Origin of the sequence: Gemmobacter lutimaris, assembly GCF_003570715.1 — a bacterium.
GTDB classification, from domain to species: Bacteria; Pseudomonadota; Alphaproteobacteria; order Rhodobacterales; family Rhodobacteraceae; genus Gemmobacter; species Gemmobacter lutimaris.
In genome coordinates, this window is the sequence record NZ_QXXQ01000002.1 from 390,868 (window position 1) to 499,857 (window position 108,990).

At 65.9% G+C, this 108,990-nt stretch carries 117 protein-coding genes and 1 tRNA gene (2 of these 118 cut by a window edge); 74 read left to right on the top strand and 44 right to left on the bottom strand.

The genetic code is table 11. The features are described from left to right. On the top strand, positions 1–580 hold the 3' portion of the coding sequence (gene aroC, locus D2N39_RS05065; RefSeq protein ID WP_119133681.1) for a chorismate synthase. 521 nt of this gene lie to the left of the window's left edge; the window shows 580 of its 1,101 coding nt (coding positions 522–1,101); its start codon lies off the left edge, out of view; it ends in the stop codon at positions 578–580. Positions 581–619: 39 nt separating this feature from the next. On the opposite strand, the gene D2N39_RS05070 is transcribed toward aroC, so the two are convergent. Then, entirely contained in the window at positions 620–1,321 is a 702-nt protein-coding gene (locus D2N39_RS05070) for a helix-turn-helix transcriptional regulator (RefSeq protein ID WP_119133682.1), read from the bottom strand. A gap of 68 nt (positions 1,322–1,389) precedes the next feature. Between D2N39_RS05070 and D2N39_RS05075 the strand changes: the two genes are divergently transcribed. Further along, positions 1,390–1,998 carry a glutathione S-transferase family protein gene (locus D2N39_RS05075; protein ID WP_119133961.1) on the top strand — a complete coding sequence of 203 codons (609 nt, stop codon included), beginning with the start codon at positions 1,390–1,392 and terminating at the stop codon, positions 1,996–1,998. Here the strand turns inward: D2N39_RS05075 and D2N39_RS05080 are convergent. The 3 genes from D2N39_RS05080 to D2N39_RS05090 all read right to left on the bottom strand — a co-directional run bounded on the left by D2N39_RS05080 (position 1,995) and on the right by D2N39_RS05090 (position 4,858). Further along, positions 1,995–2,870 carry a DMT family transporter gene (locus D2N39_RS05080; RefSeq protein WP_119133683.1) on the bottom strand — a complete coding sequence of 292 codons (876 nt, stop codon included), beginning with the start codon at positions 2,868–2,870 and terminating at the stop codon, positions 1,995–1,997. The two genes, D2N39_RS05075 and D2N39_RS05080, sit on opposite strands and share 4 nt — an antisense overlap. A gap of 76 nt (positions 2,871–2,946) precedes the next feature. After that, positions 2,947–3,234, bottom strand: coding sequence for an HU family DNA-binding protein (locus D2N39_RS05085; RefSeq protein WP_108128987.1), 288 nt, complete (start codon positions 3,232–3,234; stop codon positions 2,947–2,949). Between the two features lie 145 nt (positions 3,235–3,379). Further along, positions 3,380–4,858, bottom strand: a complete 1,479-nt coding sequence (locus D2N39_RS05090) for an AMP nucleosidase (protein ID WP_233557055.1) — start codon at positions 4,856–4,858, stop codon at positions 3,380–3,382. Between the two features lie 176 nt (positions 4,859–5,034). Between D2N39_RS05090 and D2N39_RS05095 the strand changes: the two genes are divergently transcribed. Beyond that, positions 5,035–5,910 (top strand): SDR family oxidoreductase, encoded by an 876-nt coding sequence (locus D2N39_RS05095; RefSeq protein ID WP_119133684.1) that lies wholly within the window; start codon positions 5,035–5,037, stop codon positions 5,908–5,910. On the opposite strand, the gene D2N39_RS05100 is transcribed toward D2N39_RS05095, so the two are convergent. Continuing rightward, positions 5,894–6,316, bottom strand: coding sequence for a MarR family winged helix-turn-helix transcriptional regulator (locus D2N39_RS05100; protein ID WP_119133685.1), 423 nt, complete (start codon positions 6,314–6,316; stop codon positions 5,894–5,896). The genes D2N39_RS05095 and D2N39_RS05100 overlap by 17 nt on opposite strands. A gap of 161 nt (positions 6,317–6,477) precedes the next feature. Between D2N39_RS05100 and D2N39_RS05105 the strand changes: the two genes are divergently transcribed. The 13 genes from D2N39_RS05105 to D2N39_RS05165 all read left to right on the top strand — a co-directional run bounded on the left by D2N39_RS05105 (position 6,478) and on the right by D2N39_RS05165 (position 22,582). Then, positions 6,478–7,308 carry an FAD binding domain-containing protein gene (locus D2N39_RS05105; protein WP_119133962.1) on the top strand — a complete coding sequence of 277 codons (831 nt, stop codon included), beginning with the start codon at positions 6,478–6,480 and terminating at the stop codon, positions 7,306–7,308. After that, positions 7,305–9,959 (top strand): molybdopterin-dependent oxidoreductase, encoded by a 2,655-nt coding sequence (locus tag D2N39_RS05110; RefSeq protein WP_119133686.1) that lies wholly within the window; start codon positions 7,305–7,307, stop codon positions 9,957–9,959. Before D2N39_RS05105 ends, D2N39_RS05110 begins: the two co-directional genes overlap by 4 nt. A gap of 82 nt (positions 9,960–10,041) precedes the next feature. Then, positions 10,042–11,481, top strand: a complete 1,440-nt coding sequence (locus D2N39_RS05115) for a 6-hydroxynicotinate reductase (protein ID WP_119133687.1) — start codon at positions 10,042–10,044, stop codon at positions 11,479–11,481. Next, positions 11,478–12,317, top strand: coding sequence for a UPF0280 family protein (locus D2N39_RS05120; protein WP_119133688.1), 840 nt, complete (start codon positions 11,478–11,480; stop codon positions 12,315–12,317). Before D2N39_RS05115 ends, D2N39_RS05120 begins: the two co-directional genes overlap by 4 nt. After that, the gene (locus tag D2N39_RS05125) at positions 12,310–12,891 is read left to right on the top strand and encodes an amino acid synthesis family protein (protein ID WP_119133689.1); all 582 of its coding nucleotides are present in this window, start codon (positions 12,310–12,312) and stop codon (positions 12,889–12,891) included. The genes D2N39_RS05120 and D2N39_RS05125 overlap by 8 nt, the downstream gene beginning before the upstream one ends. Beyond that, complete coding sequence (locus D2N39_RS05130) at positions 12,888–14,264, top strand: hypothetical protein (RefSeq protein ID WP_119133690.1); 1,377 nt, start codon at positions 12,888–12,890, stop codon at positions 14,262–14,264. The genes D2N39_RS05125 and D2N39_RS05130 overlap by 4 nt, the downstream gene beginning before the upstream one ends. An 86-nt stretch (positions 14,265–14,350) precedes the next feature. Beyond that, entirely contained in the window at positions 14,351–15,640 is a 1,290-nt protein-coding gene (locus D2N39_RS05135; RefSeq protein WP_119133963.1) for an ABC transporter substrate-binding protein, read from the top strand. Between the two features lie 41 nt (positions 15,641–15,681). After that, entirely contained in the window at positions 15,682–16,557 is an 876-nt protein-coding gene (locus tag D2N39_RS05140; protein WP_119133691.1) for a branched-chain amino acid ABC transporter permease, read from the top strand. Then, on the top strand, positions 16,554–17,489 hold the full coding sequence (locus tag D2N39_RS05145; RefSeq protein WP_119133692.1) for a branched-chain amino acid ABC transporter permease: 936 nt from the start codon (positions 16,554–16,556) through the stop codon (positions 17,487–17,489). Before D2N39_RS05140 ends, D2N39_RS05145 begins: the two co-directional genes overlap by 4 nt. Next, the gene (locus tag D2N39_RS05150; RefSeq protein ID WP_199725209.1) at positions 17,486–18,199 is read left to right on the top strand and encodes an ABC transporter ATP-binding protein; all 714 of its coding nucleotides are present in this window, start codon (positions 17,486–17,488) and stop codon (positions 18,197–18,199) included. The genes D2N39_RS05145 and D2N39_RS05150 overlap by 4 nt, the downstream gene beginning before the upstream one ends. Continuing rightward, positions 18,186–18,881 carry an ABC transporter ATP-binding protein gene (locus D2N39_RS05155; RefSeq protein WP_119133694.1) on the top strand — a complete coding sequence of 232 codons (696 nt, stop codon included), beginning with the start codon at positions 18,186–18,188 and terminating at the stop codon, positions 18,879–18,881. The genes D2N39_RS05150 and D2N39_RS05155 overlap by 14 nt, the downstream gene beginning before the upstream one ends. Further along, positions 18,882–20,909 carry a hydantoinase/oxoprolinase family protein gene (locus D2N39_RS05160; protein ID WP_119133695.1) on the top strand — a complete coding sequence of 676 codons (2,028 nt, stop codon included), beginning with the start codon at positions 18,882–18,884 and terminating at the stop codon, positions 20,907–20,909. After that, entirely contained in the window at positions 20,906–22,582 is a 1,677-nt protein-coding gene (locus D2N39_RS05165; protein WP_119133696.1) for a hydantoinase B/oxoprolinase family protein, read from the top strand. Before D2N39_RS05160 ends, D2N39_RS05165 begins: the two co-directional genes overlap by 4 nt. Positions 22,583–22,634: 52 nt before the next feature. Here D2N39_RS05165 and dapD read toward each other — a convergent pair whose 3' ends face one another. Beyond that, positions 22,635–23,462: a 2,3,4,5-tetrahydropyridine-2,6-dicarboxylate N-succinyltransferase gene (gene dapD / locus D2N39_RS05170; RefSeq protein ID WP_119133697.1), complete on the bottom strand. Its 828-nt coding sequence runs from the start codon at positions 23,460–23,462 to the stop codon at positions 22,635–22,637. Positions 23,463–23,580: 118 nt separating this feature from the next. Here dapD and D2N39_RS05175 point away from each other — a divergent pair, with 118 nt between their 5' ends. After that, entirely contained in the window at positions 23,581–24,405 is an 825-nt protein-coding gene (locus D2N39_RS05175) for an LOG family protein (RefSeq protein ID WP_119133698.1), read from the top strand. A 17-nt stretch (positions 24,406–24,422) separates the two neighbouring features. On the opposite strand, the gene D2N39_RS05180 is transcribed toward D2N39_RS05175, so the two are convergent. Both D2N39_RS05180 and D2N39_RS05185 read right to left on the bottom strand, forming a co-directional pair. After that, positions 24,423–25,676, bottom strand: coding sequence for a DNA polymerase IV (locus D2N39_RS05180; protein WP_119133964.1), 1,254 nt, complete (start codon positions 25,674–25,676; stop codon positions 24,423–24,425). A gap of 91 nt (positions 25,677–25,767) precedes the next feature. Beyond that, entirely contained in the window at positions 25,768–27,144 is a 1,377-nt protein-coding gene (locus tag D2N39_RS05185) for a D-amino acid dehydrogenase (RefSeq protein ID WP_119133699.1), read from the bottom strand. Positions 27,145–27,324: 180 nt separating this feature from the next. On the opposite strand from D2N39_RS05185, the gene D2N39_RS05190 reads away from it, so the two are divergent. From D2N39_RS05190 to D2N39_RS05200, 3 genes are all read left to right on the top strand, one after another. Beyond that, a complete protein-coding gene (locus D2N39_RS05190) occupies positions 27,325–28,206 on the top strand; it encodes an SPFH domain-containing protein (protein WP_119133700.1) in 882 nt (293 codons plus the stop codon). 2 nt (positions 28,207–28,208) lie between these two features. After that, positions 28,209–28,469, top strand: a complete 261-nt coding sequence (locus D2N39_RS05195; protein ID WP_119133701.1) for an NfeD family protein — start codon at positions 28,209–28,211, stop codon at positions 28,467–28,469. 64 nt (positions 28,470–28,533) lie between these two features. Further along, complete coding sequence (locus tag D2N39_RS05200; RefSeq protein ID WP_147373452.1) at positions 28,534–28,803, top strand: hypothetical protein; 270 nt, start codon at positions 28,534–28,536, stop codon at positions 28,801–28,803. Positions 28,804–28,810: 7 nt separating this feature from the next. Here D2N39_RS05200 and D2N39_RS05205 read toward each other — a convergent pair whose 3' ends face one another. Beyond that, the gene (locus D2N39_RS05205) at positions 28,811–29,197 is read right to left on the bottom strand and encodes a winged helix-turn-helix transcriptional regulator (protein ID WP_119133703.1); all 387 of its coding nucleotides are present in this window, start codon (positions 29,195–29,197) and stop codon (positions 28,811–28,813) included. Positions 29,198–29,303: 106 nt separating this feature from the next. Here D2N39_RS05205 and D2N39_RS05210 point away from each other — a divergent pair, with 106 nt between their 5' ends. Continuing rightward, positions 29,304–29,930, top strand: a complete 627-nt coding sequence (locus D2N39_RS05210) for an NAD(P)-dependent oxidoreductase (RefSeq protein ID WP_119133704.1) — start codon at positions 29,304–29,306, stop codon at positions 29,928–29,930. A 3-nt stretch (positions 29,931–29,933) separates the two neighbouring features. Here the strand turns inward: D2N39_RS05210 and pyrF are convergent, their stop codons facing one another. After that, positions 29,934–30,629 carry an orotidine-5'-phosphate decarboxylase gene (gene pyrF, locus D2N39_RS05215; RefSeq protein ID WP_119133705.1) on the bottom strand — a complete coding sequence of 232 codons (696 nt, stop codon included), beginning with the start codon at positions 30,627–30,629 and terminating at the stop codon, positions 29,934–29,936. A gap of 119 nt (positions 30,630–30,748) precedes the next feature. Between pyrF and D2N39_RS05220 the strand changes: the two genes are divergently transcribed. Genes D2N39_RS05220 through D2N39_RS05235 form a run of 4 tightly spaced genes read left to right on the top strand, consistent with a single transcriptional unit; the run spans position 30,749 to position 33,994 of the window. Continuing rightward, positions 30,749–31,657 (top strand): ROK family protein, encoded by a 909-nt coding sequence (locus D2N39_RS05220; protein ID WP_119133706.1) that lies wholly within the window; start codon positions 30,749–30,751, stop codon positions 31,655–31,657. Then, on the top strand, positions 31,651–32,364 hold the full coding sequence (locus tag D2N39_RS05225; protein WP_119133707.1) for a copper homeostasis protein CutC: 714 nt from the start codon (positions 31,651–31,653) through the stop codon (positions 32,362–32,364). The genes D2N39_RS05220 and D2N39_RS05225 overlap by 7 nt, the downstream gene beginning before the upstream one ends. A 44-nt stretch (positions 32,365–32,408) precedes the next feature. Further along, positions 32,409–33,182: a hypothetical protein gene (locus D2N39_RS05230; RefSeq protein WP_119133708.1), complete on the top strand. Its 774-nt coding sequence runs from the start codon at positions 32,409–32,411 to the stop codon at positions 33,180–33,182. Next, the gene (locus tag D2N39_RS05235; protein ID WP_119133709.1) at positions 33,179–33,994 is read left to right on the top strand and encodes a TolB family protein; all 816 of its coding nucleotides are present in this window, start codon (positions 33,179–33,181) and stop codon (positions 33,992–33,994) included. Before D2N39_RS05230 ends, D2N39_RS05235 begins: the two co-directional genes overlap by 4 nt. Here D2N39_RS05235 and D2N39_RS05240 read toward each other — a convergent pair. Further along, entirely contained in the window at positions 33,970–34,353 is a 384-nt protein-coding gene (locus tag D2N39_RS05240) for a hypothetical protein (protein WP_119133710.1), read from the bottom strand. The two genes, D2N39_RS05235 and D2N39_RS05240, sit on opposite strands and share 25 nt — an antisense overlap. Positions 34,354–34,649: 296 nt before the next feature. Here D2N39_RS05240 and clpB point away from each other — a divergent pair, with 296 nt between their 5' ends. After that, positions 34,650–37,265 carry an ATP-dependent chaperone ClpB gene (gene clpB, locus D2N39_RS05245; RefSeq protein ID WP_119133711.1) on the top strand — a complete coding sequence of 872 codons (2,616 nt, stop codon included), beginning with the start codon at positions 34,650–34,652 and terminating at the stop codon, positions 37,263–37,265. A gap of 74 nt (positions 37,266–37,339) precedes the next feature. Here clpB and D2N39_RS05250 read toward each other — a convergent pair whose 3' ends face one another. From D2N39_RS05250 to D2N39_RS05265, 4 genes are all read right to left on the bottom strand, one after another. Beyond that, positions 37,340–38,248, bottom strand: coding sequence for a transglutaminase family protein (locus D2N39_RS05250; RefSeq protein ID WP_119133965.1), 909 nt, complete (start codon positions 38,246–38,248; stop codon positions 37,340–37,342). 5 nt (positions 38,249–38,253) lie between these two features. Further along, positions 38,254–40,626, bottom strand: a complete 2,373-nt coding sequence (locus tag D2N39_RS05255; protein WP_119133712.1) for a circularly permuted type 2 ATP-grasp protein — start codon at positions 40,624–40,626, stop codon at positions 38,254–38,256. A gap of 23 nt (positions 40,627–40,649) precedes the next feature. After that, complete coding sequence (locus D2N39_RS05260) at positions 40,650–44,084, bottom strand: transglutaminase family protein (protein ID WP_119133713.1); 3,435 nt, start codon at positions 44,082–44,084, stop codon at positions 40,650–40,652. A 154-nt stretch (positions 44,085–44,238) separates the two neighbouring features. Beyond that, positions 44,239–44,859: a thiamine phosphate synthase gene (locus D2N39_RS05265; protein ID WP_119133714.1), complete on the bottom strand. Its 621-nt coding sequence runs from the start codon at positions 44,857–44,859 to the stop codon at positions 44,239–44,241. 307 nt (positions 44,860–45,166) lie between these two features. Here D2N39_RS05265 and D2N39_RS05270 point away from each other — a divergent pair, with 307 nt between their 5' ends. Genes D2N39_RS05270 through D2N39_RS05285 form a run of 4 tightly spaced genes read left to right on the top strand, consistent with a single transcriptional unit; the run spans position 45,167 to position 49,807 of the window. Next, positions 45,167–45,940, top strand: a complete 774-nt coding sequence (locus D2N39_RS05270) for an RNA methyltransferase (protein WP_119133715.1) — start codon at positions 45,167–45,169, stop codon at positions 45,938–45,940. A gap of 60 nt (positions 45,941–46,000) precedes the next feature. Next, complete coding sequence (gene ctaA, locus D2N39_RS05275) at positions 46,001–47,155, top strand: heme A synthase (protein ID WP_119133716.1); 1,155 nt, start codon at positions 46,001–46,003, stop codon at positions 47,153–47,155. Beyond that, entirely contained in the window at positions 47,155–48,624 is a 1,470-nt protein-coding gene (locus tag D2N39_RS05280; RefSeq protein ID WP_119133717.1) for a carboxypeptidase M32, read from the top strand. Before ctaA ends, D2N39_RS05280 begins: the two co-directional genes overlap by 1 nt. Before the next feature lies 1 nt (position 48,625). Beyond that, positions 48,626–49,807 carry an MFS transporter gene (locus D2N39_RS05285; protein ID WP_119133718.1) on the top strand — a complete coding sequence of 394 codons (1,182 nt, stop codon included), beginning with the start codon at positions 48,626–48,628 and terminating at the stop codon, positions 49,805–49,807. A gap of 150 nt (positions 49,808–49,957) precedes the next feature. On the opposite strand, the gene D2N39_RS05290 is transcribed toward D2N39_RS05285, so the two are convergent. Then, complete coding sequence (locus tag D2N39_RS05290) at positions 49,958–50,992, bottom strand: dipeptidase (protein ID WP_119133719.1); 1,035 nt, start codon at positions 50,990–50,992, stop codon at positions 49,958–49,960. A gap of 155 nt (positions 50,993–51,147) precedes the next feature. Here D2N39_RS05290 and D2N39_RS05295 point away from each other — a divergent pair, with 155 nt between their 5' ends. Genes D2N39_RS05295 through D2N39_RS05315 form a run of 5 tightly spaced genes read left to right on the top strand, consistent with a single transcriptional unit; the run spans position 51,148 to position 56,335 of the window. Next, a complete protein-coding gene (locus tag D2N39_RS05295) occupies positions 51,148–52,746 on the top strand; it encodes an ABC transporter substrate-binding protein (protein WP_119133720.1) in 1,599 nt (532 codons plus the stop codon). Positions 52,747–52,788: 42 nt separating this feature from the next. Further along, entirely contained in the window at positions 52,789–53,841 is a 1,053-nt protein-coding gene (locus D2N39_RS05300; RefSeq protein ID WP_119133721.1) for an ABC transporter permease, read from the top strand. 4 nt (positions 53,842–53,845) lie between these two features. Beyond that, complete coding sequence (nikC, locus tag D2N39_RS05305) at positions 53,846–54,751, top strand: nickel transporter permease (RefSeq protein ID WP_119133722.1); 906 nt, start codon at positions 53,846–53,848, stop codon at positions 54,749–54,751. Next, positions 54,748–55,584, top strand: a complete 837-nt coding sequence (locus D2N39_RS05310) for an ABC transporter ATP-binding protein (protein ID WP_119133723.1) — start codon at positions 54,748–54,750, stop codon at positions 55,582–55,584. Before nikC ends, D2N39_RS05310 begins: the two co-directional genes overlap by 4 nt. A 1-nt stretch (position 55,585) precedes the next feature. Further along, a complete protein-coding gene (locus D2N39_RS05315; RefSeq protein WP_119133724.1) occupies positions 55,586–56,335 on the top strand; it encodes an ABC transporter ATP-binding protein in 750 nt (249 codons plus the stop codon). A 24-nt stretch (positions 56,336–56,359) separates the two neighbouring features. Here the strand turns inward: D2N39_RS05315 and D2N39_RS05320 are convergent, their stop codons facing one another. Then, positions 56,360–57,052, bottom strand: a complete 693-nt coding sequence (locus tag D2N39_RS05320; protein ID WP_119133725.1) for a glutathione S-transferase family protein — start codon at positions 57,050–57,052, stop codon at positions 56,360–56,362. 162 nt (positions 57,053–57,214) lie between these two features. Between D2N39_RS05320 and mscL the strand changes: the two genes are divergently transcribed. Then, on the top strand, positions 57,215–57,640 hold the full coding sequence (gene mscL / locus D2N39_RS05325; RefSeq protein WP_119133726.1) for a large conductance mechanosensitive channel protein MscL: 426 nt from the start codon (positions 57,215–57,217) through the stop codon (positions 57,638–57,640). 64 nt (positions 57,641–57,704) lie between these two features. On the opposite strand, the gene ald is transcribed toward mscL, so the two are convergent. Beyond that, positions 57,705–58,823: an alanine dehydrogenase gene (gene ald, locus D2N39_RS05330; RefSeq protein ID WP_119133727.1), complete on the bottom strand. Its 1,119-nt coding sequence runs from the start codon at positions 58,821–58,823 to the stop codon at positions 57,705–57,707. Between the two features lie 168 nt (positions 58,824–58,991). On the opposite strand from ald, the gene D2N39_RS05335 reads away from it, so the two are divergent. After that, complete coding sequence (locus D2N39_RS05335) at positions 58,992–59,450, top strand: Lrp/AsnC family transcriptional regulator (protein ID WP_054302526.1); 459 nt, start codon at positions 58,992–58,994, stop codon at positions 59,448–59,450. Positions 59,451–59,535: 85 nt separating this feature from the next. On the opposite strand, the gene rpsU is transcribed toward D2N39_RS05335, so the two are convergent. Next, the gene (rpsU, locus tag D2N39_RS05340) at positions 59,536–59,742 is read right to left on the bottom strand and encodes a 30S ribosomal protein S21 (RefSeq protein ID WP_082400860.1); all 207 of its coding nucleotides are present in this window, start codon (positions 59,740–59,742) and stop codon (positions 59,536–59,538) included. Positions 59,743–59,848: 106 nt separating this feature from the next. Between rpsU and D2N39_RS05345 the strand changes: the two genes are divergently transcribed. Beyond that, positions 59,849–60,544 carry a COQ9 family protein gene (locus tag D2N39_RS05345; protein ID WP_119133728.1) on the top strand — a complete coding sequence of 232 codons (696 nt, stop codon included), beginning with the start codon at positions 59,849–59,851 and terminating at the stop codon, positions 60,542–60,544. Then, complete coding sequence (locus D2N39_RS05350; RefSeq protein WP_170120544.1) at positions 60,541–61,536, top strand: NAD(P)H-quinone oxidoreductase; 996 nt, start codon at positions 60,541–60,543, stop codon at positions 61,534–61,536. The genes D2N39_RS05345 and D2N39_RS05350 overlap by 4 nt, the downstream gene beginning before the upstream one ends. Positions 61,537–61,596: 60 nt before the next feature. Here D2N39_RS05350 and pheT read toward each other — a convergent pair whose 3' ends face one another. From pheT to mobA, 4 genes are all read right to left on the bottom strand, one after another. Further along, the gene (gene pheT / locus D2N39_RS05355) at positions 61,597–64,014 is read right to left on the bottom strand and encodes a phenylalanine--tRNA ligase subunit beta (RefSeq protein ID WP_119133729.1); all 2,418 of its coding nucleotides are present in this window, start codon (positions 64,012–64,014) and stop codon (positions 61,597–61,599) included. 309 nt (positions 64,015–64,323) lie between these two features. Continuing rightward, entirely contained in the window at positions 64,324–64,905 is a 582-nt protein-coding gene (locus D2N39_RS05360; protein ID WP_119133730.1) for a GNAT family N-acetyltransferase, read from the bottom strand. Continuing rightward, complete coding sequence (locus tag D2N39_RS05365; protein ID WP_119133731.1) at positions 64,902–65,738, bottom strand: hypothetical protein; 837 nt, start codon at positions 65,736–65,738, stop codon at positions 64,902–64,904. Before D2N39_RS05365 ends, D2N39_RS05360 begins: the two co-directional genes overlap by 4 nt. Then, positions 65,726–66,307 (bottom strand): molybdenum cofactor guanylyltransferase MobA, encoded by a 582-nt coding sequence (gene mobA, locus D2N39_RS05370; protein WP_119133732.1) that lies wholly within the window; start codon positions 66,305–66,307, stop codon positions 65,726–65,728. The genes D2N39_RS05365 and mobA overlap by 13 nt, the downstream gene beginning before the upstream one ends. Before the next feature lie 94 nt (positions 66,308–66,401). Here mobA and D2N39_RS05375 point away from each other — a divergent pair, with 94 nt between their 5' ends. Both D2N39_RS05375 and D2N39_RS05380 read left to right on the top strand, forming a co-directional pair. Then, positions 66,402–67,106 (top strand): AzlC family ABC transporter permease, encoded by a 705-nt coding sequence (locus D2N39_RS05375; RefSeq protein ID WP_119133733.1) that lies wholly within the window; start codon positions 66,402–66,404, stop codon positions 67,104–67,106. A gap of 50 nt (positions 67,107–67,156) precedes the next feature. Then, a complete protein-coding gene (locus D2N39_RS05380; RefSeq protein ID WP_407645535.1) occupies positions 67,157–67,456 on the top strand; it encodes an AzlD domain-containing protein in 300 nt (99 codons plus the stop codon). Positions 67,457–67,468: 12 nt separating this feature from the next. Here the strand turns inward: D2N39_RS05380 and D2N39_RS05385 are convergent, their stop codons facing one another. The 5 genes from D2N39_RS05385 to D2N39_RS05405 all read right to left on the bottom strand — a co-directional run bounded on the left by D2N39_RS05385 (position 67,469) and on the right by D2N39_RS05405 (position 71,622). Beyond that, the gene (locus D2N39_RS05385) at positions 67,469–68,104 is read right to left on the bottom strand and encodes a sortase family protein (protein WP_119133735.1); all 636 of its coding nucleotides are present in this window, start codon (positions 68,102–68,104) and stop codon (positions 67,469–67,471) included. A gap of 87 nt (positions 68,105–68,191) precedes the next feature. Further along, positions 68,192–68,326, bottom strand: a complete 135-nt coding sequence (locus tag D2N39_RS05390; protein ID WP_119133736.1) for an aa3-type cytochrome c oxidase subunit IV — start codon at positions 68,324–68,326, stop codon at positions 68,192–68,194. A 73-nt stretch (positions 68,327–68,399) separates the two neighbouring features. Next, positions 68,400–68,888, bottom strand: a complete 489-nt coding sequence (locus tag D2N39_RS05395) for a DUF6173 family protein (protein WP_119133966.1) — start codon at positions 68,886–68,888, stop codon at positions 68,400–68,402. Then, positions 68,885–69,919, bottom strand: a complete 1,035-nt coding sequence (locus D2N39_RS05400; protein ID WP_119133737.1) for an MBL fold metallo-hydrolase — start codon at positions 69,917–69,919, stop codon at positions 68,885–68,887. The genes D2N39_RS05395 and D2N39_RS05400 overlap by 4 nt, the downstream gene beginning before the upstream one ends. Positions 69,920–69,921: 2 nt before the next feature. After that, positions 69,922–71,622, bottom strand: a complete 1,701-nt coding sequence (locus D2N39_RS05405) for an acyl-CoA dehydrogenase (protein ID WP_119133738.1) — start codon at positions 71,620–71,622, stop codon at positions 69,922–69,924. A gap of 116 nt (positions 71,623–71,738) precedes the next feature. Here D2N39_RS05405 and D2N39_RS05410 point away from each other — a divergent pair, with 116 nt between their 5' ends. Then, positions 71,739–72,686, top strand: a complete 948-nt coding sequence (locus D2N39_RS05410) for an L-threonylcarbamoyladenylate synthase (protein ID WP_119133739.1) — start codon at positions 71,739–71,741, stop codon at positions 72,684–72,686. Positions 72,687–72,758: 72 nt separating this feature from the next. On the opposite strand, the gene yidD is transcribed toward D2N39_RS05410, so the two are convergent. From yidD to rpmH, 3 genes are all read right to left on the bottom strand, one after another. Continuing rightward, the gene (yidD, locus tag D2N39_RS05415) at positions 72,759–73,016 is read right to left on the bottom strand and encodes a membrane protein insertion efficiency factor YidD (RefSeq protein ID WP_119133740.1); all 258 of its coding nucleotides are present in this window, start codon (positions 73,014–73,016) and stop codon (positions 72,759–72,761) included. Positions 73,017–73,102: 86 nt separating this feature from the next. Next, on the bottom strand, positions 73,103–73,531 hold the full coding sequence (gene rnpA / locus D2N39_RS05420; RefSeq protein WP_119133741.1) for a ribonuclease P protein component: 429 nt from the start codon (positions 73,529–73,531) through the stop codon (positions 73,103–73,105). 43 nt (positions 73,532–73,574) lie between these two features. Then, entirely contained in the window at positions 73,575–73,709 is a 135-nt protein-coding gene (rpmH, locus tag D2N39_RS05425) for a 50S ribosomal protein L34 (protein ID WP_054302507.1), read from the bottom strand. Positions 73,710–73,976: 267 nt separating this feature from the next. On the opposite strand from rpmH, the gene D2N39_RS05430 reads away from it, so the two are divergent. After that, positions 73,977–75,389 (top strand): sensor histidine kinase, encoded by a 1,413-nt coding sequence (locus D2N39_RS05430; RefSeq protein ID WP_119133967.1) that lies wholly within the window; start codon positions 73,977–73,979, stop codon positions 75,387–75,389. Between the two features lie 182 nt (positions 75,390–75,571). Then, a tRNA-Arg gene (locus D2N39_RS05435) sits at positions 75,572–75,648 on the top strand. Between the two features lie 55 nt (positions 75,649–75,703). On the opposite strand, the gene D2N39_RS05440 is transcribed toward D2N39_RS05435, so the two are convergent. The 3 genes from D2N39_RS05440 to D2N39_RS05450 all read right to left on the bottom strand — a co-directional run bounded on the left by D2N39_RS05440 (position 75,704) and on the right by D2N39_RS05450 (position 78,622). Beyond that, positions 75,704–76,729 (bottom strand): LLM class flavin-dependent oxidoreductase, encoded by a 1,026-nt coding sequence (locus D2N39_RS05440; protein ID WP_119133742.1) that lies wholly within the window; start codon positions 76,727–76,729, stop codon positions 75,704–75,706. A 106-nt stretch (positions 76,730–76,835) separates the two neighbouring features. Further along, positions 76,836–77,744: a DMT family transporter gene (locus D2N39_RS05445; RefSeq protein WP_233557057.1), complete on the bottom strand. Its 909-nt coding sequence runs from the start codon at positions 77,742–77,744 to the stop codon at positions 76,836–76,838. Next, positions 77,741–78,622: a LysR family transcriptional regulator gene (locus D2N39_RS05450; RefSeq protein ID WP_119133743.1), complete on the bottom strand. Its 882-nt coding sequence runs from the start codon at positions 78,620–78,622 to the stop codon at positions 77,741–77,743. The genes D2N39_RS05445 and D2N39_RS05450 overlap by 4 nt, the downstream gene beginning before the upstream one ends. A gap of 374 nt (positions 78,623–78,996) precedes the next feature. Here D2N39_RS05450 and ffh point away from each other — a divergent pair, with 374 nt between their 5' ends. From ffh to D2N39_RS05520, 14 genes are all read left to right on the top strand, one after another. Continuing rightward, a complete protein-coding gene (gene ffh / locus D2N39_RS05455; protein WP_119133969.1) occupies positions 78,997–80,499 on the top strand; it encodes a signal recognition particle protein in 1,503 nt (500 codons plus the stop codon). Then, a complete protein-coding gene (locus D2N39_RS05460) occupies positions 80,496–81,035 on the top strand; it encodes a GNAT family N-acetyltransferase (protein ID WP_119133744.1) in 540 nt (179 codons plus the stop codon). The genes ffh and D2N39_RS05460 overlap by 4 nt, the downstream gene beginning before the upstream one ends. Continuing rightward, complete coding sequence (locus tag D2N39_RS05465; RefSeq protein ID WP_119133745.1) at positions 81,029–81,583, top strand: GNAT family N-acetyltransferase; 555 nt, start codon at positions 81,029–81,031, stop codon at positions 81,581–81,583. The genes D2N39_RS05460 and D2N39_RS05465 overlap by 7 nt, the downstream gene beginning before the upstream one ends. Then, positions 81,580–81,879, top strand: a complete 300-nt coding sequence (locus tag D2N39_RS05470; protein WP_054300848.1) for a chorismate mutase — start codon at positions 81,580–81,582, stop codon at positions 81,877–81,879. The genes D2N39_RS05465 and D2N39_RS05470 overlap by 4 nt, the downstream gene beginning before the upstream one ends. Before the next feature lie 57 nt (positions 81,880–81,936). Continuing rightward, complete coding sequence (gene rpsP / locus D2N39_RS05475) at positions 81,937–82,290, top strand: 30S ribosomal protein S16 (protein WP_119133746.1); 354 nt, start codon at positions 81,937–81,939, stop codon at positions 82,288–82,290. Between the two features lie 10 nt (positions 82,291–82,300). Next, positions 82,301–82,933 (top strand): 5,6-dimethylbenzimidazole synthase, encoded by a 633-nt coding sequence (gene bluB / locus D2N39_RS05480; protein WP_119133747.1) that lies wholly within the window; start codon positions 82,301–82,303, stop codon positions 82,931–82,933. Between the two features lies 1 nt (position 82,934). Continuing rightward, on the top strand, positions 82,935–83,447 hold the full coding sequence (gene rimM / locus D2N39_RS05485; RefSeq protein WP_119133748.1) for a ribosome maturation factor RimM: 513 nt from the start codon (positions 82,935–82,937) through the stop codon (positions 83,445–83,447). Between the two features lie 98 nt (positions 83,448–83,545). After that, positions 83,546–84,454 (top strand): hypothetical protein, encoded by a 909-nt coding sequence (locus D2N39_RS05490; protein ID WP_147373453.1) that lies wholly within the window; start codon positions 83,546–83,548, stop codon positions 84,452–84,454. 4 nt (positions 84,455–84,458) lie between these two features. Continuing rightward, the gene (locus D2N39_RS05495) at positions 84,459–85,262 is read left to right on the top strand and encodes a hypothetical protein (protein ID WP_119133750.1); all 804 of its coding nucleotides are present in this window, start codon (positions 84,459–84,461) and stop codon (positions 85,260–85,262) included. Between the two features lie 41 nt (positions 85,263–85,303). Continuing rightward, a complete protein-coding gene (trmD, locus tag D2N39_RS05500) occupies positions 85,304–86,143 on the top strand; it encodes a tRNA (guanosine(37)-N1)-methyltransferase TrmD (protein WP_119133751.1) in 840 nt (279 codons plus the stop codon). Then, complete coding sequence (locus D2N39_RS05505; RefSeq protein ID WP_119133752.1) at positions 86,143–86,649, top strand: GNAT family N-acetyltransferase; 507 nt, start codon at positions 86,143–86,145, stop codon at positions 86,647–86,649. Before trmD ends, D2N39_RS05505 begins: the two co-directional genes overlap by 1 nt. Positions 86,650–86,886: 237 nt before the next feature. Further along, the gene (gene rplS / locus D2N39_RS05510) at positions 86,887–87,261 is read left to right on the top strand and encodes a 50S ribosomal protein L19 (protein WP_054300842.1); all 375 of its coding nucleotides are present in this window, start codon (positions 86,887–86,889) and stop codon (positions 87,259–87,261) included. Positions 87,262–87,272: 11 nt separating this feature from the next. Further along, entirely contained in the window at positions 87,273–87,494 is a 222-nt protein-coding gene (gene rpmE, locus D2N39_RS05515) for a 50S ribosomal protein L31 (RefSeq protein WP_054300841.1), read from the top strand. Positions 87,495–87,697: 203 nt separating this feature from the next. After that, entirely contained in the window at positions 87,698–88,507 is an 810-nt protein-coding gene (locus D2N39_RS05520) for a division plane positioning ATPase MipZ (RefSeq protein WP_119133753.1), read from the top strand. On the opposite strand, the gene D2N39_RS22800 is transcribed toward D2N39_RS05520, so the two are convergent. Beyond that, entirely contained in the window at positions 88,476–88,643 is a 168-nt protein-coding gene (locus D2N39_RS22800; protein ID WP_158589778.1) for a hypothetical protein, read from the bottom strand. The genes D2N39_RS05520 and D2N39_RS22800 overlap by 32 nt on opposite strands. A 183-nt stretch (positions 88,644–88,826) precedes the next feature. Between D2N39_RS22800 and D2N39_RS05525 the strand changes: the two genes are divergently transcribed. Then, positions 88,827–90,335 carry a malonate--CoA ligase gene (locus tag D2N39_RS05525; protein ID WP_119133754.1) on the top strand — a complete coding sequence of 503 codons (1,509 nt, stop codon included), beginning with the start codon at positions 88,827–88,829 and terminating at the stop codon, positions 90,333–90,335. A 180-nt stretch (positions 90,336–90,515) separates the two neighbouring features. On the opposite strand, the gene D2N39_RS05530 is transcribed toward D2N39_RS05525, so the two are convergent. Further along, positions 90,516–90,881, bottom strand: coding sequence for an ArsR/SmtB family transcription factor (locus D2N39_RS05530; RefSeq protein ID WP_119133755.1), 366 nt, complete (start codon positions 90,879–90,881; stop codon positions 90,516–90,518). A 205-nt stretch (positions 90,882–91,086) separates the two neighbouring features. Here D2N39_RS05530 and D2N39_RS05535 point away from each other — a divergent pair, with 205 nt between their 5' ends. The 5 genes from D2N39_RS05535 (at position 91,087) to D2N39_RS05555 (ending at position 93,672) form a co-directional block, all read left to right on the top strand. Further along, positions 91,087–91,437: an AtpZ/AtpI family protein gene (locus D2N39_RS05535; RefSeq protein WP_119133756.1), complete on the top strand. Its 351-nt coding sequence runs from the start codon at positions 91,087–91,089 to the stop codon at positions 91,435–91,437. A gap of 5 nt (positions 91,438–91,442) precedes the next feature. Next, entirely contained in the window at positions 91,443–92,216 is a 774-nt protein-coding gene (locus D2N39_RS05540) for a F0F1 ATP synthase subunit A (RefSeq protein ID WP_199725210.1), read from the top strand. A gap of 49 nt (positions 92,217–92,265) precedes the next feature. After that, positions 92,266–92,499, top strand: coding sequence for a F0F1 ATP synthase subunit C (locus D2N39_RS05545; RefSeq protein ID WP_054300836.1), 234 nt, complete (start codon positions 92,266–92,268; stop codon positions 92,497–92,499). Between the two features lie 77 nt (positions 92,500–92,576). After that, complete coding sequence (locus D2N39_RS05550) at positions 92,577–93,110, top strand: F0F1 ATP synthase subunit B' (RefSeq protein ID WP_119133757.1); 534 nt, start codon at positions 92,577–92,579, stop codon at positions 93,108–93,110. Positions 93,111–93,114: 4 nt separating this feature from the next. Continuing rightward, positions 93,115–93,672: a F0F1 ATP synthase subunit B gene (locus tag D2N39_RS05555; RefSeq protein ID WP_119133758.1), complete on the top strand. Its 558-nt coding sequence runs from the start codon at positions 93,115–93,117 to the stop codon at positions 93,670–93,672. Positions 93,673–93,725: 53 nt separating this feature from the next. On the opposite strand, the gene D2N39_RS05560 is transcribed toward D2N39_RS05555, so the two are convergent. The 3 genes from D2N39_RS05560 to D2N39_RS05570 form a co-directional block, all read right to left on the bottom strand. Next, the gene (locus D2N39_RS05560; protein WP_119133759.1) at positions 93,726–94,493 is read right to left on the bottom strand and encodes a FadR/GntR family transcriptional regulator; all 768 of its coding nucleotides are present in this window, start codon (positions 94,491–94,493) and stop codon (positions 93,726–93,728) included. Positions 94,494–94,588: 95 nt separating this feature from the next. After that, entirely contained in the window at positions 94,589–95,239 is a 651-nt protein-coding gene (locus D2N39_RS23635) for an OmpA family protein (protein ID WP_119133760.1), read from the bottom strand. A 109-nt stretch (positions 95,240–95,348) separates the two neighbouring features. Continuing rightward, entirely contained in the window at positions 95,349–96,209 is an 861-nt protein-coding gene (locus D2N39_RS05570) for a methylated-DNA--[protein]-cysteine S-methyltransferase (protein ID WP_119133761.1), read from the bottom strand. A 110-nt stretch (positions 96,210–96,319) separates the two neighbouring features. Between D2N39_RS05570 and nth the strand changes: the two genes are divergently transcribed. Continuing rightward, positions 96,320–96,964 (top strand): endonuclease III, encoded by a 645-nt coding sequence (gene nth / locus D2N39_RS05575; protein ID WP_108128845.1) that lies wholly within the window; start codon positions 96,320–96,322, stop codon positions 96,962–96,964. Beyond that, entirely contained in the window at positions 96,961–97,953 is a 993-nt protein-coding gene (locus tag D2N39_RS05580) for an adenosine kinase (protein WP_119133762.1), read from the top strand. Before nth ends, D2N39_RS05580 begins: the two co-directional genes overlap by 4 nt. A 238-nt stretch (positions 97,954–98,191) precedes the next feature. On the opposite strand, the gene D2N39_RS05585 is transcribed toward D2N39_RS05580, so the two are convergent. Further along, positions 98,192–98,830, bottom strand: coding sequence for a ribonuclease T2 family protein (locus D2N39_RS05585; RefSeq protein WP_119133763.1), 639 nt, complete (start codon positions 98,828–98,830; stop codon positions 98,192–98,194). Between the two features lie 127 nt (positions 98,831–98,957). On the opposite strand from D2N39_RS05585, the gene D2N39_RS05590 reads away from it, so the two are divergent. Together D2N39_RS05590 and D2N39_RS05595 are read left to right on the top strand one after the other, a co-directional pair. After that, positions 98,958–99,704 (top strand): DUF1013 domain-containing protein, encoded by a 747-nt coding sequence (locus tag D2N39_RS05590; RefSeq protein WP_119133764.1) that lies wholly within the window; start codon positions 98,958–98,960, stop codon positions 99,702–99,704. A 57-nt stretch (positions 99,705–99,761) separates the two neighbouring features. Continuing rightward, the gene (locus tag D2N39_RS05595) at positions 99,762–100,658 is read left to right on the top strand and encodes a ketopantoate reductase family protein (RefSeq protein WP_119133765.1); all 897 of its coding nucleotides are present in this window, start codon (positions 99,762–99,764) and stop codon (positions 100,656–100,658) included. Here the strand turns inward: D2N39_RS05595 and D2N39_RS05600 are convergent. Beyond that, positions 100,649–101,587, bottom strand: coding sequence for an alpha/beta hydrolase (locus D2N39_RS05600; RefSeq protein ID WP_119133766.1), 939 nt, complete (start codon positions 101,585–101,587; stop codon positions 100,649–100,651). The two genes, D2N39_RS05595 and D2N39_RS05600, sit on opposite strands and share 10 nt — an antisense overlap. Position 101,588: 1 nt before the next feature. Continuing rightward, positions 101,589–101,873, bottom strand: coding sequence for an SCP2 sterol-binding domain-containing protein (locus D2N39_RS05605; RefSeq protein WP_119133767.1), 285 nt, complete (start codon positions 101,871–101,873; stop codon positions 101,589–101,591). 82 nt (positions 101,874–101,955) lie between these two features. Between D2N39_RS05605 and D2N39_RS05610 the strand changes: the two genes are divergently transcribed. The 5 genes from D2N39_RS05610 to D2N39_RS05630 all read left to right on the top strand — a co-directional run bounded on the left by D2N39_RS05610 (position 101,956) and on the right by D2N39_RS05630 (position 106,998). Further along, positions 101,956–102,528, top strand: coding sequence for a tetratricopeptide repeat protein (locus D2N39_RS05610; protein ID WP_119133768.1), 573 nt, complete (start codon positions 101,956–101,958; stop codon positions 102,526–102,528). 12 nt (positions 102,529–102,540) lie between these two features. After that, positions 102,541–105,423 (top strand): helicase-related protein, encoded by a 2,883-nt coding sequence (locus tag D2N39_RS05615; RefSeq protein ID WP_119133769.1) that lies wholly within the window; start codon positions 102,541–102,543, stop codon positions 105,421–105,423. A gap of 69 nt (positions 105,424–105,492) precedes the next feature. Then, positions 105,493–105,801: an RNA-binding S4 domain-containing protein gene (locus D2N39_RS05620; protein ID WP_119133971.1), complete on the top strand. Its 309-nt coding sequence runs from the start codon at positions 105,493–105,495 to the stop codon at positions 105,799–105,801. 55 nt (positions 105,802–105,856) lie between these two features. Then, the gene (gene fdxA, locus D2N39_RS05625) at positions 105,857–106,195 is read left to right on the top strand and encodes a ferredoxin FdxA (RefSeq protein WP_119133770.1); all 339 of its coding nucleotides are present in this window, start codon (positions 105,857–105,859) and stop codon (positions 106,193–106,195) included. 293 nt (positions 106,196–106,488) lie between these two features. After that, a complete protein-coding gene (locus tag D2N39_RS05630) occupies positions 106,489–106,998 on the top strand; it encodes a CarD family transcriptional regulator (protein ID WP_054300821.1) in 510 nt (169 codons plus the stop codon). Positions 106,999–107,046: 48 nt separating this feature from the next. Here the strand turns inward: D2N39_RS05630 and cobS are convergent, their stop codons facing one another. Then, on the bottom strand, positions 107,047–107,811 hold the full coding sequence (gene cobS / locus D2N39_RS05635; RefSeq protein ID WP_119133771.1) for an adenosylcobinamide-GDP ribazoletransferase: 765 nt from the start codon (positions 107,809–107,811) through the stop codon (positions 107,047–107,049). 81 nt (positions 107,812–107,892) lie between these two features. Here cobS and cobT point away from each other — a divergent pair, with 81 nt between their 5' ends. Continuing rightward, on the top strand, positions 107,893–108,903 hold the full coding sequence (gene cobT / locus D2N39_RS05640) for a nicotinate-nucleotide--dimethylbenzimidazole phosphoribosyltransferase (RefSeq protein WP_119133772.1): 1,011 nt from the start codon (positions 107,893–107,895) through the stop codon (positions 108,901–108,903). 6 nt (positions 108,904–108,909) lie between these two features. Here the strand turns inward: cobT and D2N39_RS05645 are convergent, their stop codons facing one another. Beyond that, positions 108,910–108,990, bottom strand: partial view of a cation:proton antiporter domain-containing protein gene (locus D2N39_RS05645; protein WP_119133773.1) — the 3' portion only. The gene runs 1,770 nt beyond the window's last position; 81 of the gene's 1,851 nt are visible here — the last part of the coding sequence; the start codon falls outside the window, past its right edge — the gene reads right to left on this strand; its stop codon occupies positions 108,910–108,912.

The window sequence follows — 108,990 nt, forward strand, 5'->3', positions numbered from 1 at the left end:
CGAGATCGAGCGCAACCCCTTCTGGTGCCCCGATGCCGTGGCAGCGGAAGGCTGGGCCAGCTATCTGGATGACCTGCGGCTGAACCACAATTCGGTGGGCGCGGTGATCGAGGTCGTGGCCTCCGGTGTGCCTGCCGGGCTGGGCGCACCGCTTTACGGCAAGCTCGACAGCGATCTGGCGGCGGCCATGATGTCGATCAACGCGGTGAAGGCGGTCGAGATCGGCGAAGGTATGGCGGCGGCGGCGCTGACCGGGGTGGAGAACGCCGACGAGATGCGCATGGGGCCGAACGGGCCGGAATTCCTGTCGAACCACGCGGGCGGCATTCTGGGCGGCATTTCCACCGGACAGGATGTGGTGGTGCGTTTCGCGGTGAAGCCGACCTCCTCGATCCTGACGCCGCGCAAGACCGTGAATCAGGCGGGTGAGGAGATCGAGTTGATCACCAAAGGCCGCCACGACCCCTGCGTCGGCATCCGCGCCGTGCCGGTGGGCGAGGCGATGATGGCCTGCGTCCTGCTCGATCACCTGCTGCTAGATCGCGGCCAGACCGGCGGTGTGCGCGGCACCGTCGGGTGAGGCGCAAATCTTTTGCGAAAAGATTTGCAAATTCGTTGATCAACGAATTTGCGCCTTGCCCTGACCGCGCAGGCGGGTGTGAAACGCGCGCAGCAGCGGCACGCGGCGGGGGCGGAAGCTTTCGTCGCTTTGCGTGACCTCTGACATCTGGTGCAGCTTGAAACGGCGGAAGTCGTTGCGCAAACAGCACCAGGCCAGCAGCATCAGCGATTTGTCCAGCCAGACCACCGACAGCGGCCAGATCCGGCGCTGGCTGCTTTGGCCCGCATTATCCTCGTAGCGCAGGTCCAGCGCGCATTCGGCCCAGATCGCCTCGCGGATCAGGCCCAGATTTGGCGGAGCGGGCTGGCGCGGCTCGAAGCGGTAGATTTCCTGCGCGGCATGCAACGCCTGCCGCTGCACCCTTTCGGGCAGGGTGGCGATGATGCGGGCGGCGGCGGTTTCAGCCGCGCGGGCCAGCACCGGGTCGCCCGAAAGGCGGATCTCGGCCAGCCCGAGCATCAGCGCCTCGACCTCCATCCGGGTGAACATCTGCGGCGGCAGGGCCGGGTCTTCGGTCAGCGTGTAGCCCACCCCGGCCTCGCCGTCGATCCGCGCACCTGCGGCACGCAGGCTGCCGATGTCGCGGTAAAGTGTGCGGGGCGAGACTTCAAGCTCCGCTGCCAGCCGCGCGGCCGTGGCGGGCGGGGGCAGGCGACGCAGGGCATCCAGCAGGCGGAACAGGCGGTCGGGTCGGGCCATGATGCTGACAGCTTTCGTCAGGAGGGGTGCAGCATAACAATGGCATGCAGAAAGAAAAGGAGCCTGCCATGCTAACCCTCTATCACGCGCCCAATTCGCGGTCCTCGCGCGTCCTGACCCTGATCGAGGAGATGGGGATCAGGGATGAGGTGGCGCTGCGTCCCGTCACGATCCGCCGGTTCGATGGTTCCGGCGGGCCGGATGCGGCGAACCCGCACCCCGAGGGCAAGGTGCCGCTGCTGGACCATGACGGGACACTGATTTCGGAAACAGCGGCTATCATGCTTTATCTGACGGCGCTGTTCCCGCAGGGCGGCATGGCGCCGCCGCCCGGCGATCCGCAGCGGGGCGCGTATCTGACCTGGCTGTTCTGGTATGGTGCCGTCATGGAACCCGCGCTGATTGTCGCGCGCAGCGGGCTGTCGCATCCGGCCTTCACCGCCACATGGCGCGGGACAGATGAGGTGACGGCGCGGATTTCGGCGGCGCTGGCGCGCGGACCGTGGCTGCTGGGCGAACGCTATTCGGCGGCCGATCTGCTGGTGCATTCGCCTTATGCCTGGTTCCGCGAGGCGACGCCGGACGATCCGGCGATCCGCGACTGGGTGGCGCGCTGTCAGACGCGCCCGGCGGTGGCGGCGATGCAGGCACGGGATGCGGCGCTGATGGCGGGTTAGGGCCGCGCGCGGGTCTCGCGGGCGCGCTGCACGGCAAGGATACCGGCCATGACCACCACGACCCCGGCAATGTCGGTGGCCCGGATCTGTTCGCCCAGCAGCGCGGCTGCGATGGCCACGCCAAAGAACGGGTTGAGAAAGTGGAAGCTCGACGCCTTCACCGCGCCGATCTGGCGCACCAGCGCGAACCACAGCACCGTTGCCGCGATGCCGGGCATGAAAATCTGATAGGTCATCGCGGCGATCCACTGCGGGTTCGTCGGCAGGTGCCAGCTTTCCAGCAGCCCGCCCGCGATCCACAGAACCGCCGCCCCGACCCACATCTGAAGCCCGACGATGATCCAGAGATTGCCACCCGAGGCCGCGCCACGCAGGGTCAGCGTTGCGGTGGCCAGCGCCAGCGCGGCGGCAAGGCAGAAGACCACGCCCAGCGGGTCGGCTCCGCCGGTCAGCCGCGCCGCCATGATCAGCGCCACGCCACTGAAACCGAGCGCGAGGCCCAGCACGCCCAGCGGTGACAGCCGTTCCCCGCGGAAGGCCCAACCCAGCGCCGCAACGATCAGCGGCATGGAAGAGGCGATGATCGCGGCCAGAGATGCCTCGATCCACTGCATCGCGATGAAGTTGAGGCCCAGATACAGCGCGTTCTGGCACAGGCCGAAGATCAGCGTTGCCCGCCATTGCGCCCGCGTCAGGCGCAGGCTTTGCCCCAGCAGCAGGCCGATGCCCACCGCAACCACGCCCGAGATACTGAACCGCAGCGCCAGCGACAACAGCGGCGGCGCCTCGGCCACGATGATGCGGGCCACGGCATAGGCCGAGGACCAGATCAGGGCAAAGCACAGGCCGGTGACAAGGGCGCGCAGGTTCACGGGGCAATCCGGGCAAAGGAAGGGCGCAAGAAAAAGGCCGCCTCGCGGGCGGCCTTGGCGAACGGCGCGGGGCCGATCAGGCGTTCACGCTGTCTTTCAGCGCTTTTGCGATGGTGAATTTCACCTGCTTGTCCGCCGGCTTGGTCACGGTTTCGCCGGTGGCCGGGTTGCGCACCTGACGTTCCGGGCGGGCACGGCAGACGACCTTGCCAAGGCCCGGCAGCGTGACGGCGCCACCGGCGGCCACTTCCCGCGCCACGATGGCGGCGATCGCATCCAGCGCGGCGCCGGCGGTCTTCTTGTCTGCGCCCATCGCGTCGGACAGGGCGGCCACGAGTTGCGTCTTGGTCATCGGTTTCGACATTTTCTTTCCTTTGGTCTTGTCCCCGCTGTTTGGCGGAGAATAAGCCCCTCGGGGCATGGATGGACAGTGCTACACAGGTTTTCGCGGCAAAGTGCAAGCCCAGAATGCCGGGATGCGCGCCCTGCCGCGCTGCTGCATCGCAGCGTTACAGGAAGGCGGTTTCCTCGAAGCTGCGCAACTTCCGGCTGTGGATACGTTCAACCGGCATGTCGCGCAACTGTTCCATGGCGTGAATGCCGATCAGCAGATGGCGCGCAACCTGACTGCGGTAGAAATCGGTTGCCATGCCGGGCAGCTTCAGCTCGCCATGCAGCGGCTTGTCCGAGACGCAGAGCAGCGTGCCATAGGGCACCCGGAAGCGGAAACCGTTGGCGGCGATGGTGGCGCTTTCCATGTCCAGCGCGACGGCGCGCGACTGGCTGAGCCGCTGCACCGGGCCGGACTGGTCGCGCAGTTCCCAGTTGCGGTTGTCGATGGTGGCAACCGTGCCGGTGCGCATGATCCGTTTCAGTTCGTAACCCTGCAACTGGGTCACATGCTCCACCGCGCGCTCCAGTGCGATCTGGATTTCCGCCAGCGCCGGGATCGGCACCCAGATCGGCAGGTCGTCGTCCAGAACGTGATCTTCGCGCAGATAGGCATGGGCCAGCACGAAATCACCAAGGCTCTGCGAATTGCGCAGGCCCGCGCAATGGCCCACCATCAGCCAGGCATGTGGGCGCAGCACGGCGATATGGTCGGTCGCGGTCTTGGCGTTCGAGGGGCCGACGCCGATATTGACCAGCGTGATGCCCTGCCCGTCGGGGCGCTTCAGGTGATAGGTCGGCATCTGCGGCATCTTGGGCAGCACCACAAGATCGCCGTCAGGCGTGGTAATCTCGGCATTGCCGGGCGCCACGAACGAGGAATAGCCCGAGGCCGGATCGCCCAGAACCTTGCGGGCATAGGCCTCAAATTCATCCACATAGAACTGATAGTTGGTGAACAGGACGTGGTTCTGGAAATGCCCGGCATCGGTCGCGGTATAATGCGACAGTCGCGCCAGCGAGTAATCCACCCTTTGCGCGGTGAACGGCGCCAGCGGGCGCGAGCCGTCGGGATATTCGGTCAGCACGCCATTCACGATGTCGTCGTTGGTGGTGGCCAGATCCGGCACGTCGAACACGTCACGCAGCGGGAAATCCAGCACGCCCTCCTGCGGCACCAGAACGCCGGGGCGGTTGGCCAGCGCGAAATGCACCGGGATCGGGGTTTGCGACGGGCCGATGGCGATGGGCACGCCGTGATTTTCGATCAGCAGGCCCAACTGCTGGATCAGGTAATTGCGGAACAGGTCGGGCCGGGTGATCGTGGCGACATAGGTGCCGGGCTGGGCCACATGGCCGAAGGACAGCCGCGAATCCGCCTTGGCGAAGCTGGTGGTGACCAGCCGGATCTCGGGATAGCAGGCCCGCAGCCGCGTTTCGGGGCGATTGCCCTGCATCACCGCGTTGAAACCAGCAGTCAGATGCGCGACGGCGGCATCGTAAAGGTCTTGCAGCCGGTCAACGGCGGCGGTCGGATCGGTGAAATATTCCTGCGCCGGATCGGCCGGCGCGTTTTGCGTTTCGGTAAACTGCGTCACATCTTTTTCCATTTTTTTGATCGCCCTTTTTGCACCTTTGCCGGGGGGCAAATCAAGTCTGTTATGGGGGCGCTAACGCAGGCTGGTGAAAGCCGCGTGACATGCGGTCGCGTCGCCACGGCTTGCCAAGGGCGGCGACAGGGCCGAAAACGGGGGAAAGGGAAGGGCGGGGCAGGATGGAACGGCATTTACTGGCAATCGGTTACGGCTATTCGGCGCGGGCACTGACGCGGCGCCTTCTGGCGCAGGGCTGGCGGGTCACCGGCACCACACGCAGCGCCGACCGTGCGGCTGCCATGGTGTCCGATGGGGTGACGCCCCTTGTCTGGCCCGGTGCCGATCTGGGCACAGCGGTCATGGGGGCGAGCCATATCCTGCTTTCCGCCGCGCCGGATGCGGCGGGCGATCCGGTTCTGACGGCGGCGCCAGAGGTGTTCGACCGGCCGTTGCCGGGGCTGCGTTGGCTGGGCTATCTGTCCACCACGGGGGTTTATGGCGACCACGCGGGCGGCTGGGTGGATGAGACGACGCCGCTGACCCCCGGCACCACACGCGGCCATCAGCGCGTCGCGGCCGAGGCCGGGTGGCAGGCGCTCGCCGCCGCGCAGGGCCTGCCCCTGCATATCTTCCGCCTTGCCGGGATCTACGGCCCCGGCCGTGGCCCGTTCCGCAAGGTGCAGGACGGCACCGCGCAGCGGATTGTGAAGCCGGGTCAATATTTCTCGCGCATCCATGTCGAGGACATCGCGCAGGTGCTGGGCGCTTCGATCAACCGGCCCGAGCCGGGGGCGATCTACAATGTCTGTGACGACGATCCATCGCCGCCGCAGGATGTGCTGACCCATGCGGCCGAGTTGCTGGGGGTGGACCTGCCGCCCGTGGTGCCGATTGACGAGGCCCAGATGACGCCGATGGCCCGCAGTTTCTATGCCGAAAGCAAGCGGGTGCGGAATGACCGGATGAAGCATGAGCTTGGCGTGCAGCTTGCCTATCCGACCTATCGGGAGGGGCTGGCGGCGCTACTGGCCGAACATCTCAGGTCAGGCGATTGAGGAGCGCCATAAGTTGCGCCCGCTCTGCCCGGTTCAGCGGCTCCAGCGTGGCGGCGCTGATGCGCAGCCCGTCGGCATAGCGCGCGGCGATCAGCGCGGCGCCTGCCTCGGTCAGGGTGACGGTCAGGCGGCGCTTGTCGCCCGGATCGGCGGCGCGGGTCACAAGGCCCAGCTTTTCCAGCCGTCCCACCACGCCCTTCACCGTTGCCGCATCCATCGAGGCCGCGCGGCCCAGATGGTTCTGGCTCAGCGGCCCCTGCTGGTGCAGCCGCACAAGACAGGCGAATTGCATGGCGGTGATTTCGGGGATGTGCTGCGAGAAGATCGCAAGGTGCCGCTGCGTCACCCGCCGCAGCAGGTAACCGACCTGATCGTCCAGCACATAGGGTTCGGTTTCCTCGCTCACCCCTCTCCGATAACGGCGGGGGGCGGCGGGGGCAAGCGCTTTGCCACCAAAGCTGTCGTCATCAAAACCGTTGACAGCGGGCGGCAGATCGCCGCAGGATGTTTGTATACAAACAATCTGCCTGCCTTTCCCGCCCCGTCCCGCAACCCGCGAGGCCGTTTGTGACCGATTACGCGCGCCCTGAAACGCTTGATCATGCGCTTGGCCTGCTGGCGGCGGGGGGCTGGCGTGTGCTGGCGGGCGGAACGGATCTTTACCCCGCCACGCCGCGCCGCGCGCTGGACTTCGCCGCACTGGACCTGACCGCGCTGCCGGGGATGACCGCGATCACCGAAACCCCCGAGGGGCTGCGTATCGGCGCGGGGGCCACATGGTCCGCACTGGCTGCGGCCGATCTGCCGCCGGCCTGTGCGGCCCTGCAACACGCGTCGCGGCAGGTGGGGGGCTGGCAGATCCAGAATGCGGGCACCATCGGCGGCAATCTCTGCAATGCCTCGCCCGCCGCCGATGGTGCGCCGCCGCTGCTTGTGCTGGAGGCAGAGCTGGAGCTTGCCTCGCCCCGTGGTCCGCGCCGCCTGCCGCTGGCCGAATTTCTGACCGGGGTGCGGCAAACGGCGCTTGCGGTGGATGAACTGCTGCTGGCCGTGCATCTGCCACGCAAGGCGCTGACGGGGCGGTCGGCCTTCCAGAAGCTGGGCGCGCGGGCGCATCTGGTGATCTCCATCGCCATGGTGGCGGCGCGGCTGCGGCTGGAGGGCGGAGTGATTGCCGAGCTTGCACTCTCCGCCGGGGCCTGTGCGCCGACCGCGCGCCGTCTGGCAGCGGCGGAAACGGCCTGCCGGGGTCTACCTCTGGCCGAGGCACTGGCGCGCATCACGCCCGATCTGCTGGCCGCTGACCTTGCCCCAATCGACGACGTGCGCGGCAGCGCCGCCTATCGGCTGGAGGCGGCGGCAGAACTGACCCGCCGCACGATGGAGGCCTCGGCATGATCTGCGTTAACGGCAAGCCTGTCTCCCTAAGCGGCACCACCCGACGCCTGTCGGATGCGCTGCGGGAGGAGGCGGGGCTGACCGGCACCAAGGTCGGCTGCGATGCCGGTGATTGCGGCGCCTGCACCGTGCTCATGGATGGTGCGCCGGTCTGCGCCTGCCTCACGCCCACCGCCCGCGCCAAAGGCCGCGATGTTACCACCATCGAGGCCGACGATCCGCTGCTGACCGCGCTTCGCGCCAGCTTCCTGCGTCATGGTGCGGCACAGTGCGGCATATGCACCCCCGGCATGCTGATGACGGCGCTGGCGCTGCTGCGCCGCAACTCCACGCCCTCGCGCGCCGATGCCGAGGCCGCCTTGGGCGGTGTTCTGTGTCGCTGCACCGGCTATCAGGCCATTATCACAGCAGTCTGCGATACCGCGCCGCCGCCTGCCGCGCCCGAGGGGCGGGTGGGGCAGGCCATTCCCCGGCTGGATGGTGCCGCCAAGGTGGCGGGCGATCTGTTCGGCGCCGATGTCTGGCAGAAGGGCGGGCTGGTGGCGCGGGCGATCCGGTCGCCTCATCCGCATGCGCGCTTCACCTTCGGTGATCTGGCAGCCTGGGCCGCGGCGCAGCAGGCACAGGTGTTCACGGCTGCCGACATCCCCGGTCGCAATGCCTTTGGCGTCATCCCGGCCTTCGCAGACCAACCCGCGCTGGCCGAGGGCACGGCCCGCTTCCGGGGCGAGGCGGTCGCGTTGGTGGCCTTCGAGGATGGGGCGGAACCAGACCTTTCCAGCTTCCCGGTCAACTGGCAGCCTTTGCCGCCGGTGACGATGGCAAAGGCCGTGGCGCCGGATGCGCCGCTTGTCCATCCTTCCCGTCCCGGCAATCTGCTGATCGCAGGTCGGGTCCGGCGCGGCGATGCCGCTGCCGCGCTGGCGGATTCGGCCTTCGTGGTCGAGGGCGAGATGCAGACCGCTTTCGTCGAACATGCCTATATCGAGCCCGAGGCGGGTGCCGCCTGGATGGAAGGTGACACGCTTTGCATCCGGGCCTGCACCCAGGCGCCTGTGATGGACCGCGACGATACCGCCGCCGTGCTGGGCCTATCGCCGGAGCGGCTGCGTATCCTGCCCTCGGCGGTGGGGGGCGGGTTCGGCTCGAAACTGGATGTCAGCCTGCAACCGCTGATCGGGCTTGTCGCGCTGCGCACCGGGCGGCCGGTGCGGATGACCTACAGCCGCAGCGAAAGCATGACTTCCACCACCAAGCGCCATCCGGGGCGGATGCGCGCGGCGCTGGGCTGCGATGCCGAAGGGCGGCTGACGGGCATGACCTTTGACGGCAGTTTCGACACCGGCGCCTATGCAAGCTGGGGCCCGACGGTGGCCAACCGCGTGCCGGTTCATGCCTCCGGCCCCTACCGGATGCCCGCCTATGCGGCCGAAGCGCGGGCGGTGCATACGCATGGCCCGGTTTCCGGCGCGTTCCGGGGCTTCGGTGTGCCGCAGGCGATGCTGCTGTCGGAAACGCTGATGGACCGGCTGGCCGAAACGGCAGGCATCGACGCGCTGGAGTTCCGGCTGCGCAACGCCCTGCGCGCGGGCGACGAAACCGCCACCGGCCAGCACCTCGCCGCACCGGGCATACATGAATGCCTGATCGCGCTGCGCCCGCATTGGCAGCGCGCCTTGGTCGAGGCGCAGGCGCCGGGGCGCGGGGTGGGGCTGGCGACCTGCTGGTATGGCTGCGGCAATACCTCGCTGCCCAATCCGTCGACCATGCGGCTGGGCCTGACCAGTGCGGGCGTCCCGGTGCTGCATCAGGGCGCGACAGACATCGGGCAGGGGTCCAACACCGTCATCCCGCAGATCGCGGCCGAGGCGCTGGGCCTGCCGCTTGCCGCCTTTCGCCTGATCGGCCCCGATACCGCACTGACGCCGGACGCGGGCAAGACCTCGGCCAGCCGGCAGACCTTCGTCTCGGGGCGTGCCGCGCAGGCGTCCGGGGCGGCGCTGCGGGCCGAGATCCTGCGGCGGCTGAACCTCGGTCAGGGCGCGCGGCTGACGCTGGAAGGCGCCACGCTGACAGGCACCGAAAACGGCCGGACCGCGCGGCTCGACCTGTCCGCGCTGCCCGAGGGCCCCTTTGGCTATGTGCTGATGGCCGAGGAAAGCTATGACCCGCCCACTGCGGCCCTGGACGAAAACGGGCAGGGCATCCCCTATGCCGTCTATGGCTTCGGCGCGCAGATGGTGGAGCTTGAGGTCGATGCTGCGCTGGGCACCGTGCGGCTGCTGAAAATCACCGCCGCGCATGACCTTGGCCGCGCCATCAACCCGCTGCTGGCAAGGGGCCAGATCGAGGGCGGTATCGCGCAGGGTATCGGCCTTGCGCTGATGGAGGAATACCTGCCCGGCCGGACCGAGAACCTGCATGATTACCTGATCCCCACCACCTCGGACGTGCCGCCCATTGAAAGCCTACTGATCGAGGTGCCGGACCCGGAAGGCCCCTTCGGCGCCAAGGGCCTTGGCGAACACACGCTGATCCCGACAGCGCCCGCAATCCTCAATGCGATCCGGCACGCGACCGGCATCGCGCTGACCCGCGTGCCGGTTCTGCCGCATCGGCTTCGCGCGGCGATTTCGGGGGGTAGGGCATGAGGCTGCTTTTATCTTGGCTTAAGTATCCTCGGGGGTGTGGGGGCCGACAGCCCCCACCAACCTCGCCATCCGGGGCCACGCCATGACCAGTGCGCCTTCCGAAAAGATCCGCTGCGATGCCTGTCCGGTGATGTGCTACATCGCCCACGGTCAGACCGGCGCCTGCGACCGCTATGCCAATGATGCGGGTCGCATCGTCCGCACCGATCCCCTGGTGATGCTGTCGCAGGCTCTGGCATCGGGCACCCCGGTCATTCCCTTCGCAGGTGCCGGCTGGGAGGGCACGTTGGCCCCGACCGACGCCACCGTCACCGCCATAGGCGCAGGCACCACCTACCCGGATTTCAAACCCGCGCCCTTCATCGTCGCCTCCCGTCCCGAGGGCGCCGACATGGTGACCGTGGTGACAGAGGCGATCTTTTCCTACTGCGGCGTCAAGGTGAAAATCGACACCGACCGCTTCCTTGGCCCCGAGGGCGCCACGGTCCGCGCGGGGGGCGAGGCGGTGGGGCATGTCACCACGGCCGAATATGGCTCGCAGATGCTGTCACTGGGGGGGGTGCATCACCTCACCGGCGGGTCAAAACCCGAAGGGCGGCTGACCTGTTCCACCCTGCTCGCGCTCTGCAACCGGGAGGCGGTGGAGTTGGCAATCGACGGCGGCTCGACCGTTATCGTGCAGGCGGGGCGCGCGCCGATTGTGGATGGCAAGCCCGAGCACCGGATGCGCGTCGGCTGTGGCTCTGCCACCATCGGGATGTTCGCGGCGCAATGGCAGGGTCTGGTGGACGAGGTGGTGGTGGTGGACGACCATATCACCGGCGTGGTGTCGGAACATCAGGCGGGCAAGGTGATCGGCTGGCCGCCCAGCGGCATCCGCATAAAGGGGCATCGGTCCACCCCCGGCCGCTATTTCCGCGTCTCCGACCCCGGCCTTGGCTGGGGCGGCACCCGGCTGACCGACCCGCTGGAAATCCTCGGGTCCTGGGAGCCGAAGAAGGGTGCGCGGCCGGGGCTGAGCCTGTTGATGGTTTCGACCACGGGTGAGGATTGGGGCTTCTACATCCTCGACGACAGCCTGACCCCGCAACCCGCCCCGCTGCCCGAAGCCCTGCGCGCCACTGTCGATCTGATCGCGGAAAACTGTGAACCCTCGCTTTGCACGGTGCTGTTCATGGGCGGGGCAGGGGGCAGCCTGCGGGCAGGGGTCACGCGCAATCCGGTGCGGCTGACGCGTTCGGTCCAGACCGGGGAAACCGTGCTGACCTCGGGTGGCGCCGACTGCTACATCTGGCCCGGCGGCGGCATCACCTTCATGGTGGATGTGACGCGCCTGCCGCCCGGCGCTTTCGGCTATGTGCCGACCCCGGCGCTGGTGGCTCCGCTGGAGTTCACCCTGCCGCGCGACGCCTATCTTGCGCTGGGGGGCCACGCCGAGGCGATCCGCGATCTGCCCGACATCCTGCGCGTGGGCGGCGAATACCCGACCGCCGCGCGCATCCTGCCACGGGGGGAAGCATGATGGCCGCCGAAGCCCGCCGCCTGCCCGATGGCCGCCTGCATCTGCACCACGGCCCGATGGACCTGATCCTTGGCGCCGATGGCACGTCAGAGGCGGTAGAGGCCGCTTTCACCGCTGCCACCGCCCGCTTCGCGCCGCTGCTGGAGGAACTCGTCGCCGAGCTTCCCGCGCTGCGCAGCGCTGCGTCGCTGCCCCTGCACGGGGCCACAGCGCGGCGGATGGCACAGGCGGTGGCGCCGCATCGGCCGGGTTTCATCACCCCGATGGCCGCCGTTGCGGGTGCGGTGGCCGAGACGGTGCTGGACGTCATGCCGCGTCCCGGCCTGACCCGCGCCCATGTGAACAACGGCGGCGACATCGCGCTGTATCTGACGCCCGGCACCCGCTACAGCGCCGCCATCGCGGGCAGCGAGGCCCGCGTGACGATCCAGCATGCCGATCCGGTGCGCGGCATCGCCACCTCGGGCTGGCGCGGGCGCAGCCAGTCGCTTGGCATTGCCGATGCCGTCACCGTGCTGGCCGCCAGCGCCGCCGCCGCCGATGCCGCCGCGACGATGATCGCCAACGCGGTGGACCTGCCGGGCCATCCCGGCATTACCCGTCTGCCCGCGCGGCAGGTGAAGCATGACAGCGACCTTGGCGATCTGCCAGTGACCATCGGCGTGGCGCCATTGACCAGGGATGAGGCAGAGACCGCCCTGGCCCGCGGCGCGGTCGTCGCCCGACGGCTGATCAATTCGGAAGTGATTGCCGGGGCGGCGCTTTTCCTCCACCCTTGCCTGCAAACCCTCGGCCAGCCGCTGCTGGCCCCCATGCCGGAGCCCTGCCTTGGCTGATTTTCCCATCCGCAAGATCGTGACGCTGACCGAAGAGATCCGCCATGACGGCGGCCCCGCGCCCGACGGGCCGCGCCTGCGCGGCGCCGTGGTCGCGGTGGTGAAGAACCCCTTTGCCGGGCGCTTCGTGCCCGACCTGCAAGCCGCGATGGATGACCTGAAGCCGCTGGGCCTTGCCATGACCGACCGGCTGATTTCGGCGTTGGGGGGGCGGGACGGTATCGACGCCTATGGCAAGGGCGCCATCGTCGGCGCGGCGGGCGAGCTGGAGCATGGCGCGCTCTGGCACGTTCCGGGCGGCTATGCGATGCGCGAGCGGCTCGGCGAAAGCCGCGCCATCGTGCCCTCGGCCAAGAAGCTGGGGCCGATGGGTGCCAGCATCGACATTCCCATCGGTCATATCAACGCGGCCTATGTCCGCAGTCATTTCGACGCGATGGAGGTCACGGTTCCCGATGCGCCAAAGCCGGACGAGATCGCCTTTATCCTCGTCATGGCCAAGGGGCCGCGTATCCATGCCCGGATGGGCGGGCTGGAAGTGCATCAAGTGAAGGGGGAGGACGGGCTGCGATGATCCGGCGCGGCGGTCTTGCACTTGGCCTTGCGCTCGCCCCGGCGGGGGCCCTGGCCTGTGCGCTGCCGCCGTCGATCATCCTGACGCTGCCGACCGGGCATTACATGGCCGGGGCGGCCGGGGTAGTGGCGCTGACCGCGCTGTGGGGCGGCGCGGCGCGGCGGCTGCCCGCCTTCCGCGCCCGGCTGCTGCTGGAGCGCGCGGTGTTTCTGCCCGAAACGCTGACATCTTACCTCAGCTTTCTGGCGCTCTTGGGGCTGCTGTTTCTTGGCTTCACCGGCACACGCGATCCGATGCACAACCTGCTGACGCTGGTATTCTGGACCGGGATCTGGGTGGCGCTGCCGCTGGCCTCGCTGATCTTCGGTAACCTGTGGCGGGCGCTGAACCCGTGGACCGGGCCGGTGCGGCTGACCCGCCGGCTGATCGGGCGCGAGCGCGGCATCGGCCTTGCGCGGTTCGGCCACTGGCCCGCCGTAGCGGGGCTGCTGGGGTTCCTCTGGTTCCAGCTTGTTTCACTTTCGCCCGACGATCCGCTGGTGCTGGCGCAGGTGATCGGGGTCTACTGGCTGGCGGTGTTCGTCCTTGCCGTGCTGGAGGGCGAAAATTGGGTGCAAGAGGGTGAGTTCATGACGCTCTACCTAGGTTTCCTCGCCCGCATCGCCCCCTTCTGGCTGGAGATCGACGGTCCCCGCGCCCGGCTTTACGCGGGCCTGCCGGGCACGCAAATCCTGCGCCTGCCGCCGCTGGCACCCTCGACCGTGATCTTCGTCACGCTGGCGCTGGCAGGGCTGACCTTCGACGGGCTGATGGAGACCTTCTTCTGGATGGCGCTGATTGGCGAGAACCCGCTGGAATTCACCGGCCGGTCCGCTGTGCAGGGGGTCAACACGCTGGGCCTGCTGGCGGTCTGGGCGCTGACGGCGGGCAGTATTCTGGGCGTGCTGGCGCTGGGGCGGCGGCTGGGGCGACACACCGGGCCGTTCTGGGCCGGTGCGGGGCCTGCCATGCTGGCCTTCCTTGCCATCGCGGCGGGTTATCACGCGGCGCATTATCTGGTGACGCTGCTGACGTCTGGCCAATATGTGCTGGCGGCAATGAACGACCCGTTCTTCCGGGGTGATGCCCTGCTGGGGCTGGAGCCGTTCTTCGTGGGCTTCGGCTTCCTGACCGATCAGGCGGCGATGACGGCGATCTGGAACAGCCAGTTCGCCCTGATCCTTGGTGCACATCTTCTGGCGCTGCTGCTGGCACTGCATCTGTCGGCGCGGGTGGGCGATACCCGCGCCATCGCCCATCTGCCGATGACCGCGCTGATGGTGGGATACACGGTTCTTGGGCTCTGGCTCTTGTCCTCGCCCAGGGGGGTGTGAAACAAGTCATTGCAAATAATGCTGTTTTTATTTGCAAACATACAAAACCATACGGGCGGAACGCCCGGCCAACAGGGGAGACGATGATGACGACCGACCTCGCAGGCCTCAAGACCAACCGCCGCCGCGTTCTGGGCGGCCTTGCCGCCGGGGGCGCGCTGATGCTGGGCGCGGCGCCGCGCTTCGTGCAGGCGCAATCCTCGGCCCCGATCAAACTGGGGTTCCAGTTGCACCGCACCGGCATCGGCGCCGCCTACGGCCGCTGGTATGAACGCACGACGCAAGCGGCGCTGAAGCTCCTGAACGATCAGGGCGGCATCAATGGTCGCCCGGTCGAAATCGTGTTCGAGGATGACGGCACCGACCCCAAGCGCGGCGCCGAGGTGGTGGAAAAGCTGACCACGCAGGCCGGGTGCGACCTGATTTTCGGGCCGCTGTTCAGCCATGTCGTCATCGGCTCTGCCCCCCGCGCGGGCGAGTTGAAGGTGCCCTATCTGGTTTGCTCTGAAGGCTATCACGTTGCCAGCGGCATGCTGAACCGCTGGACGCTGCAACCGGGCATCACCGATGTGCGCGCGCAGGTCAGTTCCATGGCGCCCTGGGTCATGCAAAACCTCGGCAAGAAGGTGACCATGGTCTTCCCTGACTATGCTTTCGGCCATGATCACCGCGATTTCTTTACCGAGGCGGTGAAGGCGCAGGGCGGCGAGGTGATCGCCCAGATCGCCATTCCGCCGACCGAGACCAGCTTCACCCGCTATCTGCCGCAGATTCCGGCGGAAACCGAAGTGCTGTATCATGTCATGGTTGGCCCCGCCGTCCTGACCTTCGTGAAGGAGTTGGGCGAGTTCTACGGCAGCGGCGCGCGCCCGCAGATTTTTGGCTTCATCGACAGTCTGGAGGCGGTGGATACCGCAGCACCCGGGCTGGAATTCCTTGAGGGCACGCATTTCTGGGAAGGCCATTGCCGGGTGAAACAGGCGGATGCGCCGGAATGGGAAAGCACCTATCGCGCCGCTGTGGGCGTGGATGACAACGGCGCCTCGGTCAGCGGTGCGCGGGACGTGGCGACCTATGCGCATATGTTTTCCTGCTGGGAGACGCTGTTCGTCATCAAGAAGGGGATGGAGGCCTCGGGCTATCAATCCACCGCGGACCGGCAGAAATTCGTCGAGGCCATCGAAGCGATGACGGCTTTCGACGCCGGGCTGGAGCATGTGCAGGGCGCCAAGACCTTCAACGGCAAGACCCATCAGGTGTTCGGCCAGCAGTTCATCTCGAAGGTCGAGGGCGGCAAGCTGATGCGGGTGCATGCGACCTCGATCGACGACGGCATGTATCCCGATGCGGTGGATTACACCGCGCAAAGCTTCTGAAAGGGGACAGGCGGGGGCCTTCGCGTCCCCGCCGCTGACATATGGGAACAGGACCGTTTCTTCTGCTCGCCTCGCTTGAAGGCATGGTGATGGCCGCCGTGCTGGCGCTGACCGCCGTAGGGCTGAGCCTCACTTTCGGCGTCATGCGGGTGGTCAATGTGGCGCATGGCGAGTTCTTCATGCTGGGCGCCGTGCTGGCCTGGGTGGTGGCGCAGGCGGTGCCCTCGGCGCCGCTGGGCTTTGTCGCGGCGCTGATCCTGTGCCCGCTGGTGGTGGGGGCGGTGGCGGCGCTGGCCGATACCGCAATCCTCAAGCGCCTGAATTACGACCCGGAGGCGACCATCGTGGCGACCATCGGGATTTCCTACATCCTGCAACAGGGCGCGCTGAGCTTCTTTGGCCCCGATGCCCGCGCGGTGGAGGCACCGTTCAGCCTGCGGCTGCAATTCCCGTGGTTCGGCTATTCCGGCTACAAGCTGTTCGTGGTGGTCGCGGCGGGGCTGGTCCTGCTGGCGGTCTGGCTGTTCATGACACGCAGCCGCGCGGGGCTGGTGATGCGCGCGACGCAGGTGGACCGCAATACCGCCCGCGCCTTCGGGATCAACGTCGATCGCGTCTATGCGGGCACCTTCGCGCTGGGCGCGGCGCTGGCCGCCGTGGCGGCGGTGCTGATCGTGCCGATCCAGCAGGCCCATTACCTGATGGGGCATGACCCGCTGCTCCTGAGCTTCATCGTTGTGATCATCGGCGGGCTGGGGTCCATCCGGGGCACGCTGATCGCGGCGCTGCTGATCGGGCTGTCGGACGGCATCATCTCGATGTTCTTCACGCCAACGCTGGCCAAGATCGTGGCGACGCTGGCGGTGGCGCTGGTGTTGGTGTTCCGCCCGCAGGGCCTGTTCGGGGCGCGGGCATGAGGGCGCTGTCGCTGCATCTGGCGGTTCTGGCCCTGCTGCTGGGGCTGCATTTCGTGCTGCCGGCCTATCACCACGCCAATCTGGCGCGGATCATGGTGCTGGCGGTCTTTGCCATGGGGTATAACATTGCCTTCGGCTACACGGGGCTGCTGAGCCTTGGCCATGCGTTGCTCCTGTCGGCGGGCATGTTCGGCGCGGGGCTGTTGATCCAGCATTTCGGGCTGACCGCCGCGCCTGCTTTGCTGATCGGCACCTTGGCTGGCGCCGCCATGGCCGCCGTGACCGGCTTGCTGGCGCTGCGCACCACCGGGGTCAGCCTGATGATCGTCACGCTGATGTTCGCGCAGGCAGGCTATCTGACGCTGCTTTACTTCGGTGCGGTCACCGGCGGGGACGAGGGCTTCCCCGTGCCCGCCGCCGGGCGGGTCGCCTTCGGGCTGAACCTTGCGGCAGAGGGGCCGCGCTATCTGGTGGCGCTGGGCCTGTTCGCGGTCGCGCTGATGGGCAATCTGGCGCTGGTGCGGTCGCGCTTCGGCCGCGTCATGGTCGCCATGCGCGAGAACGAGGAACGCAGCCGCATGCTGGGCTACAACCCCTTCGCGGTGAAGCTGGGGTTGATGGCGCTGTCCGGCCTTTATGCCGGGGCGGCGGGGGCGTTCTACGGGGTGATGTTCGGCTATGTCGGTGCCACCTTCGCCACCATCCCCTATTCCATCCTGCCCCTGCTTTACGTCCTCTTGGGCGGGGCAGGGGTGACCTTGGGGCCGCTTCTGGGCGCCGTTCTGATGTTCTATCTGATCGACTTGGCCTCCAGCCATACCACGGTGCAACTGGCGGTCACCGGCGGCGCGCTGCTGGTGCTGGTGCTGTTCGCGCCGAAGGGCATTCTGGGCAGCTTGCGGGAAAGGGGGCTGGCGTCATGGCTTCCATGATCTTGCAGGCCGAGGGTCTGAAGCGGCATTTTGGCGGGTTGAAGGCGGTGGATGGCGTCGATCTGGCGCTGAACGCGGGCGAGATTCATGCGCTGATCGGGCCGAATGGCGCGGGTAAGACCACGCTGGTCAGCCTGCTGTCGGGGCGGCAGGTGCCCGATGCCGGGACCATCCGCTTTGACGGCGCCGACATCACCCGCCTGCCCGCGCATGAACGGGTGCGGCGCGGTATCGGCTATACCTTCCAGATCACCGCGATCTATGCCGGGCTTTCGGTTTTCGACAACCTCGCGCTGGCGGTGCAGCGTGGCCATCCGCGCGATCTGTCCGGCGCGGTGACCGAGGCGGCGGCGCGGGTGGGGCTGGAGGCTCTGTTGCCGCAGATTGCCGGAACGCTCAGCTACGGGCATCAGCGGTTGTTGGAGATCGGCATGGGCCTTGCGCTGCATCCCCGGCTTCTGATCCTTGACGAGCCGACGCAGGGCTTTGCGGCGGGCGAGATCGAGGGGTTCATGGCGCTGGTGCGCGGGCTGGTGCCCGCAACGACTGTGCTGCTGATCGAACACAACATGGATGTGGTCATGGCGCTGGCCGAACGGATCACGGTGCTGGATCAGGGGCGCGTGCTGGCCTCGGGCCTGCCGGCCGAAATCCGCGCGAACCGGGCTGTGCAGGACGCCTATCTGGGGGGCAGCCATGCTGGTGATTGAGGGGCTGACCGCAGGCTATGGCGGCGCGCCGGTGCTGCATGGTGTGGGCCTGCATGCAGCGCCCGGCAAGGTGACCTGCGTCATGGGCCGCAATGGCGCGGGCAAGACTACGCTGATGCGGGCGATCATGGGCCAGTTGCGGGCGTCCTCGGGCACGATTCATCTGGATGGCGAGGCGCTGCATGGCCTGCCCGCGCATGAGGTGCCCCGTCATGGGGTGGCGCTGGTGCCGCAGGGGCGGCGGCTGTTCGGGCCGCTGACCGTGGCCGAGAATATCGAGATCGGGCTGATGACCCGCCGCAAGGGCCGCGCGGTGCGCGAGCATGTGCTGGACCTGTTTCCCCGGCTGCGTGAACGGCTGGACCAGCAGGCTCGCACGCTGTCGGGGGGCGAACAGCAGATGCTCGCGCTGGCCCGTGCGCTGTGTCTGGAACCCAAGGTCTTGCTGCTGGATGAACCGACCGAGGGGTTGCAGCCCTCGATGATCCGGCTGATTCGCGACACGGTGCTGAAGCTGAAGGCGACCGGCGTCGCCGTGGTGCTGGTGGAACAGCGGGTGGAGGCGGTGCTGGAGGTCGCGGATAGCGTGGCCTTCATGGCGCAGGGCCGGGTGGCCGAGGTGCTGCCGGCCCATGGGCTGACGCCGCAATCACCGCAATTCGCAACCTGGGTGGGGGTGTAGATGGCCGGGCTGGTCGCAGGGGTCGATGTCGGGGGGACGTTCACGGATCTGGTGATCTTCGATCCCGGCTCGGGCGCGGTGCGGCTGGCCAAGGTGCCGACGACGCTGGACAATCAGGCGCATGGGGTGATGGCGGCCTTTGAGGCCGCCGGGGCCGATCTGGCGCAGGTGGCGCTTGTGGTGCATGGCACCACGACCACCACCAACGCGGTGCTGGAACGCAACCTTTGCCGCACCGGGCTTGTGACGACGGAAGGCTTCCGCGATGTGCTGGAACTGGGCCGCCGCACCCGGCCGCAGCCCTATGGCATGACCGGCCGTTTCGTGCCGGTGATCCCGCGCGACCTGCGGCTGGAAGTGCCTGAGCGTATGGATGCCGAGGGCCGCGTGGTCACCCCGCTGGACGAGGCTGCGTTGCGCGACGCCATTACCGCGCTGGTGGCGGCGGGTTGCGAAAGTCTGGTCATCCACTTCCTGCACAGTTACGCCAACCCCGCGCATGAACTGCGCGCGCTGGAGATCGCGCGCGACCTCTGGCCCACGCCCTATATCACCGCCGGGCATCAACTGCTGTCGGAAAGCCGGGAGTTTGAACGCGGCGTGACGGCGGCGGTGAATGCGGCGGTGCAACCGTTGCTGGAGCGTTACGTCTCGCGCCTCGCGGCGGAACTGAAGGGCAGGGGCTACCGTGCTGACCTTCTGGTGATGAACGGCAATGGTGGCATGGTCAGTGCCGCCCATGTCGCGCGCGAGGCGGTGAAGACGGTGATGTCCGGCCCCGCTTCGGGAGTGATGGCGGCCTGCTACACCGGGCAGCGCGCCGGGATGGCGAACCTGATTACCTATGACATGGGAGGCACCTCGACCGATGTGGCGCTGATCCGCGACGCGCGCCCGCCGGTCTCGAACGAGATCGAGGTGGAATATGCCATGCCGATCCATGTGCCGATGGTGGATGTGCGCACCGTCGGCGCCGGTGGCGGGTCGATCGCGCGGGTCAATGCGGCGGGGATGCTGCGGGTCGGGCCGGAAAGCGCGGGCGCGATGCCCGGCCCGGTCTGCTATGGCCGGGGCGGCACGCAGGTCACGATTTCGGATGCGAACCTGATCCTTGGCCGCTTGCCCACCGAACGCTTCGGTCAGGCGGCAGAAGCCGCCCGCGCCGCGATGGAAGATCAGATCGCCCGCCCGCTGGGCCTGTCGGTCGAGGCCGCGGCCGAGGCGGTGCTGCGCATCGCCAATACCCATATGGCGGGGGCGATCCGCATGGTGTCGATCTCCATGGGGGCGGACCCCCGCGATTTTGCGCTGTTCGCCTTTGGCGGGGCAGGGCCGCTGCATGCGGCGGAGCTGGCGCGCGAACTCGCCATTCCGCGTGTGCTGATCCCGGCGCGGCCGGGGATCACCAATGCGCTGGGCTGCACGGTCGCCGATCTGCGCCACGATTTCGTGCGCACGGTGAACCGCCCGCTGGATACGGTGGATATGGATGCCGTCCATGCCCTCTGGGCCGGGCAAGAGGCACAGGGCCGCGCGCTGATCGCGGCCGAGGAAGTGGCGCTGATCGGGGTGGAGGCCGAATTTTCCGCCGATATGCAATTCGTCGGCCAGACCCACCTTCTGCGCGTGCCGCTGCCCGATGGCGCCCCCACGCGCGCCGATCTTCAGGCGCGGTTCGAGGCGGCCTATCACGCCCGGTTCCGCGTCGATCTGCCGGAGATTCGCGCCAATCTGGTGAACCTGAATTGCAGCGTCATCGGCCGCCGCCCCGATCTGGATCTGTCGCGCCTGATCGACCCGGCGGGGCGGCGCGATCTGGCGGGCGCCCTGACGGGGCGGCGGCAGGTCTGGTTCGGCGGTTGGCAGGATGTGCCGGTCTACCGCCGCGAATGGTTGCCCGCCGACGCGGTGCTGGAGGGCCCTGCGATCATCGAACAGATGGATACGACGACGCTTCTGCCCCCCGGCGACCGGATGGAGACGGATGCGATGGGCAATCTGATCCTGACAGTCGGAGGCGGCGCATGATTGACCCGGTGACACTCGCCGTCATTCAGGCGGGGTTGCAACAGGTCTGCGACGAGATGGACCTGACCTTCTCGCGCGCGGCCTTCTCGCCCGTCATTGCCGAGGCGGATGACCGTTCCGATGGTATCTATTCGGCGGAAGATGGCAGCCTGATCGCGCAAGGCGCGCGGGGGTTGCCGGTTTTCGTGGGCACGATGCAGTTTTCCACCCGCCACCTGATCGGGCGTATCGCCAGCGGCGAGACCTCGGCCCCAGAACCGGGCGACATTTATATCGTCAACGACCCCTACCTTGGCGGCACGCATCTGATGGATGTGCGCTTTGCGCTGCCCTTCTATCGGGCGGGGCGGCTGTGGTGCTGGCTGTCGAACACCGGCCACTGGCCAGATACGGGCGGCGCGGTGCCGGGGGGCTTTTCCGCCTCGGCCACGGCGGCGGAGCAAGAAGGGCTGCGCCTGCCGCCGGTGAAGCTGTTCAAGCGGGGGCAGATGGACCGCGAGATCTGGCAGATCATCTGTTCCAACATCCGCGTGTCCGGCCAGCGCATCGGGGATGTGAAGGCACAGGCGGCAGCGCTGCTGGTCGGGGCCGAACGGCTTGGCGCGCTGATGGACCGTTACGGCGATGATATCGTGGCCGGGGCGATTGCCGAGATGCGGGCGCTGGCGGCGCGGCAGATGCGCGCGAATATCGCGCTGGTGCCGGACGGGGTTTATACCGCGAAAGCCTGGGTGGACAGCGACGGGGTGGTGAACGAGCCGCTGGAAATCGCGCTCTCGGTGGCAAAAACCGCAGACGGGCTGGTCTTCGATTTCACCGGCTCGTCGGCGCCCTGCGCGGGGCCGATGAACTCGGTCCGTGCCACCACGCTGTCGTCGGTCTATCTGGCGATGCGGCATATCTTTCCCGATGTGCCGATCAGTGCGGGGGCCTTTGAGCCGCTCACAGTGCGCGGCATTGAAGGCACTTTCCTTGACGCCCATTACCCCCGCCCTGTGTCGGGCTGCGCGGCAGAGGTCAGCCAGCGCATCGCCGAGGCGGTGTTTGCCGCCATGGTGCAGGCGTTGCCGGACCGGGTGACCGCCGCACCGGCCGGGACCAGCGGCAATTTTGGTCTTGGCGGGCATGACCCGGAAAAGGGTCGCGACTATGTGATGTATCAGATTTCCGGTGGCGGTTATGGCGGCAATGCAGACCATGACGGACTGTCCAATGGCTGTTCCACCATCGGCATTTCCAAGGCGCCGCCGGTCGAGATCATGGAACAGAACTTCCCGGTGCTTTACCGCCGCTATGCGTTGCATGAAGGTTCGGGCGGGGCGGGGCGGTATCGGGGGGGCTTCGGGCTGGATTACGAGATCGAACTCCGGCGTGGCACCGCGCGGGCGAGCTTCGTGATGGACCACGGGCGAAGTGGCCCGCAAGGCGTGCTGGGCGGGCAGGATGGCGGGGTGAACCGGGTCGAGGTGATCCGGGGCGCCGAGGTCTGGGTGCCGCCGCATCTGTCCAAGGCACAGGACGTGCCGCTGCAACCCGGCGACCGGGTGCGTGTCCGCACGCCCGGCGGCGGCGGCTACGGCGATCCTGCAACGCGCGCGCCCGAAGCGGTGGCCGAGGATCTGCGGCTGGGCCGTTACACCGCCGAAGAAGTGGCGCGGCTGTTTAGGCGCTGAAACGAAAAACGCGCGCCGTTTGGCGCGCGTCCTGTTTCGCGGCGCTGGCGGATCAATCCCGCAGCAGCTCGTTGATCGAGGTCTTGGAGCGGGTCTGCGCATCCACCTTCTTCACGATCACCGCGCAGTAAAGGTTGATGCCGTTCTTCGACGGCATCGACCCGGCCACGACGACCGACCCTGCCGGAACCTCGCCATACATCACCTCGCCGGTTTCCCGATCGACGATCTTGGTCGATTTGCCAATGAACACCCCCATGCCGAGGACCGAGCCTTCGCGCACGATGCAGCCCTCAACGACTTCGGAGCGGGCACCGATGAAGCAATTGTCCTCGATGATGGTGGGGCCAGCTTGCATCGGTTCCAGCACGCCGCCGATGCCGACGCCACCCGACAGGTGGACGTTCTTGCCGATCTGCGCACAGGAGCCCACGGTGGCCCAGGTATCGACCATGGTGCCCTCGTCCACGAAGGCGCCAAGGTTTACGAAGCTGGGCATCAGCACAACGCCCTTGGCAATATGCGCGGATTTGCGGACGATGCAGTTCGGCACGGCGCGGAACCCGGCGGCCTTGAATTCAGCCTCGCCCCAGCCGTAAAACTTGCTGTCTACCTTGTCCCACCAGTTGCCCGCCTGCGGGCCACCGGATTGCAGTTCCATATCCTTCAGGCGGAAGCCCAGAAGAACGGCCTTTTTGGCCCATTGGTTGACATGCCAGTCGGAATTGCCGCGCTTTTCCGCCACGCGCAGGGTGCCCGCGCCCAAAGCTTCCAGCGTCGCCTCGACAGCATCGCGGGCTTCGCCCCTGGTTGCCGGGGTGATGGCGTCGCGCGCCTCCCATGCGGTTTCGATAGCGGCTTCCAGTGCGGCGTTGCTCATGGCGCTCCCTTCCCTATCCGGCGATTGCGCCATAGCCTATAGACGCAGGCCCCGGCCCGCGCAATCGCCGTTCCCGACCCGTGCCGCCTGTGCCGCGACCAAAACCAAGGAAGACCGCATGACCGACGACGCCCGCCAGCACCCGTTTCGTGACAGCCATCAGGACGTGGCGGCGACCCACCGTATTCCCGATACGCCGCAGACCCGTGCCCCGGCGTATCGGCTGGCCTTCACCGACACCGATTTTCTGATGCGCGAGGAGCTGCGGCCGGTACGGCTGCAACTGGAGTTGCTCAAGCCGCAGATGGTGCTGGACGAACGCGGGATCGAATCCACCATCGTGCTGTTTGGCGGCGCCCGTATCCCGGCGCCTGACCACAAGGAAGCGGCGAAAACCCCGGTTCTGGCGGAACTGTCGAAATATTACGACGAGGCGCGGCGCTTTGCCCGGATGATGACCGAGCGCAGCCTGCAAAGCTATGGTCGTGAGAATGTAATCGTGACCGGAGGCGGGCCGGGGGTGATGGAGGCCGGCAACCGCGGCGCCGATGATGCGGGCGGCCAGTCCATCGGGCTGAATATCGTGCTGCCGCATGAACAGGCACCGAATGCCTATGTGACGCCCGACCTGTCGTTCAACTTCCACTACTTCGCCATCCGCAAGATGCATTTCCTGATGCGGGCCAAGGCGATCTGCATCTTCCCCGGCGGCTTTGGCACGCTGGACGAGATGTTCGAAAGCCTGACCCTGATCCAGACCCGGCGAATGCGGCCCGTGCCCTTCCTGCTGTTCGGGCGCGGGTTCTGGGAGAAGATTATCAACTGGCAGGCCCTAGCCGAGGCCGGCACCATCAGTCCCGAGGATCTGGACCTGTTCCGTTATGTCGATACCGCGGAAGAGGCGGTGGCCATCATCGACGGCTGGCAGGAACCCTGCCCCTGATCACTGTCCCCTGATGCCTAGCGCAGGGCGCGGCCCTTGATAATGGCGTCGCGGCCAAAGCGGGCGCGGATTTGATCGGTCGCGGCCTCTGCCTTCGCCCGGGTGGCGGCCTGCGGGTCCAGGAGATCGGCAGTGGTGTCAGCCTCCTGCCCCGGCACCAGATCGGCGATGCCGCAGCCGATCAGCCGGTAGGCGGCCCCCTTCGGCACCTGATCGAACAGCGCCCGCGCCTCGCGGTAGATGCGGTCAGCCATCTGCGTCGGCGCGGGCAGGGCGTGGCGTCGGCTGACCTGCACGAAATCCGCACGTTTCAGCTTCAGCGTCACGGTCCGGCCCGCCAACCCCTTCGCCTTCGCCCGGTCGGCCACCTGCACCGCCAGCCGCCACAGATGCCCGTCCAGCAGATCGGCATCGGCGGTATCCTCGTTGAAGGTGGTCTCTTTCGAGATGGTCTTGAGCTTTTCGTCCCGGCTGACGCGGCGGCTGTCCTGCCCGCGCGCCAGATGCCAGAGCCGCCCGCCCATATGGCCGAAACGCGCCACCAGATCCGCCTGATCCCAGCGCAGCAGGTCAGCGATGGTGCGGATGCCCGCCGTTTCCAGCGCGGTCTGGGTGGCGGTGCCGACGCCCCAGATGATGCGGACGGGTTTCGGGGTCAGAAAGGCTTCGGTCTCGGCCTGACCGATCACCGAAAACCCGCGCGGCTTGTCGAGGTCAGAAGCGATCTTGGCCAGAAACTTGTTATGCGACAGGCCGATGGAGCCGGAGATGCCCAACTCTGTCTCCATCCGCCGCACAAGGCGAGCCAGCATCACCGCAGGCGGCGCGCCATGCAGACGCGCGGTGCCGGTGAGGTCGAGGAAAGCCTCATCAAGGCTCAGAGGTTCGATGGCAGGGGTCATATCCTCCATCATGGCGCGGATTTTGCGCGACACCTCGGCATAGACCTGTATGCGCGGCTTGATGACCACGGCAGAGGGGCAGAGCTTCAGCGCCTGAAACATCGGCATGGCCGAACGCACACCGGAAATCCGCGCGATATAGCAGCATGTGGAAACCACACCCCGCGTGCCGCCGCCCACGATGACCGGCTTGTCGGCCAGATCAGGATTGTCGCGTTTCTCGACCGAGGCATAGAAAGCGTCGCAATCCATATGGGCGATGGACAGATCCCAAAGCTCGGGGTGTGACAGCACGCGCGGGCTGCGACAGGCCGGGCAGCGGCTGCCGGTGTCGAAGGCGGTCAGGCAGGAACGGCAAAGCGCGGGCATGGCACCTTTTACCATACCCGCGCGACTCTGACAGTGGGGTGCAAATTCCTTCCTCAAGGAATTTGCAAAAGTTTTCAGGAAAACTTTTGCGTCACGCGGGGACCGGGCGGAAGGCCGGGCGCGCGCTGCGCTTGCGCTCATACCGGGCATAGCCCAGATCGGTGTGTTCAATCTCTGGCGCGCGGCCCGAGATGATGTCGGCCAGCAGACGGCCCGAGCCGCAGGACATCGTCCAGCCCAGCGTGCCGTGGCCGGTGTTGAGGAAAAGGTTCGAGATCGGCGAGCGGCCGACGATCGGTGTGCCATCGGGCGTCATCGGACGCAGCCCGGTCCAGAACTGGGCCTGCGACTGATCGCCCGCGCCACCGAACAGGTCTTCAACCGAATGGGTCAGTGTGGCTTGCCGTTTGGGGTTCAGGCTCAGGTCGAAGCCCGCGATTTCGGCCATGCCGCCCACGCGGATGCGGTCGCCCAGCCGGGTAATGGCGATCTTGTAGGTTTCATCCATCACGGTCGAAACCGGCGCACGGCTTTCATCGACCACCGGCACGGTGATCGAATAGCCCTTCAGCGGATAGACCGGCAGCGCGATGCCCAGAGGCGCCGCCAGCAGGGGCGAATAAGACCCCATGGCCAGCACGAAGCTATCGGCATGCACCCGGCCTTCCGAGGTTTCCACATAGGCGACGCGGCCCATCTCGGTATGGATGCGCTGGATCGACACCCCCCAGCGGAATTCGACACCGGCGGCGGCCGCCATATCGGCCAGACGGTTGGTGAACTTGAAGCAATCGCCGGTTTCATCGCCCGGCAGGCGCAGCCCGCCCGCGATCTTGTCAGCGCTGGCGGCCAGACCCGGCTCGGCGGCGACGCAGCCCGCGCGGTCCAGCACCTCGAAGGCCACGCCATCCTCGCGCAGAACCTCGATGTCTTTCGCGGCGCCTTCCACCTGCTTTTGCGTGCGGAACAGTTGCAGCGTGCCCTGCGTGCGCTCGTCATAGGCGATGCCGGTTTCGGCGCGCAACTCGCCCAGACAATCGCGCGAATATTCCGCCAACCGCACCATGCGCGACTTGTTCACATGGTAGGCGTCTGCGGTGCAGTTCATCAGCATTTTCGCCATCCAGCTCAGCTTGGCGAAATCGGGGCGCGGCTGGATGACCAGCGGCGCATGCTTCTGGAACATCCATTTCATCGCCTTCAGCGGGATGCCCGGCGCGGCCCAGGGGGCGGAATAGCCGGGGCTGACCTCGCCCGCATTGGCGAAAGAGGTTTCCAGCGCGGGGGCGGGCTGACGGTCGATCACCGTCACCTGATGGCCCTGACGGCTGAGATACCAGGCCGAGGTTACACCGATGACACCTGCGCCGAGGATGACGATTTTCATGGGCCGCTCCGCCAGTTGAAAGCCATGTGCAAATGATACCTTTTTGTCATGGAATTTTCTGGCGTTCTGCGGGTGCGAAATGCCCGGCTTCGGGAAAGTATTGCGTCAATGCCCGCTCTGGCGGAATATATCATCGACATGGCGTAAATATGCGCTGATCTGTCCCGACAATCTGGCCCTGTGCGGTGGAATCACTTGCCTATTGATCAGGCGGTTTGTGAAGTCCATCTTGGCGGGGATTGAATACCGGAGTTATCTGTCATGGATTTCGAAACCCTCATCGGTGGCAACGCCATCTTTCTTGCGCTTGCCGCCTTTGTCATCCTCTGCATCTTCCTTGGCGTGCGGATCGTGCCGCAAAGCCAGAAGCATGTGGTGGAACGCTTTGGCAGGCTGCGCGCGGTGCTGGGGCCGGGGTTGAACTTCGTCGTGCCCTTCCTTGACAGGATCGCGCACAAGGTCTCGATCCTTGAACGGCAGTTGCCCAATGCCAGCCAGGACGCGATCACCGCCGACAACGTGCTGGTGAAAGTGGAAACCAGCGTGTTCTACCGCATCACCGAGCCGGAAAAGACCGTCTACCGTATCCGCGATGTGGATGGCGCCATTGCCACCACGGTCGCCGGGATCGTGCGGTCGGAAATCGGCAAGCTGGAGCTGGATCAGGTGCAATCGAACCGGGCCGACCTTATCGCCAAGGTGCGCGAGCAGGTCGCTGTGATGGTCGATGACTGGGGGATCGAGGTGACGCGGGCCGAAATTCTTGACGTCAATCTGGACGAGGCGACCCGTGCCGCGATGCTTCAGCAGTTGAATGCCGAACGCGCCCGCCGCGCGCAGGTGACCGAGGCGGAGGGCAAGAAGCGCGCGGTAGAGCTGAACGCCGAGGCGGAGCTTTATGCGGCCGAGCAGCAGGCCAAGGCCCGCCGCATCCTTGCCGATGCCGAGGCCTATTCGACCGGGGTCATCGCGCAGGCGATCCGGGAAAACGGGTTGGAGGCGGCGCAATATCAGGTGGCGCTGAAACAGGTGGAGGCTCTGTCGGAGGTTGCCAGGGGCGACGGCAAGCAGACCATCCTCATGCCCGCACAGGCGCTGGAGGCGTTCGGCAATGCCTTCCAGATGCTGAAAGGGCGGGGCTGATCATGGCCTGGTGGCTCTGGGTCGCCGGGGGCTTCGTTCTGGGCATCGTCGAGGTGCTGGCGCCGGGATATGTGTTCCTTGGTTTCGCGCTGGGGGCGCTGGCGGTCGGCCTTGGTCTCTGGACCGGGCTGCTGACGTTGGCGCTGCCTGCCCAGATCGCGGTTTTCGCGCTGGTTTCGGTGGCTGCCTGGGCGGTGCTGCGCCGGATTTTTCCGCATCAGCGCGGCGAGGTGAAGCGCTGGACGCGCGACATCAATGACTGAATAGGGGAACCCGCCCCGCGCCTGCCACGTTGGTCCGCCAGAAACCCGGACAAGGGGAAAGATGATGACCGACAACAACATGCGCGAGGCGTCGCCTCGGACAACCCATATCCATACTTCGGAAAACCGTGGCTTTGCCACCGGCTTCATGCTGTTCGTTCTGGGCGGCGTGGTGGCAGTTCTGGCAATCCTCTGGTTTGCCATGGCCAATCCCACGGGCGGGCCTTCGTCTGCCCCGCAAGGCGGTGATGTCAATCTGACGATTGAAAGCCCGGCCGTGCCAAGCCCTTCTGAAAGTGCGGCTCCGGCAGAACCGGCACCTGCGGGTAACTGACTGGCCGTCAGGTCGCGCCCTCGACCACGGGCGCGGCCTGACGCGCATCATAACGGGCCCGCGCTTGCCAGACCTCGGGCTGATGCGAGGTGGCCCAGTCGCGCAGAGGTTCGAGCCGCGTGATCAGACTGGTTCCAAGCGAGGTCACTGCATATTCCACCTGCGGCGGTGACAGCGGCAAGACCGTGCGCGTGATCAGCCCATCCCGTTCCAACTGGCGGAGCGTGACTGCCAGCATACGCTGCGAAATTCCGTCGATCACCCGGCGCAAGGCATTGAACCGGCAAGGCCCGTTCGACAGTTCCAGCAGAACCAGCAAGGACCAGGCATCGCCGATCCGGTCCAGCACATCGCGGATCGGGCAGGGCTGGTTGGTCAGGTCGCGTGGCGGCAAGGCGGTTCCCCCGGTGTTACCATGTGACGAAAGAATGCGTATTCCGGTGCCCTCGGTCGGGGCGTATCAGGTTACTTATCGTAATCTGATAGCAAGGAAACAGGCAATGAAGATCTTTCTGATTGGTGCAAGCGGCATGATCGGTTCGCGTATTCTGGCCGAGGCGGTATCGCGCGGACATGAGGTGATCGCGGGCGCCCGGCGGCCAGAACGCATTGCGGCTTCGGCGCAGGTGCACCCCGTGGCGGTGGATACCGCCGATCCCGAAGGGCTGGCCGCGCAGGCCGCGCAGGCGGATGTGATCGTCGCCGCCGCCTCTCCGCGCAGCACGGGCGATGCGGTGGCCGAGATGGGCCAGATCGGCGCGGCGGTGATGCAGGCGGCAAAGGCAAGCGGCAGGCGGCTGGTGCTGGTGGGCGGCGCCGGATCGCTGAACCTGCCTGATGGCAGCCCGTTGCTGCCGCATCTGCCGCAGGAATATAAGGCTGAGGCGACCGGCATGAAGGCCGTGCGTGACCGGCTGCGCGACTCGGATCTTGACTGGACGTTCTTCGCTCCGGCGGGGCTGATCCAGCCGGGCGAGCGGACAGGCAGCTTCCGTCTGGGCACCGATACGCTGATTTCCGACGCCGAGGGCAACAGCCGCATCAGTGCCGAGGATTATGCCGTGGCTTTGGTGGACGAACTGGAAACCCCCGCCCACCGCCGCGGCATGATGACGATCGGCTACTGAGCCTCAGCGCGGCGGCAGTTCCGCGATGACGGCGCGGGCGGCGGCGGCCGGATCGGCCGCCTGCCAGACCGGGCGGCCGACCACGATGTGATCGGCGCCGTCGCCAATGGCTTGCGCCGGGGTCGCCACGCGCTTCTGGTCGCCCAGAGCGGCACCAGCGGGGCGCACCCCCGGCGTGACGATCAGCCGCCCCGCCGCCTGCGGCAGCGCGCGGATCATCGCGGCCTCCTGCGGGCTGGCGATCACGCCATCCGCCCCGGCCTCCAGCGCGCGGGCGGCGCGTTCCAGCGTGATTTCGTGGATGTCGCCCGGCACGATCAGGTTCGCATCCAGATCGGCCCGGTCGAGCGAGGTCAGCACCGTTACCGCAAGGATCTTGGTGTTGCTGCCGCGCCGCCCCTCGGCCGCAGCCCGCACCACCTGCGGGTCGCCATGCACGGTCAGGAAATCGAGGTCATATTGCGCGATGCCGCGCACCGCCGCTTCGACAGTGGCGCCGATGTCGAACAGCTTCATGTCCAGAAACACCCGCTTGCCGCGTTCCTGCTTCAACTCGTTCGCCAGTGCGAAACCGCCGCCGGTCAGCATCCCCAGCCCGATCTTGTAAAAGGATACTGCATCGCCAAGGCGATCAGCCAGCGCGAGGCCCTGCACGACATTCGGCACGTCTAGCGCCACGATCAGACGGTCGTCGCTCATCGGATACTCCTTTTTTACGGGTGGTCCGGCGCGGTTTGCCGCCAAGGCGCCGGGGTGTCAACTGGTGGCTGGGCGGCACCGGCAACAGAATGCTAAGGAAGGCGGGGCAGGAGGCGCGGATGCTGGCAGTTTTCGATATCGGTGGCACGAAGATCCGGGCGGCAGGTTCCGCCGCGCCGGGGCAGTTTGGCCCCGCCACGGACATGCGCACCCCGCGCGAGGATCTGGCAGGGTTCATCGCTGCACTGGCCGGGTCCATCGCCACGATGGGGCCGGGGGTGCGGGGCATCGCCATTTCCATCGCGGGTTGCGTCGATCCGGTGTCGGGGCGGATGAAGGTGGCCAACATCCCCTGCCTTGATGGCCGCATCCCGGCCGAGGATCTGGGCACTGCACTGGGCCTGCCGGTCTGGATCGGCAATGATGCCGATTGCTTTGCCCTGGCCGAGGCCGCCGAGGGCGCGGGGCGCGGGCATCGAACAGTCTTCGGCGTTATCCTTGGCACCGGGGTCGGCGGTGGGCTGGTGATCGACGGGCGGCTTGTGACCGGGGCCGGAGGTTTTGCCGGGGAATGGGGCCACGGGCCTGTGCAGGATCGCGCACCGCTGGGCCACGCCCTGCCACGATTCGCTTGTGGTTGTGGACAGGAGGGCTGTCTGGACGCCATCGGTGGCGCGCGCGGGATTGAGCGCCTGCACCGTGATCTGCATGGGCAGGCCCTGCCCGCCGAGGCGATCACGACGGGCTGGCAGGCCGGCGATGCCGCGAGTTCGGAGACTGTGGCAGTGTGGCTGGAGGTTATGGCCGGGCCGCTGGCCATGGTGCTGAACGTGGTCGGCGCGACCTCGGTGCCGGTGGGTGGTGGGCTGGCCCGCGTGCCGGGGCTGGTGGCGGCGCTGGATGCGGCAGTATCGGCGCGGCGGCTCTGGCAGGCGCCGGGGTCGGTGGTGGTGCCTGCGGCGCTGCCCGGTGATCCGGGGCTGGTGGGTGCGGCCCATGCCGGCTGGCAGGCACTGGTGCCATGCTGATCGAGGTCTGCGCGGCCACGCCAGAAAGCATCGCCGCCGCCGTCGCGGGCGGGGCCGGGCGGATCGAGCTGTGCTCCGCGCTGGAACTGGGGGGCCTTACGCCCTCGGCCGGGCTGATGCGGCAGGCGGCGGGCTGCGGCCTGCCGGTCTTCGCCATGATCCGCCCCCGCGCCGGTGATTTCTGCTGGAGCGCGGCAGAGATGGACCTGATGTGCGACGACATCGCCACCGCCCGCGCCGCCGGGATGGCGGGGGTGGTGCTGGGTGCCTCGCGCGCCGACGGGCGGCTCCACCGCGCGGCACTGGCGCGGCTGGTGGCAGCGGCTCATGGCATGCGGCTGACCCTGCATCGCTGCTTTGACCTGACGCCGGATCGGGCCGAGGCGGTGGAGATGGCGGTTGCCCTTGGGTTCCACCGTATCCTGACCTCGGGCCATGCGCTGCGGGCTGAGGAAGGTCTTGCGGCGCTGGCCGAGGTGCAGCGGCTGGCGGCTGGGCGGCTGTCGGTCATGGCCGGATCGGGTGTGACGGCGGCCAATGCCGCGCGGTTCACCGCGTTGGGGCTGCGTGAACTCCATGCCTCCTGCGCCGCCGCGCGCCCTGCGCCCGCTGCGGCTGCCGCCTTCGGCTTTGCCGCGCCTGAAATCCGCGAAACCCGCGCCGATCTGGTAGCGGCACTCGTCCGCGCTGCCGCATTGACAAGCTGACCCTGCCGGGGTTCGATTCCGCCAAACCCGATACGAGGCACGCCATGCAGATCAACATGACCTTCGACCGCCCCGAAGAAGGGCCGGGCTCCGGCCCGATCACCGTGGGCTGGTTCCTGACCAGCGACAAGGGTGCCGTGCTTTACGACCCGCCCGAACGTGTCAGCTTTCGCCAGACCAACCGCGCCCATGCGAAATCGGCCAGCCGTTGCCCCGGCGTGATCCAGTTGGAAAGCCGCTATTTCATGGTGAAATGTCCCTTCGACATTCATCTGGGTTTTGGCCGTGACGACAAGGGCAAGCCGCATCTGATCAACCGCGCGGGCACCGCCTCGCCCATCCGGGCCAACAAGCTGGGTGAGGCGCTGACACTGGTGAACGAGGCGGAATGGCGCTATCCCGACCGGCCGACGATCCAGTTGATCCTGCCCTACTGCTTCATCGCCGATGAACTGGTCTATGTGACGCAGCTTTCGGCCTTCATGCATTATCGCCGCGACCCGCTGCCCGGCACCATCTTCGGCGGGCGCTTTCCGCTGAACATCTGGCCGCGCCCCTTGATGTGGGCCTTCGAGTGGCACGAGCCGGAGAAGGACATCATCCTCAAACGCGGCGAGCCGCTGTTCTATGTGCAGTTCGAGGGCACGGGGCCGGATCGCCCGGTGCAGGTGGTCGAGGCCGAGCGCACCCCGGAATTGCAGAAATACATGGAGCAGATCGGCGGCGTGGTGAATTACGTCAACCAGACCTTCGGACTGTTCAAGGCGGCCGAGGCGCTGCGCCCGGCCAAGCTGCTGACGCCCAAGACTCGCGAATGACCTGGCGGTCGTCGCTGGAGGTCTGTGATCCGCAGACCGGCGATTGCCGGGTGATCCTGCGCAGCACCATGCTGATCGAGGCGCCGAACTGGCACCCCGGGGGCTGGTTTCTGGTGAATGGCGAGGGCGGCTTGTGGCGGGCGACGGCCGGAGGGCTGGAACGGATCGCCACGCCCACGGGGCTGCGCTGCAACAATGACCACGGCTTTCTGCCCGATGGCAGCATTGTTTTTACGGCGCATACCGTTGAAGGGCCGGGCATCTACCGGCTGGTCGAGGGGGTGGTGGAACAGATCGTGGCCCGGCGCCCGGCATGGTGGCATGGTGCCCATGGTCGCCGCGTGGCCTATGCGGCGGCGCGGGGCGACCGCACCCTGCGCATCGCGGAAACCGATCTGGACAGTGGCGCCGAGCGGGTGCTGACACGGGGGGCAGGTTATCAGGACGGGGTGGATTATTCTGCCTGTGGGCGGTTAATCTGGTTCAACTCTACCGCTACTGGGCATTCGCAGATCTGGCGGATGACGGCTGATGGCGGCGACGCCGGGCCGGTGTTCCGCGATGACCGGGTGAACTGGTTCCCACACCCCTCGCCCTGCGGGCGGCATGTGGTCTATCTGTCCTATCCGCCGGGAACCGAAGGGCATCCGCGCGATCTGGACGTCTCGCTGTGGATCATGCGCCCCGATGGCAGCGACCGGCGGCGACTGGTCGTTCTGTTCGGCGGGCAGGGCAGCCTGAATGTGCCCTGCTGGGCACCAGATGGCCACGCCTTCGCCTTCATGCGCTACGCGCCCGCGACCGGCACATAGGCCGGCGGCGGCAGCGGCTCACCCCAGACCGAAACATGCACCTCTGCCCCCTCCGGCCCGGCCAGATGTTCGGGCGTCAAGCCCACGATGCGCAGCCGCAGCCCTTCGGGTGCATCCAGCCACGGCGCCAGCGTGGTCGCCGCGCGTGGCCCCAGATGGCCAAGCGTCACCTGCCGTCGATGCGGGATCAGGCCCAGAATATGCCGCCGTAGCGAGGCGGTGACCATCAGGCGCCCATCTTCGGCGGGGCGCAGATGCACGGTGTCGTTCAGGCACAGCCCGCTGCGCCCGACATGTAGGGCAAGGCCATGCACGCGGGTCTTGTGCAGGATCGGGACAGGGCGGGTATGGCCGGACATGGGGGGCTTTCTCTGTTTGCGCTGGGCAGCATCGCGGCGAAGCCGGGGGTTTCGCAAGGGGCTGCGGCACTCATTCTGGGGGTGTGCGCCGGATGCCGCCGACCCGTGTCGCGCGTATCGGCAAGGAAATGACCACCTTGCCAGCCCTGCGGAAAGCCGCCTGCGTAAATCTTTGCGCGGAGGCACCGCAGCCGTCTTGCACTCTGCAGCGCATGTGCCCATGTCATGCACGAGGCCGGCGTGGACATGCCTTTCGAGGGTGTTCGCAAGCGGCGCTTTTGAAAGGAGAATTGCCGATGAACATGGAAAAGTTCACGGAACGGTCGCGCGGTTTCCTGCAAGCGGCCCAGACGATTGCCATGCGCGAAAGCCATCAGCGTGTGCTGCCCGAGCATCTGCTCAAGGCTCTGATGGATGACGAACAGGGTCTTGCCTCCAACCTGATCCGCCGCGCCGGTGGCGCACCCGAACGGGTGAACGAGGCGGTCAATGCCACCATCGCCAAGCAGCCCAAGGTTTCGGGCGGCGAGGGGCAGACCTATATCGACCCCTCGTTGGTCCGTGTGCTGGACGAGGCCGAACAGGTTGCCAAGAAGGCGGGCGATGCCTTCGTGCCGGTGGAACGGATCCTGACCGCGCTGGCGCTGGTGAATACCCGCGCCAAGGATGCGCTGACGGCGGGCGCCGTCACGGCGCAGAACCTCAATGCCGCGATCAACGACATCCGCAAGGGCCGCACTGCCGACAGTGCCTCGTCCGAGGATACGATGGAGGCGCTGAAGAAATACGCGCGCGACCTGACCGAAGCCGCCGCCGAAGGCAAGATTGACCCGATCATCGGCCGTGACGAGGAAATCCGCCGCGCCATGCAGGTCCTGTCGCGCCGCACCAAGAACAACCCGGTGCTGATCGGGGAACCGGGCGTAGGGAAAACCGCGATTGCCGAGGGGCTTGCCCTGCGCATCGTCGATGGCGACGTGCCGGAGAGCCTGCGCAACAAGAAGCTGATGGCGCTGGATATGGGCGCGCTGATCGCCGGGGCGAAATACCGCGGTGAGTTCGAGGAACGTCTGAAAGCCATCCTCAAGGAGATCGAGGCGGCCGCAGGCGAAGTGATCCTGTTCATCGACGAGATGCACACGCTGGTCGGCGCGGGCAAATCCGATGGCGCGATGGATGCGGCGAACCTGATCAAACCCGCGCTGGCGCGGGGCGAGCTGCACTGCATCGGCGCAACCACGCTGGATGAATACCGCAAATATGTCGAGAAAGACCCGGCACTTGCCCGGCGCTTCCAGCCTGTCATGGTCGAGGAGCCGACGGTGGAAGACACCATCTCGATCCTGCGCGGCATCAAGGAGAAGTATGAACTGCACCACGGCGTGCGGATCAGCGACTCGGCCCTCGTGGCGGCGGCGACGCTCAGCCATCGCTATATCACCGACCGTTTCCTGCCCGACAAGGCCATCGACCTTGTGGACGAGGCGGCAAGCCGTCTGCGCATGGAAGTGGACAGCAAGCCCGAGGAACTGGATCAGCTCGATCGTCAGATCCTGCAACTTCAGATCGAGGCCGAGGCGCTGAAGAAAGAGGATGACGCAGCGTCGAAGGACCGGCTGGAAAAGCTGGAGATGGAGCTTGCCGACCTGCAAGAGAAATCGGCCGGGCTGACCGCCAAATGGCAGGCGGAACGCGACAAGCTGGAAGCCTCGCGCGAGTTGAAGGAACAGCTTGACCGCGCGCGGGCCGAACTGGATCAGGCGAAACGCGAGGGCAATCTGGGCCGCGCGGGCGAGTTGTCTTACGGCATCATTCCGGGGCTGGAGAAGAAACTGGCCGAGGCCGAGGCCCGCGAGGGCGAGGCGCTGGTCAGCGAGGCCGTGCGCCCCGAACAGATCGCCGAGGTGGTAGAACGCTGGACCGGCATCCCGACCTCCAAGATGCTGGAGGGCGAGCGCGAAAAGCTGCTGCGCATGGAAGAAGAGCTTGGCAAGCGCGTGATCGGCCAGAAACAGGCGGTGATCGCGGTGTCCAATGCGGTGCGGCGCGCGCGCGCAGGTCTGAACGACGAAAACCGCCCGCTCGGCAGTTTCCTGTTCCTCGGTCCGACCGGGGTGGGCAAGACCGAACTGACCAAGGCCGTCGCCGAATATCTGTTCGACGATGAAAACGCGATGGTGCGGATCGACATGAGCGAATTCATGGAAAAACATTCCGTCGCGCGGCTGATCGGCGCGCCGCCCGGCTATGTCGGCTATGACGAGGGCGGGGTGCTGACCGAGGCGGTGCGGCGCCGGCCCTATCAGGTGGTGCTGTTCGACGAGGTGGAGAAAGCCCACCCCGACGTGTTCAACGTGCTGTTGCAGGTGCTGGATGACGGCATCCTGACCGACGGGCAGGGCCGGACGGTGGACTTCAAGCAGACGCTGATCATCCTGACCTCGAACCTTGGGGCGCGGTCTCTCAGCGAACTGCCGGAGGGCGCCGACCCGACCGAGGCGCGGCGGCAGGTGGAAGAGGCGGTGCGGGCGCATTTCCGGCCCGAATTCCTCAACCGTCTGGACGAGCAGATCATCTTCGACCGGCTGAACCGGGCGGATATGGGCGGCATCGTCGAGATTCAGTTGCGCCGTCTGGAAAAACGGCTGGCGCAACGCAAGATCGCGCTGGAGCTGGATGCGGAGGCGAAAGCCTGGCTGGCGGACGAGGGTTACGACCCGGTGTTCGGGGCGCGGCCGCTGAAGCGGGTGATCCAGCGCAACCTGCAAGACCCGCTGGCCGAGATGATCCTGGCGGGCGAGGTGCTGGATGGCTCGACCGTGACGGCGACCGCCGGACCTGAGGGGCTGATTCTTGGCGAAAGGGTCATCGCCTCGCGGCGCGAAAAACCGGCCGAAGTGCGGGTGCATTGACGAAAGGGGGCCTTCGGGCCCCCTTTTCCATAAGGGCGACCCGGCAGATGCCGCTCCCGGCAGGTCGGGCCGGTCTAGGTCGCCCCTTCCTGCTGACCGGGCGGGGGCGCGGGGATGTCAAGCGGGACTACATCCACCGCGTGCCGGCTGTCCTGCCCGCCTGCGGTGCGGATGGCACCCAGAACCGGCGCGACATCGGCATAATCGCGGCCCACGGCCACCGTGATGTAATCGTCACCGGGATGTTTGGCATTGGTCGGGTCATATTCGACCCAGCCCATCGCGGCACCGCACCATGCCCGCACCCAGGCGTGCATCGCATCCACCCCTTGCAGGCGCGGCTGGCCCGGCGGCGGATCGGTGCGCAGAAAGCCCGAGACATAGCCGGCGGGAATACCGATCCCGCGCAGCGCCCCGATCATCACCTGCGCGAAATCCTGACAGACGCCATGCCGGTTGGCGAAGGCGACGGCGGGGGGCGTATTGGCATCTGTCGCGCCCGCATCAAAGCGCATCTCGGCATGCAGAGCCTCGCCAAGAGCAATAACGGTCGCCAGCGTGGTGTCGCGCAGATGCGCACGCGCGAAATCGACCGCTGCGGGATCGGGCGGGATGCGGGGGGAGGGCGCGCGAAAATGATGCGGCGCGGCGGGGCCGATATCGGGCAGTGCCGCGAGGTCCGCAGCCAGCGCGGCGAGCGGGGGCGAGGTATCGGCCAGCGGGGCGGGAGCGGCCCGTTCAACCTCGGCCTTCAGTTCGAACCGGCAGGTGGCGACGGGGTTGTGCCATGCGACCGCAGTGGTGGCATTGCCGAAGAAGTCCATGCCGTCCCTGCGTTCATCGGGGGGCGGGGTAAAGGTCAGGGTTGCGTCCAGCAACTTCTGGCCGGGACCGTCGCCGGGGATCAGGCGCAGCAGGTTGCGCACATGATCGGAGGCACCGGGATAGTCATAGTCGATGACAAGGCGAATGGCGTATCGCATGGCCATCACCGCAGATAGCGCGCGGTCAGGAGGTCGGAGACCTCGTAAAGCCGTCCGCGCAGCGCGATCAGGGTTTCGGTATCCAGCGCCTCGGGCCGGGCCACACGCAGATCGGTGTCAAGCGTCAGCAGCGCCCGGTCGAGGGCTGTGCATCGGTCCTCGGCTGGGTCATGCGGCAGTTGGGCGATGTGTTGGCGCATCTGCACCACCTGTGACAGCACGGCGCGGGGATTGTTTTCATCCTGCACCAGCAGATCCAGCACGGTGCCGTGCGCCGGACCGAAGCGATAGCGTCGTTGGTGGGTCATCACGCTGTCGCCGACCTCGATGGCGATTTCCAGTGCGCCGGGAGTGGCCTCGGGATCGGCGAAGGTGGTCAGCAGCATCAGCATGGCATCGGCGCGTTCCTGCGCCCGGCCCAGCGACAGGAAGCGCCAGCCCATGAAGTGATACATATTCTCATGCACCAGACCGGAAAAGCCCGAGATCTTGCGCAGCAGCACCGTCATCGCATGCGCCGCATCGGCGCCGGGGCCGACCTTGCGGGTCAGCCGCCCGGCGGATTTGAACAGGTCGTTCAGCGCCGACCAGGCATCGGGAGAGAAACGGTCGCGCACCTTGGCGGCACTGTCGCGGGCGGTGCCGATCAGGCCGGGCAGCGCCTCTGGCACCGGCTGGTCAAGACCGAGGCCCTGCCCGGACAGATACCGCTCCAGCAGTTGCAGCCGGGGGTCGGCGGGATCGGCGGTTTCGGCCAGCCGCAGGTGATAGGCGCGGATCAGACGGATCGCCCCTTCGGCGCGTTCGACATAGCGGCCCAGCCAGAACAGGTTTTCTGCTGCGCGGGACGGCAGGGCCCCGGCCTTGGCGCGCGGCACGATTTCCGGCGGGACCAGCGTGTCATCGGGCACTGGCGCATCTGCCACCACCCAGACATCGGCGACCGATCCGCCGGCCTGCATGGCCAGTGCCTTGGTATCGGCGGACTTGCCGATCCTTGCATAGCCGCCGGGCATGAAGGTCCAGCCGTCAGGTGTGCGGGCGGCGAAGATGCGGAGGGTCATGGGGCGGGGCACGATGCGACCCTCGTGCAGGGCCGGGGTGGTGGACAGCGTGACCGCCTCCTGCCCGACCAGATCGGCGCCCTCGCGTTCCAGCCGTTCGGCAAGGGCGGCGGTGTCATCCGGCCCCAGCGCGGTTTCGGCGCCTGTGGCGAAGGGCAGCGCCGCGTCCAGCGCGCGGCCGATCATCAGCCGCGCGGCGTTCTTCAGCACGAAATCCCGTTCGGCAGGCTGACCGCACCACCATGTTGCGATGTTTGGCAGGCTGAGGGGTGCGCCGGTCAGCACCTCGCTGATGCGGGGCAGAAAGGCCATCATGGCCCGCACCTCCAGCACCCCGGCCCCCAGTGCGTTCACCAGCCCGAGGTCCCGCGCCCGCAGCGCCTCGATCATGCCCGGCGTGCCGATCTGCGAGCTTTCGTTCAGTTCCAGAGGATCGGCAAATTCGCTGTCGATCCGACGCCAGAGCGCGCCGACCGGCTCCAGCCCGGTGACGGTGCGCACCATGGCCTGACCGTCGCGCACGATCAGGTCTTCGCCCTCCAGCAGCATGAGGCCAAGGTAGCGCGCGATGTAGGTGTGTTCGTAATAGGTGTCGTTGCTGGGACCGGGGCTGAGGATCGCGGCGCGGCGGCCGGGTCCGGCCTGTGCCTCCAGCGCGGCGCGGAAGGCGCGGAAGAATCCGGCCAGCCGCAGCACATGGCTGCGCGGCGCGAAATCGGAAAACATCCGGGTGGTGGCCATACGGTTTTCCAGCGCGAAACCCGCGCCCGAGGGCGCCTGTGTCCGGTCACCCAGCACGAAGAACGATCCGTCGGGGGAGCGCCCGATTTCGAAGGCCAGATGGTGCAGGAAATGGCCCGAGCGGGGCCGGATACCCACCATCGGGCGCAGCCAGTGCGGATTGCACGCCACCAGACCGGCGGGCAGGTGGCCATCACGCACCAGCGTGCCGGGGCCGTAAAGATCGGCCATCACCGCCTCAAGCAGCTCTGCCCGTTGCGTCAGCCCGTCGCAGATCTGCGCCCAGTCGGTTTCGGACAACAGCACCGGAAGGTGGCTCAGCGGCCATTCGCGTTCCTGGCCCGGATCATTGGCGTAAAGCCGGAAATAAACCCCGGCATCGCGCAGATACTGATCCCCGCGCGCGATGCGCACCGCGATTTCCTCGGCCGGGCGTGCGCCGAGCCAATCGAGAAGCGGCGCCCAGACCGGGCGCAGGCTGCCATCCGCCGCGAACAATTCATCCGCAGCGCCAGCCAGCGGCGCATAGCCGCCGGGAAGGGAGGCAGGGGGCGGCAGGTCGGCCAAGATCACATACTCACATCATGCGCGCCACATTACACCCAAGGCCCGCGGCGCAGGTCCAGCGTCATCGGAAACTCGGGGTGCGGCTGTTCGGTTCCGGGTGTATAGGCCCCCGGCGCATGGCCATGCGCCTCGAACCGCGCCAGACGGCGGGCCTCGGCCTCATAGCCATTGACCGGGAAGGTATCGTAGTTTCGCCCGCCCGGATGGGCGACGTGATAGACGCAACCGCCCACGGCGCGGCCGGTCCAGTCGTCATAGATGTCGAAGGTCAAGGGCGCGTTCACCGGCAGCACCGGATGCAAAGCCGCCGCCGGTTGCCAGGCCTTGAAGCGCACGCCGCCCACGCTTTCGCCACTGGTGCCGGTGCGGGTCAGCGGCACGGGGCGGCTGTTGCACATCACACGGAAGCGGTCTTGCGTCAGCGTCGTCATCTTTACCTGCAAGCGTTCGACCGAGCTGTCGGTATAACGCACCGTGCCACCGATGGCGCCGGTTTCGCCCAGAACATGCCACGGTTCCAGCGCCTGCCGCAATTCCAGATGCACCGCGCCGAAGTCGCTGGCGACCTCGACCTGCCCGCAGAAGGGGAAGCGGAACTCGGCCTGCGCCTGATACCATACCGGATCAAGCTTGAAGCCATGTTCCGCCAGATCATCCAGCAGGCTGAGAAAGTCCTGCCAGATGAAATGCGGTAGCATGAAGCGGTCATGCAGCACCGTGCTCCAGCGCACGGGCTTGCCCTTCACCGGCGCCTTCCAGCAGCGCGCGATGATAGCGCGGATCAAGAGTTGCTGGGCAAGGTTCATGCGCGGATGCGGCGGCATTTCAAAGCCGCGGAACTCGACCAGACCCAGCCGCCCGGTGGGGCCGTCGGGGGAATAGAGCTTGTCGATACAGATTTCCGCCCGGTGGGTATTGCCGGTCACGTCGATCAGGATGTTGCGCAGCAGCCGGTCCACCAGCCAGGGCGGCGGCAGCGGCCCGCCCGCCACCGGATCGCCGATCTGGCTCAGCGCGATTTCCAGCTCGTAAAGGCTGTCGTGCCGGGCCTCGTCGATGCGCGGGGCCTGGCTGGTCGGGCCGATGAACAGGCCGGAGAACAGGTAGCTCAGCGAGGGGTGGCGCTGCCAGATCAGGATCAGCGATTTCAGCAGGTCGGGACGGCGCAGGAAGGGACTGTCGTCCATCGTCGCGCCGCCGACAACGACATGATTGCCGCCGCCGGTGCCGGTGTGGCGGCCGTCGATCATGAATTTGTCAGCGCCAAGGCGGCTTTGCCGGGCTTCCTCGTAGATCGCCTCGGTGGTTGCGACGCAATCTTCCCAGCTGTGGGCGGGATGGATGTTCACCTCGATCACGCCGGGATCGGGCGCTACGCGGATTACGTTCAGACGCGGATCATGCGGCGGGGCATAGCCTTCGATATGAACCGGCAGGTTCAGGTCGGCCGCCGTCGCCTCGGCGGTGGCCAGCAGATCCAGATAATCCTCCAGCGTTTCGCAGGGAGGCATGAACAGACACAGCCGCCCGTCGCGCGGCTCGATGGCGATAGCGGTGCGCACCCAGCCTTGCGTCGGGTCCACCCCATCCTGCGGAGTGATGCGCTGGCGATGCGATTCGTCCGTTTTCACCTCGCCCGGCTGGGCGTGGCCTGCGGAAACCGGGGGCAGGGTCGCGGCGATTTCGGCCTCCTCCGCCGCCAGCCGGTCGATCTCGGCCTGCACCTCGGCGCGGCGGGCGGCGAGGGCCGCGTGGAAATCCGGCAGCGGTGTCAGCGGGATCGAGGTATCGGCCGGATAGCTGTAAGGGTATTGCGCGGGCGGGATATAGGGCAGCCCGGCCAGCGGCAGGCGATAACCCACCGGGCTGTCACCGGGAATCAGGAACAGATGCCCGCGCCGGGGTTTCCACATCTCGGACCGCCAGCGCGGGCCATGGGCCTGCGCCTGCCAGCGCTGAAGGGGCAGCACAAAGCCCGAAGGCTCGGTCAGCCCGCGCGAAAAGACCCGCGCGAAACGCGAGCGTTCCTCGGGGTCTTTGAGCTTGCTGTTTTCCGGGCTGACATTGGGTGGCAGGTTGGCTTCTTTCAGAATCCATTCCGCCGGGTCTTCATAGGCGGGCTGCGCATGTTCGGCCGAAATCCCCAGCTTTTCGGCAAATCCTTCCATGAAGCGCCCGGCCTCATCGGCGCCGACGCGATAATCCTGCGCCTCGCGCGCCACCAGATCGGGGTTCTGCCAGACCGGCTTGCCATCGCGCCGCCAGTAAAGCGAGAAGGTCCAGCGCGGCAGGCTTTCGCCCGGATACCACTTGCCCTGCCCGTAATGCAGGAAACCGCCCGGCGCGAAACGGCTGCGCAGGCGCCGGATCAGCGTATCGGCACGGTCACGTTTTGTCGGGCCGACGGCGGCGGTGTTCCACTCGGCCGATTCGAAATCGTCGATACTGACGAAGGTCGGCTCCCCCCCCATGGTCAGCCGCACGTCGCCCTCGGCCAGCGCGGCATCGACCTTGCGGCCAAGGTCGTTCAGCCGGTCCCAGGCCTCGTCGCTGAAGGGCTTGGTGATGCGCGGGTGTTCCGCCACCCGCCGCACCTGCATGTCGAAGTCAAACGTCACCTCGGGCGTGCCCAGAGCCGAGAACCCGCCCGAGATCGGCGCCGCATTGCGGTAATGCGGGGTGGCGGCCAGCGGAATATGGCTTTCGCCGGTCAACAGGCCGCTCGTCGGGTCCAGCCCGATCCAGCCCGCGCCGGGGATATAGACCTCGACCCAGGCATGCAGATCGGTGAAATCGACCTCGGTCCCCGATGGGCCATCGAGCGATTTCACATCCGGTGCCAGCTGGATCAGATAGCCGGATACAAAGCGCGCGGCGAACCCCAGATGGCGCAGCGCCTGCACCAGCAGCCAGCTTGAATCGCGGCAGGAGCCGGATTTGACATGCAGCGTCTCCTCCGGCGTCTGCACGCCCGGTTCCATGCGGATGGTGTAGTTGACGACGCCGCTCACCTGTGCGTTCAGCGCCACCAGAAAATCGGTGGTCCGCGCCTTGTCACGCGGGACGGTTGCCAGAAACGCCTCCAGCAGTGGGCCAGCGGGTTCGGGCGTGCGGTAGATCACCAGATCGTCGGCCAGATCGCGCGGATATTCGAAGGGCCAGAACTCGGCACTGTCCTCCACGAAGAAATCGAAGGGGTTATAGACCGACATGTCGGCGACCAGATCGACCTCGATGCGGAACTCGGTTACCGGCTCGGGAAAGACGAAGCGCGCCAGCCAGTTGCCATAGGGATCCTGCTGGTGGTTCACGAAATGCCCGCCGGGCGAGATCTTGAGGCTATGTGACAGCACCTTGGTGCGCGACTGCGGCGCCGGGCGCAGGCGGATGATTTGCGGGCCCAGCGTGACCGGGCGGTCGTATTTGTAATGGGTCAGATGGTGAATGCTGGCATGAATCGCCATGAAAGGCCCCCGTTCGTCGCGTTTGCCCCCAACCTAACGCGGCGCCATCCGGGGGCGAGGGGCTGGCCCCATCCTGCAAGCTTTCGCGGCAATGTCACGCAAAAGCGCCGCCTTGTTGGGCGGCGCTTGCGCATGTGCCTGAATTTTGGGCAGGTCAGCCCAGCGGGGCCAGCAGCGATTTCAGCGCCGCCGCCGCATCCGGGGCTTTCCAGATTTCCTCGCCCACGCCGAAGAAATCAGTCACCGGGCCGAACTGTGCCACAAGTTCGGCGGTCAGCGCGCCTTCGGCCACTACCGGCACCTCGATCATCTCGGACCACCACTGGAACAGGTCGAAGTCCGCGCGGCTGCCATCGCCCAGAGGTGTTTCGCCTACCGGACCGAAGCCAACGTAATCCGCCCCGGCCTCGGCCGCGCTGATGCCCTCGTGCCGGGTCGTGCCGCAGAAGGCGCCGATGATGGCATCGTCGCCCAGATCCTTGCGCAGTTTCCGCACGTTGCGTGACCCGTCGGTCAGATGGACCCCGTCGAGTCCCAGCCGCTCGACCAGCAGCACATGGTTCTCGATCACCAGCGCCACGTCGCGCGCATGGGCCACTTCGCGCAGCGCATCCGCTGCCCGCGCCACCCGGTCCTCGTCGCGCGTGGCCAGCGCAAGGCGCACACAGGCCACTTCCTCGGCATCCAGCACTGCGGCCAGCCGGTCGGGGAAGATGTCGAGGTCAAACTCGGGCGGAGTGACAAGGTAAAGCTGCGGGCGGTCGGCGTCGGACATGGGATCACTCGGCTGGGGTTTCCCGCGCTTTAACGGTTTTTTGCGCGATTGGAAATGCTGCGCTTTGCGGCACGCGGCGCGGGGGCTGCCTGCCCCCGTCTCCTGCGGAGACTCCCCCGGGGATATTTGAGGACAGAAAATGACAGGAAGCACCCGCACCATTTTCTGTCGACAAATATCCTCGGGGGGAGGCCGAAGGCCGTGGGGGGCAGACAGCCCCCCGGCGACGCCACTCCGGGGCGCGAGGCTTGTTTTGCGGGCTGCAACCGCGTAAGCGGCGCGCGACGATCCAGATGCGAGGCCCCCAATGACCGATCCCGTTCTCATCCTCGTGCGGCCCCAGATGGGCGAGAACATCGGCGCGGCGGCGCGGGCGATGCTGAACTTCGGGCTGACGCGGATGCGCATTGTCGGGCCACGCGACGGCTGGCCGAACCCGAAGGCCGTAGCCATGGCCAGCGGCGCGGGGCGGGTGCTGGACAATGCGGGGCTGTTCGCCGATCTGCCCGCCGCCATTGCCGATTGCGATTTCGTCTTTGCCACGACCGCGCGGGGGCGCGAATTGACGAAGCCGGTGATGACGCCGGAACGCGCGATGGAATATGCCCGCGCGCTCAGCGCCGAGGGCAAGCGTGTCGGCATCCTGTTTGGCCCCGAACGCGCCGGGCTGGAGAATGAGGATGTCGTGCTGGCCAATGCCATCGTCACGGTGCCGGTGAACCCCGAGTTTCCCTCGCTCAACCTCGGGCAATGCGTGCTGCTGATGGGCTATGAATGGGCGCGGCAGACCCAGGAGACTGCGCCCGAGGTGATGAATTTCGCGCGCACCGAATTTGCCGGCCAGCAAGAGATCGAGGCACTGGCCAATCACTTCGAGGACCGGCTGGAGGCGGCGGGCTTCTTCTTCCCGGCGACCAAGGCGCCGGGGATGAAAGTCTCGCTGCGCAACCTGTGGTCGCGGCTGCCGCTGACCTCGGCCGAGGTGCGCACCTTCCACGGCATGCTGCGCCAGATCGCCTTCAAGCTGGGGCAAAGCAAGTATGATCCCGGCGCGGGAGGTGGCGAAGACGGCAAGGGTTGAGCGGGTCTTGCCGATCCCAGGACGCGGGCCTAGTCTCCGCCGCAAGTGAAGGAGGCCCGCATGGCGCAGAAACGCAGCATTTTCGAGGAGGTCGGCAGCGACACCAAGGCCGCCCCGGCGGCGCAACCGGGTCTGATCGACCGCGGCCATGGTGGCGCGCGCGGCGCAATCCGGCTGTGGCTCGTGCTGATCTTCCTGCTGGTCGCGGCGATGATCATCGTCGGCGGGCTGACCCGGCTGACCGATTCCGGCCTGTCGATCACCGAATGGAAGCCGATCCACGGCGCCATCCCGCCGCTGAGCGATTCAGACTGGGCCGAGGAATTCGCCAAATATCAGCAAAGCCCTGAATACAAGCTTCAGAACAGCGGCATGGACCTTGCGGCGTTCAAGACGATCTTCTGGTGGGAATGGGGTCACCGGCAGCTTGGCCGGGTGATCGGCCTTGTCTGGGCGCTGGGCTTCGCGGGCTTTCTGGCTGCGCGCAAGATCCCGGCAGGCTGGACCGGTCGCCTGCTGGGCCTTGGTGCGCTGGGCGGGCTGCAAGGCGCGATCGGCTGGTGGATGGTGTCGTCCGGTCTGCAAGGCGAAATGGTCGATGTGGCCTCTTACCGGCTGGCCACGCATCTGGGCATCGCCTTCGTCATCCTTGGCCTGATCGCCTGGTATGTGCTGTTGCTGGGCCGGACCGAGGCGCAGTTGCTGCAAGCCCGGCGCGGGCGCGAGGCGCGTCTGTTTGGCCTGTCCACCGGGCTGATGCATTTCGCCTTCCTGCAAATCCTGCTGGGCGCGCTGGTCGCGGGCATCGACGCGGGCCGCGCCTTCCCGACCTGGCCCGACATGAATGGCCAGTTCTTCCCCGCCGATGCCTTCTATGTGCCCGGACGGCCGCTTTGGGCGGCGTTCTTTGAAAATCCGGGGCTGGTGCAGTTCAATCACCGCATAGCGGGGTATCTGCTGTTCGCCTTCGGGATCGTCGCTTTCCTGAAAGGCCGCAAATCCGCCTATGGCGTCACGCGCACGGCGTTTCTTGCGGTGCTCTGCGTGATGATCCTGCAAGTCACGCTGGGCATCGTCACGGCCCTGACCGCCGCGCATCTGCATGTGGCCATCACCCATCAGATCGGCGCAATCCTGCTGTGGGTGCTGATCATTCGCGCCCGCTATTTCAGCCAGTACCCGGTGGCCGGGTCGATCCGCAAAGGAACCCAGTGATGAGTGCTTACGATGACCTGATGGCCTTCCAGCGTGAGACCGAGGCGCTGGGCCAGATTGCCGGACGTTTGGGCTGGGATCAGGAAACCATGATGCCGCGCGGTGCCGCCGAACAGCGCGGCGAAGAGATGTCGGCCATCGAGGGCGTGCTGCACGCCCGCCGCACCGATCCGCGCATCGCCGAATGGCTGGAAGATGCCCGCCCTGCCGATCCGGTGGCTGCCGCACAACTGCGGCTGATCCGCCGCAGCCATGAACGTGCAACGAAGATCCCGGCGGCGCTGGCGCAGCGGCTGGCCCGCGTGACCTCGACCGCGCAGGGCATCTGGGCCGAGGCGCGCGCCGCCGACAAGGTGGCCGATTTCCTGCCGACGCTGGCCGAGGTCATCGCGCTGAAACGCGAGGAGGCGGCGGCGCTGGCCGGCGACGGCGATCTTTATGACGCGCTGATGGATGATTACGAACCCGGTGCCACGGCGGCGGTGATCGGCGGCATGTTCGACCGCATGCGCCCGCGTCTGGTGCGGCTGCGCGCGGCGGTGCTGGCCGCCGCCCCGGTGCCGAAACTGGATCATCACTTCGGCGAACAGGCGCAACTGCGCTTTGCACGCGATCTGGCCACGACCTTCGGCTATGATTTCACGCGCGGGCGGCTGGATCTGGCGGTGCATCCGTTCAGCTCGGGCTCCGGCAATGATGCACGGATCACCACGCGGGTGGTGGAGACCGACCCGTTCAACTGCTTCTATTCCACCATCCACGAGGTCGGCCACGCCTGTTATGAACTGGGCATCGACCAGGATTACCTGCTGACGCCGCTGGGCAATGGCGTGTCGATGGGCGTCCATGAAAGCCAGAGCCGGATCTACGAAAACCAGATCGGCCGCAGCCCCGCCTTTACCGGCTGGATGTTCCGGCAGATGCTGGACCGTTTCGGCGATTTCGGGGTCAGCGGCCCCGAGGAGTTCGCCCGTATCGTGAACCGCGTGCAGCCGGGCTTCATCCGCACCGAAGCGGATGAGGTGCATTACAACCTGCATGTGATGATGCGCTTCGATCTGGAACGCGCGCTGATCCGCGGCGATTTGGCGGTCGAGGATCTGGAAGCCGCCTGGAATGACCGCTTCGCCGCCGATTTCGGCGTGGCGGTGGACCGGCCGTCGCACGGGCTCTTGCAGGATGTGCACTGGTCCTGCGGGCTGTTCGGCTATTTCCCGACCTATACGCTGGGTAATGTCTATGCCGGTTGCCTGCATCTGGCGCTGCGCGAGGCGGTGCCGGGGCTGGACGACCAGCTTGCGCGCGGCGATACCTCGGCTGCGACCGGCTGGCTGCGCGAGAATGTGCAACGCCATGGCGGGCTTTACGAGCCGCGTGAGGTGATCACGCTGGCCTGTGGCGAGGCCCCGACGGAAGAGCCGCTGCTCGATTACCTCGACGCGAAATTCGGTGCGCTTTACGGGCTCTGACATGCGCGGCGAAGGGGCGGCGGTCTGGGGGCTGGCGCTGGGGCAGACCCTGATCTATGCGGGGCTCTACTACGGTTTCGCCGCCCTGCTGCCCGACCTGCTGGTCGCAACGGGCTGGAGCAAGCAAATGCTCGCCGCCGGGCCGACGCTCGCCTTTCTGGTGACTGCGGTGCTGACCCCTTTCACCGGGCGGCTGGTGGACCGGGGGCTGGGCGGCGAAATGCTGATCCTGCTGCCAATCCTGGGTGCGCTGGGACTGGCCGGTGCCGGGTTCGCAGGCACGCCCGCCTTGTGGCTTGTCGGCTGGGCGGTGGTCGGGCTCGCGCAGGCAGGCAGCCTTTATGACACCTGCTTTGCCTTCATCACCCGCCGTCTTGGCGAAGGCGCCCGTATCGCCATCACCCGCGTCACGCTGGTCGCGGGCTTCGCCTCGACCCTTGCCTTTCCGCTGGGCCACTGGCTGGGGGCGCAATTCGGCGGCCGGGGCGGGCTGGCGGCATTGGCGCTGGTGGTTGCCATCGGGGCGGTGCCGGTAAACCTCTGGGCGGTGCGGCGGCTCCGTCGGCTGGAGCGCGCCGGAACGCCGCGCCGCGCGCCAACCGAGCCGGGCCTGCTGGCGGCCGCGCTGCGCCGTCCGCTGTTCTGGCTGATCGCGGTGCTGTTCGGCGTGACCATGCTGAACCATGGCATGCTGATCACTTATGCACTGGTGCTTTTCGCGGATCGCGGCGCGGCTGCCGGAACGGCCGTTCTGGCCGCAAGCTGCATCGGGCCGAGCCAGGTTGCGGGGCGGCTGATCCTGATGCTGAACGAGGCACGCATCGGCAACCTGGGCGCCATGCGTGCCTCTCTGGGGGCAATCGTGCTGGCGACGGGGGCGCTGTGGCTCGCGGGGGCGGCGCCCGGCCTGATCTTTGCCTTCGCGCTTTTGCAAGGCGCCGGGATCGGGCTGACCTCGATCCTGCGGCCGGTGCTGCTGGCGGAAAAGCTCGGCCGGCGCGGCTTCGGTGTGATCTCCGGGGCGGCTGCGGTGGCCCCGATCCTTGCTATCGCAGCCGCGCCCACAGCCGGGGCCGTCTTACTGAGCCTTGGCGGTGTGCCTGCCCTGCTTGCGGCCAGCACGGCGCTGACCCTGATCGCGCTGAGTCTCGGGGCATTGGTCATGCGACAGCCGTCGCAGTGAGTATTTAAGCAAGAAGCAAGAGCAAATTGCGACAAGGGAGTGGAAAACGGCCCGCCACCGCCGCGCAGCGGTCGAGCGCCGTTCTCCATCCCGATTACGGTTGCCTTTGCTTCTTGCCCAAATACTCAGATGCCGACAATGCAGCCGGGTTCAACCGATGGTGCGGCGCAGCAGATCCATCCAGTTCCCCCAGCACAACCGTTCGATCAGTGCGGTGCCATAGCCCGCGCGTTCCATCGCCGCGGTCAGGAGCGGCAGATCGGCAGCCGATTTCATCCAGCCGGGGATTGTCGTGCCGTCGAAATCCGATCCCAGCGCCACGCCGGTTTCGCCCAGCCGGGCGATCAGGTGGTCGAGGTGGCGGATCATCTGCTCGACCGGCATGTCGGGGTTTTTCACGCCGTCTTCCCTCAGGAAGCCCACGCCGAAATTCAGTCCGCAAAGCCCGCCGGTTTCGGCCATGGCGTCCAGTTGCCGGTCGGTCAGGTTGCGGGTTGCGGTGCACAGCGCATGTGCGGCGGAATGGGTGGACACGAGGGGTTTGCCGCTGACCTTCGCCACATCCCAGAACCCGGCCTCGTTCAGATGCGCGAGGTCCAGAAGCACACCCAGCCTGTCGCATTCGGCGACCAGCCGTTTGCCCGCATCCGTCAGGCCGGGGCCGGTATCGGGCGAGGCGGGGAAGTTGAAGGGGACGCCATGGCCGAAGATATTGTCGCGGCTCCAGACCGGGCCGAGGCTGCGCAGCCCGGCGGCATGCAGCACATGCAGTTCGTCCAGCCCGGCGCCGATACCCTCGCATCCTTCTACATGCAGGATAGCAGCGATGGCGCCCTCGGCGCGGGCCGTCTCGATCTCGGCCACGCTGCGGCAGAGGCGGAAGGCATCGGGGTGGTTTGCGGCCATACGGATCAGGATGGCCGCCTGTTCCATGGTGATGCGATGGGCCTTGGCGGTGTCAACCGGCGGGAAGGCGCGCAATGTGGCCATCGGGTCGGGCGCGTCCTGCGGTTCCCCCGGCACCCAGATGGCGAAGAACCCGCCCGCAAAGCCGCCCGCGCGGCAGGCCGCCAGCGAAATGTCGCCCTTGCGCCCGGTAAAGAAGCTTTCGCCGGAGGTATCTCCTTCGAACCACAGGCGCGACAACAGGTCGTTATGGCCGTCGAAAATGGCGAAACGGGTCATCGGTTGCTCCTTTTTCCGGCGTGCTGCGGGTCCGATCTGCCCATGTTTCAGGGCTGTTGACAAGCCCGGTGCAAAGTTGCCCAATCGGTCAGGATTTTCCGGCCGGGTTCGCCGGAATCGGCTTCATAACCAGAACAGGAACCAGGGAGTTCACCATGACGTTTGACCTGACCGCGCGCCGTTTCGGGCTTGCCGCAACCGCCGCGCTGATGCTGGGGGCGGCGCCTGTCGCGCTTCTGGCCGAGACACCGGCCGATGCGTTGGTGATTGCCGATGCGATTGACGACATCGTGTCGCTGGACCCGCAGGAGGCTTACGAGTTTTCGGGTCTCGATGTGGTGAACAACGTCTATGACGGTCTGGTGGAGCTGGACCCGTCGCAGCCGACCGGCCCGCAGCCGGGCCTTGCCGAAAGCTGGGAGGTGAGCGAGGACGGCAAGACCTTCACCTTCAAGATGAAGTCGGGCATTACCTTCAGCAGCGGCAATCCGGTGACGGCCGAGGATGCGGCCTTCTCGCTGCGCCGTGCGGTGAAGATCAACAAATCGCCCGCCTTCATCCTCAACCAGTTCGGCTGGACGGCCGAGAATGTGGACGAGATGGTGACGGCCGAGGGCGATACCGTGGTGCTGAAGGTCGATCAGCCCTATGCGCCGACCTTCCTCTACAACTGCCTGACCGCCGGTGTCGCCTCTGTCGTCGATATGAAGACGGTGATGGAGCATGAGGTCAACGGCGATATGGGCAACGAATGGCTGAAGACCAATTCGGCCGGCACCGGGGCCTTCATCCTGAAAAGCTACAAGCCGAACGAAGGTTACCTGCTGGAAGCGCGTCAGGGCCATTGGCGCGGCGATGCCAAGGTGAAATCGGTGTTCATGCGCCATGTGCCCGAGGCCGCGACCCAGCGTCTGCTGCTGGAGAAGGGCGATATCGACATCGCGCGTGAGCTGACGCCGGTGGACATTGAAGGCATCGCCGGAAATGCCGATCTGAAGATCCAGAAGGATGTCGGCGGGCAGATCTTCTATCTGTCGTTCAACCAGAAGAACGAGAATTACAAGAACGAGAAGTTCCTCGATGCGATGCGCTGGGCCATCGACTATCAGGGTCTGGCCGACACCGTGCTGAAGGGCAACATGGTGGTGCATCAGGCCTTCCTGCCGAAGGGCTATCTGGGCGCGCTGGAAGATACGCCCTACAGCCTTGACGTGGAAAAGGCGAAGGCGCTGCTGGCTGAAAGTGGCGTGCAGAACCCCAAGGTGGTCATGGATGTGCGCAACGCCGCCGACCGGATGGAAATGGCGCAGTCGATCCAGAACACCTTTGGTCAGGCCGGGATCGAGGTAGAGCTGAATATCGGCGAGGGGGCGGAGCAGTTGAAGCGTTACCGCGCGCGCCAGCATGATGCCACGCTGCAAAGCTGGGGCCCGGATTACCCGGACCCGCAAACCAATGCCGGGTCGTTCGCCTGGAACCCTGACAATGCCGACGAAGCCAAGGTCGGCACGCTGGCCTGGCGCAACGCCTATGATCCCGGCAAGCTGAACGACATGACCTCGGCCGCGGTGATGGAGCGGGACGGCGACAAACGGAAGGCGATGTATGAGGAAGAGCAGAAGCTTCACCGCGAAACCTCGCCCTTCATCGTGATGTTCCAGATCGGCTACAACTCGGCCATGCGCAGCAATGTCAGCGGCTTCTACACCGGCGGCGCCATCGACTCGGCTGCCTACTGGCTTGTGACCAAGTAAGATCATGCCCCCGGCCGCTCAGGCCGGGGGCTGCCTTGACATATGACCGTATCGCTTTCCTCCTCCCGCTGGATGGCCCGCCTGCGCGGCCTTGGCGGCGCGGCCTTTTCACTGGCCGTTACGCTGCTGGGGCTTCTGTTCGTCACCTTCATCATCAGCCGCGTCGTGCCCATCGACCCGGTGATCGCCATCGTGGGCGAACGCGCCTCGGAGGCGCAGATCGAGGCCGCGCGCGTGGCGCTGGGGCTGGACAAGCCCCTGTGGCAGCAATTCTTCATCTTCGTCGGCAATGCCTTGCAAGGTGACCTTGGCACCTCGATCCGCACGGGCGAGCCGGTGATTCAGGCTGTCGCGCGTGCCTTCCCGGCGACGCTGGAGCTTGCGACGCTGGCCACCATCCTCGGCGTCATCGCAGGGGTGCCTGCGGGTGTGCTTGCGGCGACGCGGCCGGGCAGTCTGGCCGACCATTTCGTGCGGCTGGTCGGGCTGATGGGCTATTCCATGCCGGTGTTCTGGCTGGGGCTGATCGGGCTTTTGCTGTTCTACGGCGTGCTGGGTTGGGTCGGCGGGCCGGGGCGGCTGGATGCGGCCTTCGACATGTTCTACGAATTCGAGGTGACGCCCTATACCGGCATGATCCTGATCGACACCGCGCTGGCCGGGCGATGGGACATGTTCGTCAATGCCATTTCCCATATCATTCTGCCCGCCGGGCTGCTGGGCTATGTCTCCATGGCCTATATCAGCCGGATGACCCGCAGTTTCATGATGAATGAACTGGGGCAGGAATATATCACCACCGCCCGGGTGAAGGGCATGCCGGAATGGCGGGTGATCTGGGTGCATGCCATGCGCAACGTCATGGTGCCGCTGATCACCGTCATCGCGCTGAGCTATGCCTATCTGCTGGAAGGTTCTGTGCTGACCGAGACGATCTTCGCATGGCCGGGCCTTGGCAGCTACATCACCGACGCGCTGCTGGTGAATGACATGCCCGCCGTGCTGGGCGGCACGGTCGTGGTGGGCGTGGCCTTCGTGGTGCTGAACCTTGTTTCCGACCTGCTGTATCGGCTGGTCGATCCGCGTGCGAGGTAAGGCGATGACCACATTGACCCAATGGCTGCGCGACCCGAACCCGACCTCGCGGCGGCAGGCGAAGCTTGGCCAGTTGTGGCTGGGCTGGCTGCGTCTGAAACGCAACCCGCTGGCCATGGCCGGGCTGGTCATCATCGGGCTTTTGCTGGTGATCGCGGCTTTCGCGCCGGTGCTGGCGACCCATGACCCGATCGCACAGAACCTGCAAAACCGCCTGCAACCGCCGCTGACGCCGGGGCACTGGCTGGGCACCGACGACTTCGGCCGCGATATCTGGAGCCGGATTGTCTATGGCTCGCGCATCACGCTTTACATCATCGCGCTGGTGGCGGTGACGGCGCCCTTGATTGGCCTCATGGTCGGCACGGTCGCGGGCTATTTCGGCGGCTGGGTCGATGCGGTGCTGATGCGGCTGACAGACATCTTCCTCGCCTTCCCGCGTCTGATCCTCGCACTGGCGCTGGTTGCGGTGCTGGGGCCGGGGATCGAAAATGCGGTGCTGGCCATCGCGCTGACCGCATGGCCGCCCTATGCCCGCGTCGCCCGGGCCGAAACGCTGACCGTGCGCAATTCCGACTATATCGCGGCCGTGCGCCTGCAAGGGGCGGGCGCGGGGCGGATCATCTGGGGCCATATCGTGCCGATGTGCCTGCCTTCGGTCATCATCCGGGTGACGCTGGACATGGCCGGGGTGATCCTGATTGCCGCCGGTCTGGGCTTCCTTGGCCTTGGCGCACAACCGCCCTTGTCGGAATGGGGTCTGATGATCAGCGCGGGCCGCAAATACCTGTTCGAACAATGGTGGGTCGCCACCATGCCGGGCCTTGCCATCTTCATCGTCAGCCTTGGCTTCAACCTGCTGGGCGATGGCTTGCGTGATGTGCTGGACCCGAGGAGTGCCGCGAAATGACGCTGCTGTCGGTGAAGAACCTGCGCGTGACCTTCGAGACCGAAACCGGGCCGGTGGAGGCCGTGCGCGGTGTCTCGTTCAGCCTCGGGCGGGAACGGCTGGGCATCGTCGGGGAAAGCGGCTCGGGCAAGACGATGACCGGGCGGTCGGTTCTGCGGCTGATCCGACCGCCGGGGCGGATCGAGGCGGACGAGATGCGCTTTGACGGGCAAGACCTGATGCGCCTCACGGAACGCGAGATGCGTGCCCTGCGCGGCCCCCGCATCGCCATGGTGATGCAGGACCCGAAATACAGCCTCAACCCGGTGATGCGGGTGGGCGAGCAGTTGATGGAGGGGCTGCGCAAGCGCGACCGGCTGAGCCGACCGCAGGCCCGCGCCAAGGCCATCGCCGCGCTGGAGGCGGTGCAGATCCGCGACCCGGAACGGGTGATGGAGGCTTATCCGCATGAACTGTCCGGCGGGATGGGCCAGCGGGTGATGATTGCCATGATGCTGATCCCGAACCCCGATCTGCTGATCGCGGATGAGCCGACCAGCGCGCTGGATGTCACGGTGCAGGCCGAGGTTCTGAAGATCCTTGACGATCTGGTGCGCAGCCGGGGCATGGGGCTGATCTTCATCAGCCACGACCTGCGGCTGGTGGCGCGGTTCTGCGACCGGGTGCTGGTGATGTACAAGGGCCGGGTGGTCGAGGAACTGGCGGCAGGGGATCTGTTGAACGCGAAGCATCCCTATACGCAGGGTCTGCTGAACTGCCTGCCGCGCATCGGCGGCGACCGGGGCCCTCTGCCGGGGCTGGACCGCGATGCCGCATGGGCGAAGGAAGCCTGAGATGAGCCTGATCGAGATCGACGACCTTTCGGTCACCTTCACCGCGCAGGGCCGCGAGGTACGCGCGGTGCAGGGCGTCAGCCTGCGCGTCGATGTGCGCGAAAGTTTCGGGCTGGTCGGCGAAAGCGGTTCGGGCAAATCCACCATCCTGCGGGCGATCTGCGGCCTTGCGCCGGTGTCGGGCGGCAGTATCCGCATCGGTGGCGAGGTGCTGCGCCACGACCGCGCCTTTGCCCGTCGAGTGCAGATGGTTTTTCAGGACCCCTACGCCAGCCTGCACCCGAGGCACACGCTGGACCGCACGCTGTCGGAGCCGCTGGCCATTCATGGCATTGGCGGCGCGGATCAGCGGGTGATGCGGGCGCTGGAGGATGTGGGCCTGCCGTCCAGCTTTCGCTTCCGCTATCCGCATCAGCTTTCGGGCGGGCAGCGCCAGCGCGTCGCCATCGCCCGCGCGCTGATGCTGGAACCGGAAATCCTGCTTTTGGACGAGCCGACCTCCGCGCTGGATGCCAGCGTTCAGGCCGAGGTGCTGAACCTGCTGGCGCGGCTGCGGGCGGAACGGGGGCTGACCTTCCTGATGGTCAGCCATGACCTCGCCGTGATCGACCATATGTGCGACCGGGTGCTGGTAATGCAGCACGGCCGCGCGGTGGAGGAGTTGACGCGCGCGGAACTGGCCGGAGCGCGGATGCAGACCGATTACGCCCGCAGCCTGTTCGAGGCCAGCGCCGACCGGCTGATGGGGTAGGGGGCCAATGGCCCCCTTTCCGGTTCAGCCCCGCGCGGGGATTTTCATGCCGCGCTGCACGGCCGGGCGGGCAAGGAAACGCTCCAGATAGGCGGGCACGTTCTTCAAATCGTCCCAGCCGGCGATTCCGGCAGCCTTGTAGAAGTTCAGCAGCGTGTTGAGCCAGGGACAGATCGCAATATCGGCGATCGAGAACTCGCCTGCGATCCAGTCGCGCCCCTCCAGCGCACCATCCAGCACCTTCAGCAGCCGTGCCGCCTCGGCGCGGTAGCGTTCCTTCGGGCGGGGATCGTCGATCTCTTTCCCCGCGAAATGGTGGAAAAAGCCCAACTGGCCGAACATCGGCCCAAGCCCGCCCATCTGGAACATCAGCCATTGCAGCACCTCGTAACGGCGGTCCTGCGGCAGCAGCTTGCCCGATTTCTCGGCCAGATAGATCAGGATGGCGCCGCTTTCGAACAGTGGCAGGGGCGTGCCGCCGGGGCCGTTCGGATCAAGGATCGCGGGGATCTTGTTGTTGGGGTTGAGGCTCAGGAATTCCGGGCTGAACTGGTCATTGGTGCCGAAATCAACCAGATGCGCCTCGTAATCGAGGCCCATTTCCTCCAGCGCGATGGAAACCTTGACCCCGTTCGGCGTGGTCAGGGAGTAAAGCTGGATCGCCTCGGGGCGGGTGGCGGGCCAGCGGCGGGTAATCGGGAAACCGGCAAGCGTCATATGGCAGCCTTTCTGTTGCGCTGTGACAGAGGTAAGCCCAATTTCCCCATCACAAAACCCATATGGATGTGCGATAGTGCGCCTACGTCTGTGCGGGCAGACGCCGGAAACATGGCGCCATGTGAAGCGCCAGCCGGTCAGGTCACAAGAAGGGACTGGGTAATGCTTAATGAATTCAAGGCGTTCATCGCAAAAGGCAATGTGGTGGACCTTGCGGTCGGTATCATCATCGGCGCGGCCTTTACCGCCATCGTCAACTCGCTGGTAGCGGATCTGATCAACCCGATCATCGGCGTGGTCACCGGGGGGATCGACTTCTCGAACCTGTTCATCAATCTGGGCGATGGCGATTATACCTCGCTTGCCGCCGCGAAAGAGGCTGGCGCACCTGTCTTCGCCTATGGCTCGTTCATCACCGCCATCATCAACTTCCTGATCATCGCCTGGGTGGTGTTCCTGATCGTGAAGGCCGTGAACCGCCTGAAAGAGGCGACCGCCCGCAAGGAAGAAGCCGCCGCCGCTGCCGCACCGGCAGGCCCGAGCGAGCTGGATGTTCTGCTGGAAATCCGCGACGCGCTGAAAAAGTGATTGCGTGAAATTCAAAAGCCCCCCGCATCGGCGGGGGGCTTTTTCGTGTCGGAATGTCCGGTTCTTACAGGTCCAGCGCCTCGGCGGCGGTGATCGTCGGCAGGCCGAGCGCGGTGCCAACCGCGGCATAGGTCAGCTTGCCCTTGTGGGTGTTCAGCCCGGCCAGCAGATGCCTGTCTTCGGCGCAGGCGCGTTTCCAGCCCTTGTCGGCCAGTGCCAGCATGAAGGGCATGGTGGCATTGCCAAGTGCCTGGGTCGAGGTGCGGGCAACCGCGCCGGGCATGTTGGCGACGCAGTAATGCATGATGCCATCGACTTCGTAGATCGGGTCCTGATGCGTCGTGGCGTGTGAGGTCTCGAAGCAACCGCCCTGGTCGATGGCCACATCCACCAGCGCCGCGCCCGGCTTCAACTCGGCCAGTTGCGCGCGGGAAATCAGCTTGGGCGCCGCCGCACCGGGGATCAGAACCGCCCCGATGATCAGATCAGCCTCGCGCGCCAGCGCGATGGTATTGGCCGCGCTGGCATAGGCGTTCTTGAAATCACGCCCGAACACATCGTCCAGATAGCGCAGCCGGTTCACCGAACGGTCGATCACCGTGACATCGGCGCCCATTCCGGCGGCGATTTTGGCCGCATGGGTGCCGACCACCCCGCCGCCGATGACCAGCACCTTGCCCGGCAGCACACCCGGCACACCGCCCAGCAGCACACCGCGCCCGCCATTGGCTTTTTGCAGCGTCCAGGCGCCAACCTGTGGCGCCAGACGCCCGGCGACCTCGGACATCGGGGCCAGCAGCGGCAGCCCGCCACGATCATCGGTCACGGTTTCATAGGCAATTGCGGTCACGCCGCTGTCCAGCAGGTCTTTGGTCTGGGCCGGATCCGGCGCCAGATGCAGATAGGTGAACAGCACCTGACCCTTGCGCAGGCGCTTGCGCTCCACCGCCTGCGGCTCTTTCACCTTCACGATCATATCGGCTTGGGCAAAGACCTCTTCCGCCGTGCCGAGGATGGTGGCGCCTGCCGCCACATAATCCGCATCGGAAAACCCGGCTCCGGCGCCTGCATTGGTTTCGACCATGACGCCATGGCCGTGATTTACCGCCTCTTTTACCGCGTCGGGAGTCATCCCGACGCGAAATTCCTGCGGTTTGATTTCTTTCGGGCAACCGATCTTCATGTGTCTCACTCCCTGAACGCCGCTTGTCGTGGGCATCCCCGCGCGGCCTGTGCCTTCCAGCCTGCCGCAGAATCCAGGGAAGAAGTTGCTTTTCCGGCTGCATCCTGCCAGATGCTGTGCAAGAATGTAGAACGAAACAGGCTAACAACCGAAGAAATCTTCGAAACCATGGAACTTGACGCAACAGACCGCCGCATTCTTGCTGCATTGCAGAAAGATGGCCGCATCACCAATGCTGAACTGTCGGAACAGGTGCATCTGTCGGCCTCGGCCTGCCACCGCCGGGTGCAGCGGTTGGAAGAGGAGGGGTTCATCGCGGGCTATGTCGCGCTGCTGGACCCGCGCCGCCTTGGCCGCCCGACCACGGTGTTCGTGGAAATTACCCTGCAAGGGCAGGCCGACGAATTGCTGGACGCCTTTGAACGCCAGGTCGCGCGTATCCCCGACATTCTTGAATGTCACCTGATGGCGGGCAGCGCCGATTACCTGTTGAAGATCGTGGCCGAGGATACCGAGGATTTTGCGCGCATCCATCGCCAATACCTCAGCCGCCTGCCGGGCGTGGCGCAGATGCAAAGCTCCTTTGCGCTGCGCACGGTGGTCAAGACCACGGCCTATTCGGTTTGACGCCTCGAAAATTGAAAAACCCCCGGCCATGGCGCGGGGGTTCCTCGAAAGGCGGGTTACCCCGCCCAGAGTTCAGACACGTCTCTCAGAGAGCGCCTTCACGTTGAGCCTTCTTGCGCGCGAGCTTGCGCGCACGGCGGATCGCTTCGGCTTGCTCACGGGCTTTCTTGACCGACGGCTTCTCGAAATGCTGCTTGAGCTTCATTTCGCGGAACACGCCTTCGCGCTGGAGCTTTTTCTTCAGGGCGCGGAGCGCCTGTTCGACGTTGTTGTCACGAACGCTGACCTGCATGTGGTTGTCACCACCTTCCTAAGCTAGAGTTGCACTGATGTGCAGGCCTGCGGGCCATAGCAAAAGCCGCGCGACTTGTCTACCTTCCGACGGGAAAGGAGCCGCCATGACCGAGGAAAACCCGCTGAATGCCGCCCGCGAGGCGGTGATCGGGGCCGCGCTGGCCCATGTGCCCTTTGATGGCTGGTCTGAAACCACGCTGAAGGCCGCCTTGGCCGATTCGGGGGTGGAACCCGCGCTGGGGGCTGCGCTGTTCCCCCGCGGGGCGCTGGATCTGGCGCTGGCCTATCACCGGCAGGGCGATACCCGCATGATGGAGGCGCTGGCCGCGACGGACCTTGATGCCCTGCGCATCCGTGACCGCATTGCCAGCGCCGTGATGACCCGGCTCGATCTGGTCGAGGACAAGGAACTTGTGCGCCGGGGCAGCACCTTCTTTGCCCTGCCGCAGAACGCGACCGAAGGCGCGCGGGCGATCTGGGGCACGGCGGATGCGATCTGGACCGCGCTGGGCGATACCTCGGACGATGTGAACTGGTATTCCAAGCGCGCCACGCTGTCGGCCGTCTATTCCGCCACGGTGCTGTATTGGCTTGGCGATGATAGCCCCGACCATGAGGCCACGCGCGATTTCCTTGACCGCCGCATTGGCGATGTCATGCAGTTCGAGAAGATGAAGGCGGCGGTGCGCTCCAATCTGCTGGGCAAGGCGCTGCTCGCCGGGCCGATGAAACTGATGGGGCAGATCAGGGCACCGCGCGCGCCTGCGGATCTGCCGGGAAGCTTGAAGGACAGGACATGACGCTACCGCCCCCCCATGTGATGACGGCAATCGAGATTTCCGAACCCGGCGGGCCGGAGGTTCTGCGGCCGGTCGAGGTGACGGTGCCGGTGCCGGGCCATGGCGAAATTCTGATCCGGGTGGCCTATGCCGGGGTGAACCGCCCCGACGCGCTGCAACGGGCCGGGCTTTACGCGCCGCCCCCCACCGCCTCGCCCCTGCCGGGGCTGGAGGCTTCGGGCTGGGTGGCCGCCGTTGGCCCCGGTGTGACGAAATGGCAGGAAGGCGACCGCGTAACCGCGCTGCTGCCCGGGGGCGGTTACGCCGAATATGCCGTGACGCCGGAAGACCACGCCCTGCCGGTGCCCGAGGGCATCGGGTTGAAAGAAGCCGCCTGCCTGCCCGAAACCTGCTATACCGTCTGGTCCAACGTCATGCTGCGCGGCGGCCTGCGCGCGGGCGAGCGGTTTCTGGTTCATGGCGGGGCCTCGGGCATCGGGACGACGGCGATCCAGATGGCTCGCGCTCTGGGTGCCCGTGTTTTCGCCACCGCAGGCAGCCCCGAGAAATGCGCTGCCTGTGAGGCGCTGGGGGCCGAGAAAGCGGTGAATTACCACGAAGAGGATTTTGTGAAGGTGATGAAGGCCGAAGGCGGCGCGCATGTCATTCTTGACATGGTGGGTGGCGATTACATCCAGCGCAACGTCAAGGCGCTGGCCGATGAGGGTCGGCTGGTGCAGATTGCTTTCCTCAAGGGATCGAAGGCGGAGCTGAACTTCGCCGAGGTGATGATGCGGCGGCTGACGATCACGGGGTCAACCCTGCGGCCGCAAAGCGATCTGGCCAAGGCGCGCTATGCCCGCCACCTTGCGAAACACGTCTGGCCCATGGTGGAACGCGGCACGCTGCGCCCGGTGATCGACAGTGAATTCGCGCTGGTGGATGCCGCCAAGGCGCATCACCGGATCGAAAGCTCCGGCCATATTGGAAAGATCGTGCTCAAGGTCGCGTAAGGGCAACCGGACATGCAAAAGGGGCGCCGCGGGCGCCCCTTTTCGTTGGGTTTGTGCAGCTTACTTGCGCAGCGTGCCGCCGGTCGCCTTGGCGACCTTCTCGACGATCTTGGCCGAGACCGCTTCGATATCCTTGTCGGTCAGCGTGGCGTCCTGTGGTTGCAGGCGCACGGTGATGGCGAGCGATTTCTTGCCCGCACCCATTTGCGCCTCGGCCTTTTCGCCGGTGAACTGGTCGAAGACGCGCACGCTTTCGATCAGCGCCTTGTCGGAACCGGCGGCGGCATTGACCAGCGTCAGCGCCTCGACGCCCGCATCCACCACAAAGGCGAAATCGCGTTCCACCGCTTGCAGGTCCGAAATCGACAGTGCCGGGCGGGTCGGCGTCTTGACCTTGGGTTGCGGCACATTGGCGACCTGCACGGTGAAGGCCACGGCCGGGCCTTTCACGTCAAAGGCTTGCAGGATGCGCGGATGCACCTCGCCGAACGTGCACAGCACATTCGGCCCCAGCCCGATCACGCCCGACCGGCCGGGATGGAACCAGCCCGGCACCTTGCGGCTGATCTGCACCTTGGCCGGCGCGCCGATGGCCGCCAGCACGGCCTCGGCATCGGATTTGGCGTCAAACACATCGACCGGGCGGCGCGAGCCATAGGGATCGCGCGGCGCCGAAGACCCGATCAGGAGGCCGGTTGCCACGGTCGCCTGTTCGCCGGGTTCGCCGCCTGAAAACACCGGGCCAACCTCGAACAGCGCGAGATCCACGAAACCCCGCGCCTGATTGCGGGCCGCTGCGCGCAGCAGGCCCGGCAGCAGGTCAGGACGCAGATGCGTCATTTCCGACGAGATCGGATTGTCCACCTTCACCGCATCGGCGCCGCCCCCAAAGGCCGCCGCTGCCGTCTGGTCGATGAAGCTGTAGGTCACGCATTCATTATAGCCCAGCGCCGCAATGGTGCGGCGCGCGGCCTTTTCGCGGGTTTGCAGCGGGGTCAGGATCGGCTTTGGCACGCCCGGCAGGGCGCGGGCCATCGGCTTGCCCACCAGTTTCGACAGCGAGGCGACGCGCGCGACCTCTTCCACCAGATCGGCTTCGCCCTGCACATCGGGGCGCCACGACGGCGGGGCGGCCTGATCGCCGGTCAGGGTGAAGCCCAAAGCCGCCAGCGTGGCGCGCTGATCAGCCTCGGGGATTTCCATCCCGACAAGGCTTTCGACACGCTTCGCATCGAAGCGATAGCTGCGCGCGGTATCCGGCACGGCGCCATCGACCACGATTTCCGACGCCTCGCCGCCGCAGAGATCAAGAATCATCTGCGTCGCCAGTTCCAGCCCCGGAAGGGTGAAGGCCGGGTCCACGCCGCGTTCGAACCGATAGCGCGCCTCCGAATTGATCTTCAGCGCGCGGCCGGTGGTGGCAATGGTGATCGGGTCCCAGAAGGCGGATTCGAGGAACACATCCACCGTGTCCTCGGTGCAGCCCGACAGCTCTCCCCCCATGATGCCGGCAAGGCTTTCGGGTTGGGCGTCGTCGGAAATCAGCATCATGCCGGGTTTCAGCGTATAGGTCTTGCCGTCCAGCGCCAGCAGCTCTTCGCCGCCCGCCGCCGGATGGATGCGCAGATCGCCCTTCACCTTGGCCACGTCAAACACGTGCAGCGGGCGGTTCAGCCCGAAGGTGAAATAGTTGGTAATGTCAACCAGCGCCGAGATCGGCCGCAGCCCGATCGCCTTCAGCCGCGCCTGCATCCAGTCGGGCGAGGGGCCGTTCTTCACGCCGCGAATGGTGCGGCCCGCAAACAACGGGCACCCCTTGGCTTTCAGGCTGTCGTCGATTTTTACACCGACGGGCGAGGCGAAGCTGCCCTTGATCGCCGGAATGTCTAGGGCTTTCAGCGTGCCAAGCCCCCGCGCCGCCAGATCGCGGGCAAGGCCACGCACACCCAGCCCGTCGGGGCGGTTGGGCGTGATCTTCACATAGATCATCGGGTCATTGACGCCCTTCCAGTCGATGAAGCGCACGCCCACCGGCGCATCCTCGGGCAGGTCGATGATGCCGTTGTGATCGTCCGACAATTCCAGCTCGCGTTCCGAACACAGCATGCCGTTGCTGTCAACGCCGCGGATATTGCCCGGTTTCAGGTCCACCCCGGTGCCGGGAACATGGGTGCCGGTGGGGGCGAACACGCCCACGAGGCCGGTGCGCGCATTCGGCGCGCCGCAGACCACCTGCACCTCCTCCATCGCGCCTTCCGGCCCGTTCGGCCAGGTAGCGACGCGGCAGACGCGCAGTCGGTCGGCATTGGGGTGCTGCACCGCCTCGATCACGCGGCAGATGCGGAAGGCGCCCAGCTTGTCCTCGGGGTTCTCGACCTCCTCGACCTCATGGCCGAGATCGGTGAGCGCGGTCAGGATCTCGTCCAGCGTCGCGCTGGTTTCAAGATGATCCTTCAGCCAGGACAGGGTGAATTTCATGGCACGCCTCTTGATTTTCGCGCCTTGGCCTTAGCGCATCGCGGCGCGAAGGGGAAGGGTGCCGAGCGGAGGGTTTCCGCGCTGGAAACGGGCTGTCCATTGCGTGGAGCGGTGTTGTTAATGATTGTGGTTAAAATGTGGTGTAATCGGGGCAGATGGAAAACTGGCTTGAAATCCCGCAGGACCGCCCGCAGCCCCGGCCGCAACGCCTTGCGGTTCTTATGGGATTGACCATTTTGCTGGTGATGGCCTGTATATGCCGGGCGGGGGCGACAGTATCGGTGTTGCCATAATTCGATCGGCGGCCGTTCAGAGGCGGCGGATCATGGTTTCCGCAGCCGTGAAGCCGAAAGCGTGACGCAACAGGCCAAGCCGCATGACGGCCGTGCCCCGGAAGCCCCGCCGCGCGTAAAGGGCACGGGCGCGGGTATTGGTGTCCACAACTTCCAGCCGCACTTCGTCATAACCGCGCTGTCGGGCCAGATCGCACAGCCCTTCGATCAGGGCGCTGCCGACGCCCCGGCCGCGCGCCGCTTCGGCGACGCAGATCCCGTCCACCAGAAAGCGCCGGTTGTCTACCTCGTTGCCAAGGGCCGCCAGCAAGGCCAGCCGCCATGCACCGCCGGTCAGGCCGTAAATGGCGCGCAGGTCCGACCATTTGCCATCGGCAAAGCCGCCTGCGGGGGATTTGAACCCGGCAAGGCCCAACAGCCTGTCGCTTTCCACCGCGCCGATGGCATGGTCGGCGCGGATCACCCGGTCCAGATAGGCCAGCGCCTGCGGCTCGGGGCCGAGCACGCGGCCCAGCTTGTCGCTGAACGCCTGCCAGTAAAGGCGGGCCGCCTCGGCGCGGTGCTGGGGGGCGATGCCAAGGGTCAGACGCGGGCTCATCGGATCGCGCCTGACAGAAGCGCCTCATGCCCGGCGCCCAGCACCCAGCCCTCTTCCGGGCGCGCTTCGGGCGGGCAATCAAGCATTTCGGGCAGGCGCCCGGCGGCGGCCAGCCGGTGCAGGGCGCGGGCCAGTAGCCGCACCTGCGCGCGGTCTTTCACGCTGTCGCCTTCAGCCCGCACCTCGACGGCCAGCAGCGAGGGGTAAACCTCGGCCAGTGTGACGCGGGCGGGCGGTTCGAAAGGCCATACCGTCGTGTCGGCGCGGCGGGCCAGACGCGCGATCACCGGCAGGCCGGTCAGCGCCTGAGAGCCGACAGAGCCAGTGGTATAAAGCTTCCAAACCGGCTGCGCGCTGCGAATGCACCGTTCCACCGCGCGCCGTTCAGCAAGGCCGAGGGCCGGGTAATCGACCGTCTTACGATGCGGAAGGCCGGGCAGATTGACCGTTGCAGGGCAGCCCCAGAACGGGCCGGGGCCACCCAGATGCCGGTTGATTGCCGCCGCCACCTCAAAGCGGTTGTTGGCATTGTCGGGGGCATCCTGCACTGCGCGCTCCAGCCAGTCATGCAGGTTGCGGGCGCTGGCCTTGCCGGTCAGTCGTGCGGCGAAACCTGCGGGATAGCCCATCGGAAAGTCAAACCCGACCAGCCAGTTGCCGGTTGCGGTTTCCGCGATGATCCGTGCTTCGGCCTCGGCCCTTGTGCGGCAATAGATCTGCCGCTCGGCCCTGTCGGTGCAAAGGCCGATCCAGATCGCATCGGCGCTTTCGCGTGCGGGTGTGGGGCGGCTGGCCGCCGACCAGTCCACCACGGCGATGTTCAGTCCGCGCATCGGATGGCCCGTTCTGCCGTGGCAAGGTCTTCAGGGGTGTTGAGGTTGAAGAACGGGTCGGGCGTGCCGCCGGGGAAGGGGGCGGCAGAGGCGGCATGGGCCGCGCAGAAATCCATCATCCGCGCCCGACCCGAGGACAGCCAGTCGCGCAGCGCGCCGCGCAAGGCCATGGGCCAGAGCGCGAAGGTCGGATGCGCCCGGCCGCTGCATTCTGCATAGGCCAGCCCGCCATCGGCGGCCATCCACAGGCGAGGCACCAGATCGCCAGGGAAGAACGGCGTATCCACCGCCACGCTGACCACGGCATCGGCATCCCCGGCGGCCTCAAGCGCCGCCAGAATGCCAGAGAGCGGCCCTTGCGACACATCGTCGGCCAGAACGGGTAGCCCGGTGAACGCCAGCCGTGCCGGATCGCCATTGGCAGAGATGCGCAAGGCTTGCACCTGCGGCTCCAGCCGGGCGATGGCGTTCAGGATCAGCGGCTGCCCCGCCAGCGGCAACAGGGCCTTGTCGGCCCCGCCCATGCGCCGCCCGGCGCCGCCCGCTAGGATAACCCCGTCGATGCGCATGACCCTCTCCCTCGGGTTGCAGCCCGCCCCGCAAAGCCCTAAGCCTTCTGCACGGGCCGGTAAAGCCGGTTCCTCCACAACACCCGGACCTCCCATGTCTTCGCCCCTGAGCGCTGCTTTCCTGCGCGGCTGTGCCGCCTCCTTGCCCTTTGTGCTGGTCATCGGCCCGTTTGGAACGCTGTTCGGCGTGGTCGCCACCAGCGCCGGTATGACGGTGTTCGAGACCATGGCCTTTTCGGTCGTCGTCATCGCGGGTGCCGCGCAATTCGCGGCGGTGCAACTGATGCAGGACGGCGCGCCGCTGGCAGTGGTGATCTTCACCGCCGCCGCGGTGAACCTGCGGATGGCGATGTATTCCGCCTCGCTGGCGCCACATCTTGGCCCGGCAAAGCTGTGGCAGCGGGCGCTGATTTCCTACCTTCTGGTCGATCAGAGCTATGTCGCGGCCATTACCGAGTTCACCCGGCATCCCGGCCGCCCGGTGGCCGAGAAGGTGGCCTATTTCTTTGGCACGGTCAGCCTTGTTGTGCCGCTTTGGTATCTCTCCACATGGGGCGGGGCCGCTTTTGGCAAGGCGATTCCGTCCGACCTCGCGCTTGATTTCGCGGTGCCCATCGCCTTTCTGGCGATGATTGCCCCGGTCCTGCGCACGCCCGCGCATTACGCTGCCGCGCTTGTGTCGGTCGGGGGGACGCTGGCCCTGTGGTGGATGCCCTATTCTTCGGGGCTGCTGGTCGCCTCGGCTGCGGCCATGGCGGTGGGCGCGCTGGTCGAAACCCTGATGGAGAAACGCGCATGAGTCCCGATCAACTGCCCGAGATCATTGCAGTGAAATGGAAGCTCTGGACCATGATCGTGGCACTTGGGGCCGCGACATTCGGGCTGCGCTTTTCCTTTCTGGGGGTGATCGGTGCGCGTCCCCTGCCGCCCATGGTGCTGCGTCTGCTGCGGTATACGCCAATGGCAGTCATTCCGGGGCTGGTAGCCCCTGCCGTGCTGTGGCCTGCGGCAACGGGCGGTGAACCCGATCCGGTGCGGCTTGCGGCGGCGGTGATGACGGTGATGGCGGGGGTAATCACCCGCAACACGCTCGCCTCGATCGGGGCGGGTGTTGCGGTGCTGTTCGGTCTGCCGTTACTGTTGGGCTGAGCTTGCTGCGGCTTACTGGGCGGCAGCGGCTTTTTCGGCCAGACGGGGATCGCCTGCCTGCACCAGAAGAACGCCATGATTGTCGTCGGCGTCATCGTCGGTGATCTTGCGTTCGGTTACGCCCGGCAGTTCGCGGAACGCTTCCATCAGCTTTTTGGGGAACCAGGTGTGTGGCAGGGTTTCGAACCCCGGCACACCCTTCAGAACCGCCGAGACGGCATTGGTGCATTGCGCTTTGGGAACCGCGCCATAGGACATCGCGCGCTGCATGGCGATCTGCGCCACCTCGGGCGAGACGACCTTGGTCTGTTCGACGACGTAGTAGGTTTCGCGGGCGTGATAGTCGATGTAGAAATTGACCATCTTGTCGGTCATGCCGAAATGCACGTCATTGCGTTCTGCCAGTCGCGGCAGCTTCCAGCTTCCGGCCGGGTCGAACATGATGCGCTGTGACCCGTTGATCATCAGCCCCGCATGCGCGCCCGAACCGTTTCGCGTGCTGATCACCGTGAAAAGCGTGATTGCGGGCGGGCCGTCATGCACATAACGCGCCTTGGCGACGGCCTCATCCGGCGCCCAGACCGGCTCGGCGGCGCCGCAGGCGGACAGGGTTGCGACAAGGGCAACACAAAGCAGATGGCGGCGCATGGGGGCGCTCCTTCGGGGATGTCAGGCAGAAAAGGTCAGAACCGGGCCGGGGCGTGCCCCTCTGGCCCGATCCGCCGGAGGGCGCTGTCAGGAATTGGCCAGCGCCATGAAGATCAGGACACAGATGGAAATGCCGGCGCCCCAGGTGGACATGCGGATGAAGCCCGCGAAGGTCTTTTCATGTTCGCGGATGTCCATGCTGCCATGCTTGTGTTCGGCCATAGGTGCGTCTCCCGGATCTGCCGTGATTTTCCAACCCGATACCCGATTCACGGGGGGCTGTCACCTCCCCGTGTCACGCTTCGGGGGCGGGGTGTTGCGTGTCGGTTTCGTCCCAATCCTGCGCGAGGCGAAAGCCGATGCGGCGCGGCGGGGCGTCCGGCATCTCGCGTGGAATGGCGCGCAGCGCGACATTCAGCTGGGTCACATGCTGGACAAGCTGCATCTTTGCCCCGTCCTCGTCGCGCCCGTAGAAGGTGATCAGGTCGGGGTCGAAATAGCCCAGCCCTTCAATCCGCAATACGCCGACCTCGCCCCCAGCGAAGCCCATTGCCACCTCGTGCTTTGCATCAAGCTGGCCTTCGAAGTTGCGGATATAGAGGATCAGCCGTTCATAAGCCCATTCCGCCGGGCTTTTCTGATCGACAGGTTTGCGCGCCACGGCGGCCGGCAGGGGTTGCTGTTCCGCCGTTTCCGGTGCGTCCGGGTCGGCATGGACAACGTGGGCGCAGGGCAGGGCGCTGGCTTCCAGCACCTCGGCCGAGGTAGCGATTTCGTCGATCATGCGCGGCTCCACATCCAGTTCCCTTCCGGGGACTGGTCGCGTTTCGCAAGTCCCCTGTGCAGAAGGTAGGTCAGATGGGCCATGGCTTCCACCATTGCGAGGCCATATTCGCCCTCACCGATGCTGCGCCGGAACAGGACGGGGAAACAGCCTGTCGCGGTACGCGGCTGGTCCAGATGCGCCAGAAGCCGGTCGATCGCGCTGTCGTGGTTTTCCTCTAGCTGACGCAGCCGCAGCGGCAGGCCGGTGAAGGGCAGCTTGTGACCGGGCAGCACCAGATGCCGTGGTTCGGCCAGCGTGGCGAAGCGGCGGCAACTGTCGATCCATTCGCCCAGCGGATCGGCCAGCGGTTCGGTCGGGTAGACCCCGATATTGGGCGAGATCGAGGGCAGGAGCTGGTCGCCGCCGATCACCAGATCATCGGCCTCGCTCCAGAAGGTCGCGTGTTCGGGGGCGTGGCCATCGCCGCAATGCACCCGCCAGCGCCGCCCGCCCATGGTCAGGCTGTCGCCTTCGGCGATGCGGGTAAAGCCCAGCGGCAGCGGATGCACCACATCGCAGAAGTTGAAGGGCCGCTCCGTGCGGCGCTTTTCCAGCAGCGCCGGGTCCATCCCGGCACCGCGCCAGAAGGCAAGCTGTTCCGCCGTGGCGGCGGGTTGTTCGTCCAGCGTCAGCATCCGGGCATAAAGCCAGGCGGTGCGGGTGGTCACAAGTTCTGCCCCGCGTGCCATGAACCATCCGGCAAGACCAATATGGTCGGGATGGTGATGCGTCACCACAACCCGCCGCACCGGGTGGCCTGCCAGCGGCCCGTCGAGCAGTGCGAGCCATTCGGCCCGTGCGCGCCGGGTATCCAGCCCGGTGTCGATCAGTGTCCAGCCGTCGCCATCGTCCAGCGCATAGACATTGACGTGATCCAGCGCCATCGGCAGCGGCAGCCGCAGCCACAGCACACCTTCCGCAATTTCGACCGAACCGCCCGGCGCGGGCGGCTCGAACGGATAGCGCAGTCCGGTGCTGCGGGTATCCATGCTCACGAGGCCAGCGCCTCGGGGGTGAGGGCATAAAGCCCCGCCGCCCCTTCGCGCATCTGTGCGATCAGCGCGGTATGTTCGGGCAGAAGCCGCTTGATGGCAAAGGCCGCCAGTGGCTGCCGCGACGCATCGGCCAGCGCGGCCTTCAGGTGGTAATGCCCGCCCAGCACGCGGGCGAAGGCGCGCAGATAGGGCACGGCGCCGGCGTTGCGATCATTGGCCTCTTGCGCGACCAGCCATTCCGTCGCCTCGCGCAGTGCCTCGGCCGCCGCCCAGACATCGCCCGCCAGATCGGCCAGCGAGGCGCGCGCCTCGCTGGCGTGATCCTCGATCTCTTGCAGCAGGCGGTAGGCCGCCGTGCCGCCATCCATCATCTTGCGGCCGACCAGATCCATGGCCTGAATGCCGTTGGTGCCTTCGTAGATCGCGGTCACGCGGGCATCGCGGCTGAATTGCGCGGCGCCGGTTTCCTCGATGAAGCCCATGCCACCGTGGACCTGCACGCCCAGATAGGCGACTTCGTTTCCGATGTCGGTGCCATAGGCCTTGGCGATGGGCGTCAGAAGGGCGGCGCGGGCCTGCCAGTCGGCGTTGCCGGTGGCGCGTCCCATGTCGATGGCGACCGCGCAGGCCAGCGCGATGGCGCGGGCGGCAAAGGTTTCGGCCTTCATCTGCCCCAGCATCCGCCGCACATCGGCATGATCGACGATGGCGGTGGCGCCCAGCGGCGTTTTGCCCTGTTTGCGGTCCATCGCATAGGCGAGCGCATGCTGGAACGCCGCTTCGGCGACAGAAACGCCCTGCATGCCGACGCCAAGCCGCGCGTTGTTCATCATGGTGAACATCGCCGCCATGCCCTTGTGTTCTTCCCCGATCAGCCAGCCGGTCGCGCCGTCATATTGCATGACGGCGGTGGGCGAGCCGTGCAGACCCAGCTTGTGTTCAAGGCTGACGACACCAAGGCTGTTGCGTTTGCCGGGATTGCCGTTTTCATCGGGAATGAATTTCGGCACCATGAAGAGGCTGATGCCTCTGGTTCCGGGGGCACCATCGGGCAGACGGGCCAGCACGAGGTGGCAGATATTGCCCGCGAAATCATTGTCGCCCCAGGTGATGAAGATCTTCTGCCCTGTCACCGCATAGGTGCCGTCGCCATTGCGCTCGGCCTTGGTGCGCAGCGCGCCCACATCCGACCCGGCGCCCGCTTCGGTCAGGTTCATGGTGCCGCACCATTCGCCTGAGATCAGTTTCGGGATGTAAAGCTCCTTGATCGCGTCCGAGGCATGATGCTCCAGCGCCTCGATCTGGCCTTGCGTCATCAGCGGGTTGAGTTGCAGCGACAGGCAGGCGGAACCGATCATTTCGTTTACGGCGGTGGTCAGCGACATCGGCAGGCCCATGCCGCCGTGATCAGGGCTGGCCGCCATGCCGACCCAGCCGCCTTCGGTGATGGCCTTGTAGCCCTCGGCAAAACCGGGCGAGGTGCGCACCACGCCGTTTTCCAGCTTCGCCGGCGTCAGGTCGCCCGCACGGTTCAGCGGTGCCAGCACGGTTTCGCAGAGCTTGCCTGCTTCGGAGAGAATCGCCTCGACCGTTTCGGGTGTCGCTTCGGCAAAAAGATCGGTCGCGGCGACCTGATCCATGCCGACCACCTGGTCAAGAACGAAACGGAATTCGGAAACCGGGGCACGGTAGGGCATCTATCCTCCTTCCCGCGCTTGGCAACCGGGGCGCGCGGGTCTATCTGGGGTCATCTGTCGGGGGCGAGATTAACGCAAGGTCAAACCGCCTCAACATCAACGCTGCGTCACGAACCATGGAAACCCGCCTTATCGCCGCCACGTCAGAAGGGATCGCCGAGGCCGCCGGGGTGCTGCGCGCCGGCGGACTGGTCGCGATGCCGACCGAAACCGTCTACGGGCTGGCCGGGGATGCGCGCGATGATCGCGCGGTGGCGCGGATCTATGCCGCGAAGAATCGCCCGTCTTTCAATCCTTTGATTGTGCATCTGCCGGATATTGAAGCGGTCGGGCGCTATGCGGTGCTGACGCCCGAGGCGCGCGCGCTGGCGGTGGCCTTCTGGCCGGGGCCGCTGACCATGGTGCTGCCGCTGCGCGAAGGGGCGGGGTTGTCGCCGTTGGTGACGGCGGGGCTGCCCACGGTGGCGGTGCGGGTTCCGGCGCATCCGGTGGCGCGCGAGCTGTTGCAGTCGGCCGGGCTGCCGGTGGCGGCGCCTTCGGCCAACCCCTCGGGGCGAGTATCGCCGACGCGGGCCGCGCATGTGATGGCAGGCCTGGCAGGCCGGATCGAGGCTGTGCTGGATGGCGGCGCCTGTGCTGTGGGGGTGGAAAGCACGATTCTGGGCCTCGACGGCCCGCCCGCTTTGCTGCGCCCCGGCGGGGTGACGGTGGAGGCGATCGAGGCCGTTCTGGGGGGGCCGCTGGTGCTGCCGGGTGATCCGGCGCAGCCCAAGGCGCCGGGGCAGCTCGCCTCGCATTACGCGCCGCAGGCACGGGTGCGGCTGAACGCGACCGAGGCGCTGCCGGGCGAGGTGCTGGTGGGTTTCGGGGCGGTGGCTGGTGATCTGAGCCTGTCCGAAAGTGGCGATCTGGTGGAAGCCGCAGCGCGGCTGTTCCATCTTTTGCGCGAGGCCGATGCGCGGGCTGGTCCGGGCGGCGCGATTGCCTTCGCCCCGGTGCCCGGGACGGGCCTTGGCCGCGCGATCAATGACCGCCTGCGCCGCGCCGCCGCGCCGCGCCCCTGATATATGTGCCTGACACGGGGCGCCTTTCTCCGGGGCATCGAGCCCCTGCGAAAGGCGTTGCCACGGAAGGTTTCAGGGCTGGTGCCTTGTGCAATCGTGTTCGGGATCGGCACCGGGGACCGGATCGTAGCCCGATCCGCCCCATGGGTGGCAGCGGCAGATGCGGTGAACTGTCAGATAGCCCCCCTTGACCCCGCCGTGACGGGCAAGCGCATCCAGCGCATAGGCCGAGCAGGTGGGCTGAAACCGGCAGCCATGGCCGACCCAGGGGCTAAGCAGCAACCGGTAAGCGCGGACCGGCAGGGCGAGGATCTGGGCGAGCGGCGACATGGGCAAGGTCTCGGGCCGGAATTCGGGCTGTGACCGGGAGATATGAGTATTTGGGCAAGAAGCAAGGGCAGGGCAGTTTGCCCTGTTCAGGCCTTGGGGCGCGGCGGGCGGTGGATTTGTGACAGGGCTTGCGTCAGATCCGCTTTCAGCATGGCGAAATCGCGGGAGATCGTAGCCGCAGGGCGTCCGACCAGAACGTAGTCCCAGCCGGGGCGGGCGAGGCCGGGCAGGACGGCGCGCACGATCTCTCGCAGGCGGCGTTTGGCGCGGTTGCGCATCACCGCATTGCCAATCTTTTTCGAGCAGGTGAAGCCGACGCGGATGTCGGGGCGGCCATCGCCACGCTCGCGCGCTTGCAGAAGGAAGCCGCCCGTGCCCTGACGCCGTGCCTGTGCAGCGCGCAGGAAATCGGCGCGCTTGGCAAGGATCGTGTAAGAGGCGCATGATGAAACCGCCGCGAAGCTTTCGGAAGCCCCGGTCGTGCGGTTTGCTTCCTCTGCCAGCGGCGGTGTCATGTCAGATCTTTCAAAGCGACCCCGAGACGGGGGCCAGCCTGTCTTAAGCCGACAGCTTCTTGCGGCCCTTGGCGCGACGGGCATTCAGCACAAGACGACCACCTTTGGTGGCCATGCGGGCGCGGAACCCGTGGCGGCGCTTGCGAACCAGGTTCGACGGTTGGTAAGTGCGCTTCATCGCGGCTCTCCAGTAACGGCGGTAATATGCAGCCCGAACCCCGAAAGATTCGAGGGCCGCGGCAACTGAGGCCCGTCCTTTACGCAGGGCGCGCGGGCAAGTCAATTCCGCATGGGGTGTTTTTTCGCGGGAATCCGGGGTCGGCCGGGGTTTCAGGGGGGAATGACAGGCATATATGGCGCTGTATTCGGCCGTGCGGGTTTGCTAGTGCTGGACAAGGGCGGGCAAACCGCCGCAAGCGGAGACAGGCGTGCCGTGCGGAAGTTGATCAGCCGCATCCTCAATACCCTTTCGGGGCGGTTCCTGCTGCTGACCGTGGCCTTCGTCATGCTGGCGGAGGTGCTGATTTTCGTACCCTCCATCGCGCGGTTCCGGCTGGATTACCTGCAATTGAGGCTGGAGAAGGCGCAGATCGCTTCGCTGGCGCTTCTGGCCAATGACGGGATGATCACGCCGGAGCTGGAACAGGAGCTGCTGAACAATGCAGGGGTGTTCAACGTGGTGCTGCGCCGTGACGAGGTGCGCCAGCTTGTGCTGTCGTCCGAGATCCCGCAGCCGGTGGCGGCGACATTCGACCTGCGCATGGATGGGTCGTTTGAACTGATCCGCGATGCGCTGGCGGTGCTGGCGACACCGGAGGACCGGATCATCCGGGTGATCGGCAATCCGGTGCAGCAGGCGGGGTTGCTGATCGAGATTACCCTGCGGGAAGGGCCCCTGCGGACCGAGATGTATGATTATGGTCTGCGCATTCTTTTCCTGTCGGCGCTGATTTCGGTCATCACGGCGGCGATGCTGTTTCTGGCGGTGCGGCGCCTTCTGGTGGTGCCGATCCGGCGGGTGGTGCGGCACATGCAGGCCTATGCCTCGGCACCGGAGGATGCGCGCTATGTCATCACGCCCACCGCGCGGGTGGTGGAGTTGCGCGACGCCGAAGAGGCATTGCAACGGATGCAGACAGACCTGATTGCCGCGTTCCGGCAGAAGGAACGGTTGGCGCAGCTTGGTGGGGCGGTTGCCAAGATCAGTCATGACCTGCGGAATATCCTGACTTCTGCGCAGTTGTTTGCGGACAGAATCGAACAAAGCGCCGATCCGGCGGTGGCGCGGTCTGCGCCGAAGCTGGTGAACTCGATCACCCGCGCGGTGAACCTGTGCGAATCGACGCTGGCTTTCGGCAAGGCCGAGGAGCATCCGCCCCGGCTGGCGCGGTTTGCGCTGCGGCCGATGCTGGAGGATGTGGCGGATGGCGAGGGACTGTCTGCGCAGTCAGAGCCCGCCTGTCTGATCGACACGGCGCCGGGGTTGGTGGTGCGGGCGGATGCCGAGCAGCTTTACCGCGTGGTTGCCAATCTGGTGCGCAATGCCCGACAGGCGATCGACGCGACCGGGCGCGGCGGCACGATCGAGATTTCTGCGGGCGAGGACGAAACCGCATGGTGGATCCGCGTCGGCGACACCGGACCCGGCCTGCCGCCCAAGGCGCGCGACAACCTGTTCCGTGCCTTTCAGGGATCGGCGCGCAAAGGGGGCGCGGGTCTCGGTCTTGCCATCGCGGCCGAACTGGTGCGCGGCCATGGCGGGCAGCTTGATCTGGTCCGCAGCGACGAGGAGGGGACGGAATTCCTGATCCGCCTGCCGCGGGCGGGGGGGCTGGATGCCGAGGAAATGGTGGGCTGAGTCCCTGCCGATTCTGCCATCATGGCCACAGCTCTGGTTGTCAGTGGTAGGGCGCGCGCCTTGGCCCGAGCGATTTTCCCAATGCTGCAAGGCTTGGAAAGGCGCCGCGAAACAAAGTTGTCATCTTCCGCTTTTTCGCCCTTGCATCCCCCCGGCGCTGGGGCTAAATCCCCCCTCACAGCGGACCCGTAGCTCAGCTGGATAGAGCATCAGACTACGAATCTGAGGGTCGGGCGTTCGAATCGCTCCGGGTCCGCCATTTACTAAGATCGCAAGAAAGCCGACCTTCGGGTCGGCTTTCTGCGTTTTTGGCCTCAGCTTTCGGTGAGCATGTCGCGCACCAGCGGGATGACGCGGGTGCCGTAAAGCTCGACCGAGCGCAGGAGGTCTTCGTGCGGGGTCGTGCCGGCCGAGTATTTCAGGCTGAAGCGGTTCAGCCCCAGCGCTTTCACCGTGCCGGCGATCTTGCGTGCGACGGTCTCGGGGCTGCCGACATACTGGCTGCCCTGTTCGACCTCGTGCAGGAACGCCGCCCTGGTGATCGGCGACCAGCCGCGTTCGCGGCCAAGCCGGTCATGCAGGGCCTTGTAGCCGATGAAGGCAGCCTCGCGCGCGGCCTCGTCGGTATCCGCGATCAGGCCGGGCGAATGCACACCGAGCGGTTTGGCGGTGCCACCGATCTGGGCATAGGCGTCGTGGTAAAGATCCACGAAGGGCCGGAAGCGTCGCGGGTCGCCGCCAATGATGGCCAGCATCATGGGCATGTCATAACGCACGGCGCGGACCACCGATTCGGGACTGCCCCCGACGCCGATCCATGCCGCAATGCCCTGCGGTCCGGCAGGGGGATAGACGGCCTCCACCTTCAGCGCAGGGCGGTGACGGCCCTTCCAGTTCACCGGCCCGCCCTTGTTGACGGCGGCGAAGAGATCCAGCTTTTCCTCGAACAGCATCTCGTAATCATGCAAGTCATGCCCGAACAGCGGATAGCTTTCGGTGAACGAGCCGCGGCCAAGGATCACCTCACCCCGCCCGCCCGAGATCGCGTTCAGCGTCGAGAAGCGTTCATACAGCCGGACCGGATCGTCGGTGGACAGCACCGTGACCCCGGTTGCCAGCCGGATGCTGTTCGTCCGGGCGGCGATATTGGCCAAGAGGATCTCGGGTGCCGAAATGGCGAAATCGTCGCGGTGATGTTCGCCGAGGGCGATCACATCGACACCCACCTGATCGGCCAGCACCGCTTCGGCCACCACATCGCGCAGCACCTCGTCCTGCGCCTTCAGGCGGCCATCGGGGCGACGGGTCACGTCGCCGAAAGTATCAAGACCGAATTCCATGGTCTGCCTCCTGTTCCTTCACGTTGCCGTCAAGGTAAGCAGTCGGGGGCAGGATGTCGCCCCGCATGGGGGCACAGTCAGCCGCTTCGTTTGCACAGAAGGCAGTTCAGGCTTCTTCGTCCTTCAGCAGCAGAAGCAGGGCGAGGATGGTCAGCGCCACGCCGCCCAGCACGATGGCGGGCGGCACCTCGTGCCCCAGCGCGACTTCCCAGATCAGCACCCAGCTTGGCACCAGATAGGTATAGGCCATGACCTTGGCCGAGGGCAGGCGCAGCGTGGCGTATTGCAAAAGGACGAAGGTGGCCGCGCTGGCGGCGACAGCAACATAGACGAGGCAGATCCAGACGATCGGGGGCAGGGCGGCCCAGTCAGTGCCGATCACGTCGCGCCAGCCGTAAAGGCACAGCAGGCCGAATCCTGCCAGCATCATGCCGAAGGTAAAGACCACGGCGGGCTCGCCCCGGTTCAGACGACGGATCATCGGGGCGTAAAGCGCATGGGCGATGCAGCCGATGAAATAGATGGCCTCACCGCGTCCGACATGCAGCCGCATCAGTGCGGCAGGATCGCCCCGGAAGATCACCCAGACTGCCCCCGCCGCACCGATGGCCAGCGCCAGCGCCATGCGCGGGGTGGTGCGCTGGCGCAGCAATATCCAGCCGAAGCCTGCCGCCATCAGCGGTGTCAGGGTAAAGACGGCGGCGGCGGGCACGGCGGCTGCGGTGCGCAGCCCTTCGAACATCAGAACGAAGTAAGCCGCCAGCAGGGCGCCGAGTATCAGGTAGCGCCAGGGGGCCACGAAGGCCCGGCGCGGAATGCCGGTGGTCAGATGGGCCGCGATGCCGACCAGCGCCCCGGCGAGGGCAAAGCGCGGCACGGTCAGTGCGGCGGGGGCTATGTGGGGCGCGGCCATTGCCCCCAGCGAGAACGACCCGGCAACCAGCGCGGAAAAGCCCAGCATTGCGAAATGCCCGCGTTGGCCCTGGGTCAGGGCGCGCAGCATGGCGATGCTCATACCTCGGTCCAGCTTGCGGCGGCCGCTTTCAGGTGGCTGAGGAAGCTTTGCACCTTCACGGTGCGATGCAGGTCTACATGGGTCACCAGCCAGAGCGGCGCCGCCCATTCATCGCGGGGGGCCATGATTTCAACCAGATCGGGGTCAGAGGCGGCAAGGTAATGCGACAGGAAGCCGATGCCCGCGCCTTCGCGCAGCGCGGCCTCCAGCGCGGCACTGTCGGTGGCGCGATAGCTGATCTGTTCGGGTTGCACGGTATCGCGCAGCCAGCGATGGAAGGGCGCGCGGCTGAGCGTGCTGTCGGCGCCGATGAACAGGTGTCCGGCAAATTCGTCCGGGCCTTTGGGATGGCCGTGTTTCTCGACATAGCCGCGCGTGGCATAAAGCCCGGTGCGCATGCGCAGAAGGGGTTGCACGACGTTGTCGGGTTCTTCCGGGATGGCCCCGGCACGGATTGCCACATGCGCCTCGCCGTAATCCAGCCGGAACAGTCGCATGTCGGTCAGATAGCGCACGATCAGCCCCGGATGCGCCTTCTGAAACGAGGTCAGCACCGGCGTCAGCAGGGTGGCGAGGCCGGTGATCGAGGTCACGACCAGTTCACCCGTCACCGTTTCGCCCTGGCCCTTGATGCGCGAGGCAAGCTGGCTGAACTGTTCCTCGGTGGCCTGCGCGACGGAAAGCAGGTCGCGCCCTGCCTCGGTCGGGGTATAGCCGCGGGCGTGGCGCTGGAAAAGCCGGGTGCCCAGCCGTTTCTCCAGCGCGTCGATGTGGCGGATCACGGTCGCATGGTGCACGCCCAGCACCTCTGCCGCGCCCGATACGGTGCCCAGCCGGGCGACCTGAAAGGCGGTGCGGACCTCATCCCAGTTTTCCATACGCGGGCTCCTGCTGTTCGGTGCGAGATTAGCGGCTGGCGCCGTGGCGGCAAGGGGCACTGGCACGCGCGGTTTCCATGCGGAGCGGCCTTGCGGCCGCGCGGCTTTTTCTTGCCGGCCGGCTGTGCCGGTCCGGCGCGGGTGGCCTTCGGCGGGGATATTGGGGCCAAGGCAAAAGGGCGCCGTGTTGACTCGGGAGGCGGATTGGCCTAGAGGCTGGGGCAATTCCCCGGAGGCTCGTCGCTTCCGGTCCCATGGCATTGGCCGGGATCGCCATCCGTCAGCGCGTTGCGCCCACGGGTGCCCTTGGGCTTTGCTTCATCCGCCGCCGGACCCATATCCGGCAGAACCGCAACGGCCAAGGAGGGCGCGCGATGTTCGAGAACCTGTCGGAACGCCTTGGAGGTGTGTTCGAGCGGCTGACCCGTCAGGGCGCGCTGACCGAGGCGGATGTGGAAACCGCGCTGCGCGAGGTGCGGGTGGCGCTGCTGGAGGCCGACGTCTCGTTGCCGGTCGCCCGCGACTTCGTGAAGGCGGTCAAGGCCAAGGCCACCGGGCAGTCGGTTACCAAATCGGTGACGCCGGGTCAGCAGGTGGTGAAGATCGTCCATGACGAGTTGGTGCGCGTGCTGTCGGGTGATGGCGCCGCCGATGCGCTGAAGATCGACAACCCGCCCGCGACCATCCTCATGGTCGGTCTGCAAGGCTCGGGCAAGACGACGACGACCGCGAAGCTTGCAAAGCGGCTGAAGGAAAAGAACGGCAAGAAAGTGCTTCTGGCCTCGCTGGACACCCAGCGCCCGGCGGCAATGGAGCAGTTGCAGATCCTCGCCGGTCAGATCGGCGCTGACAGCCTGCCCATCGTGAAGGGCGAATCGGCGGTGCAGATCGCCAGGCGCGCCAAGACCCAGGCGAACCTTGGCGGCTATGACGTGCTGTTCCTTGATACCGCGGGCCGTCTGCACATCGACGAAGTGCTGATGGATGAGGTTCAGGCGGTGCGCGACATCGCCCAGCCGCGCGAAACGCTGCTGGTGGTTGACGGCCTCACCGGGCAAGACGCGGTGAATGTGGCCACTGAGTTCGACGCCAAGGTCGGCATCTCCGGTGTCGTGCTGACCCGGATGGATGGTGATGGCCGTGGCGGTGCCGCGCTGTCGATGCGCGCCGTGACCGGCAAGCCCATCCGTTTCGTCGGTCTGGGCGAGAAGATGGACGCGCTGGACGCCTTTGAACCCGAGCGTGTGGCTGGCCGCATCCTTGGCATGGGCGACATCGTGGCGCTGGTCGAAAAGGCGCGCGAGACGTTTGAGGCCGAACAAGCCGAACGCATGGCGAAGCGCTTTGCCAAGGGTCTGTTCAACATGAACGACCTCAAGATGCAGCTTGAACAGATGCTCAAGATGGGCGGCATGCAGGGCGTCATGGGCATGCTGCCGGGCATGGGCAAGGCCGCCAAGATGGCCGAGGATGCGGGCTTTGATGACCGCATGCTGCGCCGCCAGATCGCTTTGGTCAATTCGATGACCAAGAAGGAACGCGCCAATCCCGACCTGCTGCAAGCCAGCCGCAAGAAGCGTATCGCCCAAGGCGCGGGGCTGGAGGTGGCCGAGCTCAACCGTCTGCTGAAACAGCACAAGCAGATGGCCGACATGATGAAGAAAATGGGCAAGGGCGGCATGATGAAGCAGGTTGCCAAGGCCATGATGGGCAAGGGCGGCGGCATGCCCGACCTGAAGAACATGGACCCGGCGCAGCTGGAGGAAGCCGCGCGGGCCATGAAGTCCGGGATGCCGGGCCTTGGTGGCGGCATGCCGGGCCTGCCGCGCGGTATGAGCCTGCCCTCGGGCCTGTCGGGGTTGATGAAGAAGAAATGATCGCGCGACCGCAGCATATCGCTTTTCCGTCGGCGCCGGTTCTTGAAACCGCGCGCCTGCGGCTGCGTATGCCGCGGCTGGACGATTTTGCGCATCGTCTGGCTTTTTACGCCTCGGACCGTTCCGTCTGGGAAGGCGGTCCGTTTACCCACGAACAGGCATGGCGGATCTTTGCCTCTGAAGTTGGGCAATGGCCGCTGATGGGGTTTGGCCCCTTCTCGATGGAAGATCGCCAGACCGGTGCCTATCTGGGCGAGGTAGGCATCTATCAGCCCGAGGGCTACCCGGAGCCGGAACTCGGCTGGTTCGTGACCGATGCGGCCGAAGGCAAGGGCTATGCCGCCGAAGGCGCGCGGGCCGTGATGGGCTGGGCAGCGGCGACCTTCGGCTGGGATCACATCGACAATTACATTGATCCGGGCAATGCGCGGTCCATCGCGCTGGGCCTGCGTCTTGGTGGCGTGCAGGTCGATGCCAAGGGAAGCGACCCGACGGATGTGGTGATCCGTCACGATCTGCGGAGGTTGCCATGCTGAGCTACGGCCCCACCCCGGTTCTGGAAACCGAACGCATGATCCTGCGCGCGCCAGTGACGTCGGATTTCGAGGTCTTTGCCGATTTCATGGCCTCTGACCGCTCTGCCCATATCGGCGGGCCGATCAGCCGGGCACTGGCTTGGCGCGCCTTTGGCCATATGACCGGGCATTGGGTTCATCGCGGTTACGGCATGTTCATCTTTACTGACCGCGCCAGTGGGGCCGCGCTGGGGATGTGTGGGCCGTGGTTCCCTGAAGGCTGGCCCGAGCCGGAAATCGGCTGGTCGGTCTGGGCGGCGGAGGCCGAGGGCAAGGGGCTTGCGCATGAGGCGGCGCTGGCTGCGCGTGCCCACGCCTATGGCGTGCTGGGGTGGCCGACCGCCATCAGCCTGATTGCGGCGAACAACACGCGGTCGCAGGCCCTGGCGCGGCGCATGGGCTGCATGCCTGACGGCATATTCGTGCATGAACAATTCGGCGAAAGCGGCATCTGGCGCCACCCGGCCCCCGATATGCTGGCCGATGGCGGAATGGAGGCTTACGCATGACGACCGACGCAGCGACGCGGGCCGCCGCCGTGCTGAAGGAACATCGTGAATCGATCGACCGGCTGGACGCGATCCTTGTCTATACGCTGGCCGAGCGGTTCAAGCATACTCAGGCGGTGGGCCGTCTGAAGGCCGAGCATGCACTGCCGCCTTCGGACCCCACGCGCGAGGCACGGCAGATCGAGCGGCTGGAACGACTGTCGCAAGAGGCGGATCTCGACCCGGAATTCGCCCGGAAATTCCTGAACTTCATCATCTCTGAAGTCATCAGGCATCACGAGCAACTGCAAAAGTAACACCCATCCCGGCGGGGGCAGATGCGCCCGTCAAACCGGACTTGAAGGAGAAAACCTATGTCCATGAAAATCCGTCTGGCCCGTGGCGGCTCGAAAAAGCGTCCGCATTACGCCATCGTCGCGTCGGACTCGCGCATGCCGCGCGATGGCCGCTTCATCGAGAAGCTGGGCGTCTACAACCCGCTGCTGGCCAAGGACAGCGAAGACCGCGTGAAGATGAACGTCGAGCGCGTGCAATACTGGCTGGGTCAGGGCGCGCAGCCGACCGATCGCGTGGCGCGTTTCCTCGAAGCGGCTGGTCTGAAGGCGAAAACCGTGCGCAACAACCCGAAGGCTGCCGTGCCGGGCAAGGCCGCGCAGGAACGCGCCGCCAAGAAAGCCGCCCGCAACGCCGCCCCGGCGGAAGAGTGATCGGCCGCCCATGCAGGGCAGCTATGGCCCGGAGTTCCGGGCAGAGCTTCTGGATCTGATGCGCTGGCGGCGCGATGTGCGCCGCTTTCGCACCGATCCGGTGGAGGCAGCGGTGCTTGACCGCTGCCTTCGCGCTTTTGCGCTTGCCCCCTCGGTTGGACTTTCCGAACCTTGGCGTCTGATCCAGGTGGAAAGCGAAGCCGCGCGCGCGGCGGCGATTGACAATTTCGAATGCACCAATGCGGATGCGCTGTCGGTCTACGATGGCGACAAGGCCGCGCTTTACGCCCGGCTGAAACTGTCGGGCATGCGCGAGGCGCCGGTGCATCTGGCGGTGTTCTGCGACGAGGATACCGTCAAGGGCGCGGGTCTTGGGGCCGGAACCATGGCCGAAACCCGTGCATGGTCGGTCGTCGGTGCGATCAGCCTGTTCTGGCTGGCCGCGCGGTCCGAGGGGCTTGGCCTCGGCTGGGTGTCGATCCTTGATCCTGACCGGCTGAGCCGCGATCTGGCGGTGCCTGCGGGCTGGCGCTTCATCGCCTATCTCTGCCTCGGCTGGCCCGAAACGACCGATGATACCCCGGAACTGGAGCGCGAGGGCTGGGAGGCCCGCGCGCCCGCGCTGATCATGGAGAGACGCTGAGATGTCCGACGCCGCTGACCGGATCTGTGTGGGCGCGATCGCCGGGGCTTTCGGGGTGCAGGGCGAGGTGCGGCTGAAAAGCTTTTGTGCCGAGCCTGCCGCCATTGCCGATTATGGCCCACTTTATACCGAGGACGGCAGCCGCAGCTTCAAGCTGCGCCTGACGCGCCCGCTGGCCGGCGGGCTGGGCGCGCGGCTGTCGGGGGTGGCCACCAAGGAAGAGGCCGATGCGCTGAAGGGCGTGCATCTTTACGCCGACAAGTCGCGCCTCCCGAAACTGCCGGATGACGAGTTCTATTATGCCGATCTTGTCGGGCTTACGGTGCAGGATACCGGCGGCGCGGTGCTGGGGCGGGTGCAGTCGGTGCATAATCACGGCGCAGGGGATTTTCTGGAAATCACCGGGCCTGGGTTGAAACAGGCACTTCTGCTGCCGTTCACGCGCGCGAATGTGCCGACCGTCGATCTGGCGGCGGGCATTCTGGTGGCCGATCCGCCGGAAGAACAGGCGTGATTGCAGGGCGGGCTTCGCCATAAAGCTGGACTGACACCACGGTTCGGCGCAATTTGTGCATAGAAGAAGGGCATGAAGCCACGTCAAGGGGCAGAATGATGACCAACCGCCTGCGGCTCTTGCAGCTTGCCAATGGCCTTATGTATTTCGGGCCGCTGTTGGCCGGGCTGGGTGGATTTGGCTGGCGGGTTGTGCCTGCCTTCACCTTGATCTTCATGCTCTGGCTCGTCGTCATGCGGCCCGGCGACTGGCCGCAGACGGCGGATGACTGGCACAGGCCGGGGGCGGTGCCGGGCGCGGCGGCGCGGCTGGCGGTGCAGCTTCTGCTGGTCGTGGTGCTGTTCGGGCTGGGGCGCGGTATCGGCGGGGTCATGGGCGTGACGCCGGTGATGCCGACCATGCTGCCCGTCGGCCTGTCTTTTCTGGCGATCCCTTTCGCCCGCCTGATCTGGAACCCGCGCCGGACGCCCCGGCACAGCGGCCAGCCCTCAGCAGACATGTCGGCAACGCTGGCAGGGAATGCCGACCGCGACATGGCGCGTCGCATGACCCAGCCGCTCGCCGATCTGTCACCGGAGGTCGGCACAGATCAGATCGCCGCGCATCTGGCTGCCTTGTCGCCGTATCTGTCGCCGGCCCTGCTGTTTCAGGCGCTGGCAGAGCGTGTTCAGGCCAGTGATGCGCCCGTGCATCTGCGCAGGGCCCTTATCCTTCAGGCAACGGATGGGCGCGTGGCCGAGGCCTGCCATGGTCAGGCGGCGCCGGTGAAGGCATTGCAGGCCGCGCAGGGAGACGATGCGCTGCTGGCACTGTTCGCCGAGCGCTGCGCCTGCCTGCTGCGTGAAAATGTCGATGCATGGGGTGATTGTCCCCATGTCGCGGCGCTGGAAAGGGCGGCGGCTTCTGCCGGTCCGCAGGCGGCTCAGGCCCTGCGCGATCTCGCGGCGCTCAATCTGCGGCTTGCGCCGCTGAACGGCGATGGCCGTGGCGTCGCCTCCAGAGGCTAAGGTCATGTCCCGGCGCGTGGTCATTCACGCGGGGTTCCATAAGACGGGCACAACGTCGGTTCAGGCGGCGCTGGCGGCGCATCGCGCCGCACTGGCGCCCGCTTTCACCCTGCAACTGCCGCAGGGGGCCGCCTTCCGCACGTTGACGCGCGCCGCGCGCCTGTGGTCTGCCGAGCGGCGGCCGCTTGCCATGCGCCTTTATCGCCGGGCGCTGGCGCACTGGCTTGACGGGCTTGAACTGGCTCCGGGGCAGGGGTTGATCCTGTCGAGCGAGGATCTGGCGGGCCATATGCCCGGCGATTTCGGCATCTCGGATTACGGCGCCGCGCCGCGCCTGCTGGCCGAACTCGCACGCGGGTTGCGCCGGGCCCTGCCCGATGCGGATCTGCATTTCGTTCTGGGCACGCGCGCGCCTGCGCCCTGGCTGGCCTCGCTGCACTGGCAGCAGGCCAAGCGGCATACGATGGTCGAGGATGCAGCAGATTTTTCGCAGCGCATGGCCGGCGCTGTCCATATTGGCCCGGTGCTGAAGACCGTGGCCCATGCGACCGGCGCCCCGGTGCACGCTGCCCCGCTGGAGGAGCAGGCGCGACGCCGCCTTGGCCCGGTGGAGGCAGTCTATGATGCGGCGGGGCTTGGGGCGGAATTGCGCGCAGCTCTTGCGCCGGTGCCTGCCGCAAATCCTGGCGCCCCGGCCGCGCTGGTGTCGGCCTTTGTCGCCCTCAACCGTGCGCAGATGGGCCGCGCGGAACGGCAGGCAGCGAAAGATGCGCTTCTGACGCAGTTTCGCGCGGGCGGGACGCTGTAACGCCCCTTTGCCGCGCAGGGGCTTTGCCCTAAAAGCGGGGCATGAGCGAACCGATCCCCCCCCCGAAACCCAAAAGTCATGGCCGACTGAGCATTTCGGCCAGCCTTCAACCGCGCGACCTGATGGCGCCGCAGCGGGTGAAGGGCGCGTGGTGCGCGAAGATCGTGACGCTGTTTCCCGATGCCTTCCCCGGCACACTGGGCCTGTCGCTGACCGGCAAGGCGATGGACATGGGGTTGTGGGCGTTGGAAACCATCGACCTGCGTGCCTTTGGCGAGGGCAGGCATCGCAATGTCGATGACACCCCGGCAGGTGGCGGGGCGGGCATGGTGCTGCGCGCCGATGTGGTGGCGCGGGCGCTGGATCAGGCAATGCAGGGCGCGCCGCGTGACCGCGCACGCTGGCCCATCGTGTTTCTCAGCCCGCGGGGGCGGCCGTTCACACAAGCCAAGGCACATGAATGGGCGGCGGCCGAGGGGCTGACGCTGCTTTGCGGCCGGTTCGAGGGCGTGGACCAGCGGGTGATCGACGCCTACGGGATCGAGGAGGTCAGCCTTGGCGATTTCGTGATGACCGGGGGCGAGATCGCAGCGCAGGCGATGATCGACGCCACCGTCCGGCTGATTCCCGGCGTGTTGGGCAACATGGCCTCGACCGAGGAGGAAAGCTTCTCTGACGGCTTGCTGGAACATCCGCAATTCACCAAACCGCCGGTCTGGGAAGGGCGCGAAATCCCGCCGGTGCTGTTGTCGGGCAACCATGGCGAGATCGCCAAGTGGCGCCGCGCCGAGGCCGAGGCCCTGACCGCTGCCCGCCGCCCCGACCTCTGGGCCGCGCATCAGGCGCGACTGGTGCCGGGCGAACGGAAGCCGCGCAAGTGATGCCGCTGCGTCGGGCTGGGCCAGAGGATGCGGCGGCGCTGGCGCGGCTCCACCATCGGGTCTGGCTGGAATGTTATGAAACGCTCGCCCCTCCCGAGGCGGTGGCGGCGCTGACCGAGGCGCGTCGCCTGGACCAGTGGACCCGGCTACTGGCCGGAGACGATCCGGTCACGGTGATCGCGGGCGAAGGGGCGGCCGGCTTCGTCTGTTTCGGCGCGCCCTCCGACCCGGTTTTTGGGGCGCGGGGCGAGATCCGTCACCTTTACCTGCGGCCCGACCAGCGCGGCCGTGGCGTCGGCAGGCGCCTGCTGACCGCCGCGCTGGAGGCCCTGCAAGCGCAGGGCTATCCCGGCGCCGCGCTGGCGGTGGTCGAGGAAAATGCCGCCGCCCGTGCCTTCTATGCCGTTGCCGGTGGCGCAGATGAGGGCGGCTTCACCGACAAGGGGCCGCTCTGGCGGTCACGCAATCGGATGGTAAGCTGGTGCTTTCCGACCGGCACGTCTTGACCGAACCCGACCTTCCCCCTATACGCGCGCAGTCCGGGGCGGAAATGCCTTCTGGACCCGATTCCCTTTGCCACAGGCCCGGCTTCTTCTCCGGGTTTCGGTGAAAGGGGCGGCACAAAATGCGTCGGTTCATCTCCGGCGGGCTTGCGCGGATGCGTGGGGACCCGATCGAAGGCCAGGAGCTCTGACACGGCATCACCTTTGCGGAACAACCGCAAGCAACGAAAGGACTTGCGCATGAACCTGATCGCGCAGCTTGAAGCCGAGCAGATTGCTGCCCTCGGCAAGAAGATCCCGGATTTCAAGGCCGGCGACACCATCCGCGTCGGCTACAAAGTGACCGAAGGCACCCGGTCGCGTGTGCAGAACTATGAAGGCGTCTGCATCGGCCGCAAGGGCGGCATGACCATCTCGGCCTCGTTCACCGTTCGCAAGATCTCGTTCGGCGAAGGCGTGGAACGTGTGTTCCCGCTGTATTCGACGAACATCGACTCGATCGAAGTGGTTCGTCGTGGCCGTGTGCGCCGTGCGAAGCTCTACTATCTGCGCTCGCGTCGCGGCAAATCGGCCCGCATCGCCGAAGTCACCAACTACAAAGAAAAAGCTGAGTGAGGATTGGCGCCATGAAACAGGGCATCCACCCCGACTATCACTTCATCGAAGTGAAGATGACCGACGGCACCACCTTCCGCACCCGCACCACCTGGGGCAAGGAAGGCGACACGATGGCGCTGGACATCGACCCGCTTTCGCATCCGGCCTGGACCGGCCAGACCGCCAAGCTGATGGACACCGGCGGCCGTGTGTCGAAGTTCAAGAACAAATACGCAGGCCTGGGTTTCTGATCCCTGCCACGAGCTGTTTTCGGAAAGGCGCATCTTCGGATGCGCCTTTTGCATTTGCCCGCGGCCGGTCGCAGGAGCCAAGCATACAACGGCGCGGTGCGCGATTTGCCGCCCTGTGTCGCAATCGGCGGCTTCCCGCTTCCCAATATCGGGGACTGGCCTTATGAAGGCCGCCACACAGACCAGCGGAAGGGTAGCGGGCCATGGCGCATATCATCGTTGTGGGCAATGAAAAGGGCGGCTCGGGCAAATCGACCACCTGCATGCATATCGCCACCGCCCTCGCGCGGATGGGGCATCGTGTCGGCGCGCTGGATCTGGATCTGCGGCAACGCAGCTTCGGGCGCTATGTCGAGAATCGCCGCGCCTGGATAGCGGCGAACGGGGTGGACCTGCCGACCCCGGATTACCGTGAACTGCCTGAGGCGGATGCCGAAACGCTGGCGCCGGGTGAAAACACCTTTGATCACCGGCTGTCCGTTGCGGTTTCGGCGCTGGAACCGATCAGCGATTTCATCATAATCGACTGCCCCGGCTCGCATACCCGGCTCAGCCAGGTGGCGCATAGCCTTGCCGATACGCTGATCACGCCGCTGAACGATTCCTTCGTGGATTTCGACCTGCTGGCACGGATCGACCCGGAAACCAACAAGGTGAAGGGGCCGTCAATCTATGCCGAGATGGTCTGGAACGCGCGGCAACTGCGGGCACAGGCCGGACTGAAGCCGATCGACTGGATCGTGCTGCGCAACCGCCTTGGCGCCCAGCAGATGCACAACAAGAAGAAGGTCGGCGCGGCATTGACGGATCTGTCACGCCGCATCGGCTTTCGCGTGGCGCCCGGCTTTACCGAGCGCGTGATCTTCCGTGAACTGTTTCCGCGCGGGCTGACGCTGCTGGACCTCAAGGATACCGGGGTCGAGCAACTGAACCTGTCGAACATCGCGGCCCGACAGGAACTGCGCGATCTGGTTGCGGAACTCAGGCTGCCTGATGTAGCCGTGAATTTTTGAACGGGGTCGCCTGCGGCGCCATGCGCTGACGGCCCTGCATCTTGCGGATGCGGATGTCGAACAGATCGTCCACAGCCGTATCCTGTGCGGCAGGGCCCTTGCGGAACATCTGGATCAAGCGGGTAACGAAGCTCATGAGATCCTCCTTTCTGGTTGTATTCAGCTTTCTGGTGGCTCGCGGCAAAATTGCGGCGGAAATCGGTGAAGCCTGGGTAAATCCTCATAATCGAGGAAACGAATTGTTTACGATTCTGCCCCAGCCCGGCACCGGCACTTGAGAGGGGGACCGACGCATGGCAGGAAGGACGCGGAGGGCCCCATGCCAAACACGCTTTTCGACGCGCTTTTCGCCCCGCTTGCGGATCGTGACGACGCTTTTCTGATCCTGCCGGACGGGCGCCAGATTACAGGCCACGCTTTTCTGGCCATGGTTGCACAGCAGGCCCATGCCCTGCGTGCGGCCGGTCTGGGAACTGGTGACCGGATCGCCGTGCAGATTGCCAAAAGCCCCGAGGCTTTGGCTGTCTATGGCGCGGCAGTGGCGCTGGGGGCGGTGTTCCTGCCGCTGAATACGGCCAATACCGCTGATGAGGTTGATTATTTCCTTGGTAATGCGACGCCTGTGGTCTTTCTGTGTGACGGCACGAAAGAGGCAGCGCTTGCGCCGGTTGCGGCGCGCCACGGCGCAACGGTGCTGACCCTCAACGCGGATGGCAGCGGCAGCCTGACTGACCATGCGGCCGGACAGCCCCAAACCATCGCCCCGGTGGATCGTGGCCCCGAGGATCTGGCCGCCTTCCTTTATACCTCGGGTACCACAGGCCGCTCGAAAGGCGCGATGCTGACACATCGCAACCTGCTGTCCAATGCCGAGGTGCTGCGCGACTTGTGGCGCTTCACGGCGGAAGATGTGCTGTTGCATGCGCTGCCGATCTTCCACACGCACGGGCTGTTCGTGGCTTCCAACCTTGTCCTGCTGACAGGGGGCAAGATGATCTTCCTGCCCGGCTTCGATCAGGAGGCCGTGATCCGCCTCTTGCCGCAAGCGACCAGCATGATGGGGGTGCCGACCTTCTACACCCGCCTGTTGGACGACCCGCGCTTCACCCGCGATCTCGTCGGGCATTTCCGCCTGTTCATCTCGGGTTCTGCGCCGCTGCTTGCGGAGACGCATCGGGACTTCGAGGCCCGCACCGGCCATCGGATCCTTGAACGCTATGGCATGACCGAGACCAACATGAACACCTCGAACCCCTATGAGGGCGAGCGCCGCGCCGGCACCGTCGGCCTGCCGCTGCCGGGGGTGGAACTGCGGGTGATGGCGGACGGTCTTGAAGTGCCGCGCGGCGAGGTCGGCACGCTCGAGGTCAGGGGCCCGAACGTCTTCAAGGGCTACTGGCAGATGCCCGAGAAAACCCGCGAGGAATTGCGCGAGGATGGCTGGTTCATCACCGGCGACCTCGGCGTGCAGGGCGAGGATGGTTATGTCACCATCGTCGGCCGCGCCAAGGATCTGGTGATCTCGGGCGGGTTCAACATCTATCCGAAAGAGGTGGAGTTGCTGCTCGACGAGGTGCCTGGCGTGCTGGAAAGCGCGGTGATCGGCCTGCCGCACCCCGATTTCGGTGAGGCGGTCTTTGCGGTTCTGGTGCCGCAGAAGGGGGCGGTGCTGGATGTCGAGACCGTGCTTGCAGACATCCGCGACCGTCTGGCGCGCTTCAAGCAGCCGAAAGCCGCTGTCGTGGTCGAGGCCCTGCCGCGCAACACCATGGGCAAGGTGCAGAAGAACCTGCTGCGTGACCAGTATAGCGGCTGGTTCACCACCTGACCCGCAAACGGGCGCCACCACCCTCCTCAGGCCCCTTTGGGGCCATCGTCATGCGGCATTGCCATGGGAGGCTGACAGGTGTCGCCACCCTTCGGCCTACGCGCGGCATCGCTTGAGGTTTTTGAGTATTTGGGCAAGAAGCAAGAGCAGACCGATGTGTCCTGCTTCTTGCAAAAATACTCAATCGACCTCGGTCGTCCCTTGATCCGGCGGGGCAGGGGGCACATCACGCAACTCGGTTTCCAGAAAGCGTTCCAGTGCATCCAGGTCCACAGGCTCGAACTGGCCGAATCCCTGCATCCAGACCGAGGCGGCACGCATGGCGTCGGGTTCCAGCTTGCACCAGATGACGCGGCCACGTTTCTCACGGCTGATCAATCCGGCATCCGCCAGCACCTGAAGGTGTTTCGAGATGGCGGCCAGCGACATGGCAAAGGGTTCGGCGACATCGGTCACGGCCATGTCATCCTCGAGCAGCATGCCGAGGATGGCGCGGCGGGTCGGGTCGGCGAGGGCCGAGAAGATGGGCGAGAGCGGATCGGTCATGGCGCATCCTTGGCGGAGGGGGGCATAATCGTCAACTGCGAGGTTGAATATGTCTCACGCCGCCGTGAGAGCGCAAACGGCCCCGAAGGGGGACGGAAGGATTTTGCAAAATCATTAATTATCAATGGCTTGATATGGTAGGTGTTGCTTGACTCAATGCCCCCCTCTGCGTAGGTTCGCGCCGACTGTTCAGGGGGCGTACCGCATGGCTCAGGAACCCGATCCGGAACGGCTTCGCGCGCTGGAAGCGCGTCTGGCCGAGGCGAAGGGGAGCAAGGCGAAGCCCGCTGCGGCAGGCAAGGATTTTTCGCAGGCGGAAGTTGCCTGGCGGATGGTGCTGGAGCTGACCTCGGGGATCATGATCGGGGGCAGCATCGGTTACGGGCTGGACTATCTGTTCGGCACGAGGCCCATCCTGCTGATCGTCTTCCTCCTGTTCGGCTTTGCGGCCGGCATCCGCACCGTCATGGGCACCGCCCGCGACATGCAGGAGCGCCAGTTGCGGGCTCAGGCGATCGAGACACAGGCGGAGCACTCCGCCGGAACCGAAGGATGACAGACGTGGCGGCCGAAGGCGAAGCGACCGGATTTGCGATCCACCCGATGGATCAGTTCATCGTGAAGCGGTTTTTCTGTGATCCCGCGCATGCGGACTGCACCTCCAATATCGGTGCGTTCGAAATCACAAACGTCACCGTATGGATGGCGGCGACGGTTCTGGCGATCATCGCGCTGATGGTGTTCGGCTCGCGTGGCCGGGCGATCATCCCCTCGCGCATCCAGTCGGTCGGCGAGATGATCTACGGTTTCATCTACAAGATGGTCGAGGATGTGACCGGCCATGACGGGGTGAAATACTTCCCCTTCGTCATGACGCTGTTCCTGTTCGTGCTGTTCTCGAACCTGCTGGGCCTGATCCCGATGAGCTTCACCACCACCAGCCATGTCGCGGTGACCGTGACGCTGGCGCTGTCGGTGTTCCTGTTCGTGACCATTCTGGGCCTCGTGAAGAACGGTATCGGCTTCCTCGGCATGTTCTGGGTCTCGTCGGCGCCGCTGGCGCTGCGCCCGGTGCTGGCGGTGATCGAGGTGATTTCCTACTTCGTGCGCCCCGTCAGCCATTCCATTCGTCTTGCGGGCAACCTGATGGCAGGCCACGCGGTGATGAAAGTGTTCGCAGGCTTTGCCTCGATGGCCGTCATCTCGCCGGTGGCCGTGGGCGCCGTGACCGCGATCTACGGTCTGGAACTGCTTGTCGCTGTCGTGCAGGCCTACGTCTTTACCATTCTGACCTGCGTCTATCTGAAAGACGCGGTGGGCGGCGCCCACCACTAAGGTCCGGACCTCAACCCTTCAATCCGACTTTCCACCAAGGAGAACTCAAATGGTCGAACTCGCGCTCATGGGCAAATACATCGGTGCTGGCCTGGCGGCCATCGGTCTGGGCGGCGCCGGCATCGGCGTGGGCAACATCGCCGGCAACTTCCTCGCCGGCGCGCTGCGCAACCCCTCGGCTGCCGCTTCGCAAACCGCGAACCTCTTCGTCGGCATCGCCTTCGCCGAAGCTCTGGGCATCTTCTCGTTCCTGATCGCCCTGCTGCTGATGTTCGCCGTCTGATCCTGACGCTTCGCATCTTCTCGGCCGGGAGGGCGCTTCGTCCCCCGGCCAGGTTTTTGACGACGTGAGGATATCACATGGCGACCGAAGCGCATGAAGCGGCTGGTGCGGCGGGTCATTCTGCCGGTATGCCGCAGCTCGACACCTCGACCTGGGACAACCAGATTTTCTGGCTCGTGGTCGCGCTTGTCGTGATCTTTCTCGTGCTGTGGCGCGTGGCCCTTCCCCGGATCGGGGCGGTTCTGGCCGAACGCAGCGGCACCATTACCAACGACCTCGCGGCAGCCGAAGAGCTGAAGCAGAAGGCGCTGGCCGCCGAAAAGGCTTACAACGAGGCGCTTGAGAAGGCACGGGTTGAAGCCGGCCGGATCGTGGCCGAGGCGAAAGCCGAAATCCAGGCTGATCTCGACAAGGCGACGGCGAAGGCCGATGCCGAAATCGCGGCCAAGACGGCGGAATCCGAGGCCCGCATCGGCGAGATCCGTGCGGGCGCGCTGGAAAGCGTGACCGAAGTGGCCAAGGATACGGCGAAGGAACTGGTTGCGGCACTCGGTGGCAAGGCCGATGCACGCAGCGTGACGGCGGCGATCAACGCCCGGCTGAAAGGATAAGATCATGCAGAAGCTGATCCTGATCGTTGCAGCCCTGGCGGCCAGCCCCGCGCTGGCAGCGGACGGCCCGTTCGTCTCGCTGCGCAACTCGAACTTCATCGTTCTGCTGGCCTTCATCGCCTTTGTCGGCATCCTTCTGTTCCTGAAGGTTCCGGCGAAGCTGGGCGCGCTGCTCGACAACCGGGCCGCGCTGATCAAGGCGGAACTGGAAGAAGCGCGCCTGCTGCGTGAAGAAGCCAAGACCATCCTCGCCTCCTACGAGCGCAAGCAGAAGGAGATGATGGAGCAGTCGGAGCGGATCGTGGCGGCGGCCAAGGAAGAGGCGCTGTCGGCGGCTCAACAGGCCAAGGCGGATCTCAAGGCTTCCATCGCACGCCGTCTGGCTGCGGCGGAAGAGCGGATTGCCTCGGCTGAAGCCGCGGCGGTACGCGAAGTGCGCGAACGCGCGGTGGATGTGGCGATTGCGGCGGCTGGCGATGTGCTGACCAAGCAGATGTCGGCTGAAACTACCGCTGCCTCTATCGACGAGGCGATTGCGCAGGTCGAAGCCAAGCTGCACTGAGCCGATCCCTGATCGGTGACGCGGAACCCCGGCGCTGCCGGGGTTTTTGCGTTTCAACGCTGGCGTTCGTGTTCGATGCGCTGACGCGCCACCGCCTCGTTGCGTTCGGCGCGCTGCTGCTCCTTCAGCGCCTGTTCGACGTAATCCATATGCTTGCAGATTGCCATGCGCGCGGCGGCCGGGTTGCGGGACTGGATCGCGCTGTTGATGGCGCGGTGCTGATCCAGAAGCAGATCGCGTGTCAGCCGGTTGCGGAACATCATCATGCGATTGAAGAACACGCCCTGCTTCAGCAGCTCGAACATGGACCGCATCATGTGCAGCATCACGACGTTGTGGCTCGCTTCGATAATGGCCATGTGAAATTCGGCATCCAGTTGCGCCTCGTCTGAAGGGTCGCGCTTCTGGTGCGCGGCTTCCATCTTGCCGAAAATCGTGGCGATGACCGCCAGATCGGTATCCGATCCCAACCGCGCGGCGCGCTCGGCGGCCAATCCTTCCAGATCGCGGCGAAAGTCGAGATAGTCGAACACGGCTTCGTCATGGCTGGAAAACAGGTCGATCAATGCGGGCGAGAAGGCAGACCCCAGCACATCGGCGACAAAGACCCCCGATCCGGGCTTGCTGACCACCAGACCCTTTTCCTCCAGCGCTTCAAGGGCTTCGCGCAGCGACGGGCGCGAGACACCCATACGCTCGGCCAGATCGCGTTCGGCAGGCAGACGTTCCCCGGGGCGCAGGATGCCGCGCAGCACCAACAGTTCAATCTGGCGGGCCACACTTTGCGACAGCTTTTCGGATACGATCTTTTCGAACGGCATTTTTTCCCCCGACTGGTCAGAAAATATGACCAGCCGGGGATTTCGGCAATGGAAAAGGGCGACCCGCAGGCCACCCTTACCGACATCCGCGCCGTTCAGTTCGGGCGGATGATGATTTCGACGCGGCGGTTCTGCGCCTTGCCGGCTTCGGTCAGGTTGGAGGCGATGGGCTGATCCTCGCCCCGGCCATAGGCCGAAATGCGTGAACCCGGCACACCGCCAGACATCAGCACACCCGCCACAGAACGTGCCCGGCGTTCCGAGAGGTCCTGATTGTAGGCGGCCGATCCCGTGTTGTCGGTATGGCCGACGACTTCGACGCGGCTGTTCGGATAGCGCACGAGGTTCGCAGCCACGGCATAGATGTCGCCTTGCAGATCGGGGCGCAGGTTCGCGCTGTCGGTGGCGAACAGGATGTCCTGCGGCATGGTCACGACCAGCGCGTTGCCGGTGTTGGTGATCGTCGTGTTCGGGCTCATCTGCGCACGCAGTTCCGCCGCCTGCCGGTCCATCGCATTGCCGATGGCGCCGCCAAGCGCGCCACCGACCGCCGCACCGACAACGGCCTTCGCCAGCTTGTCGTCGCCACCGGATTTGGCACCGATGAGCGCGCCGATCGCGGCCCCCGTCACGGCGCCGCCCTTGGTGCGCGCGTTCGGGTCTTCATAGCGATAGGGATCTTGCACACAGCCCGCCAGCAGGGCGATGCCTGCAACGCCAAGGACAACCGGGGTTCTGAAGGTCATTTGCTTGCCTCTTTCATTACCGGCGAAAGGGCGCCGGCCTCGCTCCATCATATCGCAGGAACGCGCGAGGCCGGAATTGGTTGCATGAGCATGCGCAGCATTCCGCGCATCACGTTTGCGACACCGGAACCGCCTCTGTCCGTGCGGCCTCCCATGCCAGCATGGCACGTTTGACCGGCAGCCCCCAATGATAGCCGCCCAGCGCCCCGGACTTGCGCAGGGCGCGATGGCAGGGGATCAGAAAGCTGACCGGATTGCGCCCGACTGCCGTGCCCACCGCCCGCACCGCCGCCGGATGACCGATGACGCGGGCGATGTCTGAATAGGTGGTCACATGGCCCGAGGGCACCGCCAGCAGGGCCTCCCAGACCTTGATCTGAAAGGGTGCCCCGATCAAGTAAAGCGGCGCGCTGCCGCTGGCCCCGAAGGCATCCAGTACCCAGGGACGCAGCATCATCGGGTCTTCCACGAAATCGGCCCTAGGCCAGCGGCGCATCAGATCGGTCATCACCTCGGCCTCGTCCTGTTCGGCGGCGAAGCCCATGCCGCAGATGCCCCGATCCGTCCCCATGACAAGCGCGGGGCCAAACGGGCTTTCGAACCAGCCCCAGTAGATGGTCAACCCCTCGCCGCCACGGGCGAATTCGCCCGGCGTCATCGCCTCCCATTTGACGAACAGGTCATGCAGCCGCCCGGTGCCGGACAGCCCGCTGGCCAGTGACGCCTCCAGCACGGAATGTCGTTCTGCAAGCAGGTGCCGCGCATGATCCAGCGTCAGATATTGCTGATAGCGTTTCGGACTGACGCCCACCCATTGCGAAAAAGTGCGCTGGAAATGCGCCGGGCTCATCCCCATCCGCGCCGCCAGCCCGTCCAGCGTCGGTGCCTGCCCTCCCGCCTGCATCGCGTCGATCTCGGCCAGGGCGCGCGCGATGACACGGTAATGATAGCTCTGGCTTTGGTCGTTCATGGTAAACTCCGGCAGGTCACATTGCCACTTTAGGCGGCAATGCAACACCCTTCGACCCGGAATATGCGGCTTCGCTTGGCAGCAGGCCAAGGGCGCGCTAGGAGGTCGGCATGGCGAAGCAACTCGATTACCATACGATCCGCACGATCTTTACCCGGTTTCAGGCCGCAGAGGCCGAACCGCAGGGCGAGCTGCATCACGTCAATGCCTATACCCTGCTGGTGGCGGTCGCGCTTTCCGCGCAGGCCACCGATGCCGGGGTAAACAAGGCCACGCGGCCCCTGTTCGCCACGGTGGACACACCGCAGAAGATGCTGGATCTGGGGCTTGAAGGGCTGACCGAGGCGATCAAGACCATCGGCCTCTTTCGTCAGAAGGCGAAGAACGTGATCCGCCTGTCCGAGATTTTGGTGAATGATTACGGTGGCGAAGTGCCCTCGTCCCGCGCGGCGCTGCAATCGCTGCCGGGCGTGGGGCGCAAGACCGCCAATGTCGTCTTGAACATGTGGTGGCATGTGCCCGCTCAGGCGGTCGATACCCATATCTTCCGCGTCGGCAATCGCACCGGGATCTGTCCCGGCAAGGATGTCGATCAGGTCGAACGCGCCATCGAAGACAATATTCCGGCTGAGTTCCAGCAACACGCCCATCACTGGCTGATCCTGCACGGCCGTTACATCTGCACCGCACGCAAGCCGCGCTGCGCCGATTGCCTGATCCGCGATCTGTGCCCCTACGAGGAAAAAACCGCATGAAGAAGTTTCAGGTCGTCGGCATCGGCAATGCCATGGTCGATGTGCTGTCCCATGCCGAAGAGGCGTTTCTGGAGACGAACGGCATCGGCAAGGGCATTATGCAGCTCATCGACATGGAGCGCGCGGTGACGCTTTATGACCGGATCGGCCCGGCCAAGGAAATCTCGGGCGGATCGGCAGCCAATACCATCGCGGGCATCGCTGCTCTGGGTGGCCGAACGGCCTATGTCGGCAAGGTGAAGGACGACCAGCTTGGCCGTATCTTCGCCCATGACCTGCGGGCGCAGGGCGCAGTTTACGAAACGGCCCTTGCCCCGGCGGACAGCGCACAGGAAACTGGCCGTTGCATCGTTCTGGTGACACCGGATGGCGAACGCTCGATGAACACCTATCTCGGCTGGTCCGAATTCCTGACCCCGGCCGACATCGACGAGGTCCAGATGGCCGAGGCGGACTGGATCTATCTGGAAGGTTACCGTTTTGACGGCCCGGAAAGCCACGCGGCCTTCGCCAAGGCGATCCGCGCCTGCAAGGGGGCTGGCGGGCGCGTTTCGGTCACGCTGTCGGACCCGTTCTGCGTCGAGCGCCACCGCGATGCCTTCCGCAAGATGATCCACGATGATGTGGACCTGTTGTTCGCCAATCGGGCGGAGATCATGTCGATGTATCAGACCGACGATTTCGAGAGCGCCCTGCAAGCCGCTGCCGCCGATGTCGCCATCGTGGCCTGCACCGAAAGCGAGAAGGGCGCCCATATCCTCGCCGAGGGCCAGCGCTGGCACGCGCCGGCCTACCCGACGCGGATTGTTGACGCGACCGGCGCGGGCGACCTGTTCGCGGGTGCCTTCCTCTGGGGGCTGACCAACGGGCATGGCTATGAAATGGCGGGCCGCATGGGCTGCCTCGCGGCCTCGGAGGTCATCAGCCATATCGGGGCCCGTCCCGAGGCCGATCTGAAAGATCTGTTCCGGGGTCAGGGCCTGATCTGAACGCGGGGCCGCCCTCCTCAGGCCCCGCCGGGGCCATCGTCATGCGGCATTGCCATGGTGGGCTGCAGAGACGGCGCTTCAATCTGGCCGCGTCATGGTGGTGCGGCGGGGATTTGAGTATTTGGGCAAGAAGCAAGGCAAGGGTCGCGCGCCGTTTGGCCATCCCTTGCTTTGCGCTGTATTGCTCCTTGCAAAATACTCACCTTGCCCCGGCCGGGTCTCGCGCAAGGCCGGGTGGTCAGCGCACCGGCTCCAGCACGGCATCCTTCAGGCGGCAATCGCGGATCGTGTCTGCGCCGCAGCGACGGGGTGACAGGTCTTTGGTCAGGCAAAGGCGGACTTCCTGAATCATGCCGCTGTCGCAGGTGACGGTGATCTGGTCGCGGGTAATGCCGGGATTGGCCTCCAGAAACGCGCCTTCCACCACTTCGGCCGGAACTTTCAGGCGCTTGTCGATCATCGGAAAGACCTTGGGGATCTTCACTGCCGCGAAAGCGCGGCGCATGGTGTCGTAATAGCTGCGCGCGGTGAGGCCGGCGCAGCGGCCGTGTTTCTTCCACTGATACCAGGCAAGGCCCGAGGCGCCCATGATGTCTGCCATTGCCTCACTTTCCGACCGGGAAGGGTCGCGTTCGATGGTGCGGCAATAGCTGGGCCAGCCTTCCTCGTATTGTGGCCAGAGACCGTGCAGGGTGAAGGCGCGACCCGCGCCCTCGCGGCATTCCGGTGCGCCGCGCGCGTCGCCTTCCAGCGCGCACCAGTTGGGCGACCAGCTGAGCGACATGACGTAATAGTCGAAGTCACCCGCTTTTTCGCCTTCGGCCAAGGCGGCGCCAGCGATCAGGGTTGCGACAACCGCCCCAAGCATGATGCGCATTTTCTCTTTCCCCCGCAGTGAAATCGCACTATAAGGCGCGCCAGACTTCCCCGAAAACGTGGAAATCGCGGGCCTCGCCCGCTGCCGTTTTCCCGGCGCGGGAGAGATTTGTAAAGGAGTGATCCTCATGTCGAAACCGCTTATGGCCAAGGCGACAGCCGTATGGCTGGTGGACAATACGACGCTGACCTTCAGGCAGGTCGCAGATTTCTGCGGCATGCACGAGCTGGAAGTGCAGGGCATTGCCGATGGCGATGTGGCGACCGGCGTGAAGGGGTTTGATCCGGTGGCGAACAACCAGCTTGATGCGATCGAGATCGAGAAGGGGCAGAAAGATCCCTTCTACAAGCTGAAGTTGAAGTTCAACGCGGCAGCCGTGGGCGAGGACAAGCGTCGCGGGCCGCGCTACACTCCGCTATCGAAGCGGCAGGACCGTCCGAATGCGATCCTGTGGCTGGTGAAGTTCCACCCGGAGCTTTCGGATGGTGCCATTGGCAAGCTGGTCGGCACGACCAAGCCCACCATCCAGTCGATCCGTGAACGGACGCACTGGAACATCCAGAACATGCAGGCGATCGACCCGGTCGCGCTGGGGCTGTGCCGTCAGTCTGAACTGGATGCCGCCGTGCAGGCCGCCGTGCGCAAGAAAGCTGCCGAGGGTGGCGTGATGAGCGACGACGAGCGGCGCAAGCTGGTTTCGACCGAGCAGTCGCTGGGCATGGCGCCCGAGCCGAAGATGCCGGGTTCGCTTGCCGGTCTGGAAGCCTTCACCAAGGTGGAGAAAGAAGAAAATCCGGCCGATTATTCCGATGCCGACAGTTTCTTCAATCTGCCGCATGGTGATGACGACGACGAAGAAGAAGACGACAACTGATCGTGAAGCCCCGGCCAAGGTGCCGGGGTTTTCGTTTCTGCGGGCAAGGGGGCACGGATGGCGCGGATCGCGGTGATGGGCGCGGGGGCGGTCGGCTGCTACTATGGTGCGATGCTGGCGCAGGCGGGCGAGGAGGTCGTTCTGATCGGACGCCCGGCCTTGGCTGAAGCGGTCGCCCGGCACGGGTTGATCATCGAGCGCGCCTCGGGGCGCGAGGTGGTGCATCTGCCGGTCGCCAGCGATCCGGCGGCGGTTGCAGAGGCAGAAATCGTGCTCTTTTGCGTGAAATCACAGGATACCGAGGTCGCTGGGCGGCAGATCGCGACGCATCTGGCGACGGATGCTGTGGTGCTCAGTCTTCAGAATGGCGTCGGCAATGCTGAAAGGCTGGCGGAAGTCCTGGGTCGTGCGGTCATTCCGGCGGTGGTCTATGTCGCCGTCGGGATGGCCCAACCGGGGCATCTGCGCCACCACGGGCGCGGCGATCTGGTGCTGGGTAATGCGCCGCAAGGTGCTGCACTGGCCAAGCGGTTCGCGGCAGCGGGCATTCCGACCGAAGTGTCGGCCGGGGCGGAAACCGCGCTCTGGGTCAAGCTGACCATCAACTGCGCGTGGAACGCCATTTCGGCGCTGACGCAGCAACCCTATGGCCGCATTCTGGCAGAGCAGGGGGCGGAGGGGCTGGTGATGGGGCTGGTTGCGGAATGCCGGGCGGTGGCGGCGGCCAGCGGCGTCACGCTGCCCGAGGGGCTGGAGGCCGATGTGCGCCGCATTGCCGGGACGATGGCTGGGCAGATGTCCTCGACCGCGCAGGACATGGCGCGCGGACGCGCGACCGAAATCGGCTTTCTGAATGGCGAGATCGTGCGGCGGGCCGAGGTGCTGGGCATTTCCGTGCCTCTGAATGCAGCGATGACCGTTCTGGTGCGGTTGGCCGAGGCGCGTCAGGACTGAACAGAGAAAAAGGCGGCCGCCTCTGCCAGAAAGCGGCTGCGATGGGCGGGCAGTTCCATCATCACCTCATGCTCTGCCCTGGTGTAAAGTTCCAGCCGGCCCTGCGGCCACGCGGCCATGCGACGGCGCACGGCGCGGGGGCTGATGATGCGCTCGGACGTGCCAAGCGCGGTCAGCACGGGCGTTGCCGGGGCGGGCAGGCTTTCCAGTGCCTGCATCTCGCGGAAGGCGGCATGCAGCCAGGTCAATGACGGCCCGCCAAGTGCCAGATCGGGATGGGCCGTGGCCTGCTGGCGCATCCAGTTCCAGATCGCGGGATCGCGCGTCAGCATGTTGCCGCGGAATTTCGCGTGCAGAACATAGGTCTGCCGCGTCGTCGTCGGGGTCAGCAGATGGCCATGCCCCCGTTCATGCAACACACGCGACAGGGTGACGGCGACGGGTTCGACCGTCGGGAACAGCCGGATGCCCCACATCGGGGCGGAAAATACCGCACTTTTCACCGGCAGGCCGCGCATCAATGCCCTGAGCGCGATGCACCCCCCCATCGAATGACTGAGCAGGTGCCAGGGTTCGGGCAACCCTTCGGCCCGGGCGAAAGCCAGTGCCGCGTCGACATCCTGCTGATATTCGTCGAAATCCTCGACATGACCCAGCATCGGGTCGGGATGACGGCGTTGCGACAGGCCCTGTCCGCGCCAGTCGGGCGCCAGCACATGCCAGCCCGCGCCGGTCAACGCGACAGCGGCAGGCCCGTATTTCTCAGCATATTCCGACCGGCCCTGAAACAGCAGGACCGTGCCGCGCACAGCGCCAAGGGGGGCCCAATGGGCGGCGCGCAGTTTCGTGCCATCGCGCGCTGCGAGCCAGACCGCACGGCCACCTTCGGGGCCCTGCGCGATATCGGCATAGAACGGCGCGGCGGTCATCTCAGCCCAGAACGGAACCGAGTTTCATGGCCATTCCCATGCTGCCATCGACCTTCAGCTTGCCGGTCATGAAGGCGGTGGTCGGGTTCATCTCGCCGTCCAGAATGGCGCGGAACACCTCGGTATTCGCGGTCAGGGTGACATCGGCCTCTTCATCGCCCGCGTGGACGCCCGTTGCGTCGATCATGATGGCGCCTTCGCCCGGAATGACGAATTTCGCCACACCGTCGAAGCCGGATACCTTGGCCGACAGGGCCTCGACCGCTGCATTGATCACGTCGCTCATATTCTTGCCTCCTCGCTGTGCCATCCCCGGAATGTGACCCGAGGGTTATGGCATTTCCCCGTGCCTTGGATAGAGTGTAGATATGAAAGTCCTGTTGACGCTTCTCAATCTTGCCGTTGCGGCAGTTTTCGTGCTGGCGTTGGGTGACGCTGCGGCGCAGGCGGGGCCTGCCGAAGATGCGGCCACGCTGGACCGGCTGTTCGCCGATCTGCAAACGGCGGATGAGGCGGGGGCAACCGCCATCGAAAGCGATATTCAGCGAATCTGGTCGCGTTCCGGCTCTGCCTCGATGGATCTGCTGCTGGAGCGCGGGCGCAAGGCGCTGGATCAGGGCGACCCGGAAACCGCCATCGACCATCTGACCGCGCTGACCGATCACGCGCCCGATTTCGCCGAAGGCTGGAATGCGCGCGCCACCGCCTATTTCATGGCCGGTCGCTATGGGCAGGCGGTCAGTGATATACGGCATGTTCTGGCGCTGAATCCACGCCATTTTGGCGCGTTGGCGGGTTTTGGGGCGATTCTGGAGCAGATCGACCGCAAATCGCAGGCGCTGGAGGTCTACAGGGCCGCTCTTGCTATACATCCGCACATGCAGGGGGTATTGGAGGCGGTGAAACGTCTGGAGACCGAAACCTCCGGGCAAAGCATCTGAGACGACGAACCCATGGTCCTTCAGCGACGGGTCACGGCGGTCCTTGGGCCGACGAACACCGGAAAGACGCATTACGCAATCGAAAGGATGCTGGGGCATCGGACCGGGGTCATCGGTTTCCCGCTGCGTCTGCTGGCGCGTGAGGTCTATGACCGGATCGTCAAGGCGCGCGGGCCTTCGGTGGTGGCGCTGGTCACCGGCGAGGAACGCATCGTCCCCGAACGCACCCAATACTGGGTCTGCACGGTCGAGGCGATGCCCACCGACATCGGTGCCGATTTCCTTGCCATCGACGAGATCCAGCTTTGCGGCGACCCCGAGCGCGGCCATGTCTTCACTGACCGGCTGATGAATGCGCGCGGGCTGGTGGAGACGATGTTCCTTGGCTCGGATTCCATGCGTCCGGCGATTGCGGCGCTGATCCCGCAGGCCCAGTTCGTGCGGCGTGACCGGCTTTCGACGCTCAGCTACACAGGTTCGAAAAAGATAAGCCGGATGCCTCCGCGCTCGGCTATCGTCGGGTTTTCGGTTGATGATGTCTATGCCATCGCCGAGTTGATCCGCCGCCAGAAGGGCGGCTGCGCGGTGGTGATGGGGGCGCTGTCGCCCCGCACCCGCAATGCGCAGGTGGCGCTGTATCAGAATGGCGAGGTGGATTATCTGGTGGCCACCGATGCCATCGGCATGGGGCTGAATCTCGACATCAAGCATGTCGCCTTTTCGGCCACCCACAAGTTCGATGGCCGCCGGATGCGGCCTCTGTTCCCGCACGAGATGGGGCAGATCGCCGGTCGTGCCGGGCGGCATATGGAGGCAGGCACCTTCGGCGTGACGGGCGAGGCAAGCCCGCTGGACGAAGATCTGGTCGCCGCCATCGAGGAGCACCGCTTCGCGCCGGTGCGCAAGCTCATGTGGCGAAACGACGCGCTGGACTTCGGCTCGGCCGAGCGCCTGATCGCCTCGCTGGAGGCGCCGACCGGCAATGAATGGCTGATGCGCACGCGCGAGGCCGACGATCTGATGGCGCTGAAGGCGTTGACGCAGATGCCCGACATGGCCGACCGGCTGCGCGCCGGCCCTCGGGCTGTGAAATTGTTGTGGGATGTCTGCCGCATCCCAGATTTCCGCTCGACCACCGGCGCGGATCACGTGGGGCTGCTGCACCGGCTCTTCGGCTTCCTGCAAGACGGGCGTATCCCTGCCGACTGGATGAAAAAGGCGGTTGCGCGCATTGATCGCAGCGATGGCGATATTGACGCGCTGTCGAAACGTCTGGCCTATATCCGCACCTGGACTTACGTTGCGCAGCGCAAAGGGTGGGTCGAGGATGAATCCCATTGGCGTGACGAAACGCGCGCTGTAGAAGACCGCCTGTCAGATGCGCTGCACGCGCGGCTGACCCAACGATTTGTCGATCGGCGCACATCCGTGTTGATGCGCCGGTTGAAACAGAAGGAGAGCCTTGTGGCTGAGGTGAATGACAAGGGTGAAGTGACGGTGGAGGGCGAGTTCGTCGGCCGTCTGGAAGGGTTCCGCTTCGGCCAGGACGCCTCGGCTTCGGGTGAAGAGGCGCGGGTGATGCGGCAGGCCGCCTACGAGGCGCTGCGCCCCGAGTTCCATCTGCGCGCGGATCGTTTCTATAACGCCCCCGATACCGAGATGGATTTCACCGAGCAGGGTGGCCTCATGTGGGGCAGCGCCGCAGTGGGCAAACTGGTGGCCGGTTCGGATGCGATGAAGCCGCAGGTCGAGGCTTTCGTTGATGAAGAAGCTGGCCCGGAGGTGACCGAGAAGGTCAAGCGTCGGCTCCAGCATTTCATCGACCGCAAGGTTGCCGCCCTGTTCGAGCCGCTGTCGAATCTCAACCGTGACGAAAGCCTGCAAGGGCTGGCGCGCGGCTTTGCCTTCCGTCTGGTCGAGGGGCTGGGTATCGTGACCCGCGAAAGCGTGGCCGATGATGTGAAAGCGCTGGATCAGGAGGCACGGTCCTCGCTTCGCAAGCATGGAGTGCGCTTCGGGCAATACACCATCTTTCTGCCGCTGCTGCTGAAACCTGCGCCAACCCGGCTGCGGCTGGTGCTGTGGTCGCTGGCCAACGGGCTTCAGGAGTTTCCCGAAAGCCCGCCGCCGGGTCTCGTGACCATTCCGAACATCCCGGATGTGCCGAAAGAGCATTATACGCTGGCCGGCTATCGTCCGGCGGGCACCCGCGCCATCCGCATCGACATGCTGGAACGTCTGGCCGATCTCTTGCGCGCCAAGGACAGCCGCGCGGGGTTTGAGGCCACGCCCGACATGCTGTCGATCACTGGCATGACGCTGGAACAATTCGCCGATCTGATGGGTGGTCTGGGCTACAAGGGCGAAAAGGCCGAGCGGGTGAAGCCGCGTCGTGCCGAGGCTCCGGCCCCCGCGACCGAGGGCACTGCGGCGCCGATCCCCGAGGAGGTCTCGGTCCTGACGCCCGCCGAGGAACCCGCCGCTGAAGGCGAGGCCGAGGCCGCGCCCGAGATGGAGGTGTTCTACACCTTCACCTGGGCTCCGCGTCCACGCCATGAAAACCGTGGTCCACGCCGCGAGGGGCAGGGCAATCGCGGTCCGCGCCGCGAAGGTGGCGAACAGCAGGGCAATCGCCCCGAACGCGCCCCGCGTGAAGCCCGCGAAGGCGGTGGTGGCAAGCGCGAGGATCGTCCGCGTGGCGATGCGCCGCGCCGCGAGGGCAAGCCGGGCGGCAAGCCCGAAGGCCGCCGTGACGAGCATCGCAAGGGCGGCAAACCCGGCAAGGATCAGGGCCACAAACCCAAATCCTACGAGGCACGTCCGCCGAGGGCCGAAAAACCCATCGACCCTGACAATCCGTTCGCGGCGTTGCTGGCGCTGAAGGGCAAGGTCTGATTGGCGAAGCATCGTTCCGCTTCGGCGCACAAGGCCGGTCGGCCTGCGGCGGCTTCGGCGCGGGTCACCATCCGGCTGGACAAATGGCTGTGGCAGGCGCGGTTCTTCAAATCGCGCCCGCTTGCCTGTTCCGTGATTGCCGATGGGCATCTGCGGCTGAACGGCAACCGCTGTCTCAAGCCGGGGCAGCAGGTGGGCGAGGGCGATACGCTCACCTTCCCGCAGGGCCGCCGCATCCGCCTGATCCGGGTGCTTGCGGCAGGCACAAGGCGCGGCCCGGCGACCGAGGCGCAGGGACTTTATCACGACCTTGACCCGCAACCCACCACCGCAGAGGATGACGCAGGTGCGTGGGATGACACTTCGTCGCTTGAATGACCGGGCCGCTTGGACTAGAGCAACAGGCCAGAAACGACTGACCGGGGTTTGAGTCATGACCTATGTGGTGACCGACAACTGCATCGCCTGCAAATACACCGACTGCGTTGAGGTTTGCCCGGTGGATTGCTTCTACGAGGGCGAGAATACGCTGGTGATTCACCCCGATGAATGCATCGACTGTGGTGTTTGTGAACCAGAATGCCCCGCCGATGCCATTCGGCCGGATACAGAGCCGGATATGGACAAATGGGTGGAGTTCAACCGCAAATATGCGGAACTCTGGCCGGTGATCACCCAGAAACGCGACCCGCTGCCCGAAGCGGAGGAACGTGACGGCGAAAAGGACAAGCTGGAGAAATACTTTTCGCCGAATCCGGGCGAAGGCTCCTGATCGTTTCAAGGGCCGATTCGTCCCTTTCGCCCAGTGACGCGGCGTAAAGCCGCGCCTTTTCGCGCATATCTGCGCCTTGACCGACATGCCACCGCATTGGTCGCAGTTGGAATCAGGCCATTTTCATGTTATATCCATGATACAAACAAAGCACGGTTGCCCGCTACCCGCCTCGGGACTGCTCGCCTGAGACGGTTATTCATGTGACATTTCCCCGATTTGCCGATGCTCTGGCATCAGGCGGGGGAATTTGTTGCGTCCGGGTTGGCCCTGCGCATGAGGAAGCCGCTGGAATGACCAAGACCAAGAAGCCCGAGTTCCGCCCGAACGAGTTTGTTGTTTACCCCGCCCATGGCGTCGGCAAGATCATCTCGATCGAAGAGCAGGAAATCGCCGGTATCCATCTGGAACTGTTCGTCATCTCGTTCGAAAAGGACAAGATGACGCTGCGCGTGCCCACCCACAAGGCGACCGAAATCGGTATGCGTCAGCTTTCGACGCCCGATGTGGTGAACAAGGCGCTGGATACGCTCAAGGGCAAGGCGCGGGTCAAGCGTGCCATGTGGTCGCGCCGGGCGCAGGAATACGATCAGAAGATCAATTCGGGCGATCTGCTGTCGATCGCAGAAGTGGTGCGCGACCTGCACCGCAACGATGATCAGCGCGAGCAAAGCTATTCCGAGCGTCAGCTTTATGAGGCGGCGCTGGAGCGTCTGACCCGCGAAGTCGCTGCCGTGTCCGGTGTGGACGAGGCGCAGGCGCAAAAGACCGTCGATCAGGTGCTGACCTCGCGCGCGGCCTGATCCGTCGTGATCCCGTCGAAAGGCCGCGCTTTTGCGCGGCCTTTTGCGTTATAGCAGGGCGCAGGCTGCGGCCAGCGCCGCCAGATCGCCCAGTTGCTGACTGGCGCCAAGGATGTCGCCGGTCTGCCCGCCGATCTTACGGCGTGCCAGCATGGCCAGTGCCCAGACTGCACCTGTGACCCAGAAGGCCATCATCAGCCCGGATAGCCCGGTCAGGGCCAGTGCCAGCCCCAGCGCAACCAAGGTCGCCGCTGCGGCCGCCATGGCATCGGGACGTCCGACTGACTGGCTGAGGCCGCTGCCGCGCGCATTGGGCAGCGCCGTGATCAGCACAGCCATCGGCGCCCGGGACAGGACAGCCGCCGCGATCAGTGCGCCCCATGCCCCGGCGCTGATCAGTTCGGCCACGGCACTCCACCGGGCCAGTGTGACCAGCAGCAGCCCCATCACGCCATAGCTGCCGATATGGCTGTCCTTCATGATTTCCAGCCGCCGTTCGCGGGTCCATCCCCCCCAGAGCCCGTCGCAACTGTCGGCCAGCCCGTCCTCATGCAGCGCGCCGGTCATCAGGCTGCCAAGCCCGAGGAACAATGCCGCCGCCAGCCCGGAAGGCAGACCCAGCCAGACGCCCAGCCCGGCCCCGAGGCTGGTCAGAACGCCCAGCACCAGCCCCGCCACCGGCCAGGCCCAGACGGCCGGGGGCGTCGGGAAATGCGCGGGCGGGGGCAGGGGCAGGCGGCTGAGCAGGCTCAGCCCCGCGCGTGCCTCGCTCCACAGGCGGGCTGCAAGGGTTTCTGGGTCGCTCTGATACATCGGGATGCCCTTTCCGGGATGGTTTTCGCCCTCGATCCTCGCTAGCCAAGGCGCAGCCGAGGTTCAATCGAGGAGTGCGCCATGACCGCGCCGTTTTCCACCCTGTCCGAGTTTCGTGCCGTGCTGAACGCGCTTCCGGCCGCCAATGCGACGGCAGTGGCAGGCGCGCGTGCCCGGAATGCGCAACTGACCAAGCCGCCGGGGGCCTTGGGGCGGCTGGAAGATCTGGCGATCTGGTATGCAGGCTGGCGCGGCGATGCCCGGCCCCGGCTGGAGTGCCCGCAGGTCATCGTTTTCGCGGGTAACCACGGCGTTGCCGCGCGCGGCGTCTCGGCCTTTCCGGCCGAGGTGACGGTGCAGATGGTGGCGAATTTCCGGGCAGGGGGCGCGGCGATCAACCAGCTTGCCAAGGCCTTCGGCGCCAGCATGGATGTGCACGCGCTTGAGCTTGACCGCCCCACCGGCGATTTCACCCAAGGCCCCGCAATGACCGAGGCTGAGGTGGTCGCTGCGCTGGCGACCGGCTGGCAGGCGGTCGATCCGGCAGCCGATCTGCTTGTGGTGGGTGAAATGGGTATCGGCAATACGACACCGGCTGCCGCAATCGCATGCGCGCTGTTCGGTGGCACACCCGGCGAATGGACTGGCCGGGGCACCGGCGTCGATGACAAAGGACTGTCGATCAAGACGCAGGTGGTAGCCGAGGGGCTGGCGGCCAATCCGGGCCGCGACCCGATGGAGGTGCTGCGCTGTCTTGGCGGGCGCGAGATTGCCGCCATGGCAGGTGCCATCGCGCGAGCTCATCACGCGCATATTCCCGTCATCCTTGACGGTTTCATCTGCACCGCCGCCGCTGCCACTCTGGCGCAGGCGGCCGAGGGTGCGCTGGACCATTGCATCGCCGGCCATGCCAGCGCCGAGGCCGCACATCGGGCGCTTCTGTCGAAGCTGGGCAAACAGCCGCTGCTGGAACTGGGGCTGCGGCTCGGCGAAGGTTCGGGCGCAGCGCTGGCGATTGGCGTGCTGAAAGGCGCCATCGCCTGCCATTCCGGCATGGCGACCTTTGCCGAGGCGGGCGTGTCCGACGCCTGATGCGCGCTATTGCGCGGCGCGGTCTGCGGTGATCTCGTCCTGATCATCCAGCAGCGCGGTGCGCAGATCTTCGTCCAGCTGACGGGC

What these genes read in the sequence shown, in the direction of transcription:
- D2N39_RS05605 (WP_119133767.1), bottom strand. Translation starts at nt 101,873, where the DNA reads ATGAGCGACGTGATCAATGCAGCGGTCGAGGCCCTGTCGGCCAAGGTA.
- D2N39_RS05115 (WP_119133687.1), top strand. Translation starts at nt 10,042, where the DNA reads ATGACCAGTGCGCCTTCCGAAAAGATCCGCTGCGATGCCTGTCCGGTG.
- D2N39_RS05150 (WP_199725209.1), top strand. Translation starts at nt 17,486, where the DNA reads ATGATCTTGCAGGCCGAGGGTCTGAAGCGGCATTTTGGCGGGTTGAAG.
- D2N39_RS05555 (WP_119133758.1), top strand. Translation starts at nt 93,115, where the DNA reads ATGCAGAAGCTGATCCTGATCGTTGCAGCCCTGGCGGCCAGCCCCGCG.
- pheT (WP_119133729.1), bottom strand. Translation starts at nt 64,014, where the DNA reads ATGAAATTCACCCTGTCCTGGCTGAAGGATCATCTTGAAACCAGCGCG.
- D2N39_RS05400 (WP_119133737.1), bottom strand. Translation starts at nt 69,919, where the DNA reads ATGGATACCCGCAGCACCGGACTGCGCTATCCGTTCGAGCCGCCCGCG.
- ald (WP_119133727.1), bottom strand. Translation starts at nt 58,823, where the DNA reads ATGAAGATCGGTTGCCCGAAAGAAATCAAACCGCAGGAATTTCGCGTC.
- D2N39_RS05165 (WP_119133696.1), top strand. Translation starts at nt 20,906, where the DNA reads ATGATTGACCCGGTGACACTCGCCGTCATTCAGGCGGGGTTGCAACAG.
- nikC (WP_119133722.1), top strand. Translation starts at nt 53,846, where the DNA reads ATGACCACATTGACCCAATGGCTGCGCGACCCGAACCCGACCTCGCGG.
- D2N39_RS05290 (WP_119133719.1), bottom strand. Translation starts at nt 50,992, where the DNA reads ATGACCCGTTTCGCCATTTTCGACGGCCATAACGACCTGTTGTCGCGC.
- D2N39_RS05440 (WP_119133742.1), bottom strand. Translation starts at nt 76,729, where the DNA reads ATGGAATTCGGTCTTGATACTTTCGGCGACGTGACCCGTCGCCCCGAT.
- cobS (WP_119133771.1), bottom strand. Translation starts at nt 107,811, where the DNA reads ATGTATCAGAGCGACCCAGAAACCCTTGCAGCCCGCCTGTGGAGCGAG.
- D2N39_RS05160 (WP_119133695.1), top strand. Translation starts at nt 18,882, where the DNA reads ATGGCCGGGCTGGTCGCAGGGGTCGATGTCGGGGGGACGTTCACGGAT.
- D2N39_RS05520 (WP_119133753.1), top strand. Translation starts at nt 87,698, where the DNA reads ATGGCGCATATCATCGTTGTGGGCAATGAAAAGGGCGGCTCGGGCAAA.
- D2N39_RS05190 (WP_119133700.1), top strand. Translation starts at nt 27,325, where the DNA reads ATGGATTTCGAAACCCTCATCGGTGGCAACGCCATCTTTCTTGCGCTT.
- cobT (WP_119133772.1), top strand. Translation starts at nt 107,893, where the DNA reads ATGACCGCGCCGTTTTCCACCCTGTCCGAGTTTCGTGCCGTGCTGAAC.
- D2N39_RS05225 (WP_119133707.1), top strand. Translation starts at nt 31,651, where the DNA reads ATGCTGATCGAGGTCTGCGCGGCCACGCCAGAAAGCATCGCCGCCGCC.
- D2N39_RS05180 (WP_119133964.1), bottom strand. Translation starts at nt 25,676, where the DNA reads ATGCCCGCGCTTTGCCGTTCCTGCCTGACCGCCTTCGACACCGGCAGC.
- D2N39_RS05155 (WP_119133694.1), top strand. Translation starts at nt 18,186, where the DNA reads ATGCTGGTGATTGAGGGGCTGACCGCAGGCTATGGCGGCGCGCCGGTG.
- D2N39_RS05405 (WP_119133738.1), bottom strand. Translation starts at nt 71,622, where the DNA reads ATGCCCTACCGTGCCCCGGTTTCCGAATTCCGTTTCGTTCTTGACCAG.
- D2N39_RS05570 (WP_119133761.1), bottom strand. Translation starts at nt 96,209, where the DNA reads ATGAACGACCAAAGCCAGAGCTATCATTACCGTGTCATCGCGCGCGCC.
- D2N39_RS23635 (WP_119133760.1), bottom strand. Translation starts at nt 95,239, where the DNA reads ATGACCTTCAGAACCCCGGTTGTCCTTGGCGTTGCAGGCATCGCCCTG.
- D2N39_RS05220 (WP_119133706.1), top strand. Translation starts at nt 30,749, where the DNA reads ATGCTGGCAGTTTTCGATATCGGTGGCACGAAGATCCGGGCGGCAGGT.
- D2N39_RS05595 (WP_119133765.1), top strand. Translation starts at nt 99,762, where the DNA reads ATGGCGCGGATCGCGGTGATGGGCGCGGGGGCGGTCGGCTGCTACTAT.
- D2N39_RS05310 (WP_119133723.1), top strand. Translation starts at nt 54,748, where the DNA reads ATGACGCTGCTGTCGGTGAAGAACCTGCGCGTGACCTTCGAGACCGAA.
- rpmH (WP_054302507.1), bottom strand. Translation starts at nt 73,709, where the DNA reads ATGAAGCGCACTTACCAACCGTCGAACCTGGTTCGCAAGCGCCGCCAC.
- D2N39_RS05495 (WP_119133750.1), top strand. Translation starts at nt 84,459, where the DNA reads ATGTCCCGGCGCGTGGTCATTCACGCGGGGTTCCATAAGACGGGCACA.
- D2N39_RS22800 (WP_158589778.1), bottom strand. Translation starts at nt 88,643, where the DNA reads ATGAGCTTCGTTACCCGCTTGATCCAGATGTTCCGCAAGGGCCCTGCC.
- D2N39_RS05545 (WP_054300836.1), top strand. Translation starts at nt 92,266, where the DNA reads ATGGTCGAACTCGCGCTCATGGGCAAATACATCGGTGCTGGCCTGGCG.
- D2N39_RS05360 (WP_119133730.1), bottom strand. Translation starts at nt 64,905, where the DNA reads ATGAGCCCGCGTCTGACCCTTGGCATCGCCCCCCAGCACCGCGCCGAG.
- pyrF (WP_119133705.1), bottom strand. Translation starts at nt 30,629, where the DNA reads ATGAGCGACGACCGTCTGATCGTGGCGCTAGACGTGCCGAATGTCGTG.
- D2N39_RS05550 (WP_119133757.1), top strand. Translation starts at nt 92,577, where the DNA reads ATGGCGACCGAAGCGCATGAAGCGGCTGGTGCGGCGGGTCATTCTGCC.
- D2N39_RS05335 (WP_054302526.1), top strand. Translation starts at nt 58,992, where the DNA reads ATGGAACTTGACGCAACAGACCGCCGCATTCTTGCTGCATTGCAGAAA.
- D2N39_RS05140 (WP_119133691.1), top strand. Translation starts at nt 15,682, where the DNA reads ATGGGAACAGGACCGTTTCTTCTGCTCGCCTCGCTTGAAGGCATGGTG.
- mscL (WP_119133726.1), top strand. Translation starts at nt 57,215, where the DNA reads ATGCTTAATGAATTCAAGGCGTTCATCGCAAAAGGCAATGTGGTGGAC.
- D2N39_RS05085 (WP_108128987.1), bottom strand. Translation starts at nt 3,234, where the DNA reads ATGTCGAAACCGATGACCAAGACGCAACTCGTGGCCGCCCTGTCCGAC.
- D2N39_RS05525 (WP_119133754.1), top strand. Translation starts at nt 88,827, where the DNA reads ATGCCAAACACGCTTTTCGACGCGCTTTTCGCCCCGCTTGCGGATCGT.
- ctaA (WP_119133716.1), top strand. Translation starts at nt 46,001, where the DNA reads ATGGCGCAGAAACGCAGCATTTTCGAGGAGGTCGGCAGCGACACCAAG.
- D2N39_RS05210 (WP_119133704.1), top strand. Translation starts at nt 29,304, where the DNA reads ATGAAGATCTTTCTGATTGGTGCAAGCGGCATGATCGGTTCGCGTATT.
- D2N39_RS05110 (WP_119133686.1), top strand. Translation starts at nt 7,305, where the DNA reads ATGATCTGCGTTAACGGCAAGCCTGTCTCCCTAAGCGGCACCACCCGA.
- D2N39_RS05265 (WP_119133714.1), bottom strand. Translation starts at nt 44,859, where the DNA reads ATGTCCGACGCCGACCGCCCGCAGCTTTACCTTGTCACTCCGCCCGAG.
- D2N39_RS05390 (WP_119133736.1), bottom strand. Translation starts at nt 68,326, where the DNA reads ATGGCCGAACACAAGCATGGCAGCATGGACATCCGCGAACATGAAAAG.
- D2N39_RS05345 (WP_119133728.1), top strand. Translation starts at nt 59,849, where the DNA reads ATGACCGAGGAAAACCCGCTGAATGCCGCCCGCGAGGCGGTGATCGGG.
- D2N39_RS05535 (WP_119133756.1), top strand. Translation starts at nt 91,087, where the DNA reads ATGGCTCAGGAACCCGATCCGGAACGGCTTCGCGCGCTGGAAGCGCGT.
- D2N39_RS05235 (WP_119133709.1), top strand. Translation starts at nt 33,179, where the DNA reads ATGACCTGGCGGTCGTCGCTGGAGGTCTGTGATCCGCAGACCGGCGAT.
- D2N39_RS05350 (WP_170120544.1), top strand. Translation starts at nt 60,541, where the DNA reads ATGACGCTACCGCCCCCCCATGTGATGACGGCAATCGAGATTTCCGAA.
- D2N39_RS05135 (WP_119133963.1), top strand. Translation starts at nt 14,351, where the DNA reads ATGACGACCGACCTCGCAGGCCTCAAGACCAACCGCCGCCGCGTTCTG.
- D2N39_RS05175 (WP_119133698.1), top strand. Translation starts at nt 23,581, where the DNA reads ATGACCGACGACGCCCGCCAGCACCCGTTTCGTGACAGCCATCAGGAC.
- D2N39_RS05470 (WP_054300848.1), top strand. Translation starts at nt 81,580, where the DNA reads ATGACGACCGACGCAGCGACGCGGGCCGCCGCCGTGCTGAAGGAACAT.
- rnpA (WP_119133741.1), bottom strand. Translation starts at nt 73,531, where the DNA reads ATGACACCGCCGCTGGCAGAGGAAGCAAACCGCACGACCGGGGCTTCC.
- D2N39_RS05365 (WP_119133731.1), bottom strand. Translation starts at nt 65,738, where the DNA reads ATGCGCGGACTGAACATCGCCGTGGTGGACTGGTCGGCGGCCAGCCGC.
- D2N39_RS05505 (WP_119133752.1), top strand. Translation starts at nt 86,143, where the DNA reads ATGCCGCTGCGTCGGGCTGGGCCAGAGGATGCGGCGGCGCTGGCGCGG.
- D2N39_RS05285 (WP_119133718.1), top strand. Translation starts at nt 48,626, where the DNA reads ATGCGCGGCGAAGGGGCGGCGGTCTGGGGGCTGGCGCTGGGGCAGACC.
- D2N39_RS05070 (WP_119133682.1), bottom strand. Translation starts at nt 1,321, where the DNA reads ATGGCCCGACCCGACCGCCTGTTCCGCCTGCTGGATGCCCTGCGTCGC.
- D2N39_RS05530 (WP_119133755.1), bottom strand. Translation starts at nt 90,881, where the DNA reads ATGACCGATCCGCTCTCGCCCATCTTCTCGGCCCTCGCCGACCCGACC.
- D2N39_RS05410 (WP_119133739.1), top strand. Translation starts at nt 71,739, where the DNA reads ATGGAAACCCGCCTTATCGCCGCCACGTCAGAAGGGATCGCCGAGGCC.
- rpmE (WP_054300841.1), top strand. Translation starts at nt 87,273, where the DNA reads ATGAAACAGGGCATCCACCCCGACTATCACTTCATCGAAGTGAAGATG.
- D2N39_RS05385 (WP_119133735.1), bottom strand. Translation starts at nt 68,104, where the DNA reads ATGCGCCGCCATCTGCTTTGTGTTGCCCTTGTCGCAACCCTGTCCGCC.
- D2N39_RS05120 (WP_119133688.1), top strand. Translation starts at nt 11,478, where the DNA reads ATGATGGCCGCCGAAGCCCGCCGCCTGCCCGATGGCCGCCTGCATCTG.
- D2N39_RS05195 (WP_119133701.1), top strand. Translation starts at nt 28,209, where the DNA reads ATGGCCTGGTGGCTCTGGGTCGCCGGGGGCTTCGTTCTGGGCATCGTC.
- D2N39_RS05230 (WP_119133708.1), top strand. Translation starts at nt 32,409, where the DNA reads ATGCAGATCAACATGACCTTCGACCGCCCCGAAGAAGGGCCGGGCTCC.
- D2N39_RS05460 (WP_119133744.1), top strand. Translation starts at nt 80,496, where the DNA reads ATGATCGCGCGACCGCAGCATATCGCTTTTCCGTCGGCGCCGGTTCTT.
- D2N39_RS05610 (WP_119133768.1), top strand. Translation starts at nt 101,956, where the DNA reads ATGAAAGTCCTGTTGACGCTTCTCAATCTTGCCGTTGCGGCAGTTTTC.
- D2N39_RS05465 (WP_119133745.1), top strand. Translation starts at nt 81,029, where the DNA reads ATGCTGAGCTACGGCCCCACCCCGGTTCTGGAAACCGAACGCATGATC.
- D2N39_RS05240 (WP_119133710.1), bottom strand. Translation starts at nt 34,353, where the DNA reads ATGTCCGGCCATACCCGCCCTGTCCCGATCCTGCACAAGACCCGCGTG.
- bluB (WP_119133747.1), top strand. Translation starts at nt 82,301, where the DNA reads ATGCAGGGCAGCTATGGCCCGGAGTTCCGGGCAGAGCTTCTGGATCTG.
- D2N39_RS05380 (WP_407645535.1), top strand. Translation starts at nt 67,157, where the DNA reads ATGATCGTGGCACTTGGGGCCGCGACATTCGGGCTGCGCTTTTCCTTT.
- D2N39_RS05075 (WP_119133961.1), top strand. Translation starts at nt 1,390, where the DNA reads ATGCTAACCCTCTATCACGCGCCCAATTCGCGGTCCTCGCGCGTCCTG.
- D2N39_RS05130 (WP_119133690.1), top strand. Translation starts at nt 12,888, where the DNA reads ATGATCCGGCGCGGCGGTCTTGCACTTGGCCTTGCGCTCGCCCCGGCG.
- D2N39_RS05600 (WP_119133766.1), bottom strand. Translation starts at nt 101,587, where the DNA reads ATGACCGCCGCGCCGTTCTATGCCGATATCGCGCAGGGCCCCGAAGGT.
- fdxA (WP_119133770.1), top strand. Translation starts at nt 105,857, where the DNA reads ATGACCTATGTGGTGACCGACAACTGCATCGCCTGCAAATACACCGAC.
- rpsU (WP_082400860.1), bottom strand. Translation starts at nt 59,742, where the DNA reads ATGCAGGTCAGCGTTCGTGACAACAACGTCGAACAGGCGCTCCGCGCC.
- D2N39_RS05315 (WP_119133724.1), top strand. Translation starts at nt 55,586, where the DNA reads ATGAGCCTGATCGAGATCGACGACCTTTCGGTCACCTTCACCGCGCAG.
- yidD (WP_119133740.1), bottom strand. Translation starts at nt 73,016, where the DNA reads ATGTCGCCGCTCGCCCAGATCCTCGCCCTGCCGGTCCGCGCTTACCGG.
- D2N39_RS05270 (WP_119133715.1), top strand. Translation starts at nt 45,167, where the DNA reads ATGACCGATCCCGTTCTCATCCTCGTGCGGCCCCAGATGGGCGAGAAC.
- nth (WP_108128845.1), top strand. Translation starts at nt 96,320, where the DNA reads ATGGCGAAGCAACTCGATTACCATACGATCCGCACGATCTTTACCCGG.
- D2N39_RS05250 (WP_119133965.1), bottom strand. Translation starts at nt 38,248, where the DNA reads ATGCGATACGCCATTCGCCTTGTCATCGACTATGACTATCCCGGTGCC.
- D2N39_RS05490 (WP_147373453.1), top strand. Translation starts at nt 83,546, where the DNA reads ATGACCAACCGCCTGCGGCTCTTGCAGCTTGCCAATGGCCTTATGTAT.
- mobA (WP_119133732.1), bottom strand. Translation starts at nt 66,307, where the DNA reads ATGCGCATCGACGGGGTTATCCTAGCGGGCGGCGCCGGGCGGCGCATG.
- D2N39_RS05260 (WP_119133713.1), bottom strand. Translation starts at nt 44,084, where the DNA reads ATGGCGATTCATGCCAGCATTCACCATCTGACCCATTACAAATACGAC.
- dapD (WP_119133697.1), bottom strand. Translation starts at nt 23,462, where the DNA reads ATGAGCAACGCCGCACTGGAAGCCGCTATCGAAACCGCATGGGAGGCG.
- D2N39_RS05145 (WP_119133692.1), top strand. Translation starts at nt 16,554, where the DNA reads ATGAGGGCGCTGTCGCTGCATCTGGCGGTTCTGGCCCTGCTGCTGGGG.
- D2N39_RS05445 (WP_233557057.1), bottom strand. Translation starts at nt 77,744, where the DNA reads ATGAGCATCGCCATGCTGCGCGCCCTGACCCAGGGCCAACGCGGGCAT.
- D2N39_RS05280 (WP_119133717.1), top strand. Translation starts at nt 47,155, where the DNA reads ATGAGTGCTTACGATGACCTGATGGCCTTCCAGCGTGAGACCGAGGCG.
- D2N39_RS05630 (WP_054300821.1), top strand. Translation starts at nt 106,489, where the DNA reads ATGACCAAGACCAAGAAGCCCGAGTTCCGCCCGAACGAGTTTGTTGTT.
- D2N39_RS05615 (WP_119133769.1), top strand. Translation starts at nt 102,541, where the DNA reads ATGGTCCTTCAGCGACGGGTCACGGCGGTCCTTGGGCCGACGAACACC.
- D2N39_RS05590 (WP_119133764.1), top strand. Translation starts at nt 98,958, where the DNA reads ATGTCGAAACCGCTTATGGCCAAGGCGACAGCCGTATGGCTGGTGGAC.
- D2N39_RS05200 (WP_147373452.1), top strand. Translation starts at nt 28,534, where the DNA reads ATGACCGACAACAACATGCGCGAGGCGTCGCCTCGGACAACCCATATC.
- D2N39_RS05320 (WP_119133725.1), bottom strand. Translation starts at nt 57,052, where the DNA reads ATGACGCTTGCCGGTTTCCCGATTACCCGCCGCTGGCCCGCCACCCGC.
- rimM (WP_119133748.1), top strand. Translation starts at nt 82,935, where the DNA reads ATGTCCGACGCCGCTGACCGGATCTGTGTGGGCGCGATCGCCGGGGCT.
- D2N39_RS05585 (WP_119133763.1), bottom strand. Translation starts at nt 98,830, where the DNA reads ATGCGCATCATGCTTGGGGCGGTTGTCGCAACCCTGATCGCTGGCGCC.
- D2N39_RS05450 (WP_119133743.1), bottom strand. Translation starts at nt 78,622, where the DNA reads ATGGAAAACTGGGATGAGGTCCGCACCGCCTTTCAGGTCGCCCGGCTG.
- D2N39_RS05295 (WP_119133720.1), top strand. Translation starts at nt 51,148, where the DNA reads ATGACGTTTGACCTGACCGCGCGCCGTTTCGGGCTTGCCGCAACCGCC.
- trmD (WP_119133751.1), top strand. Translation starts at nt 85,304, where the DNA reads ATGAGCGAACCGATCCCCCCCCCGAAACCCAAAAGTCATGGCCGACTG.
- D2N39_RS05580 (WP_119133762.1), top strand. Translation starts at nt 96,961, where the DNA reads ATGAAGAAGTTTCAGGTCGTCGGCATCGGCAATGCCATGGTCGATGTG.
- D2N39_RS05095 (WP_119133684.1), top strand. Translation starts at nt 5,035, where the DNA reads ATGGAACGGCATTTACTGGCAATCGGTTACGGCTATTCGGCGCGGGCA.
- D2N39_RS05395 (WP_119133966.1), bottom strand. Translation starts at nt 68,888, where the DNA reads ATGATCGACGAAATCGCTACCTCGGCCGAGGTGCTGGAAGCCAGCGCC.
- clpB (WP_119133711.1), top strand. Translation starts at nt 34,650, where the DNA reads ATGAACATGGAAAAGTTCACGGAACGGTCGCGCGGTTTCCTGCAAGCG.
- D2N39_RS05300 (WP_119133721.1), top strand. Translation starts at nt 52,789, where the DNA reads ATGACCGTATCGCTTTCCTCCTCCCGCTGGATGGCCCGCCTGCGCGGC.
- rplS (WP_054300842.1), top strand. Translation starts at nt 86,887, where the DNA reads ATGAACCTGATCGCGCAGCTTGAAGCCGAGCAGATTGCTGCCCTCGGC.
- rpsP (WP_119133746.1), top strand. Translation starts at nt 81,937, where the DNA reads ATGTCCATGAAAATCCGTCTGGCCCGTGGCGGCTCGAAAAAGCGTCCG.
- D2N39_RS05560 (WP_119133759.1), bottom strand. Translation starts at nt 94,493, where the DNA reads ATGCCGTTCGAAAAGATCGTATCCGAAAAGCTGTCGCAAAGTGTGGCC.
- ffh (WP_119133969.1), top strand. Translation starts at nt 78,997, where the DNA reads ATGTTCGAGAACCTGTCGGAACGCCTTGGAGGTGTGTTCGAGCGGCTG.
- D2N39_RS05375 (WP_119133733.1), top strand. Translation starts at nt 66,402, where the DNA reads ATGTCTTCGCCCCTGAGCGCTGCTTTCCTGCGCGGCTGTGCCGCCTCC.